Origin of the sequence: Streptomyces spororaveus (assembly GCF_016755875.1) — a bacterium.
In the GTDB taxonomy this organism is placed as follows: Bacteria; Actinomycetota; Actinomycetes; order Streptomycetales; family Streptomycetaceae; genus Streptomyces; species Streptomyces spororaveus.
Window position 1 is genome coordinate 1,185,088 of sequence record NZ_BNED01000005.1, and the last position, 114,512, is coordinate 1,299,599.

114 protein-coding genes and 4 pseudogenes (2 of these 118 only partly in view) are annotated in these 114,512 nt (G+C 69.1%); 65 read left to right on the top strand and 53 right to left on the bottom strand.

What is annotated here, in order from left to right; genetic code table 11:
* On the bottom strand, positions 1-269 hold the 5' portion of the coding sequence (locus Sspor_RS08185) for a pyridoxamine 5'-phosphate oxidase family protein (RefSeq protein WP_202198426.1). 151 nt of this gene lie to the left of the window's left edge; the window shows 269 of its 420 coding nt (coding positions 1-269); it begins with the start codon at positions 267-269; its stop codon lies beyond the left edge, outside the window.
* Between the two features lie 862 nt (positions 270-1,131).
* Between Sspor_RS08185 and Sspor_RS08190 the strand changes: the two genes are divergently transcribed.
* From Sspor_RS08190 to Sspor_RS08200, 3 genes are read left to right on the top strand one after another with little or no spacing between them, the layout of a single operon-like run.
* A complete protein-coding gene (locus tag Sspor_RS08190; RefSeq protein ID WP_237403745.1) occupies positions 1,132-1,563 on the top strand; it encodes a hypothetical protein in 432 nt (143 codons plus the stop codon).
* A complete protein-coding gene (locus Sspor_RS08195) occupies positions 1,563-2,672 on the top strand; it encodes an MAB_1171c family putative transporter (RefSeq protein WP_202198427.1) in 1,110 nt (369 codons plus the stop codon). The genes Sspor_RS08190 and Sspor_RS08195 overlap by 1 nt, the downstream gene beginning before the upstream one ends.
* Positions 2,673-2,699: 27 nt before the next feature.
* Positions 2,700-3,875, top strand: coding sequence for an amidohydrolase family protein (locus Sspor_RS08200; protein WP_202198428.1), 1,176 nt, complete (start codon positions 2,700-2,702; stop codon positions 3,873-3,875).
* 37 nt (positions 3,876-3,912) lie between these two features.
* Here the strand turns inward: Sspor_RS08200 and Sspor_RS08205 are convergent, their stop codons facing one another.
* Complete coding sequence (locus tag Sspor_RS08205) at positions 3,913-4,767, bottom strand: helix-turn-helix domain-containing protein (protein ID WP_202198429.1); 855 nt, start codon at positions 4,765-4,767, stop codon at positions 3,913-3,915.
* A gap of 565 nt (positions 4,768-5,332) precedes the next feature.
* On the opposite strand from Sspor_RS08205, the gene Sspor_RS08210 reads away from it, so the two are divergent.
* The 12 genes from Sspor_RS08210 (at position 5,333) to Sspor_RS08265 (ending at position 15,271) form a co-directional block, all read left to right on the top strand.
* Positions 5,333-6,421 (top strand): hypothetical protein, encoded by a 1,089-nt coding sequence (locus Sspor_RS08210; RefSeq protein WP_202198430.1) that lies wholly within the window; start codon positions 5,333-5,335, stop codon positions 6,419-6,421.
* A complete protein-coding gene (locus Sspor_RS08215; protein WP_237403746.1) occupies positions 6,418-7,176 on the top strand; it encodes an ATP-binding protein in 759 nt (252 codons plus the stop codon). Before Sspor_RS08210 ends, Sspor_RS08215 begins: the two co-directional genes overlap by 4 nt.
* A 152-nt stretch (positions 7,177-7,328) precedes the next feature.
* Positions 7,329-8,045 (top strand): WhiB family transcriptional regulator, encoded by a 717-nt coding sequence (locus Sspor_RS41050; RefSeq protein ID WP_202198432.1) that lies wholly within the window; start codon positions 7,329-7,331, stop codon positions 8,043-8,045.
* Positions 8,042-9,484: a DUF2637 domain-containing protein gene (locus Sspor_RS41535; protein ID WP_373318753.1), complete on the top strand. Its 1,443-nt coding sequence runs from the start codon at positions 8,042-8,044 to the stop codon at positions 9,482-9,484. The genes Sspor_RS41050 and Sspor_RS41535 overlap by 4 nt, the downstream gene beginning before the upstream one ends.
* A complete protein-coding gene (locus Sspor_RS08230; RefSeq protein ID WP_202198433.1) occupies positions 9,481-9,672 on the top strand; it encodes a hypothetical protein in 192 nt (63 codons plus the stop codon). The genes Sspor_RS41535 and Sspor_RS08230 overlap by 4 nt, the downstream gene beginning before the upstream one ends.
* A gap of 148 nt (positions 9,673-9,820) precedes the next feature.
* Positions 9,821-10,447, top strand: a complete 627-nt coding sequence (locus Sspor_RS40405) for a plasmid mobilization protein (protein WP_237403747.1) — start codon at positions 9,821-9,823, stop codon at positions 10,445-10,447.
* Positions 10,444-12,180: a relaxase/mobilization nuclease domain-containing protein gene (locus tag Sspor_RS08240; protein WP_202198434.1), complete on the top strand. Its 1,737-nt coding sequence runs from the start codon at positions 10,444-10,446 to the stop codon at positions 12,178-12,180. Before Sspor_RS40405 ends, Sspor_RS08240 begins: the two co-directional genes overlap by 4 nt.
* A gap of 80 nt (positions 12,181-12,260) precedes the next feature.
* On the top strand, positions 12,261-12,683 hold the full coding sequence (locus tag Sspor_RS08245; protein ID WP_202198435.1) for a hypothetical protein: 423 nt from the start codon (positions 12,261-12,263) through the stop codon (positions 12,681-12,683).
* An 86-nt stretch (positions 12,684-12,769) separates the two neighbouring features.
* Positions 12,770-13,462: a hypothetical protein gene (locus tag Sspor_RS08250; RefSeq protein WP_202198436.1), complete on the top strand. Its 693-nt coding sequence runs from the start codon at positions 12,770-12,772 to the stop codon at positions 13,460-13,462.
* A gap of 218 nt (positions 13,463-13,680) precedes the next feature.
* Positions 13,681-14,103: an STAS domain-containing protein gene (locus Sspor_RS08255; protein ID WP_202198437.1), complete on the top strand. Its 423-nt coding sequence runs from the start codon at positions 13,681-13,683 to the stop codon at positions 14,101-14,103.
* A gap of 177 nt (positions 14,104-14,280) precedes the next feature.
* Positions 14,281-14,484: a hypothetical protein gene (locus tag Sspor_RS08260; RefSeq protein WP_202198438.1), complete on the top strand. Its 204-nt coding sequence runs from the start codon at positions 14,281-14,283 to the stop codon at positions 14,482-14,484.
* Between the two features lie 568 nt (positions 14,485-15,052).
* Positions 15,053-15,271, top strand: coding sequence for a hypothetical protein (locus tag Sspor_RS08265; RefSeq protein WP_202198439.1), 219 nt, complete (start codon positions 15,053-15,055; stop codon positions 15,269-15,271).
* A 507-nt stretch (positions 15,272-15,778) separates the two neighbouring features.
* On the opposite strand, the gene Sspor_RS08270 is transcribed toward Sspor_RS08265, so the two are convergent.
* Together Sspor_RS08270 and Sspor_RS08275 are read right to left on the bottom strand one after the other, a co-directional pair.
* Entirely contained in the window at positions 15,779-16,087 is a 309-nt protein-coding gene (locus Sspor_RS08270; RefSeq protein WP_202198440.1) for a hypothetical protein, read from the bottom strand.
* 183 nt (positions 16,088-16,270) lie between these two features.
* Positions 16,271-16,663, bottom strand: coding sequence for a hypothetical protein (locus Sspor_RS08275; RefSeq protein ID WP_202198441.1), 393 nt, complete (start codon positions 16,661-16,663; stop codon positions 16,271-16,273).
* 817 nt (positions 16,664-17,480) lie between these two features.
* On the opposite strand from Sspor_RS08275, the gene Sspor_RS08280 reads away from it, so the two are divergent.
* Entirely contained in the window at positions 17,481-19,157 is a 1,677-nt protein-coding gene (locus tag Sspor_RS08280) for an NAD(P)/FAD-dependent oxidoreductase (RefSeq protein ID WP_202198442.1), read from the top strand.
* Positions 19,158-19,567: 410 nt separating this feature from the next.
* Here Sspor_RS08280 and Sspor_RS08285 read toward each other — a convergent pair whose 3' ends face one another.
* From Sspor_RS08285 to Sspor_RS41055, 6 genes and pseudogenes are all read right to left on the bottom strand, one after another.
* Complete coding sequence (locus Sspor_RS08285) at positions 19,568-20,314, bottom strand: SPDY domain-containing protein (protein ID WP_202198443.1); 747 nt, start codon at positions 20,312-20,314, stop codon at positions 19,568-19,570.
* 24 nt (positions 20,315-20,338) lie between these two features.
* Positions 20,339-20,632 (bottom strand): hypothetical protein, encoded by a 294-nt coding sequence (locus Sspor_RS08290; protein WP_202198444.1) that lies wholly within the window; start codon positions 20,630-20,632, stop codon positions 20,339-20,341.
* A 53-nt stretch (positions 20,633-20,685) separates the two neighbouring features.
* Positions 20,686-21,048, bottom strand: a complete 363-nt coding sequence (locus Sspor_RS08295; RefSeq protein WP_202198445.1) for an SPDY domain-containing protein — start codon at positions 21,046-21,048, stop codon at positions 20,686-20,688.
* Positions 21,049-21,293: 245 nt separating this feature from the next.
* Positions 21,294-22,952 carry a UvrD-helicase domain-containing protein gene (locus Sspor_RS08300; RefSeq protein ID WP_202198446.1) on the bottom strand — a complete coding sequence of 553 codons (1,659 nt, stop codon included), beginning with the start codon at positions 22,950-22,952 and terminating at the stop codon, positions 21,294-21,296.
* Positions 22,949-24,838 (bottom strand): hypothetical protein, encoded by a 1,890-nt coding sequence (locus tag Sspor_RS08305; protein WP_202198447.1) that lies wholly within the window; start codon positions 24,836-24,838, stop codon positions 22,949-22,951. Before Sspor_RS08305 ends, Sspor_RS08300 begins: the two co-directional genes overlap by 4 nt.
* 174 nt (positions 24,839-25,012) lie before the next feature.
* A pseudogene (locus tag Sspor_RS41055) lies at positions 25,013-25,138 on the bottom strand (LPXTG cell wall anchor domain-containing protein); the annotation flags it as partial.
* A 226-nt stretch (positions 25,139-25,364) separates the two neighbouring features.
* On the opposite strand from Sspor_RS41055, the gene Sspor_RS08315 reads away from it, so the two are divergent.
* Complete coding sequence (locus tag Sspor_RS08315) at positions 25,365-25,931, top strand: endonuclease domain-containing protein (protein ID WP_202198448.1); 567 nt, start codon at positions 25,365-25,367, stop codon at positions 25,929-25,931.
* A gap of 164 nt (positions 25,932-26,095) precedes the next feature.
* Here the strand turns inward: Sspor_RS08315 and Sspor_RS08320 are convergent, their stop codons facing one another.
* From Sspor_RS08320 to Sspor_RS08420, 21 genes are all read right to left on the bottom strand, one after another.
* Positions 26,096-26,242 carry a hypothetical protein gene (locus tag Sspor_RS08320; RefSeq protein WP_202198449.1) on the bottom strand — a complete coding sequence of 49 codons (147 nt, stop codon included), beginning with the start codon at positions 26,240-26,242 and terminating at the stop codon, positions 26,096-26,098.
* A 172-nt stretch (positions 26,243-26,414) separates the two neighbouring features.
* Positions 26,415-27,146, bottom strand: coding sequence for a DUF4839 domain-containing protein (locus tag Sspor_RS08325; RefSeq protein ID WP_202198450.1), 732 nt, complete (start codon positions 27,144-27,146; stop codon positions 26,415-26,417).
* Positions 27,147-27,336: 190 nt separating this feature from the next.
* Entirely contained in the window at positions 27,337-28,638 is a 1,302-nt protein-coding gene (locus Sspor_RS08330; protein ID WP_202198451.1) for a hypothetical protein, read from the bottom strand.
* A gap of 263 nt (positions 28,639-28,901) precedes the next feature.
* Positions 28,902-29,894, bottom strand: a complete 993-nt coding sequence (locus Sspor_RS41060; protein ID WP_202198452.1) for an MSCRAMM family protein — start codon at positions 29,892-29,894, stop codon at positions 28,902-28,904.
* 531 nt (positions 29,895-30,425) lie between these two features.
* Positions 30,426-31,265, bottom strand: coding sequence for an SPDY domain-containing protein (locus Sspor_RS08340; RefSeq protein WP_202198453.1), 840 nt, complete (start codon positions 31,263-31,265; stop codon positions 30,426-30,428).
* A 32-nt stretch (positions 31,266-31,297) separates the two neighbouring features.
* Positions 31,298-32,557 carry an ATP-grasp domain-containing protein gene (locus Sspor_RS08345; RefSeq protein WP_202198454.1) on the bottom strand — a complete coding sequence of 420 codons (1,260 nt, stop codon included), beginning with the start codon at positions 32,555-32,557 and terminating at the stop codon, positions 31,298-31,300.
* Positions 32,558-32,710: 153 nt separating this feature from the next.
* Entirely contained in the window at positions 32,711-33,031 is a 321-nt protein-coding gene (locus Sspor_RS08350; protein WP_202198455.1) for a hypothetical protein, read from the bottom strand.
* A gap of 35 nt (positions 33,032-33,066) precedes the next feature.
* Positions 33,067-34,332 (bottom strand): MFS transporter, encoded by a 1,266-nt coding sequence (locus Sspor_RS08355; protein WP_202198456.1) that lies wholly within the window; start codon positions 34,330-34,332, stop codon positions 33,067-33,069.
* 52 nt (positions 34,333-34,384) lie between these two features.
* Positions 34,385-34,849: a hypothetical protein gene (locus Sspor_RS08360; RefSeq protein ID WP_202198457.1), complete on the bottom strand. Its 465-nt coding sequence runs from the start codon at positions 34,847-34,849 to the stop codon at positions 34,385-34,387.
* Complete coding sequence (locus Sspor_RS08365; RefSeq protein ID WP_202198458.1) at positions 34,846-35,343, bottom strand: hypothetical protein; 498 nt, start codon at positions 35,341-35,343, stop codon at positions 34,846-34,848. Before Sspor_RS08365 ends, Sspor_RS08360 begins: the two co-directional genes overlap by 4 nt.
* Positions 35,340-36,209, bottom strand: a complete 870-nt coding sequence (locus tag Sspor_RS08370) for a winged helix-turn-helix transcriptional regulator (RefSeq protein ID WP_202198459.1) — start codon at positions 36,207-36,209, stop codon at positions 35,340-35,342. The genes Sspor_RS08365 and Sspor_RS08370 overlap by 4 nt, the downstream gene beginning before the upstream one ends.
* Positions 36,210-36,242: 33 nt before the next feature.
* Positions 36,243-36,650, bottom strand: coding sequence for a hypothetical protein (locus tag Sspor_RS08375; protein WP_202198460.1), 408 nt, complete (start codon positions 36,648-36,650; stop codon positions 36,243-36,245).
* On the bottom strand, positions 36,651-37,103 hold the full coding sequence (locus Sspor_RS08380; protein ID WP_202198461.1) for a hypothetical protein: 453 nt from the start codon (positions 37,101-37,103) through the stop codon (positions 36,651-36,653).
* Positions 37,100-37,552 carry a hypothetical protein gene (locus Sspor_RS08385; RefSeq protein ID WP_202198462.1) on the bottom strand — a complete coding sequence of 151 codons (453 nt, stop codon included), beginning with the start codon at positions 37,550-37,552 and terminating at the stop codon, positions 37,100-37,102. The genes Sspor_RS08380 and Sspor_RS08385 overlap by 4 nt, the downstream gene beginning before the upstream one ends.
* Before the next feature lie 148 nt (positions 37,553-37,700).
* Complete coding sequence (locus Sspor_RS08390; protein WP_237403748.1) at positions 37,701-38,411, bottom strand: hypothetical protein; 711 nt, start codon at positions 38,409-38,411, stop codon at positions 37,701-37,703.
* A 44-nt stretch (positions 38,412-38,455) separates the two neighbouring features.
* Positions 38,456-39,151, bottom strand: coding sequence for a hypothetical protein (locus Sspor_RS08395; protein ID WP_202198463.1), 696 nt, complete (start codon positions 39,149-39,151; stop codon positions 38,456-38,458).
* Positions 39,148-39,660, bottom strand: a complete 513-nt coding sequence (locus Sspor_RS08400) for a GNAT family N-acetyltransferase (RefSeq protein WP_237403749.1) — start codon at positions 39,658-39,660, stop codon at positions 39,148-39,150. The genes Sspor_RS08395 and Sspor_RS08400 overlap by 4 nt, the downstream gene beginning before the upstream one ends.
* Entirely contained in the window at positions 39,645-40,265 is a 621-nt protein-coding gene (locus Sspor_RS08405; RefSeq protein WP_202198464.1) for a DUF3631 domain-containing protein, read from the bottom strand. The genes Sspor_RS08400 and Sspor_RS08405 overlap by 16 nt, the downstream gene beginning before the upstream one ends.
* The gene (locus Sspor_RS08410; RefSeq protein ID WP_202198465.1) at positions 40,265-40,750 is read right to left on the bottom strand and encodes a type II toxin-antitoxin system RelE family toxin; all 486 of its coding nucleotides are present in this window, start codon (positions 40,748-40,750) and stop codon (positions 40,265-40,267) included. The genes Sspor_RS08405 and Sspor_RS08410 overlap by 1 nt, the downstream gene beginning before the upstream one ends.
* Positions 40,747-41,349 carry a DUF4913 domain-containing protein gene (locus tag Sspor_RS08415; protein ID WP_202203552.1) on the bottom strand — a complete coding sequence of 201 codons (603 nt, stop codon included), beginning with the start codon at positions 41,347-41,349 and terminating at the stop codon, positions 40,747-40,749. Before Sspor_RS08415 ends, Sspor_RS08410 begins: the two co-directional genes overlap by 4 nt.
* A 215-nt stretch (positions 41,350-41,564) precedes the next feature.
* Positions 41,565-42,320, bottom strand: a complete 756-nt coding sequence (locus Sspor_RS08420; protein ID WP_202198466.1) for a DNA-methyltransferase — start codon at positions 42,318-42,320, stop codon at positions 41,565-41,567.
* A gap of 533 nt (positions 42,321-42,853) precedes the next feature.
* On the opposite strand from Sspor_RS08420, the gene Sspor_RS08425 reads away from it, so the two are divergent.
* The 8 genes and pseudogenes from Sspor_RS08425 to Sspor_RS08460 all read left to right on the top strand — a co-directional run bounded on the left by Sspor_RS08425 (position 42,854) and on the right by Sspor_RS08460 (position 50,810).
* Positions 42,854-43,993, top strand: coding sequence for a C40 family peptidase (locus tag Sspor_RS08425; RefSeq protein ID WP_202198467.1), 1,140 nt, complete (start codon positions 42,854-42,856; stop codon positions 43,991-43,993).
* Between the two features lie 114 nt (positions 43,994-44,107).
* Positions 44,108-44,422, top strand: coding sequence for a DUF6112 family protein (locus tag Sspor_RS08430; protein ID WP_202203553.1), 315 nt, complete (start codon positions 44,108-44,110; stop codon positions 44,420-44,422).
* Positions 44,422-45,105 (top strand): hypothetical protein, encoded by a 684-nt coding sequence (locus tag Sspor_RS08435; protein WP_202198468.1) that lies wholly within the window; start codon positions 44,422-44,424, stop codon positions 45,103-45,105. Before Sspor_RS08430 ends, Sspor_RS08435 begins: the two co-directional genes overlap by 1 nt.
* 32 nt (positions 45,106-45,137) lie before the next feature.
* Positions 45,138-46,502 (top strand): SCO6881 family protein, encoded by a 1,365-nt coding sequence (locus Sspor_RS08440; RefSeq protein WP_202198469.1) that lies wholly within the window; start codon positions 45,138-45,140, stop codon positions 46,500-46,502.
* 90 nt (positions 46,503-46,592) lie between these two features.
* Positions 46,593-48,056 (top strand): annotated as a pseudogene (locus Sspor_RS08445) (SCO6880 family protein).
* 40 nt (positions 48,057-48,096) lie between these two features.
* On the top strand, positions 48,097-48,543 hold the full coding sequence (locus Sspor_RS08450) for a DUF6238 family protein (protein WP_202198470.1): 447 nt from the start codon (positions 48,097-48,099) through the stop codon (positions 48,541-48,543).
* Between the two features lie 30 nt (positions 48,544-48,573).
* Positions 48,574-50,091, top strand: a complete 1,518-nt coding sequence (locus Sspor_RS08455) for a VirB4 family type IV secretion system protein (protein WP_202198471.1) — start codon at positions 48,574-48,576, stop codon at positions 50,089-50,091.
* A gap of 173 nt (positions 50,092-50,264) precedes the next feature.
* Entirely contained in the window at positions 50,265-50,810 is a 546-nt protein-coding gene (locus tag Sspor_RS08460) for a hypothetical protein (RefSeq protein WP_202198472.1), read from the top strand.
* Positions 50,811-51,428: 618 nt separating this feature from the next.
* Here Sspor_RS08460 and Sspor_RS08465 read toward each other — a convergent pair.
* On the bottom strand, positions 51,429-53,120 hold the full coding sequence (locus tag Sspor_RS08465; protein ID WP_202203529.1) for an ISAzo13 family transposase: 1,692 nt from the start codon (positions 53,118-53,120) through the stop codon (positions 51,429-51,431).
* Positions 53,121-53,316: 196 nt separating this feature from the next.
* Between Sspor_RS08465 and Sspor_RS08470 the strand changes: the two genes are divergently transcribed.
* The 31 genes and pseudogenes from Sspor_RS08470 to Sspor_RS08615 all read left to right on the top strand — a co-directional run bounded on the left by Sspor_RS08470 (position 53,317) and on the right by Sspor_RS08615 (position 79,823).
* Complete coding sequence (locus tag Sspor_RS08470) at positions 53,317-53,898, top strand: hypothetical protein (protein ID WP_202198473.1); 582 nt, start codon at positions 53,317-53,319, stop codon at positions 53,896-53,898.
* A 27-nt stretch (positions 53,899-53,925) separates the two neighbouring features.
* On the top strand, positions 53,926-54,132 hold the full coding sequence (locus tag Sspor_RS08475) for a hypothetical protein (RefSeq protein WP_202198474.1): 207 nt from the start codon (positions 53,926-53,928) through the stop codon (positions 54,130-54,132).
* Between the two features lie 171 nt (positions 54,133-54,303).
* On the top strand, positions 54,304-54,771 hold the full coding sequence (locus tag Sspor_RS08480; protein WP_202198475.1) for a hypothetical protein: 468 nt from the start codon (positions 54,304-54,306) through the stop codon (positions 54,769-54,771).
* Between the two features lie 23 nt (positions 54,772-54,794).
* A complete protein-coding gene (locus Sspor_RS08485) occupies positions 54,795-55,229 on the top strand; it encodes a hypothetical protein (RefSeq protein ID WP_202198476.1) in 435 nt (144 codons plus the stop codon).
* 134 nt (positions 55,230-55,363) lie between these two features.
* Positions 55,364-56,281: a hypothetical protein gene (locus tag Sspor_RS08490; RefSeq protein ID WP_202198477.1), complete on the top strand. Its 918-nt coding sequence runs from the start codon at positions 55,364-55,366 to the stop codon at positions 56,279-56,281.
* A gap of 108 nt (positions 56,282-56,389) precedes the next feature.
* Positions 56,390-57,472 carry a hypothetical protein gene (locus Sspor_RS08495; protein ID WP_202198478.1) on the top strand — a complete coding sequence of 361 codons (1,083 nt, stop codon included), beginning with the start codon at positions 56,390-56,392 and terminating at the stop codon, positions 57,470-57,472.
* A 176-nt stretch (positions 57,473-57,648) separates the two neighbouring features.
* A pseudogene (locus Sspor_RS40425) lies at positions 57,649-58,548 on the top strand (MFS transporter); the annotation flags it as partial.
* Positions 58,549-58,800: 252 nt separating this feature from the next.
* The gene (locus tag Sspor_RS40430; protein WP_237404276.1) at positions 58,801-59,301 is read left to right on the top strand and encodes a hypothetical protein; all 501 of its coding nucleotides are present in this window, start codon (positions 58,801-58,803) and stop codon (positions 59,299-59,301) included.
* A 117-nt stretch (positions 59,302-59,418) separates the two neighbouring features.
* Positions 59,419-59,838 carry a hypothetical protein gene (locus Sspor_RS08505; protein WP_202198479.1) on the top strand — a complete coding sequence of 140 codons (420 nt, stop codon included), beginning with the start codon at positions 59,419-59,421 and terminating at the stop codon, positions 59,836-59,838.
* A 17-nt stretch (positions 59,839-59,855) separates the two neighbouring features.
* The gene (locus Sspor_RS08510) at positions 59,856-60,698 is read left to right on the top strand and encodes a relaxase/mobilization nuclease (RefSeq protein ID WP_202198480.1); all 843 of its coding nucleotides are present in this window, start codon (positions 59,856-59,858) and stop codon (positions 60,696-60,698) included.
* 33 nt (positions 60,699-60,731) lie between these two features.
* The gene (locus Sspor_RS40435) at positions 60,732-60,956 is read left to right on the top strand and encodes a hypothetical protein (protein WP_237403750.1); all 225 of its coding nucleotides are present in this window, start codon (positions 60,732-60,734) and stop codon (positions 60,954-60,956) included.
* Between the two features lie 512 nt (positions 60,957-61,468).
* Positions 61,469-62,221 carry a hypothetical protein gene (locus Sspor_RS08520; protein WP_202198481.1) on the top strand — a complete coding sequence of 251 codons (753 nt, stop codon included), beginning with the start codon at positions 61,469-61,471 and terminating at the stop codon, positions 62,219-62,221.
* Positions 62,218-62,859 (top strand): hypothetical protein, encoded by a 642-nt coding sequence (locus Sspor_RS08525; RefSeq protein WP_202198482.1) that lies wholly within the window; start codon positions 62,218-62,220, stop codon positions 62,857-62,859. The genes Sspor_RS08520 and Sspor_RS08525 overlap by 4 nt, the downstream gene beginning before the upstream one ends.
* A 29-nt stretch (positions 62,860-62,888) precedes the next feature.
* A complete protein-coding gene (locus Sspor_RS08530; RefSeq protein WP_202198483.1) occupies positions 62,889-63,647 on the top strand; it encodes a hypothetical protein in 759 nt (252 codons plus the stop codon).
* Positions 63,648-63,675: 28 nt separating this feature from the next.
* Positions 63,676-64,086 (top strand): hypothetical protein, encoded by a 411-nt coding sequence (locus tag Sspor_RS08535; protein WP_202198484.1) that lies wholly within the window; start codon positions 63,676-63,678, stop codon positions 64,084-64,086.
* A 270-nt stretch (positions 64,087-64,356) separates the two neighbouring features.
* Entirely contained in the window at positions 64,357-64,731 is a 375-nt protein-coding gene (locus tag Sspor_RS08540; protein ID WP_202198485.1) for a hypothetical protein, read from the top strand.
* Positions 64,728-65,534, top strand: coding sequence for an SPDY domain-containing protein (locus Sspor_RS08545; RefSeq protein ID WP_202198486.1), 807 nt, complete (start codon positions 64,728-64,730; stop codon positions 65,532-65,534). The genes Sspor_RS08540 and Sspor_RS08545 overlap by 4 nt, the downstream gene beginning before the upstream one ends.
* A gap of 38 nt (positions 65,535-65,572) precedes the next feature.
* Complete coding sequence (locus Sspor_RS08550; RefSeq protein ID WP_202198487.1) at positions 65,573-65,914, top strand: hypothetical protein; 342 nt, start codon at positions 65,573-65,575, stop codon at positions 65,912-65,914.
* Positions 65,848-66,735, top strand: coding sequence for an SPDY domain-containing protein (locus tag Sspor_RS08555; protein WP_237403751.1), 888 nt, complete (start codon positions 65,848-65,850; stop codon positions 66,733-66,735). The genes Sspor_RS08550 and Sspor_RS08555 overlap by 67 nt, the downstream gene beginning before the upstream one ends.
* A 213-nt stretch (positions 66,736-66,948) precedes the next feature.
* Positions 66,949-67,599, top strand: a complete 651-nt coding sequence (locus Sspor_RS08560) for an SPDY domain-containing protein (protein WP_202198488.1) — start codon at positions 66,949-66,951, stop codon at positions 67,597-67,599.
* A gap of 37 nt (positions 67,600-67,636) precedes the next feature.
* A complete protein-coding gene (locus Sspor_RS08565) occupies positions 67,637-68,221 on the top strand; it encodes a hypothetical protein (protein ID WP_202198489.1) in 585 nt (194 codons plus the stop codon).
* A gap of 87 nt (positions 68,222-68,308) precedes the next feature.
* Positions 68,309-70,060 (top strand): type IV secretory system conjugative DNA transfer family protein, encoded by a 1,752-nt coding sequence (locus Sspor_RS08570; RefSeq protein ID WP_202203556.1) that lies wholly within the window; start codon positions 68,309-68,311, stop codon positions 70,058-70,060.
* A 155-nt stretch (positions 70,061-70,215) separates the two neighbouring features.
* Complete coding sequence (locus Sspor_RS08575) at positions 70,216-70,782, top strand: hypothetical protein (protein WP_202198490.1); 567 nt, start codon at positions 70,216-70,218, stop codon at positions 70,780-70,782.
* Entirely contained in the window at positions 70,782-71,729 is a 948-nt protein-coding gene (locus Sspor_RS08580; RefSeq protein WP_202198491.1) for a hypothetical protein, read from the top strand. The genes Sspor_RS08575 and Sspor_RS08580 overlap by 1 nt, the downstream gene beginning before the upstream one ends.
* 231 nt (positions 71,730-71,960) lie before the next feature.
* Positions 71,961-72,728 (top strand): hypothetical protein, encoded by a 768-nt coding sequence (locus Sspor_RS08585; RefSeq protein ID WP_202198492.1) that lies wholly within the window; start codon positions 71,961-71,963, stop codon positions 72,726-72,728.
* 569 nt (positions 72,729-73,297) lie between these two features.
* The gene (locus tag Sspor_RS08590) at positions 73,298-74,554 is read left to right on the top strand and encodes a DNA cytosine methyltransferase (protein ID WP_202198493.1); all 1,257 of its coding nucleotides are present in this window, start codon (positions 73,298-73,300) and stop codon (positions 74,552-74,554) included.
* Positions 74,554-75,687, top strand: a complete 1,134-nt coding sequence (locus tag Sspor_RS08595) for a DnaB-like helicase N-terminal domain-containing protein (protein WP_202198494.1) — start codon at positions 74,554-74,556, stop codon at positions 75,685-75,687. Before Sspor_RS08590 ends, Sspor_RS08595 begins: the two co-directional genes overlap by 1 nt.
* 59 nt (positions 75,688-75,746) lie before the next feature.
* A complete protein-coding gene (locus Sspor_RS08600; RefSeq protein WP_202198495.1) occupies positions 75,747-77,156 on the top strand; it encodes an SPDY domain-containing protein in 1,410 nt (469 codons plus the stop codon).
* Between the two features lie 754 nt (positions 77,157-77,910).
* On the top strand, positions 77,911-78,540 hold the full coding sequence (locus Sspor_RS08605; RefSeq protein WP_237403753.1) for a 2'-5' RNA ligase family protein: 630 nt from the start codon (positions 77,911-77,913) through the stop codon (positions 78,538-78,540).
* Positions 78,537-79,472 (top strand): hypothetical protein, encoded by a 936-nt coding sequence (locus tag Sspor_RS08610; RefSeq protein WP_202198497.1) that lies wholly within the window; start codon positions 78,537-78,539, stop codon positions 79,470-79,472. Before Sspor_RS08605 ends, Sspor_RS08610 begins: the two co-directional genes overlap by 4 nt.
* A gap of 111 nt (positions 79,473-79,583) precedes the next feature.
* Entirely contained in the window at positions 79,584-79,823 is a 240-nt protein-coding gene (locus tag Sspor_RS08615; protein WP_202198498.1) for a DUF8825 domain-containing protein, read from the top strand.
* 290 nt (positions 79,824-80,113) lie between these two features.
* Here the strand turns inward: Sspor_RS08615 and Sspor_RS08620 are convergent, their stop codons facing one another.
* Complete coding sequence (locus tag Sspor_RS08620) at positions 80,114-81,016, bottom strand: hypothetical protein (protein ID WP_202198499.1); 903 nt, start codon at positions 81,014-81,016, stop codon at positions 80,114-80,116.
* Between the two features lie 161 nt (positions 81,017-81,177).
* Here Sspor_RS08620 and Sspor_RS08625 point away from each other — a divergent pair, with 161 nt between their 5' ends.
* Together Sspor_RS08625 and Sspor_RS08630 are read left to right on the top strand one after the other, a co-directional pair.
* Entirely contained in the window at positions 81,178-82,041 is an 864-nt protein-coding gene (locus Sspor_RS08625; protein ID WP_202198500.1) for a class I SAM-dependent methyltransferase, read from the top strand.
* 309 nt (positions 82,042-82,350) lie between these two features.
* Positions 82,351-82,566 carry a hypothetical protein gene (locus tag Sspor_RS08630; protein ID WP_202198501.1) on the top strand — a complete coding sequence of 72 codons (216 nt, stop codon included), beginning with the start codon at positions 82,351-82,353 and terminating at the stop codon, positions 82,564-82,566.
* 692 nt (positions 82,567-83,258) lie between these two features.
* Here Sspor_RS08630 and Sspor_RS08635 read toward each other — a convergent pair.
* Positions 83,259-83,738 (bottom strand): NUDIX domain-containing protein, encoded by a 480-nt coding sequence (locus Sspor_RS08635; RefSeq protein WP_202198502.1) that lies wholly within the window; start codon positions 83,736-83,738, stop codon positions 83,259-83,261.
* Positions 83,735-84,202 (bottom strand): GNAT family N-acetyltransferase, encoded by a 468-nt coding sequence (locus Sspor_RS08640; protein WP_202198503.1) that lies wholly within the window; start codon positions 84,200-84,202, stop codon positions 83,735-83,737. Before Sspor_RS08640 ends, Sspor_RS08635 begins: the two co-directional genes overlap by 4 nt.
* 90 nt (positions 84,203-84,292) lie before the next feature.
* On the opposite strand from Sspor_RS08640, the gene Sspor_RS08645 reads away from it, so the two are divergent.
* Positions 84,293-84,862, top strand: coding sequence for a P-loop nucleotide/nucleoside kinase family protein (locus Sspor_RS08645; RefSeq protein ID WP_202198504.1), 570 nt, complete (start codon positions 84,293-84,295; stop codon positions 84,860-84,862).
* 312 nt (positions 84,863-85,174) lie between these two features.
* Here the strand turns inward: Sspor_RS08645 and Sspor_RS08650 are convergent, their stop codons facing one another.
* A complete protein-coding gene (locus Sspor_RS08650; protein WP_237403754.1) occupies positions 85,175-85,528 on the bottom strand; it encodes a VOC family protein in 354 nt (117 codons plus the stop codon).
* A gap of 313 nt (positions 85,529-85,841) precedes the next feature.
* Here Sspor_RS08650 and Sspor_RS40440 point away from each other — a divergent pair.
* Positions 85,842-85,967 (top strand): annotated as a pseudogene (locus tag Sspor_RS40440) (class I SAM-dependent methyltransferase); the annotation flags it as partial.
* Positions 85,968-86,075: 108 nt separating this feature from the next.
* On the opposite strand, the gene Sspor_RS08655 reads toward Sspor_RS40440, so the two are convergent.
* The 16 genes from Sspor_RS08655 to Sspor_RS08730 all read right to left on the bottom strand — a co-directional run bounded on the left by Sspor_RS08655 (position 86,076) and on the right by Sspor_RS08730 (position 104,021).
* Positions 86,076-86,738, bottom strand: coding sequence for an HAD-IA family hydrolase (locus Sspor_RS08655; RefSeq protein ID WP_202198505.1), 663 nt, complete (start codon positions 86,736-86,738; stop codon positions 86,076-86,078).
* Between the two features lie 83 nt (positions 86,739-86,821).
* Complete coding sequence (locus Sspor_RS08660) at positions 86,822-87,001, bottom strand: hypothetical protein (RefSeq protein ID WP_202198506.1); 180 nt, start codon at positions 86,999-87,001, stop codon at positions 86,822-86,824.
* A 223-nt stretch (positions 87,002-87,224) separates the two neighbouring features.
* Entirely contained in the window at positions 87,225-87,683 is a 459-nt protein-coding gene (locus Sspor_RS08665; RefSeq protein ID WP_237403755.1) for a GNAT family N-acetyltransferase, read from the bottom strand.
* A gap of 29 nt (positions 87,684-87,712) precedes the next feature.
* Complete coding sequence (locus tag Sspor_RS08670; protein WP_202198508.1) at positions 87,713-88,588, bottom strand: protein kinase domain-containing protein; 876 nt, start codon at positions 88,586-88,588, stop codon at positions 87,713-87,715.
* 356 nt (positions 88,589-88,944) lie between these two features.
* Positions 88,945-89,466: a P-loop nucleotide/nucleoside kinase family protein gene (locus Sspor_RS08675; protein WP_237403756.1), complete on the bottom strand. Its 522-nt coding sequence runs from the start codon at positions 89,464-89,466 to the stop codon at positions 88,945-88,947.
* A complete protein-coding gene (locus Sspor_RS08680) occupies positions 89,430-91,025 on the bottom strand; it encodes a DUF459 domain-containing protein (protein ID WP_202198509.1) in 1,596 nt (531 codons plus the stop codon). The genes Sspor_RS08675 and Sspor_RS08680 overlap by 37 nt, the downstream gene beginning before the upstream one ends.
* The gene (locus tag Sspor_RS08685; RefSeq protein WP_202198510.1) at positions 91,018-91,539 is read right to left on the bottom strand and encodes an NUDIX domain-containing protein; all 522 of its coding nucleotides are present in this window, start codon (positions 91,537-91,539) and stop codon (positions 91,018-91,020) included. The genes Sspor_RS08680 and Sspor_RS08685 overlap by 8 nt, the downstream gene beginning before the upstream one ends.
* A gap of 201 nt (positions 91,540-91,740) precedes the next feature.
* The gene (locus tag Sspor_RS08690) at positions 91,741-92,550 is read right to left on the bottom strand and encodes a hypothetical protein (protein ID WP_237403757.1); all 810 of its coding nucleotides are present in this window, start codon (positions 92,548-92,550) and stop codon (positions 91,741-91,743) included.
* Between the two features lie 16 nt (positions 92,551-92,566).
* Positions 92,567-93,298, bottom strand: a complete 732-nt coding sequence (locus Sspor_RS08695; protein WP_237403758.1) for an aldo-keto reductase family protein — start codon at positions 93,296-93,298, stop codon at positions 92,567-92,569.
* Positions 93,299-93,457: 159 nt separating this feature from the next.
* Positions 93,458-94,066: a JmjC domain-containing protein gene (locus Sspor_RS08700; protein WP_202198512.1), complete on the bottom strand. Its 609-nt coding sequence runs from the start codon at positions 94,064-94,066 to the stop codon at positions 93,458-93,460.
* 218 nt (positions 94,067-94,284) lie between these two features.
* Positions 94,285-96,288: an Hsp70 family protein gene (locus Sspor_RS08705; protein WP_237403759.1), complete on the bottom strand. Its 2,004-nt coding sequence runs from the start codon at positions 96,286-96,288 to the stop codon at positions 94,285-94,287.
* Between the two features lie 38 nt (positions 96,289-96,326).
* Positions 96,327-96,944 carry a hypothetical protein gene (locus Sspor_RS08710; protein ID WP_202198514.1) on the bottom strand — a complete coding sequence of 206 codons (618 nt, stop codon included), beginning with the start codon at positions 96,942-96,944 and terminating at the stop codon, positions 96,327-96,329.
* Entirely contained in the window at positions 96,941-98,596 is a 1,656-nt protein-coding gene (locus tag Sspor_RS08715) for a hypothetical protein (protein ID WP_202198515.1), read from the bottom strand. Before Sspor_RS08715 ends, Sspor_RS08710 begins: the two co-directional genes overlap by 4 nt.
* A gap of 152 nt (positions 98,597-98,748) precedes the next feature.
* Entirely contained in the window at positions 98,749-102,270 is a 3,522-nt protein-coding gene (locus Sspor_RS08720) for a HelD family protein (protein WP_202198516.1), read from the bottom strand.
* Positions 102,271-102,441: 171 nt separating this feature from the next.
* The gene (locus Sspor_RS08725) at positions 102,442-102,888 is read right to left on the bottom strand and encodes a hypothetical protein (protein WP_202198517.1); all 447 of its coding nucleotides are present in this window, start codon (positions 102,886-102,888) and stop codon (positions 102,442-102,444) included.
* 245 nt (positions 102,889-103,133) lie between these two features.
* Positions 103,134-104,021, bottom strand: coding sequence for a DUF5655 domain-containing protein (locus tag Sspor_RS08730; protein ID WP_202198518.1), 888 nt, complete (start codon positions 104,019-104,021; stop codon positions 103,134-103,136).
* Positions 104,022-104,333: 312 nt separating this feature from the next.
* On the opposite strand from Sspor_RS08730, the gene Sspor_RS08735 reads away from it, so the two are divergent.
* The 3 genes from Sspor_RS08735 to Sspor_RS08745 are packed head-to-tail and all read left to right on the top strand — an operon-like array spanning position 104,334 to position 111,420.
* Entirely contained in the window at positions 104,334-105,503 is a 1,170-nt protein-coding gene (locus tag Sspor_RS08735) for a restriction endonuclease-related protein (protein WP_202198519.1), read from the top strand.
* On the top strand, positions 105,500-108,862 hold the full coding sequence (locus Sspor_RS08740) for a hypothetical protein (RefSeq protein ID WP_202198520.1): 3,363 nt from the start codon (positions 105,500-105,502) through the stop codon (positions 108,860-108,862). The genes Sspor_RS08735 and Sspor_RS08740 overlap by 4 nt, the downstream gene beginning before the upstream one ends.
* Positions 108,859-111,420, top strand: coding sequence for an RNaseH domain-containing protein (locus tag Sspor_RS08745; RefSeq protein ID WP_202198521.1), 2,562 nt, complete (start codon positions 108,859-108,861; stop codon positions 111,418-111,420). The genes Sspor_RS08740 and Sspor_RS08745 overlap by 4 nt, the downstream gene beginning before the upstream one ends.
* 489 nt (positions 111,421-111,909) lie before the next feature.
* Here Sspor_RS08745 and Sspor_RS08750 read toward each other — a convergent pair whose 3' ends face one another.
* Positions 111,910-112,875: a pirin family protein gene (locus tag Sspor_RS08750; RefSeq protein WP_202198522.1), complete on the bottom strand. Its 966-nt coding sequence runs from the start codon at positions 112,873-112,875 to the stop codon at positions 111,910-111,912.
* A gap of 105 nt (positions 112,876-112,980) precedes the next feature.
* On the opposite strand from Sspor_RS08750, the gene Sspor_RS08755 reads away from it, so the two are divergent.
* Positions 112,981-113,331, top strand: a complete 351-nt coding sequence (locus tag Sspor_RS08755; protein WP_202198523.1) for a tetratricopeptide repeat protein — start codon at positions 112,981-112,983, stop codon at positions 113,329-113,331.
* A 61-nt stretch (positions 113,332-113,392) separates the two neighbouring features.
* On the top strand, positions 113,393-114,512 hold the 5' portion of the coding sequence (locus tag Sspor_RS08760; RefSeq protein WP_202198524.1) for a methyltransferase. The gene runs 86 nt beyond the window's last position; only the first 1,120 of its 1,206 coding nucleotides appear in the window; it begins with the start codon at positions 113,393-113,395; its stop codon lies off the right edge, out of view.

The following is a 114,512-nucleotide window of genomic DNA, read 5'->3' on the forward strand; positions in this document are numbered from 1 at the left end:
TCCGCAACTCCCTCGATTGTCAGCCACCTTGGGCCTGCGACCTGCGACACAGCAACGCGCGCCTCACCTGGAAGCGCGGACAGAATGTTGGTGACCTTCACGCTGCTCTTTCGCGTAATGACGCGTGCGACACCCGCTCCATGGTCGTACGTCACACCGACTGGCACAACGTGTGGAGTTCCATCCGGACGCAATGTCGTCAGCGTGGCGAGGTGGTACTCGGACCAGAAGTCCACGAAAGCATCGGTCTTGTTGATCGCGGTAGCCATGCCGCCAGGTTAATTCACTTCCGCATTCAGATCACTGCGAGTTATGTCACGCGATCCAAGATCACTAATCGACGTCCTCCCCGGTGCCCGAAAAATGTCGTTTTGAGCGCACCCCGCCAACCCCTTTCATTTCAGATTCATAACGCCCGCAACGGAATGAATTCCTCGCGTACCTGACAAGGCTTCAGGATCATTCGGGCAGGTCAGGGGGCATGTGTGGCAATCCATGCCACCTTGAAACTTGATCACAGCGAGCCGTCTTGATCTTGCTTTGATTTTGCAGCGTCGCCGCGATAGCGGACTCGAAGATTTCCACGGCCGCCGCATGGCGTACGGTTCGATCAAGCAAGCGGAACCACAGGTTCAGGGGCGCCCCGCGCCCCCGGCCAACCCGCAACCCCATGGGACCCGTGCATCGCACCTCTCCCTGACAGGCGCGGAAGTGACCCGCCCTCAAAGCCGTTAGAGGATCACCACGAACGGCTCCGCTTGGAGGGCATCAAGGGCGCGCGGTCGACTAGCCGCACCCCTCCCCTCTACACAGCAGGACGATACCGAGCCGCACCCCCACCGCCGTGGCATCCGGCCCGCCTATCGAAATACGCACGATTTGGGTAGTGACCGGCCTCCGCCTTCGCAGGGCACGGCGGCCGGCACGCCGACCGACGAGGGACCTATGTGGTGGCGAACCGGGGAAACAGCGCTTCCCCACAGCAGATCTGATCGCCCGGCACGTGCCTGGCCTCTCCTCCGACTGGATACATCGCGTCCGCGAGGGCGTGCTGACCGACTGACAGACCGCCAACTGCGCAGGCGCGTACGGCGGGAGCTGCAGGAGCTCGGCATCCAGCCTCCCCTGAGCGTGGACGAGCTCCGGATGGCGCTCGCAGCTCAGCGCGGCCGTCCCATCGTGGTGCAGCAGAGAGCGCTGCCGATGCCCGGACCGCTGGGCTTCTGGATCGATCACAAGCTCGCCGACATCATCGTCGTTCAGGAACGCACCACGAAGCTCCACCAGGACCACATCGTCCTGCACGAGCTGTGCCATCTGAAGGCCGATGGCGCGGAGGCAACGCCCTGGGAGTCGCTCGTATCGGGCAGCGAAGCGGACGACGGGCATCAGCTCTTCCAGCGGTGTTCTTACGACGACACGGAGGAGTGCCGGGTGGAAAAGGCTGCCACGATCATCATGGAGTGGGCCTCCGTCCTGGAGCAAGTAGGGCCACCGCCCGCTGCCGATCCCTCCGTACGGCGCGTCAATCTGGCTCTGGGTGACCGGCAGGGGTGGCTGTGATGACCGTCCTCTTCCTTCTCGTCCTCGCCACTGCCGTGGCGTGGAAGGTGTACCAGCTCACGAAGGCCCCCCGCGACGGAGCCCTTCGGTCTGTGACGCTCTGCCTGGTGTGCGCCGCCCTCTCCTACCCGGTGGCCATGCCAGGAGGAGCGAGCGGCGTGGACACCGTCGCCGGCCACGGCGCGGCCAAGCTCGTACAGAACTTGCTGCTACTCGGCACGGTGTACTTCCTGATGTGCTTCTACCTGTACTCGTCGGCCGATCGGGTGACCAGCAGGCGGCGAGCACGCCGGGAGGCCGTCGTTGTCCTCGGTGTCGCGGTGGTCCTCGTCGCCGCGGCCACGACCGTGCCGCACGAGACCTTCGCCGGCAGCTTCTCGTCAGCGGACATGACCATCACCCAGCTCGCCGCCTTCTACGGCATTGCCGGCCTGTATCTCACGTACGCGCTGGGCGCGGCGGGCGTCTGGACCGTTCGCTATGCCCGGCTCTCTCCGCGCCCGCATTCCACAGGGCTGTGGATCACGGCGGTCGGGCTGCTGGCCATGGCCGCGGCCTGCGCGGTCCGCGCGGTCTTCGTCGCGACCCGCTGGCAGGGCGGCACCGTACCGAAGGGCCTGATGGCCTCGGTGGCGATGCTGCTGGTCGTCTCCATCCTCCTCTTCGTCGTAGGGGTCTCCTACTCCGGTGCCCGCAGCCGCCTCTCGGCCCTCCAGGTGTGGAGGCAGCACCGGCGCGGGTACCACCGGCTGGATGCGCTGTGGACTCTGCTCTCCGCCCGGTTCCCCGAGACGGTCCTCGCCTCGCGGTCGACGCTGCTCGAACGGTGGGGTGTGCGTGGCGTGCACCGCCTCTACCACCGCCGCGTGGTCGAGTGTCGGGACGGGCTGGTCCGCATCAGCCCGCTCATGGGCGACCTGACCCCCGAGGAGCTGATGTCCATGGACGCCAACGTCTTGGCCGACCGTCTCCGTACGGCAGCCGCTGCAGGCGTCCACACGCTCGAGGAAGCCCAGCCGGTGATCCCACTGGCCGTGCCCCGGACCGACAGCCGCGGCGCTGACGCCGCTCACCTCTTCGCCCTCTCCGACGCACTTCGCGCCGCCTGACCATCCCTCATGGAAAGAGACACCCCGATGCTGATCACAGCCGGCCGCATCCTGACCGGAGACGCCGAAGTAGCCGACGGAGCCGCGCTCGTACGGGACGGCATCATCACGGCCGTCGGACCGCGGGCAGACATCGAAGCACAGGCCGGCAGCGGTGAGCTGCGGCACGATTTCCCGGACTCCACCCTGCTGCCCGGCTTGATCGACGCCCACGTCCACCTCGTCTTCGACGCCGGCGCCGATCCCGTCGCCACCATGCAGGAAGCCAGCGACCAGGACCTGCTGGAGGGCATGCGCAAGCGCGCCGACCAGCTGCTGGCCACCGGCGTCACCACGGCCCGCGACCTCGGCGACCGGAGCGGCCTCGCCCTGCGCCTCGCCCAGGAGATCGCCGCTGGCAACTCGGCAGGCCCCCGCATCATCGGAGCCGGAGCACCCATCACCCCGCCCGGCGGCCACTGCTGGTTCCTCGGCGGCGAAGTCTCCGATGCCGAAGAAGCCCGCGCCCTGGTCCAGCGCAACGTGGCCGCCGGAGCCAAGGTCGTCAAGGTAATGGCCGGCGGCGGCGGACTCACCAAGGGCGGAGCGCCCAGCTGGAAGAGCCAATTCGGCGCGGAAGAACTCGCGGTCGTCGTGGAGGAGGCCCACCGAGCCGGCCTCAAGGTCGCCGCCCATGCGCACGGCACCGACGCCATCGCCGACGCGGTGACCGCCGGCGTCGACACCATCGAGCACTGCACCTGGATGACCGAGGACGGCTTCGACCTCCGCGAGGACGTCCTGGCGCAGATCATCGAGAAGGGCATCTACGTATGCCCGGCCGTCAGCCCGCACTGGCGGATGCTCCCGCGCTTCTTCGGCGAGGAGAAGGCAGCGGCCATGTTCGCGCTCGTACGGCAGATGGCCGAGGCCGGGGCCCGGCTGATCGCCGGCACCGACGCCGGTGTCCAGCGCGCCGGGTTCGACGGGATCGTCGGAGCCCTCGGCTTCTACGAGCACCTCGGTGTCTCCCGCGACCGAATCCTGGCCATGGCCACCACCGACGCCGCCGCAGCGCTCGGAGTCGGCAAGCAGACCGGCCGCGTCGCACCCGGCTACACCGCCGACCTCCTCGTGGTCGACGGCAACCCGCTCGAAGACCTGGCCGCACTCGGTGCGGTGCGCGCCGTGTTCGCCAACGGCCGCCAGCACCAAGCCGCGTAACCGGGCACACGAACGAGCGGGGCTCCGCCCGGCGCCACTAGGCGCCGGGCAGGCCCCGCTCTTCAATTTCCGCGACCATTTCATTGATCATGGCCATGACCTCGGTGGGCAGCCCCTCGGGCCCCATCTGTCGGCCTTTCAGGCCTCGAATGCTGCCGGACTTCACGTGCGCGAGGAGCGTCAGCCCCTCGGCCACCTGCTGCTTGACCACGTCGCGGCTGCGGAAGAAGAGGGCGCTGACACCGAACGCAGCGCTGAGACCCTCCAGGACAGGCGGAGACGCCTCGGTCACCTCGCCCGTGCGCAGGTCCGCCACACCGCCCGCGGAGATCACCCGCGCACCGACGTACTCGTTCACCGTGCGGGCGATGTCAGCATCCGAGGGCGGCACTTGGTCGTCGCCGGGGTTGTCCAGCAGATAGCGCATCTTGTCGGCAAGGCTCGTGGGCACTTCGGGGTGAGGCTCGGGCACCTCCACACCGAACGAGCGTTCCTGGGCTGCCATCAGCTGCTCGACGCTCACGCCGTACGCCTTGGCCAGCGGCTCGACATAGACACCCGAGAGCCGCCGCTTGGCCCGCTCCGCATTCGCGACGGGGCCGGCGGACTTGGTCCCCAGGAACTCCGGAACCTCGTTCTGGAAGAAGCCGGCATCGGCACGTAGATCGGCCAGGGTGGGCAGACCGTCGCGCGGGAACAGCTCGCCGAGCGACTGTCCCAGCGCGCGGGCGAGAGCCGGAAGCCTCTCCGGATCGGGGTGGCTCGTGCCCCGCTCCCACGCGGTCACGCTGGTCGCGTGGACTCCCACGGCGGTAGCCACGGCCTCCTGCGTCAGTTCGGCGGAGCGACGGAGCGCGCGTACACGCTGTCCATCGAAGATACGTGCCGGCATGCCCCTCCTCCCTTCCGCCCTGTCCGGGTTCACTGTATTCAGGAAACCTAGTTTTAGCCACTTGTGTGGTTCGCCGAACGCAGATAACTTCGACTCGACGAACGGTACCGGCCGCCGGCCAGGTCGCCTAGCCCTCGTGACTGTCTTGTCACCCGAGGGATCGGCGCTGGTCACGATGCATGTCGTGACCTGTGAGGAGTTCTAGAGCAATGTCTAGGTATTCCGGCAGGTTCTACGTATGTTCGTCGTCGCCCGCCGGTCACCAGGCCCGGCGGAGGACCCGGAGGGGGGACTGGATGCGCAGCGGATGGACCTTACGGGCTGGCTGAGCCCGGAAAAAGCGACGGCGCCCGAGAGCGGGAACTCTCAGACGCCGGACGCTTCTGGCAGCACAACCGCCCACGAATGAGCGGACAGCCACCCAACATCGCCAAACCGGACCTTCTCACGGGCACACCGGTACGGCGGGTCACACCAGAGGAGAGTGTCGCATGGCGACCGCCCCGCGCAAAAGACCGGAGCCTACGGCCGCCCCCGCAACCCGCGATCAGGGGGGTGACGCCTGATGGCCCGCATCCGCACGATCAAGCCTGAAATGTTCTGGTCGGAGGACCTCGCTGCGTGCGACATCACCGCGATGGTGACCTTCCAGGGACTGCTCACCCAGGCCGATGACAGCGGACGGTTCCTCGCCCACCCCGCGATCATCGCCGGATTCGTGTGGCCGCTGCGTATTGAGCACACCCCTGCCCATGTGGCCAGGGACCTCGACCAGCTGGCCGCCGTCGGCATCATCTGCCGCTACACCGGGTGCGACGACAAGGACTACTTGCACGTCGTGAAGTGGGAGAAGCACCAGAAGATCGACCGGCCCTCCGCGTCGCGCATGCCGCGGTGCCCCGTGCACCAGGCTCAGCGCATGTGCAGCGAGTGCGGTAGCGCGGCCTGCCCCGCCTCCCCCTCCCCCGCCCCTGCCAAGGCGTCGGCGCCGACCACGGCAGCCGGGCTTGGCGGTTGCGCCTCGCAGGATTCGACGAGTACTCGTCGAGTACTCGATCAGCCGGTTTCGCCCGATTCTGCGCCTGCGGCGAAGCCGGACCCCGCGCCCGTCGGCTTCGGTACGGCCCCGCGATCCGCTTCGAAGGTCCTCCAGGAGCCGCTTTCCGACCTGCCTGGAGAAACCGCAGGTCAGAAGGCTTTCGATGAGGGCTCGACACAAATGCGCGAGGGCTCGTTGTCTGGATCTAGGATCTTGGATCCTGGATCTGTACCTACGGGGCGCCAGGCGCCAGCGTCTGGCGGCGTCTCGGAGAAGGTGTCCGCCAAGGACCTGGTGGCCGAGTACGTGAAGGGCTGCAGGCAGAAGCCTCCGAGCGACACGCGCGGGCTGCTGGGCCGGAAGATCAAGATGCTCCTCGACGAGGACTTCGCGCCCAGCGACATCCGCGCCGCCATGGACCTGCTGCGGGACAAGGGCCTGCATCCGAGCGTGCTGCCCAGTCTGGTGAACCAGGTCGTCAACGCCTCACCGCAGCACGCAGGCGGTCCGCCGTCGTCCGCCTCCGGCGCGGGGCCATGGGCCAGCGCTGGGTCTGCCTACACGCCCTACTTCAACCCGGCGCCCGCGCCCACTACGTTCGGAGGCAGCCTGTGACCCGCGCCCGTCTCGCCGACCCGCAGCCCGCCGTCTCCGACCGCCTGCAGGCCCGCCTCGCTGCCCGCCTCGCTGCCCGCGGCATCGACCCGGCCGCCCCGGTCCTGGCGGACACTCCGGAGCCGATCCCGGCCCTGGAGGCAGCCCAGCGGCGCATCCCGTACGACTACCGGGACGCGTTCGCCGATCACCCGGCGGTCATGGCCTGGGTGCGGACCATCGCCGGGGCGGCGACCGCGCCGCACACCGATGACCACAACCCTCACTGGGGCAGTGGCGGGCGCCGGGTGATCGCCCGCGGGCCTTCGCTGCTGCTGTGGGGCAACACCGGTGCGGGCAAGACCCGTCAGGCGTACGGAGCGATCCGCTCGCTCACCGCCGCCGGGTGCGCGGTCCGCTGGCACGCCGTCAAGGCCGTCGACCTCTTCGGGCAGATGCGCCAGCGCAGCGGCGTGGACGTCGAGTGGCTGCTGCGCGATATCGCCCGGGTGCCGCTGCTGCTCCTGGACGACCTCGGCGCCGGCAAGTCGAGCGAGTGGAACGAGGAGATCACCTTCCGGCTGCTGGCCTGGCGCGGTGAGAATCACCTCCCGACGCTGGTCACCACCAACCTGGCGCCGATCCGCACCGAGCGTACGGACCCGCGGCAGCCGGTGCTGCGCGACAAGGTGGGCGACCGGATCCTCTCCCGGCTGTCTGGGATGTGCACCCCCGTCGAGTTCGACGGCCCGGACCGCCGCTTCCAGCGCGCCTGACCGGCCCCTTCTCCTCCCTCTCCCTTTCGGTGCGGCCTCGTAGCCGCTCCCCCTGCCCTGCCTCGCCGCCGAACCGCACCCACACCGCTTCACCGCTGGTGTGCCGCGCTGCCCGCCCGCTGGCCCATGAGGCGTACCCGGAGAACATCCCCATGCGCTACATCACCACCAACACCCCTCCCACAGACCTCCACGGCGTCGCCGATATCAGCTGGCACGCCCGAGCCGCCTGCAACGGAGTCGACCCTTCCACCGCGGACGAGCTGTTCTTCCACACGCCCAACGACGACTACGCCATTGCGGAGGCGAAGGAGATCTGCAGCTGGTGCCCGGTCCGCCGCGAATGCTTCGGCTACGCCCTGGACAACGAGGTCAAGGAGGGCGTCTGGGGCGGCCTGACGGAGAGCGAACGCCTGACCTGGCATGACCAGGTCGAGAACCGGCTGGACTACAGCCGGGTGAAGGCCGCGATCGAGGGCCGGGACGTCCAGCTGAGCCGACTGGAGCGCAGGACACTCACCCGCTACGCGAGCGCCCAGGGCTGGAGCCCGAACCGCCTCGCCCACACCCTCCAGATCGGTGTCGAGTGGGCCCGTGACCTGCTCCGGGTGGAAGCCCGCGCCATCGAAAACCGCGACCTCCACAACCTCGCCTCGGATCCCAATCCGACCGAGACCGCCCGGCAGGCCGCCCTCGACGGGCAGCAGCCCCCACGCTCCGGCCAAGCCCACGACGGTGACGGCCCCGAGCGCGACCGCAGCCTTCCCCGCAAGGACAGACGGGGCAAGGTCCTGGCGCAGAAGCCGAGGCCGGTGGCTCGCCACGTGCAGACCCAGGCCCTGATCAACAATCTCCGGACGGCAGTATGAGCACCCCCGGCACGGGCTCCAGGGCAACGAAGAGCACCGAGTCCGCCGAGCGGTTCACGCTCGCCGCCGCCGGAGCCGTCATCGCGGCGCTCACCGCCGCCGCCTTCTGGTTGAGTTACGCGCACCTGGCCGAGGTCGCCGGCCAGCACGGCCTGGCCAACTCGCCCGAGCGCCAGTGGGCCTGGCCGGGAACCTTGGATGCCTTCATCGTCATCGGTGAACTGCTGATGCTGCGGGCGGGGCTGCGCAAGGTCACCGACTGGTGGGCTGTGGCTCTCACCGCCATCGGATCGGTCGGCTCGATCGTGCTCAACGTCGCCGGCGTCAGCGGGACCGGCACCGACCCGGTCCCCGTGCTGGACTACGTGGTCGCCGCGGTCCCGCCCACCGCCGCCCTGCTGGCCTTCGGCGTGCTGATGCGACAGATTCACCAGCACGTCGCCGCACCCGCAGACGAAGCTCCGCTCCCCACGGAGGACGTCCCCGGGGGGGAGATGGCCGTCCGGACAACCAGTGGGGACCAGCCCTCCGCCCAGTCAGGGGACGGCAACGGGACCGCGGTCCCCGCCGGCGGGGACCATCGCGCGGAGGCACGTCCGGGTGGGGACCGGACGAGCACGGTCCCCGAGCACAGGCACGGTCCCCAACCGGTCCCCGCTGGCGCCGATACGCCGAAGGCAACGGGGACCGTCCCCGGCCCGGGGACCGGGGACCGCCAGAACCGGGACCGGCCAGGCACGGTCCCCACACCGAACCCCGGTCCCCACACGGTCCCCGTCCCGCCCGGGGACCGTCCTGAGGGGACCGACGGTCCCCAGCACGGGGACCGTCCCGGGACCGTCACCCCTGCGGGGACCAGCAACGAGCCCCGCACGGTCCCCAACCCGGTCCCCAACATCAAGTCCACCAGCGGGGACCGGCCGGGGCACGCGCCCGCAACGGTGCGGAACAACGGCATCAGCGGGGACCGCCCCCGCCACGACCGCACCTCCTCGATCCCGGGGACCGGGGACCGTCAGGGGACGGTCCCCGGGACCGAGACGGACGGTCCCCGTCCCCACCCCGCACCGGACGGGGACCAGGACAAGGCCGGGGACCGTGACGGGGACCGGGGCAACGCCGACCCCGAGGACCCGCCGGCGAACCCGCGCCGGGGACCGGTCCCCAAACCGAAGCGGGGGACGGGGAACCGCGTACCGGACGGGTCCCGCACCGGACGGGGACCGCGGTCCCGTCCCCGCCTCACCGAGGACGAGATCGTCGATCGGCTGCGTCCCCACGTGCGGACCGCGCTTGAACGGGACGGCAACGAAGCGGTCACCCGCGTGCAACTGCGAGCGATCATGCGCGCCCAGCAGATCCCCATCCGCAACGACCGCCTCACCCCAATCCTCGCCCGACTGCGCGACGACAACACCAAGACGAGGAGCCACCGATGAAGACCTGCCCCCGCTTCAGCCGCATCCGCGCCGACTTCGAGCGGGACATCCGCTACCTCGGCAACCACGCCACCCGCCACCAGGGCACCGCCCCGGCGAAGGCCAGCGCCCGGACCGCGCTCGGCACCAAGCAGCGCATGGCCAAAGCGCTCACACGGCACTACGAGCACTGCCTCGAATGCGGCTGAACCCCCATAACGGCAGACGGAGCGCCCCTGAGGCGCTCCACACGGCGGCCCGGGCTCCTTGCCGGGCCGCCTGCCGTTCCGGGCAGCAGGTTCCCGAGCACCACCGCCGATCCCCCGACCGAACCAGCATCACGAGGACCCGAACCCGATGGCGAACCCGCCGAATAGCGCGACCACCGACCCCGATCAGCCGGAAGACAACTCGACCTCGCGGCGAGCAAGTTGGGACGGAAGCGTAGCTTCCGTCAAACCCGCCCCCGAGGGGGCGGGAGCGGACCTGCACCAGGGGGCGCAGGTCCTTCTGGCTTCGACCGGGGGCGGATCGAAGCCTGAGCAGGAAGAGAAGCCGTCCGAGCGTCGCAGCCGCCGTGACCGCGCCGACCGCGCCCGACAGCGCCCGCGCCAGCCGCGAGAGAAGAAGCGCCTGCACCAGCCCAATACCCGTTTCAACGAAGAAGAGTTCTCGCTGATCAAGTCCGCCGCTGCCAGCTGTCATCTGTCCGTCGCCGGTTTCCTTGCCCGCGCCGCTCTCGCCGCTGCCCGTGACCTCGACCGCACCAGCGCCGAGATCGCCGACGAGCGCGAAGTGATCACCGCCCTGTTCGAGAGCCGGCGCAGGCTCGGCTGGGCCGGCAGCAACCTGAACCAGGTCTCCAAGGCCCTGAACTCAGGTGCTGACGTCCCCCAGCTCGACGCGACGCTCTCCGCCGTCCAGCGGGCCGCCGAGACCGTTCACGAAGCCGCCGCACAGCTGATCGCGCAGCGCACGCCGTGATCCCCAGCGTCAACGACCCCGGATCGCGGACCATCGGCCTCCTCGCCTACCTGTACGGGCCGGGCAAGCACGAGGAGCACACCGACCCGCACCTCGTCGCGTCCTTCGACGGCATGCCCCCCGATCCCGGTCGGGATCCGAAAGCCACCTTGAAGGACCTCCAGCAGCTCCTCGACCAGCCCGTCGAGGCCCTCCCGGAGCACGCCCGACCCGCCAAGCACGTGTGGCACACCTCCGTGCGCGCCACCGCGGGCGACCGGATCCTTTCCGACGAGGAGTGGGGCGAGATCGCCCGCCGGATCGTAGCCGCCACCGGCATCGATCCGGGCGACGGCGAGCCGGCCTGCCGCTGGGCCGCCGTACGGCACGCCGACGACCACATCCACATCATCGCCACCCTGGTGTGCGAGGACGGCAGCCGCCCCGACGACTTCCGCTCCGGCAAGCGGGCCCAGGCCGAGTGCCGCCTCATCGAGAAGGAACTCGGCCTGCACCAGGTCGCGCCCGGTGACGGCACCGCCGCCCAGCGCCCAACCAGCGCCGAACGCCACAAGGCCGAGCGCCAGGGCCGCGAGCGCACCGCCCGGGAAGAACTGCGCGAGACGGTGCGCCGTGCGGTCGCCGGCACCCAGAGCGAGGGGGAGTTCTTCGAACGCCTGGCCTCATCGGGTCTGCTCGTCCATAAGCGGGTCGCACCGTCCGGTGATCTCCTCGGGTACAAGGTCGCGCTGCCCGATGACCGCAACAAGAAGGGTGAGCCGGTCTTCTACCCGGGTGCGCGGCTCGCCCCGGACCTGTCCCTGCCCCGCATCCGCGAGCGTTGGACGGCCACCGTGGCGGCCGGGCAGGACGGCGAGGGCGTCACCGCGGATGCTCCGCTGCGCTCGGTGCCCGGTCCTGCTTCCGCGCGGCGGGCCGCGACGACCGCCGCGTGGCAGGCGGTGCTGGTGTTCGACGACGGCGACGACGGCGTGATCTCCGCGCACATCGCGGCGGCGGGCGAGGTCCTGGACGCGCTCGCCAAGACCTCCGCCGCGCACACCCGCAAGCAACTGGGCGAGGCGGCCTCCGCGTTCGAGCGGGCGTCACGCTCCCACGTCCGGGCAGCACGGGGGCACGACCGCGCCCTGCGCCAGGCCGCCCGTGACCTCGTCCACGGCGGGCCGGCACTCGGGCGCGGGGAGGACGGGGCGAGCACCGCGATGCTGATCGACATGGCGTTCTTCCTCGTCACCGCCGCCGCGGCATGGCACGGAAAGAGGGAACACGCCCAGCAGGCCGCTGCTGCCCTGCAGGCCGCCGAACACCTGCGCGCCGCCTACCAGGCCGCATCCGGCCACCCCATGGCCGTACTGCACCAGCGGGGCCGCCTCCTGCCCCCGGCACTCCAGCGGCGGCATGCCGCCGTCCTGCGCGAAGCGGTGCCGGAGCTCGCCGAGCAGGTCCTGGCCGAGGCCGGGTGGCCTGCGCTCGCTGCCACCCTCGCCGACGCCGAAGCGGCCGGCCACGATCCGGCCGACCTCCTCGTGCAGGCCACTGGGCGAAGGGAGTTGGACACCGCGTCCTCGGTCAGCGATGTCCTGGTGTGGCGGCTGCGTCGTCTGGCCGGGCTCCCCGCCGACGCGTCCGCGATGCCCCTCCACGGCAATACCACCGAACGGCCGTCGCGTTCGCACACGAACAGCCCCGCAGGCACCCGCCAGGACAGCCGTAACCGGACCCGTGGACATTGAGAGATTTCAGAGTGGAACGACGACAGGGGCATGGTGCACGATCTATGGTGCCCGGCAGGACAAGGACGAGGGGGGACCTCATGTTCGGACGCAATCGCGAACGACGAGAACGGCTCGAAGCCCAGCAGCGGTGGGAAGCGTGGAGTGCGGCGCACGTCGAACCACCGCTGGAACCGGACCACCAGGCGCCGGGATCCGTGCCGGTCGTGGACGACTTCCTGCCGCCCGACCTGCGCCTGCCGACGCGCGAGGAGCTGGCCGGGATGCTGATGGCCCATGACAGTCCGCTCGTCCTCGACGGCGAGGTCCGCGCCTGCAGCGACTGCGGTGCGTACCGGAAGTGGATCGTCGCAAGCACCAATGACGGCGTGTGGCTGCGCTGCCCGGCCGGCCACCAGCAGGTCGAGCCCCGGCTGGATGCGGCCTGGTTCAACACGATCAGCGGGCCCATCACCGCACAGCACGCCTCGTACGAGGCGTGCCTGCGCTTCCTCGGCCACTAAACCACAACCCCTGCCACCCACAACGCCGGAGGAGAGCCCCACGGGGGCCCGGCCGTCAGACCCGATCGACCACCCCAGGGGTTCACATGCGCATGCGCACCATCGCCACCGGCTTGACCGTCGCCGCTTCCTTCGCCATATCCGGGTGCTCCGGCAGCACCGCCGCAGGTTCCACCTCGCCCTTCGGGGAGCTGTCGGGGCAGCCCAAGGCCAGCCCCTCGGCGTCCAGCACTCCCCTGTCCTCTTCCGTGCTCGCCGGACGGCTCCTCGCCGAGGCCGATCTCGGCCAGGACTACACCCGCAAGCCCGAGAAGGCCGCCCGTCACGACGACGTGACGGTGATCGGCTGCCCGGCGCTGGAACAGCTCGGCGGTGACGCCGCCGCCGGCGGGAGCCTGGACTTCCCGAACAAGGCGAAGGCCACCTTCCTCTACAGCGGCGACACCGGCTCCGAAATCTCCGAGGCGCTCTACAGCGATACCGCACCGAAGCTGACCGACGGCACGAAGCGGATCTTCAACGCGATGACCGGCTGCGCCGTCTACCAGGTGGTAGTCGGCAGCAAGCCCATCAAGATCACCACCCAGAAGCTCGCCGCCCCAGCCCTGGGCGACCAGGCATGGAGCCAGCTGCTGACCTTCACCGCCGGCGGACAGGACAGCATCGTCAAGCAGACCGCCGTCCGCACCGGAGCCGTCCTGCTGATCGTCTCGGGATCACCGGCCCTGGTCGACTCGCACGTGGAGAAGGCCCTCGCCAAGGCACACCCCGCAAGCTGACCGCACCGCGTGCCCGGCCCCGCCACTCCCCCAGGAGCGGCGGGGCCGACCTGCATATCATCCCTCCCGCCAAACGGTTCAGCCCCTCTCGGTCCAACTCTGATCCGGCCTCCACCACGCGCGAGGCCGGACGTCAGCGCGCCTCACACTGACGCCGGTGAGCACCGGGGCAGGATGGTGGCCCCGCAGGCCTCGGTGCCCCGGGGGAAGGAGGACGGATGATCACCACGGACGTCCAGCACTGCGGCAGCTCCGTCCTGGTCAGTGCCAGCGGGCAGCTCGACGAGGACGCGGGGGCGGTGCTCCAGCAGGCGCTGGACGGCGTCGGCGTCGACACGCGGGACCTCATGGTCGATCTGCACGGCGTGGTATCCATGGACTCCGCCGGCCTGCTCCATCTCCTGGACATGCACCGGCGCGCGGAGTGCCTGGGCCTGCGCGTCCTGGCCGTCGGCTGGCAGCCCCAGCCCCAGCAACTCATGGCAGACGTCGCCGGTATCCGAGGGCCGGGTTCTGCCACCGGGGAGCGGTACGCGCTGCCGGGCTTCCGCAAGCTTATGGAGCAACGCGCACAGCGCGCTCGGCACTTCGCGGACTTCGATATCGAAACGCCGATCGCCTCCACCGCACCAGGTGAGTGAAGGTCCGCGAATCCGGTAATCCCAGACCTGCGCCCCCTCTAACGAACGGCGCGGTACCGCGCCCGGCGCCGGGGGCGTCATCGCTGCCTGCCGACCGCGGGTTCTGCACCGCTGCGAGCTCATGACGGAATGGTCACGCGCCGCCACATCGGCCGAGCAGCCTCGTTGGAAGCAGACATGGAGCAGAAAACCGTTTCACCCCCAGACTGGACCGGTTTCCCCCCGCTGGAGTGGGCGCCCCGGAAGGTCTCCGATACGCCGGTCTACGACGCACTGGAGCGGCAGTGGCTCGCCGAAGGCCGTGAAGTGCCCCGCCGTCCGAGCCTGCCGCCCGGTGGCCTGCACCGGATGGACACCGGCGTCCTGTTCCACCACGCCTGACACCCAACCTCAGCAGCGCGGTGGGACAGGGACGACCACGACGGTCACGAGAAGAAGCAGCACTCGACGTGCCGTCAGTTGTCCTCGGCAAGGATGAGATCAGCTGCGTGGTGCGGGCAGGCAGAGGTGTGCCAGGTCACCGAGAGGAACGCCCCGTCAGCACTGAGAGTCCGCGCTCCACCAGTGGCCGCAGTGGCCCGGCAAGAACCGCAGAAGACGACCTTCAACGGGAACAGGTCCGCCGAAGGGCGGCATCGTGTCGTCGGTTCCATCGTCTGCTCCTGCGGTGCCGGCGCGGGCAATCTCTCACCACGGTTCAACGCGCACACTTACCCATCGAATAGTCCCAGCAGCCGCGGGCACGCAGGGCGAAACCAAGGAAAGCCCCGGCAATCGCCAGCCCGCACCCGCGCATCAGCGCGTACGCAGGATCCACGAGGGGGTAAGTCGCAGGCCAGCCGGTGTGAGAACCGCGAGATGCGGGCACGGCTGGTGCCCCCGCAGAGCGGCCACCCGTACGGCCCGCTGCCACGCGCCGGCTCCCGGCATTCGTACGAGGGTGGGAGACATGCCCCCGCGCCTGGTCGTAGAGCCTCCGGACGAGAACAACTGGCGACGCGTGCGCTGGAAGGGCGCCCCCATCGGCGTCGCCCACCAGGTTTCCGACATCACGGTACTCCTCACCGCTGCCGGGATGCTGGACGCCGAGGACCTCGACCTGACGGACCCCGAACTCGTCGAATGGCGCGGCGGCGGACCAGAGACCTGGGCCGAGTCACCACTCTGACGACACAGGCAACGGGCACCAGCGCGTCGGCTGGGCCGGCTCCAGTCTGGGCGCCTTTGGCATGCGGCGCGGTACCGCGACGGGCATCAGGGGCGTCATCGCTGCCGGCCCGCGGGTCCCGGACCGCTGCGAGCTCATGAGAAGCGGTCACGCGTCGCCACATCTGCTGAACAGCTGCGGGCTCGCTCGCGTTGCATCCCGAAGCTCCCGTCCCCATCCCAGCCCATGCTCGACTGTACGGATACGGGAGGGACGTACGAGATCCCTCAAACGGGTGAACACCACGGCCGCAAGCCCACATCGCCTGGCCTGCTGGGGGCCACGAAGGCCGCGAGCGGCCAGCGCTGGGAGGGGCAGTGCGCGGGGGTACGCGCCAGGCCCGGTTCCCTTCTCCTGACGGAGTGGGAACCGGGCCTGGCGGGCTGACGACGCCTCCTGGAAGTGGACTACCCCGTACTCAGGGTGGCCCAGACCTGCTCTGTCGATCTCCCCAGGCGCCGCGGCACGTTACGCCTCGCGTTGCGGGGCGGGCAGTGCGGTCGCATTGCCGTCGGCGAAGGGGCGCTGGATACCGAGGAGCCGGTCGCGGTGGACGCGGGCATCGGTGACGCGGTCCTCGCCGGTTAGATAGACGACGAGGTCGATGTGGCTGTCGTAGCGGTGCCTGGAGGCGGCGACCACATGGTGGGCTTCACCGCAGCCAGAGAGCGTGTACCGGTCGCCCGGTTCCAGCAGCCACGCTCGTTCCTCGAAGACGCCGTGGATATCCGCATCCCGTGCTGCCGCGTGCGCGCGTATCTCGGGCAGGGTATACATCTGGCGGAAGGTCTCCTCCTCCGCCCACAGGCGCAGGCAGGCGGGGCACTCGTGAGCCCCGGGGTCCGGTACGGCGGGCTGCCGTTCGCCGCAGTACGTCTGGCCGGTGGCACGGTTGCGGCGGAGGGCGGTGAAGCGGATCTCGACTGAGCGGGCTCTTGCGGGTCAGTGCCAGTAGGAGGGCTAAGACGATCCGGAGCCGTTCCACAAGATGATCAGGAGAACGACGATGATTGCCAACGGAACGGCGATGAGCAGGGCGCACCCGATGGCACCGGGCAGGTTCTCCCTGCGCTCGCGCTGATCGAGCAGCTTGGCCTCAGGGGTGTCGTTCCGCCAGTCCGGCTGGAGCTCCGCGGTGCCGTCGGCGATCGCCCTGGCCACCCGGGCGACGTCCGCGGGGTGGTACGTGCACCACTTGCTCGGGCCATAAGTGGAATTTCCTACATGGAGTTTGCTGCGGACTCCGTTGGCATTCGCGCTGGCGTCCAGACAGTGCGCCCGGATGGTCGGCCAGGCTCGGGCCAGCTGCCTCTCGGACAACCAGGCGACGTGCTCCGGTTCGGCTGCTGCCACGGGCGCACCTACTCTCGGCTCGCAAGCAGTCTCTCCCCGCTCCGGCCGGATAGGCAACACCCTTTCACTTAACCGGCTTGGCTCCTCGTGCTGCCAAGATGGACTGGAATCTAAAGAGTGGCCGCCAGCGGGTCATCGGACGCGAGAGCTTCGTGGGCGGGCGAAGAGGGCGGTGCCTTGGGGCGCCATGGCCTGGTCCGAAGGTGAGGTGTCCGGCGCCGTGAGGCGTCCACAGCATGCTGTCGTCGCTGTGGCACGCCTCGGCCGCGGGCAGGGCAAGTTCGCCCGCTCGTCGGCGCAGTGCTTCCAGGGTCTGGGTGAGGTGGGCGCAGTTGGCACAGGGCCGCTTGCTGGTGGCGCGGCGATAGTCGAGGGTCTTGCTGCAGTAGCCGAGGAGGTGGCCGGGGATCGGGCCGTGGGCGGCTGCGCTCCTTCCCGCGCCGGCTGCGGGCAGCGCCTCAAGCTCGCCGGAGTGGGGCGGGGTACTGGCGGAGAGCACATGTTCTGCAGCGGTCGAATTCCTGTCGAGGTGGGGACGTACTCTGCGGCTGGCTCACGCGTGGCGTCATCAGACCAAGCGGCGCTGAGCTGCGGCGACGTGACAGCCCTGGCCCCTACATCGGGCGGCGGTGGATGACGGCTGGGTGGGCGTGGGCATGCACCGTTGGGCCACATGAATGGTGTGGCGCAATGTTGCGTGGGCGCGTGTATGGCTGGTGGAACACAGGAGGCATGAAGAAAACTGCGGATCGCTGCCCCTTCACCGCCCCGACTCCTGGCAGCGCCGTTTTCGCGGGAAGAGAAGTCGGTACGTGCCATGTCCGCTGATAGGCCCGTAATTCTTGTCATCCATTCTCGCCCAAGGCTTCGAAAGTGCCTTGTTGAGCAGCTTGAGGAATGGTGCGCCGGCAGTATCGAGGTAATCGGCCTACAGCTCAACGAGCTCGATCTCGCCTGCCAAAAATCGTGGTTCAAGCGTCTCGTATGCGCATTCTTTGAGCCCGGAACGAACCAGGCACGCATCAAAGCCAAGGTTAAAGAGCACAACGTCCGTGCGGGAGTGGAGCCACTGCCCGAAAAACACGAATTTCACCAGAACCTGGATGACGGAATCTTCCGGTCTCTCAAGTCAGAGGGGAAGTTCGAACAACGCGTAGAGCAATCGTTCTTCGACTGGAAACCAGCACGCGATATGTTGCAACTTGAAGGACCTCACGAAACCGTGAGGGCGATCCGCCTGCGATGGTTTCTGTTGCGCCATGGGATCCCGTACCAATGGATCCCCAGAGAAGGCGGACCTGATATCGCAGCCAAGGTCAGATCGGGGAAGGAATTTAATCCCACTGCCAGTAATCTGTATATCGAACTAGGACTCATCAAAACCCCGACTAGATCTGACCACAAATACGACCTGGTCGTCGTGGGCGCTGGTCCCGCAGGCCTGTCCGCAGCGATCAGCGCCAGCGCTAATGCTGGCCTAAGTACGCTAGTCATCGGGGGCGAGTATCCGGGTGGCAATGCGGTTATGTCGATCAATCTGATCGAGAACTACCTTGGCTTTCCTGGTGGAGTCACTGGGACGAAACTACTCAAGCTCGCCGTTGCACAGGCGGCTCAGCTGAAAGTAGATATCAGGCCCAATTGGACAGCCGCACGACTCAGGAAAGACCCTACCAATAGCCGCCGCTACCTGATTGACGTGAAAACCGGCAACGGAGGCGAAGTAGCGTCGGCAGCCATGGTGCTTCTGGCCTGCGGACGGCAACCCAAGTCAATTTTCAACAACCCTGACTCGCCGGAAGCGTTGAGCGAACAGCAGTTTACCGCGAGCGGAGAAGTCCAATACGGGATGGAAAAGTGTGACGCGGCGACGGCAGCAGGGACGGAGGTCGTGATTGTCGGTGGGGGAGATTCTGCGGGCCAGGCGGCACTACTTCTCAACGCCTGCGGGGCAACATTCGTAACCGTTGCGGCGGAAGAGATTGCCATGTCCTATCATTTGCAGGCTGCCATCCACAGGGAGGAAAAGATCGAACTCAAGAACCCTCCGCTTACAGTCAATAAATTCATCGATACCGACCACCGCCTCACGCATGTCCAGCTATCCAACGGGGAGGAAATTCCGGCTACCAAAGTCTTCGTGCTGGCTGGCGGCAAACCCGCCACTGACTGGCTCATTATCAAAGACGAGCATGGGCCAGACGATGATTGCGTCAACATCCAGCTCGATAGAGGTTTCATTCGAACGGATGCCTACCTCGACCCCAAACGTGAACTGATGTTCGCTACCAGTGCCCCTGGAGTGTTCGCTGCAGGCGATGTCCGGATTCATGCGCACGGCCGCGTCGGTCAGGCTGTAGGACAAGGCGTAGCAGCGGTTGCTTCGATGGAGCGCTATCTGAAAGACACGTGGCAGGAGATCCTCAAGGACGAAGAAAGCCAGGCCTGGGTCTTGCGGAAAGTCATTCATGACGCAAAAGAGGCGGCAAGCTAGTACATGGCGATAGCGGACGACCGCTGGGTAAGCTCCCTTGAGTCTGACTGCGTCAGCGACAGCGCGACCTCCAATACGGCGGGATCTAGAAATTCGGCACATCGGACGCGAATCTCGTGTCCTGTATTGAGCACCAGGAGGGCCCTCGTACAGCTCTGGCAGGTCTGGTGGGATGTACCGTCGCCGATCGGGGCGAGGTCGGACGAGTGCGTGGCGCATGCCGTCAAGGGCTCGCCGCTCCCGAATATCACGCCGTAGTGGGCGACGCCGTTGGTGCGGCCGATGGAGAGGCGGATCAGGGGGTAGGGCAAAGGGCCTCCTGGCGGTCAGAGAAGTGGACATGCCGAAGGGGGCTGCCGCCGACCTGGAGAAGGACGGACGGCAGCCCGTTGCGGTGCAGGGCGGCAGTGTCAGCCAGGGAGGCTGAAGGTAAGACGTCCCGCGGCGAGTTCCGGGAGGACTCGGCGCCGCACCGGGGCGGGCGAGGCGATCGAGGCGGCGAAGGCCGCGACCAGGTCGTGAGGGGTGCTGGCGCTGAAGGTCGCGCACCAGAGGTAAGCGGCGCCGATGACCGGCTCGGCCCATGCCTGCCAGCCCTCAAGGTCCGGGCGCGGGTCCCCGTCCTGGATCCCCGCCGGCAGCGGCCCCCGGGTGAAGCCCGCCGACATCCCTGCATCCCAGGCGGTGGTCTCCGGGTGGTCGAAGTCGCGGGGCCAGCCCATGCCGGTCAACGCCGACATGACGGCCTCCGGGCCGCAGTAGTTGACGGCGGGATCCGTACGGGCCTCGATGGCAAGGAGGAAGTCCGCGACGGCCTCGTGCGGGGTGTCGGGGGTGAAGTACGCGTTCCACTCGGACAGGGCGCTGTCGCGGTGGGGGCGGGCGGAGATCTGCCAGGCCACGGGCAGTCCGCCCAACAGGAAGGCGTTGTCGGTACGGATCCACTCGGCGCCGCACAGACCGTTCGAGCTCAGGAAGAGCAGCGTGCTGCGGGCGGTCGTCCAGCTCGTCCAGCCGGACTCGGCGAGCGTGTCGCAGATCCGGTCGGCGAGGACACCGTCATCGCCGGCGAGGTGGCGGGGAGTGACCCAGTAGGACGGACCGGGGTCGGGGGTGGACGGGTAGCGGGAAGAGCGGGAGTTCAGGGGCGCCTCCAAGGCAGTACGGAACGGGAGAACGGGCTACAGGTTGCCGGTGGCGCCTCGGCGCCGGCGGGGCGGGGCTTCGACCGGCGCGTGCCAGGTCAGGTCAACGGCTACAGACTTGGGCAGGGGGCCGAGCTGCTCGCCGCGTTCGGCGAGGTAGACGACGTTGCGGCCCTGCGGGTCCACGGTGCTGACGATGGAGCCTGCCGTGTGCTCCATCGGGAAGAGCGGGTTGATGGCCATCCGGAAGATGGCATCGCGGTCGAAGGCGGAGAGTCGGTCGATGATCTCGCCGATGGTGTACTCCGGTTCCAAAGTGGTCTCCTTCATCGTCAACAGGATGCGTGCGTGGGGTTCGTGCCGCAGCGCACGCGGGGAGAGGTTCAGTGCGAGCGTACGGGCGTGGAAGTGGCCATGACCTCTGCCACCACTGCGGCTACGACCTGGGCGGGGGTCTCGGTGTCGAAGGTGACGCGATAGCCGGGGGCGGTGGCCGTGCCCGTGACTGCGATCACCCAGCCGTCGCCATCTGTGCCGGGGCGTCCGGTGGGGAACCATCCGAGATAGAAGCGGCCGTCACGGGAGTTGATGTGCATATCGGCCCGGTCGTCCACGACGAGTTTGAAGTCCTCGTCGGTGAACTGGTCGATCACCATGGCCGGCTGTCCCGGACCAAGCCGCCAGGTACGCAGCCGAAGGGCCTCGAGCGTGGTGGAGAATCCGGGCTTCGCTGTGTCCACGGTCAAGGGCAGACACCTCTCTGACCTGGGGTTTCTTGGGAAGGTGTCTACGTTGACATCCGTTGCCGGGTTGCACCAGTCCTTTGGGGATCTTTCCTGTCTGCCCCGGGCGAACTGTCCTCTGCCATCCAAGCGAGGCGGACGACAGCGAACCCAGGCGGAGGCCTGAATCGCCCAAGGCGGCCAGTATGCCGATCCGCCGCACAGCTGTGCTCCACCAGTCAGCTACAGCCCAGAAGAGCGCAGCGTTCCTAACGCAGAGCCGCGACGAGGGGTCGCCAAAGACCGTGCACCAGGTTGGGAACCACGAGGTGCGCTCTTTGCCGGGCGCGCGTCATCACGACGTACAGCAATTTCGAGCCGGTCGGGTACGGCTCTCCTTCAGAGCCGTGGAACTCGTTGTTGCCGAGGAGCAAAATCGTGGTGTCCGCTTCCCGGCCCTTGGTCTGGTGCAGATTCATGACCTGGATCGAGGCTCTTCGGGCTGTCCCTGCCCCGACCAGAGCTTCGTCTCGTGCCTGGAGCAGCTCCTGCTCGAACGCGGCAGCGTCGAAAAAGTCCTCGCCGGAGCGACGGAACGCGACACGCGTCCGACGGGCCGCCTGAATCCAGGTCTCCTGGCCGCGCCCGGCTCCGACCGTGCTGTACGCGTTCGTGACCACCTCGGCCAGCCTCATAACGTCGGGCCGCGCACCCTCGCCAACCGAGGCCCGCAGGTCCTGTGCGAGTCGCTTCAGAGCGTTACGGAGGGGCGGGTTGGTCGTAGGGTCGAGCATCTGCTGGGCGAGCGGCACCACCCTGGGCCCCTTCCGCTCCGTGGCCTGGACGTAGACAGCCAGCGCTCGGCGGGCACGCGAGTCAGGGATCGCCAGTGCGAACTTCACCAGGGCAAGTTGCGCGGCAAGGGCCTCACCGTATGCCTCGGTGAGACCAACTTGCTCATGCAGGAGGCCATCGGCGAGGAGCGCGTCGGACAGGCCGGAGGTCGCCACGTTGGTGTGGGTGAAGATGCTGACGGTGTGGCCACCTTTCCGAGCGCGGCGCGCAATGTCGATGACCTCGGCATGTCCCTGGCTGTCGACGTAGTCGGTGACGGAGATACGCCCCGCAGCGGCGGCCATGCGGATGGCGTCGTGGGTGAAGTCGCGCCGCAAGGCGGCTTCCGCTGCAGTCGGCAGGGTTCCACTCGGGTCGCGGTAGCTGAGCGGCGGCAACATGATCTTGTCGGCACCAGGCAGTCGCATCGCTGTGGCGATCCGGGCGTCGGCGTCAATGTGCTTGAAGCCCGCATAGATGCACTGGTTGGCGTCGCCCAACAGGATGCGTGGCGCGGCCGGTGCAATCTGCTGGAGGAACTGCCATTCGCCGTCGTCGGTGTCCTGGAACTCGTCGCATATCACCAGGCCATACCGGTCGTTGTAGTGGTCCCGCACCTTTTCCAGACCGAGCAGCTCCATCGCCGCTGGCACCAGTTGGTTGTAGGTGAGGCCGGGTTGGGCTCCCCCGACGAGGCGCTGCGCTTCGCTCAGCACCGCGAGGGGCTGCGGGTATCCGTGGTGCGGGCCGAAGCTGTTGATGATGCGCCACGCAAAGCCATGGAAGGTGGCGACTTCCAGGCGGGGTGCCAGCGTTCCGATCACATTGGACGATCGGTCGATGATCTGTGCCACTGCTGTGCGGGAGAAGGAAAGGAAGAGTACCCGCTCAGAGGCGGGAAGCCTCGTCCTACGTCCGGACTGATGAGCCGTTCGGCGCCGGAGGGCCAATCGTTCGTCGGCGTCTTCGAGATGGCGGCGCGCTGCTGCGACGGCGGTGGTGGTCTTGCCCGTGCCGGCGCCCCCGAGTACGACGAGCACCGGCGCGGTGCTGTCGACGACGTCTCGCTGCCTCCCCTTGGCCTCGTACGTCACGCTGCGCCCTCGTCAGGACGGCTGACATCCTCAAGGTCGATCGTCGTGGGGCCGCTGTAGCTGGAGCTCGCGGCCGTGGCAATGGCGTCCAGAATCGCCACCAGCAGCGGCGGGTGCACCACAGGCTCCTCCTCTTCCGCCCCCTCCCCATCTTGGACTTCTGGGTTCGCAGGTTCCGGCTGCAGCTCTCGATAGAGAGCGTCGAGGAAGGGCTCGTGCAGGCTCTTGCCGTGGAGCGTCATGCAAAGCTTCGTGACGGTCCGCTCGGTTGCTTCGATGGCCAGGGGATCCTGCTGCCCGAAGGCGGTAAGAACCGAGCTGGCCGCGGCGAGGTGAGCCAGCGAGACGCCGGCGGTGATCGCACGTTCGATCGCGGTCTTCTCCGGAAGCCTGATGACGACGTCGCACGACTTCTCAACCTTGTCGAGCTGCGCAGCCGACTGCTGGGACGGCTTGTCGGCGTCGACAACGCCGACAACGCGGAAGCCGAGTTGCCTGGCAAGGTCGGCGATCTGAGGGACCTGGTCGATGCCACCGTCGGCACCCGTCCCGGCGGCGACGAGACGAACACCGTAGGCGGACAGAGGCAACCTGCTCGGAGGGTACCGACGGTTGGCCATTCCGAGGACTGCGACGTCGTGCGGCCCCTCGGTTACTGCGACGGCGGGCGCGGTGAGCGCGGGGAGCAGCTGAGTGTGGAGCTGGCGGTGGGCGACGAGCTGCTTGCGGTCACTGACCTGCGGAAGCTGGTGGTGCGCCCGCTGGCCGCCGTGGCGGACGAGGCGGACCACCTCACCTGGTTCGAATGCTCGCGCAACTTCAGGGCGACGGGTCGACAGCCAGGCTTGTCCTGACCGATTGCGGATCAGTGACGCCAGATGCTCGGCGGTGGCAGCGTCGAGCTGGTCCCCGAAGTCATCGGCGAGTACGACCGCGCCGGGAACGTCCGCGAGCAACATGGCCTCGGCCATGGACAGGACGGCGGTCACCGTACTGCCATGGTTCGCCAAGGCCAGCGGCCCGGCAGCGTCCAGCCGCAGCGCAGCTCGCAGAGTACGCAGAAGGGCGGTGACGGATCCGTCCTCGGCCAGGAAGCCGATGTCCCCAGCAGTGATCGGGCGGTCCCCCAGCCGCTTGCCTGTGCCGCCCACGGCCAAAAGAGCGTCCACGGCCTCGGTGATGGCCGGGGCCGCGGACAGATCGGCCACGGCCTGGCTCACCGCGGCGCGCAGGACTTCGAACGCGGCGATGGCAGCCTTGGAGTCCCGCTCCTCGACGTACCGTCGCAGGTTCCCGCCTGCTCGAAGCTGCAGGGGAACGCCCGCATTGAGAGTGATGACCGGAAGTGCCCGGCGTACGGCAGCCGACACGCGTGCAAACTTCCCCGTCTCCGGGTTGCTGCCCGCCGGATAGTAGACGACGGACTCCAGCACCTCGGTCTCGCGATCGTAGACGAGCCGATAGGTAAGGCGGACGCACTGGGGAGCGGAAGGGTCCGCCTCATCGCTCTCGGAGGCGGACCCCGACGCGTCGAGCGGCTGGAGGTGGCCGTCGATCAACTGCTCGACCTCCGGATCGAGATCAGAGAGGGTGACCTCCACCTCGGCCGTCCAAACCCGGAGCGACTCTGCCGACTCAGGTAGCGCCCCCTCCGCGCCATCACCGGACTGGGAACTCTCGCCTTCGCCATCTTTTTCCGCAGGCACACTCTGATGGAGGTCCGACAGCGACGGAGCATGCGCAGCTTCCGGGTCGAGCACGCGCGCCAGCGCCTCGATGACATCGCTGCGGCCAGCGCGGGGCACGCCGGCCACGACCGCGTGCTCGCGAGGGCGCAAGTCGAGGGACTTCCAGCCCCGGAAGTCCGATATCAGCAGTCGAGTCACTCGCACCGCACCATCATCGCGGAGAGCACCCTGGTGAAGCATGGCATTTACCGCAAGAAGACTAGAACGGGCGTGCGAGGCAGAACTGGACCGCAGACACGCGAAGGCCCCAGGAACCGGGACGGTTCCTGGGGCCTGTCGCGTGGGGTAGTTCAGTTCTGGGTGGTGGTCCGGTCAGCTGGCGGCTGCGTCGTCCTCGGCCGCATTGCGGCGTCGGCGTACGGCGAACAGTGCACCGCCGCCTGCGGCGAGCAACACTCCGGTTCCGGCCAGCAGCCATCCTGTGGCGTCCGCGCCGGTCTGGGCGAGGGACCCCGTGGGAGCGGGGGAAGAGGTGTCTCATCGCGCTTGCCGGACACCGTCGAGCCTTCTCCCTCCCCGAGCTGCGGTTGGCAGTCCACCCGAGGCAACTCGTCTGTCAACGAACATAGTCCGCCCAGGTCAGCGCATCGCCGAAGACTACCTACGCTGACACAGAACATCGACGACGGTGGGCGCTGTCAGCGGCGAGCTCTAGGATCCCGGCATGATTTCCCCCGAAGAGATCGAGCAGATCATGACGCGGATCGAACTCGAGGGGGACGGTGAATTCTGCGACTGTGGGGCATGGGCGGCCCGCCTGGTGCGGGGCCGTGAGTGCCAAGGGTGCTACCGGATGCGCCGGGGCATCGAGAAGTACGGACTCACCATCCCCCAGTACAACGCCATCTGGCGCGCACAAAATTTTCGGTGCGCCCTCTGCGGGAACAATGAAGAGCCCTGCGACGGCGGTATCCCTCACGTCGAACCACGCCCCTGGCAGATCGATCACGACCATCACTGCTGCGGCATGAAGGGCTCCAGCAACCGCTGCTGCGTTCGCGGGATCCTCTGCCGCCCGTGCAACCTGAACGAGCTGGCGCCGTATGAGCGCAAGCGCCGTCGCGGCGCCGGCTTTGCGATCCCGGACATCGACGCCTACCTAGCCAACCCGCCGGCGCGCCGCCCAGAAGCCCGTGTCATCCGCAGCCGCGACGATGCCTACCTGCCAACCTCCTGGGCCTTCATACACGATGCGCAGGTGGTCAAGCACGGGTATGTGGGGTGGGCGTGAGCGTTCCACCGCTGAGGCCCCACCGCCCCCTGGGCTGTGAGGAAGCGTCTAGAAGTTGGCCCGTGTCTCGCCTCATCCCCGCGGAGAAGGTTGCGGCGGCCCCGGTCGGTTCCTGAACGCGGTCAGTCCTCCCACTGTCCAGCCCGGCAGCGTCCGGGCGAAACTCACCTCGCCTCCTCGCGCTGGTGCCGTCGCGGGACCAGCGTGGCGGCGAAGTGCTCGCGCGGCAGCGCTGGCTCACGGACGCCCTGGGTCCACTCGGTGCTGGGGTGCGAGGACTTGCCGAGCCTGGGCCTGCCGATCGACAGCATGAAGAAATGCCAGGCTCGAGACTGACCAGTTGTGCCATCGACCTGAGACAACGGAAGAACAGCTGGTCAACGACCTCAGCCTGTGCCACGAGCGGCGAGACGCTACAAAATGATCATCGCTGAGAAAATGGCCGGGCACGCTGGTCCGTGATGACGCGGCTGCCCATTTCGACTACCGGATTTCCGTCGAGACCGGGTCGAGGAAGAAGAGGCACTGCTTCGCGTTGAATTCGCCCACCTCGGCGACGAAGCGGAACGTATCGCCCGCGCGGACGGTGGCGGGGGTGTTCCGGCCGGTCAGCTTCAGGTCGAGGATGTTGACGTCGTCGTACTTGAAGGCCGGGCCGATCCCCGTATTCGGTCCCTTGTCGCCCGGGCCCAGGAGGAAGTCGTAGCGGGTGTCGTCGTCACCGTGGGGCGCCATGTGCACGATCGAGCCGTCGAACGCGACCGTCTTGCCCTTGTACTTGGTCGCGAAGTCGAGGTTCGCGCTGTCGCACGAGTCCGGCGTCTTCAGCAGCGCCGCGAACTCCGGGTTGTTCTCAGGCGTGATCACCTCCCCGGCAGCCGACCTGGCCGCGGTCGGAGCCGACGTGGCGGAGGGCTCTGCGCTCGCAGGGGCCACCGTCGGCTTGTTCGCCTCGTCCTTCTTCCCGCCTCCGTCCTCGAGTGCCGCGGCCACGCCGATGACGATGGCCAGGATCACGAGGCCGCCAACCGCGGTGCCGATCAGGAGCCGCGGCAGCGGCTTCTTCGGCCGGCGGAAGTCGAGGGTGGAGCGCAGCATGCCCTGGGCCTGTTCGACGAGCTCCCAGCCGTCCTTCTGCATCTTCGAGATCACCAAGCCGTCGGTGCCGCGAACTGTCTGCACGGTCTTGTACTCGTACTTGATCTCGTCGGCCATGCGACTCCGCCCCCCAAATGAACTGTTCATACCAACTGCCTCGCGAGCATAGGGGACTCCACGAGGAACTTGGCATCACCGACGTCACCCCAGCGTCGGCCGCGTCTGGGGCGTACAGGCGCGAGCGGGGCGGGATACTTCCTGCCGTGCGGAGCGCGGATGAACCACCGGCTCGGCGTCACGTTCTCCATCACGGTTGGAGCGCGATGCTCCGGGGCAGTCGGCCTGGTGTCCTGACATCCGGCGGGCGGATCGGCACTACGTTTGCGCCCTCGTGTGCAGCCGCAGCCAGCGCCTGCGCATGGGTGCCCCGCTTGATGGTCGCGGCAGAGCACTGTCCGCACTCTCCGGTTGAGGTGTGCTGCGGCGCTGCTTGGGTGAGTTGGCGCGCGTGGGAAAAGGCGTCGCGAGGGTCGTCCGCGCGGATTGTGTACCAGGTGCCAGCGTGCTCGGTGGCGGGCAGCCCAGCCGCGATCTCGGGGCGCATCGGGAGATGCAGCAGCCCGTCGTGGTGTCGGATCAGGAAGATCCGGTCGAGATGATCGCAGGTGTCGGCCGCAGGCTGGTTGGTCTCCAGCCATACCAGGGCCTGGCTTTGCTTGCCGGGCCCCCACAGGAGGTCGCACGGATAGGTGGTGTTTTCCACGAGGGAGTCGAACTCGAAGAGCGTGGGATCCTCCGCTTCACCTGGGGAGAAGACCGCTTTCACCAGTACGTACTCCCACTCGTCGCTCTTCGCGGCTGTGGGCAGGTTCTCGGCTTGGCAGATCGTGATCTTGTCGCCTTCCGCGTTCCATCCGACGGCGACAGTCCTGCGGTCAATGGGGGCCGGGTACAGCCGGCCCCCGGGCGTCTGGTGTCCCCACAGCTGATTGATGATCTCGGCCAGGCTGCCGAGCGTGTGGGCCGCATCGACGGGTGTGGTGAGGTGGTAGCCGTTGGGGTGAGCGACCATGTTCCGCAATGCCTTGATCGCCTTCTCCCGACCCCGGTTGCGCTGGCCTCGCAGGAGCCGTTCCCGCCGTGCCCAGGTGTATAGGTCGTGGAGCATGCCCTTGAATGGGGTCCACGTCCGGGTTGGCCCCATCTGGATCTTGCGGCCCCTGAGCTTCCTGTACTGCTCGTAGAAGTCTGCGTAGTCGGTGGCAGAGATCTGGTGTTCGTTCCCGTCGCCGTCCTGGACAACGACGGCGCCGTTGTGGATGTCGATGAACCTGTCCCGCAGCGCCTGTTCGATCACTAGTAGGGCTGCGTCGCTGACCATCGTGAACAGGTCGTAGCACAACAGTCCGTAGGCATGCACCCGGCGGAGCTGCTCGAAGCGCTGGCGGGTTCCCTCTGCGACATCGGCGGCCAGGGTGTATTGGGCGACCACGTGTTGCTGGAAGTCCAGGGCAACCTCAGGGGCCACGGCCCCGCCCAGGCCGTACGGCGTGAAGTGGAGCGTGCGCTCGTCCGCTGCACGCAGCTCCTCCAGTGACAGAGCTTCCATCTGATCCTCCTTGAATCAAAAGAACCTTGGATCCTACGGCTGACCGCACCTACGCCGCAGGGCCTTTTGGCAGTCGGTTCTGTTCGGAAGCACGTAGAACAAGGGCGCCGAAGACGGACAGATGCCGCCGGATTCTCCTTGAGGAGGCGTTGTCCACGGAACCAATGCTGGCGTCCCCTGGGCAATGCAAAGGACCCCAGGAACCGACGACGGTTCCTGGGGCCCACGGAGGCAGTGATGTTCAGTTCCGGGTGCTGGTCCGGTTAGCTAGTGGTTGCGTCGTCCTCGGCCGTGTTGCGGCGCCGGCGCACGGCGAACAGTGCACCGCTGCCTGCGGCGAGCAGTACTCCGGCTCCGGCCAGCAGCCATCCGGTGGCGTCCGCGCCGGTCTGGGCGAGGGACCCCGTCGGGGCGGGGGAAGAAGTGCTGGACGTGGTCTGGTCGGGGACCGGGGCTGCGGATGTGGATGTGGATGTGGAGGGCTGCGGGGCGCTGGGGGTCGGCTTGTCCGACGGTGTGGGTGGCGGCGTGGTGGGGGTCGTCGGGGTCGGCGTCGGGGTGGTGGGCGGCTGAGTCGGCTGCTCCTTCTTGGTGTTGGCGAAGGCGGCGGTGGCCGGGGCTCCGGGCCTGGCGGTGATCTTCACTGAAGTGGAGTCCAGCTGGTAGCCGTCGGGGGCCTTTGTCTCGGTGGCGGTGTAGGCGGTGCCGGCGCGGGACGCGACGGGGAGCTTGGTGGTGGCGGTGCCGTTCTTGCCGGTGGTGAGGGTGACGGGCTTGCCGTCGCCGCTGGCCGGGATGATGTTGATGACGGCGCCGGCGAGCGGCTTGCCGTTGGTCTTGTCGGTCTTGGTGACCGTGAGGTCGGCGGGCTTGAAGTGGTCGATGATCGTGAGCTTCGCGGTCTGGCCGGGGGTGATGATGACGTCCTGGTCCGGTGCCAGGTCGTGGATCGGGCTTCCGGTGGCGGTCTCCTTGAGCCGCCAGACGCCGGGGGCGACGCCTTCGAAGCGCAGGATGCCGTCCGCGTTGGTTTTGCCGGTCAGGGCCTTGCTCCCGTTGAGGGTGTCGAGCAGGGAGAACTCGGCGCCCACGAGGAAGGCTCCGTCGGGGTCCTTCTTGGTGATCTCGACGGTGCCGGGCTGCGGTTCGGGGGCTTCGGCCCAGGCGGTCGAGGCGCTGAGCAGGGCTCCTGCCGCGAGGGCCGCTGCGATGCCGACAGCCGTGGGTGCGTATCGGCTGGTGGTGCTGGGGCGCATAAAGGGAGTGGTCTCCTTGATCGTTTGTAAGTGGTGCCGGGGCGTGGTCAGTGGGAGCGGCCGGTCGGGGGGCGTGCGGACGGCGGACTGGGTAGCTTCGCGTGGGCTGGTGCCGGTGGCGAGGTAGGGATCCAGATCTGGGCGTATTGCCCGATGGCGCGGCGGAGACCGGTCAGGTCGGCGCCGTTTCCAGGGAGGGGGCCCGTTCTCGTGCCAGTTGCGGATGCGGGCGTAGCCGTCCCATCCGGGGCCGATACCGGCTGCGGCGTCGCGCCGGGCGAAGGTCTGGTGGTCGGCGAAGGAGAGGGAAGCCATGTCCAGGGTTCCCAGGTGGGGGTGGAGCACTGCCAGGCGCAAGCCGTCGTATTCCCGGTGCCGGATCGTGCTCTGGAAGTCGATGCGGATGCGCACCGGGGAGTCGGCTGCGGGGGTGCCGTAGTAGGTGTTCCCGACGACCGCGCCGGGGAAGGGTGGCTGGAGTTCGGCGAAGAACTCCGTTGCGTGCAGGGACAGGTGAGCTCCAGATGATGGTCAGCGGCGAGCGGGGGCCGGGCTGGTGCTGGTGCTCCAGCGCGGCACGCTGGTCGTGGTGAGCACCGGCCGGGGTCGGGCTGTCGTGCGGCGGTGCACGTCCAGCGGAGTGGGGGCCGGCGGCGGGGGCGGGACGATCGGCGTGAGCTGGATGTGCGGGCGAAGGGAGGAGAGGATGCCGCTCTGCCAGCGCGGAACGGGTGCCGGGTCGGCCAGGGCCGTGGTGATCGCGGTGACCAGGTGGACCGGGGTGCCGGTGGAGGCGGTGGCGTACCAGCGGGGTCCCTTCGGGCCGCCCCACATGTACCAGCGGGCCTCCAGCGTGGTCAGCTCCTTGGTCTCGTCGAGTCGGCCGGTGACGTACTCCAGGCCGGCCAGGCCGTCGGCGCTCTGGAGTTCCATGACGCCCCAGCGGGGGTGCTGGAGTTCCCAGCCGCCTTTGATGAGCGGGGCAACGGCGTCGAAGCGGTCGCGCGGCTCCTTGTCGAGATAGGCGTCGGGGCCCTGGGTGTACGCGGCGGCGAGGGCGGTGGTGAAGGCGGTGACCAGCTCCGTGGGAGTCATGTCGTTGAAGCACACGCCCCAGGCAGGAGCGGCAAAAGGGTCGCGGTAGGCCGTGATGCGCCACAGGCCGTCGTCGTCGCCTTCAGGGAGGAAGCCGAGGCGGACCTTGCGGTCCGGGGAGGCGACGTACAAGTTGCCAACCTCGTCGTGGTGGCGGTGCCATCCGAGTTCGAACAGGGGCTGGAGGGCGGGATCGCCGATCCAGGCGCTGCCAGCCAGGTATCGGGGGGTGACGTAAACGTCACCGTCGATCTGTTCAGGTGCGGTGTCGGTCAAAGAGCAGTCCAGAGGGCAGGTGCGGGCGGCGGCTACGCGGTCGGCGTGACGGTGATCGTGATGTGGTCGCGGGCGGCCTGGATGCGGGCTTCGGCCTGGTCGGCGTCGGGGGCGGTGACGACGAGGAGGCCGACGCGGGCGACATCGACGTCGCCCTCAGGCGGCAGGGTGACCTGCTCACCCGGGGAGAGGATCCAGCTGGCCTGCTCCAGCCAGTCGGTGGCCTCGGCGAACTCGGCGTCGATGCCTCGCTCGACGACGGTGCCGGAGACCTCGGGGTAGAGGAGGGCGACGGCCGCGGCCTGCTGTCGGGTGGGGGTGAGGTCGGGCTGGAGGCCGAGGGCGAGGTCAGCGGCGGTGCGCGGCAGGTCGATGCCGGTGGCGAGCAGGACGAGGCGGCCGATCAGGTCGCCGCCGAGCCTGCCGTTCACTTCAATGATCCGCGGGCCTGTGGCTGTGAGGCGCATTTCCACGTGCTGGATGCCGGTGGTCAGGCCGAGGGCGGCGACGGCGGCCTGGGCGACCGGTCCGACGCGGCGGAGCAGGGGGTCGGCGGCGTCCACGGTGTGGCCGACTTCTTCGAAGTAGGGGGCGAAGGCGAGCTGCTTACGGGTGACCGCGACCGGGGTGGTGACTCCGCGGTGGGTGACACACTCGACGGATATCTCTTCGCCAGCGAGGTACTCCTCGACTAGGACGTCGGTGGACTCGCCGCCCCACAGGCTCGCGCCTTCGGTCGCGAACTCGAAGCCGGCGGGTAGTTCTTCGGCGCGGTCGACGCGGATGACGCCGACGCTGCCGGCCTGCCCGGACGGTTTGACGACGACGGGGTAGCCGATGAAGACGGCGGCGAGGGCCGCCTCCAGGAGGTTTGCGGCCTTCATCGACCGGGCGGACGGGACTCGGTGGCGGTCGAAGAGTTCGCGGCTGGTGGCCTTGTCGCGGCATCCGTGGAGGATGTCCGGGCTGTCGGTGACTACCTGCAGGCGCTGGGCGAGGACTGCGGTGTTCACCAGGAGCAACTCGTTCCAGGTGAGCACGGCGGAGATGGGCTGTCGTGCGGCCAGCGCCTCCCCCGCTGCCAGTAGCGCCTGGATGTCGTACGGGTCGGCGACCTCGTGGTCGACGACGAGGTCCTTCTCCCAGGTGAGGGCGGCCGGGGTGATGACGACGGTGTCGTAAGCGGCGGCGACGGATTCGAGGCAGTAGCCGCGGTACAGCTCATCGTTCGGCGCAACGACCAGGACAACAGGGCGGGACGTGGCAGCGTGAAGGGGCCTGGACGGAGTCAAGAGTTGGGGAGCCTTTCGAAACAGACAGGGAGCGGGGGCTAACGGGGGCGGGGGAAGTTCAGCGGCGCCGGGCAGGGCCTTCGGTGCAGGCGGGAGCGGCAATGCGGGACGCGGGTGTCACAGCTGTGGGTGGTGGTTGCCTGCGGGACAGGGTCAGGGGAACACCGTCTCCTTGGCCAGGAGCGACAGCGGTGCCAGCTGGTCTGCTGCCTGGCCCAGTGCGTCTTGGACTTCGAAGGGGAGCGGTCCCTCGTAGAGGGACGGACCGCTGGTTCCCGCCCAGAGGGATACGGTGCGGAGCAGGTGCTGGATGTCGGCGACGAGGCCGTCGTCGGCCAGCAGGGTCTGGGCCAGGGCGTTGGTCTCGGCGGTGGGCAGGGTGTCGAAGCGGTCGGTGAGCAGGCGTACGAGGCTTCCCGCTGCCGCTGCTTGGTCGGCGTTGAGCGAGGAGATGGCCGAAAGGTGCGGGGGCATAGGTCTCCCAGGTCGGGTGAGCGGGGCTGGGCAGGTCAGGGCTTGTTGGGCGCGGGACTACGGCGGTTGCGCATGGCGGGTTCGTGGCGCAGACGCCAGAAGGCAGCGAGGAGGCCGATGGCCTGGAGGGCGGCGCAGCCGGTCAGGACGTGTCCGAGTGCCGCCGCGGGGGTGAGGGCGACGAGGACTCCGGCGAGCGGGAACGGCAGGAGCATGATCAGGATGGTGATGCTGAGGGTGGCGCCGAAGACCCGCTCGGGAATGAGGTGGGAGCGAAGGGTGCGCAGGACGACGGTCATGCCGCCTTCGCCGGCCATCAGGACGGCTGTCAGGACGAGGAACTGGTTGTACGTGCCGGCCTGGGAGACGGCGAGGCCGGCCAGCGCTGCGACCACCGCGCTGGCGGCCCCGGCGGGCCACAGGCCGACGCGGTCGATGGCGTAGCGGCAGCAGGCGACCGCGAGGAGGGAGGCTGCGGCTGCGGCCGACCAGATCACGCCGACGGCGGCGCTGGAGTAGCCCAGGTGCTGGACGACGATGATGGGGGCGGCGGCCTGGAGCATGCCGGTGGCGATGTTGGAGACGGTGAGTCCGGCGATCAGCCACGCGAGGGCCGGGAGGGAGGCGAGGGTCTTCCATCCGGTGCCCAGTCCGGTGAGCGCGGACGCGGCGGCGGGGACCAGACGGGTCTCGCGGTGCCAGGGGGCGAGGGCGGCGCCCAGGAGGGAACAGGCGGCGATGGTGATCAGGGTGCCGGTGACTCCGGCCCAGTGCAGGAGGAATCCGGCGGCTGCGGGTCCTGCGAGGGTGGCGGTCTGGTCGATGCCCAGGAGGGCCGACTGCACCCGGTGGGCCTGCTCCCCCGCGTCCTTGCTGGCCGTGGCCCCGGCGGTCTCGGCCGCGATGTAGGAGAACTCGGTGGCCACGCCGGTGATGGCGGCGAGTGCCATCACCGTGATCGTCGCTCCGGGGCCACCGGCCTGGGTGGGCAGGATGGCCGCCGCGGCCAGGACCACCAGGGCGCGCAGCACGGAGGCGATGCGGAAGACCCTCTTGGTGCCGTGCCGGTCGACCATCGTTCCGGCCAGGGAGAACGCGGCGAGGCGGGGGATCCACTCCAGCGCGAACGCCAACCCGGTGAGGGTGGCGGAACGGGTGGTGGCGAGCACGATCAGCGGGATGCCGTACGTGGTCATCGCGAACGCGCCGGCATCGGCAGTACGGGGAAGGTAGATGCGGCGCAGCAGGGACAGCTGCGGGAGGAGGGCATGCCGTGGGCCGGCGATCACAAGATCGGTCATCGTCGCTTTCACGCAAGAAGACGCCCGCCGCGGCGAGCAGAACAGAATGGGGTCAGCGGCGCGGCGTGCACGCCTTCGGCGGGGTGTCCGCCGGATGCGACAGGCCAAGGGCCTTCGACGGGGCGGCCGGGGACTTGGGCTCGGCCGCGGTTTCCTGGTAGATGGCCAGGTGCGTGTCGAGCTGGCCGAGGAGTTCGCCGCGCCGGATCGCCAGGTGTTCGATGCGGGTGCTCCGATCGCCGAGGAGGCCCGCGGTTGAGCGGTGATCGGTGGCGTCCTTGCCGGTCAGGACCTTGGACAGCTCCTCGACGGCGCGAGCCGCATCGTCGAGGAGCTGCCGCTGCACGGCATTGACGTTCAGCGCCGTGTTCATCACGGCCATGACGGTCGCCTGCACGTGGCCGGGCGCGTCCTTCATCGCGTTGTACGCCCAGACGTTGGGGTCCATACCGACCGCGCGGGCCACCTCACTGGTCCCCAGGGAAACAACGGTGCCCGCGAACGGTGCTGCGCTCACGCGGCCAGCTCCATCTCGTCCGGGGACATGCCGGCCAGGGGGCATCCGAGGACGGCGGCATGGTCGCGGACCCATGACGCGAGCGCGACCTGCGGTGCGTGCGGGACCTCGTCGCCCGCCGTGCCGTCGTGTTCGCCGAGCAGGGTGAGCGTGGCCTGCACCCGGGTGACGAAGTCACTCACCTCGCAGGGGTAGTGGTGGGTTCGGGCCCAGCGGGCCGCCATGTCGTAGACCTCGGCCAGCGCCTCTCCGGCCGGCGTGAGGACCAGGCTCGGGTTCCCGCCGTCGGTAGAGGCCTTCAGCAGGCCCAGCGCGCGCCCGACCGCGGAGGCCTGGCGCAGCTGCCAGCGGGAGAGGCCAGTGAGGGTCCGGCTCAGGAGGTGGCGTTGGAGAGGCCCGTTGTCGTCGATCTCGCTGACGATCCGGATGAGGCCCGGGTGGGACAGGGCGGCCGTGGCCGGTATCAGGGCGGCCTCGTGGGTGTCGGTGTTCATCGGGTGCGACCTCCAGTCGCCGCCGCACCGGCGGGGCGGATCACGGTGGTGGTGTCGGAGAAGAACGGATCACCCGGCTTCCACGTCGCACGGGTCTGGGTCGTCAGCACCGCCGGGATACGTGGCTGGGTGGCGGCCCACATGGCCGGGCGGTCCCGGGGCTGCTCGGGTTCCGGCGCCCACACCGGGTGGCTCGCGGCCTCGGTCAGGGGAGCGCCGGCGGCCCAGGCGGACAGTGCCCGGTAGACCGGAGCCAGGTCCCGCCCGGCGGCCGTCAGTTCGACGCGGCCCTCACGGTCCTTGGTGACGAGGAAGTCCTCGGCCAGGCGGTTCAACGGCTCGTAGACGTTGGTCAGGTGCCGGTCGGGCATGGCGGTGGCGGCCAGGGCCTTGGCGCTGGATGTTCCGCGGATGCGCAGCGCCCACAGGATCGGGGTGGCCTGTCGCGGGGCGATCAGCGCGATGGTGTCCTCGACGTCCTGCGCGCGGGGCACCGCCTTGGGTACGCGGTGACCGGTCGCCGGATCCAGCACCGTCTCCTTCTCCAGGTGCCGGCCACCCCAGGTAGCGATCACTCCGAGGACCGGCAGCAGTTCGCGGCCTCGGACGGACAGGCCATACAGCACGTCCTGGGGCTCGAACTCGGTTCGTTCGAGGAGTCCGGAGTCGACGAGCCTGACGAGCCGGGGGTGGAGTTGGCCGTCGGGGAGCCAGGGCAGGGCGCCCTTGATCTCCCGGTAGCGCAGCGGCTTCTCGGACATGGTCAGCAGCACCCAGACGTTCCACCGCGGGGCCAGCATCTGCAGGCTCTGGGTGACACGGGACAGGTCGGACGATATGGATTCGGGCAGGCCGGTGGTAGCCAAAGGGGGGTGCTCCTGGAACGTGGTTAAAGGGGTTCAGCGGACGCGGGAGGCCGGGACAGCGGCCGGGACCGGTGGTGTGACCGGGGCGACGGGTGTGGTCTCCGGTGCGGGGGTGCGGTGCAGGCTCTGGAGCACTGCGGTGACGTGCTGGGCCTGGGTATCGCGGACGGCGACGGCTTCACCGATACGGCGGGCGCAGTCGTGGATGTGCCCGGCGGTGTAGCGGCTGGTCTCGCGCTCGGGGTGAGTCAGCTGCCGCAAGCGCTGGAGCTGGAAGTCGAGGTCGCTTTCCGCGAACTCGACGGCGGCGTGGGCGGACAGGAGCGCGGAGAGCATGTTCGGGTGGCTGGTGGAGTCGGCGTGTGCTTTGAGTTCCGCGCGCGGGCGGCCGTAGAGGGCTTCGATGTGCTCGGCGATCAGCCGGGAGGTGTCGTGGGGCAATCAGTGACCTCTCGCACCGTGGGCCGCAGGGGCCGCCGCGAGCGGCGGCACCCTGGGTGCGGCACGGGTGGTGATCTTGGGTTGGTTGAACCGCACCCGGCTCTCCGGCCGTGGCGAACCCGGCGGGGGCATGCTCCGAAGGAGTTGGTCCAGGGCGGTGACGTACTGGGTGCGGGCGGACAGGGCGGCGTCCATCCATTGCGAGTCGAGGCGCAGTTCGGAGGCGGACAGCGTGCTCATGTCCGCGTCAGGGGCCGTGTATTGGTGCACGCGGTCACGGACGTGGGCGACCTGTTCCTCGGCCAGGGCCAGGAAGGAGCGCAGTTCCAGCGCGCGCTGCTCGGCCGGCGTGGCCGTTCCGGCTGCCGCGGCGGCGTAGAGCCGGGCCAGGGGGGCACCGAAGACCTCTTCGAGGTGCGTGTCCTGGCTGGTCGGCTTGGTCGAGCTGCTCATCGCATGCCGCCCCTGACCGGGACGGAGGGCAGTGCGGCCGGGCGGGCGACGGGTGTTGTCTCGATGGCGGGTTCCGTACGGACGCTCCCGCGCCAGGGTCCCGGCGTACGTCGGCCCGGGGCGTTGTCGTCGAGGAGGTGGCGGACGACCATGGCGCGGCCGTCCCGTACGGCGACCAGCGTGTTCACGCGGTCGGCGAGGGCCATCACCGGGTCATCGAGCTCACCCACTGGTGCCTGGTCGAGGGCGAGCACGAGGTCGTCCTCGGCCCGGGACAGCAGCCCTTGGGCTTCTTCGAGGTGTCCGTACCAGCGGACCACGGTCGTCGCATCGGGATTCGCCTCAGGGGCGGTCGTTACGGCAGCGCGCAGCTGGTGGAGAGGTATCTGGAAGCGGGCTTCGATCTGCTGGGTGAAGGCGGCCAGCACGTCGTCGAGTTCTTCGGGCATGGCGGACTCCTCTCCATGAGGGCATGGGGCGACAAGGTGAAAGGTTGGAGGCGGCCCGAAGTTGTGCGGTGGGCCCAGTTCCTAGGGTCCGGAGAATCCCCGGTTTGGCTGACCGGGGATGTGCTGCTACGTTCCGGCGCGCCCAGCCTCAACGCGCCCGGCCGCGGACTTGCGGCGGAGCGATCGGTGGGGCGGCGGGGCTGATGGTTCGGGTGGACGGCGCGGCCGGCGGAAGGGGGCTGGAGCGGTCTTCCATCCAGCCCAGGGCGGCCTCGTAGGTCTCGAAGACACCCTCGCGCAGCGTGTGGGTGTAGGTGTCGAGGTCGGCTTGCTCCAGCAGAACCCGGAACGGCTTCTCCACCCGCTCATCCAGCGCGCGCAGGAGCACGGTGGTCTCGGGCTTGGGCGAGGTGTCGTCGGTGTAGCTGTGGAGCAGAGCGAAGCGGTCTCCGTCGGCCGCGAGCCGCTGCTGCAGGGCCACGGTGGCCGTGTCGGCGGGCTGAGTGCCCATCCCCGGCGGCAAAGCGATGGCCTCCGCCGGGCAGCCACGCTTGATGAGCCAGGACTGGGCCATCGCCGGAAGCGGCAGCCTGGCGTGCTCGAAGCTGTACGACTTGGCTGCGATGTCCCGTTCGAGGCGTAGTGCGATGAGCTGCGGTTCGCCGGGGATTCCCCACGTGACGGCGCCGTTGTGGATCACGTAGAAGCTTGCTCGGCCGTCGGTACTGTGGTGGGCGGCAAGCGTGGTCATCGAGTCGCTCTCCGAGTCGATGTGATCCCAGAAGGCCTCCTCCACGGTGTCGTTGACAGGCTCGAAGCCGTCAAGGCGGAAGTCAGGCCGGTAGTCGGTTCGCGGCATTCAACTCAATTCGTGAGGCAGGGGGATGAGGAGGCACGGCAGGGTCAGCGGGACCGTGCCGAGGGCGCCGGCCAGGACCCCACCCGAGGCGCGGGCGCGGCCGTTACCGAAGGACGGGCGGCGCCGGTCACCGTTGTCCGTCCGCTCTCGGTGAGCGAGACGGGCTGTCCGGCGTGGAGCGGGCGGGAGGTGTCGCGCACCACCAGACCGGCCTCTTCCAGCCGTTGGAAGACCGGGTGGGCGACCCGTACTCCGGAGGCCGTCACGACGGACATGCGGCCGGTCTGCAGGTGCTGATGGAGTTTGGCTCCCTGGCTGATGGCGAGGAGCGCGGCGAACTCGTGGGCGATCAGGTCCGCACCTGCCGTCACGGAGGCTGCCGGGTGGGCGGCTTCCAGCGGCTCCAGTACGACGACCGCCTGCTCCTGGCAGGCATCCCGTACCGCGGTGGCATCCTTGAGCTGGACGACGGTCCGGTCGATGCGGCTGAAGAGAGCCTGATCAAAAGGCAGTTCACCGGAGGCCAGGCGCTGGAGCAGGACCCGGTAGAAGGTGACGCCTCGCTCGGCATCGGACAGGGAGCGGTGGGCTTCGGCGAGACGGCCAAGCGGCTCGTCGAGCAGGCCTCGGTCGTGGTACGTCCACAGCAGGTCGACGGTATGACCGGTGACCAGCTCGACGCGGTGGTCCAGGTTGGTCAGGGCCTTCGCCTGCGGCGTGATGGACGGCAGGGAGATCACCTCCTAGGAGAGGGCCGGGAAGCAGTCGGGTTGGTGGCGGACAGCGGCACGCGGACGTCGAGGTGCGCGCCCTCTCGGCTCTCGGTGGAGTGGCCGAGGTGCCCGACCAGACCGAGCATCGCCAGGTTCGACGCCTCGATGTACACGGAGAGGGCGTGCGCGCCTTGGAAACGGGCATGGGCAGCGGCGTGCCGGGCGACGGCGAGGCCGATGCCGCGGCGCTGGTGGGCGTCGGCGACTTGCAGGCCGAGGTCGAAGACGCCGGGGTGTCGGCTGACGGGTCCGGCCGAGCCCAGGGCGACGACCTCGTCGGCGGCGTGCAGGGCGATCCAGCAGCTGGAGTGGTGCAGCAACCGTTCGATGTCGCGGCGGGTGATCTGGCTTCTGCCCCAGCGGCGGTGCAGGGCCTGCTCTGAGCAGCTGCGGTGGAACGCCTCGATGAGCGGCCAGTCAGCGATGGCCGCCGTCCGGATGCGGGTGGCCGTGGTGGTGTTCAGCAGCTGGTGCACACGCCCGCGGCGGTGAGGAGGGCGTCGCGCTGGTAGGACTTGCGGCGCCGGCCGTCCGGCAGGGTGATGTCGCGGGTCCGCATGCCGTGCGGGGCCAGGAGCTCGGCGAGCCGGGCCTGGGTGAGATCGCTGTATCGCCAGTGCTTCCCGGCGATGCCGGGCAGGTCTCGAAGAGCATCGACGAGGTCGGCGGAGGCCACGGCATACGGGTCGCCTAGCTGGGCGAACACTCCGAGGCAGGCTTCGAGCAGGTTGCCGGGCAGTTCCGGTTCCTGGCAGCACTCCTCGTCCTGTTCCAGACCGCACGGCACGCAGGGCTCGGCCTCGGCTACGTCCTCCGCGCAGCAGCAGTCGGTGGACAGGAGGAGGGACAGCTCGTACCCGGCGATGAGGCGCTCGATCAGGACGTCGATGCACGCCTCCAGCTGCTGGGCGGTTCCCTTGCCAGCCTTGATCGCGGTGGCAATCTGGGTCAGCAGACGCCGGTCGAGGTTCTGGACGTCGGTGAAGGCGTCCAGGATGGCCCGGTGACGGGGGTTTGCCTCAAGCGGTGTGGCGCCGAGGAGGTTGATGGCGAAACTGTCGAGGAAGTTGGGGAAGGGCATCAACGGGTGGGGCCTTTCGGGGTGGGGGGAAGTGCGGGCTGGGGAAGTCCGGGGACCGCGTAGGGCTGGGGTCCGGGCTTGGGGATGGTGCGGGTGGTGCCGAGCTGGGGAGACCGGCCCCTGGCCGCATGGGTGAGGGCGTCGACAGGCCGGCGCTTGATGCCCAGGCGGGCGGCGGCGGTCCGGTAGACGTCGCTCTGTTCCCGGGGCCGGACTGCGACGACGTGGATCTCGCTGCGGAACGCGGATCCTTCGGGAGCCAGGCGCGTGGCGTAGACGATGCGCCAGGCCGCGCGTGAGTCGACATAGACCTTGCGGAGCCCGTCGAGTTCGTGGGTGAGCTTCCCGCCGAACAGGTTCGCGTTGACGACATCTTGGATCTTGGCGAGCGCGAGGTCGCGGATGTCACTGGGCGCTTGGAGGAGGTCGGTCAGAGCGCGCGGGTCGAAGGTCAGGCCGAAAGCTGGTTGTTCGTGGCCGCTCACGAGGCCGCCTCGACGGCGCGCTCCGTGTCGTCTGCCGCGGTGGCCACCGGGCGGGTGGAGCGGCCGGGGCCTCGCAGCAGGCGGTGGGCGGGACGGTCGGGGTCGGTCTGGCAGGCCGACAGCGGTCCGCCGGCCGCACGGACGGCGGCCATCGCGTGGCTGAGGAAGTCCCTGTGCCACACGAACATGCCGCTGGGTCCGGCTTCGGGGTCTTTGTGCTGCTGGTAGGCCATCCACAGGGCATGCAGCCACGCCACGACGTCGAGGTGGTCCTGCCACTGTTCGCACCACGGCGCGGATGTGGTGATCTCCGCGCCGTAGACCGGCATGAGGAAGTCCTCCACCCAGTCGGTCAGGGAGTCCAGTTCGTTCTCCCGCTCTTCGCCGTCCAGCTCCAGGATCGGCTTCGGCTCGGGCGGCAGCACGGGGGCGGGCATGCCGGGCAGGCCCGGCATCGTGAACCCGGCGAAGGGCATCGGGTCGGGTGCGGAGGACAGGCTGTCGAGCTGCCGAGCCTGCTGGGCCGACTGGTCCAGGAGCTTGCGGACGCTGGCCTCGATGCTCTCCAGGTCGGCGTCGGGGACGCGGACCGGGTCCATCTCCTGGCCGTCGGGACCGTCTATGGGTTCGAGCACGAAAGGTCTCTCCTCGCAGCCGCATGCGGCACGTCGGAATTCGCAAAAGGGGCTGGAGTTCAACGATCCACACATTCCCCGGTTTGACTGACCGGGGATGTCGTGCTACAAAGCCCGGCGCACGGCGGGGACAGGAATACGAGAGGCCGTCTCCCTGTCCCCGCCATATGGCGTTTGGGTCAGGCCGTGAGGACGAAGTCGTCCTGGGAATACGTCTGCCGGAGCGCTTCGGTGAGACGGTCGGAGGCGATCTCGGCGTAGTGCCTGGTCTTCTCGACACCGATGAAGTCCCGGCCCTCCAGTAGGGCTGCGACACCTGTGCTGCCGGATCCGGCGCAGAAGTCGAGGACGGTTCCGCCGGGCGGGCTGATCTTGACGAGCTCGCGCATCACCTCGACCGGCTTCTGCGTGATGTGCTGCCTCTTCTTGCCCGCCGGCTGCGAGCCGGAGTACAGGCCCGGGAGGTAGACCTCGTTCCGCGAGCCGTCCATGTCGCCGTTGGACCCCCAGACGATGAACTCGCAGTTCTGGGTGAAGCGCCCCTTCTGCGGGCGGGCAGCGGGCTTGTGCCAGGCCAGCACCCCACGCCACACCCAGCCGGCAGCCTGGATCGCATCCGTGGTGATGGGCAACTGGCGCCAGTCGGTGAACAGCAGCGCCGTGCCGCCAGGGCGCGTGGCCCGCTGGGCTTCGGTCATGATCTGCGTCAGCCAGAAGCCGTACGACCTCTGATCCATGTTCTCGCCGGTGAAGTCGGCCAGGGTGTGGCCGGCGTCGCCAGAGGTGTACTTCTGCCGGGCCGTCCGGCTCGTGCGCTCCTTCGCCGTCCGCCCGCCTGAGTTGTACGGCGGGTCGGTGATGACGGAGTCGACGCAGTTGTCCGGGAGGGTGGACAGGACGCTGAGGGCGTCGCCCTGGTGCAGGGAGAAAGGCAAAGAGGTACCCCAATATCACTTCGGGAAAGGGTGGGAGTGGGCTCCAGCTCGCGGCAATGCCGCCACCCGTCCGGATTCGGACATAGGGGTGCCATAGGGCCACAGGGCGGTTGTGCGAGGGGAGTTCCAAAACAGTAGGGCACGATCCCCGGTTGACCACGGTCGCCGCGAAAACCCTTGAAATAGAGCCTTGATCATCTTTTTCTTGGTCAACCGGGGATCCGCACTTACTGTTTTGGAACTGCCCGGTGCACACAGCGCCGATGGCTGTAATCCCCCGTCATGCCCACACGAAGGCACCCCCTTGCCCCGGCACACCTGACCGCCCGGACGTCATCGCGAGCGGCAACTCGCGCCGACGCCCCAAGGCACAGCTCACCCATCACCCGGCCTACCGCGCTCCTTCTCACATCTCCACGGCACCGCGCGGCCGGGACTTCACACTTCAAGGACACCGCTATGCCATCCCTGCGCCCTCCCCTGCCTGAAACCCGGCCGCCGGCCCTGACCGGCGAGCGCGGAGGCACCCCGGGTTGAAGGCCGTAGCCGCCGCCATCGGCGTCCTCTGCCTCTCCCCCCTCGTCCTCGCCACTACCGCGACCATGGCCGCAGCCGGAAGCGGCGCAGCATCCAAGGGCGCCGCCTGCGCGCCCGGCGGCAGCAGCGTCGATGCTGCTGCGGTCGCCAAGCAGGTCGCGGCGATCCTCGGCGGCCAGGGCGGCGACGGCTCGATCCGCGTCGAGGGCCTGGAACTGCCCGCCGAGCAGATCCCCCACGCCAAGACGATCGTGGCCACCGGCATCGCCCTGAAGGTGCCCGAGCGCGGACAGGTCGTCGCGCTCGCCACAGCCATCCAGGAATCCCGGCTCCGCAACCTCAACTCCGGTGACCGCGACAGCCTCGGGCTGTTCCAGCAGCGGCCCAGCCAGGGCTGGGGTACCCCCGAGCAGATCCGCGACCCCGTCTACGCCGCCACCAAGTTCTACAAGGGGCTGCTGGCCTTCAAGGGCTGGCAGCAGATGACCATCAGCCAGGCCGCCCAGGCCGTGCAGCTCTCCGGTTTCCCGGACGCGTACGCGCAGTGGGAGCCGCTGGCCCGAGCCCTACAGCAGGCCATCGTCAAGACGCTGCCGAACGGCGGGACAGGCCAGGCCGGTCAGGAACCGGGTACCACTCCGGGCGGCGCCGGAGGCTGCAAGCCGGGCGAGGACGGAGCCAGCTGGGGCTCCATCCCCGAAGGGACCGTCCCCGCCGGATACAAGATCCCCGCCGACGCCTCGCCGAAGGCCCGCATCGCCATCGACTGGGCGATGCACCAGCTCGGCACCCTCTACCAGTGGGGCGGCACCTGCACCGCGCCGCACGGCCCCGACCCCATGGGCCGCTGCGACTGCTCCAGCCTCATGCAGCAGGCCTACGCCAAGGCCGGCATCCAGCTCACCCGCACCACGTACACGCAGGTCAAGGAGGGTGAAGCCGTACCGGCGAACACCCTGGTCCCCGGTGACCTGCTCTTCTCCCGCGGCACCGCCGCCGTCCCCGAGCACGTCGGGATGTACATCGGCGCCGGCCTGGTGATCAACGCGCCGCGCACAACGAAGCCGGTGCGGATCGAGAAGGTCGGCGACTGGCAGATCCTCGCGGTCCGCCGCATCCCCGCGCTCAACAGCTAGACCGTCGCCCGCCGTTGCGGGCCTGCGCCGGGCTCCTCTTCGCCCCGAGCGCCCCTCCCCCTTCCCCGCACAGCCGCAGGGCCTCTTAGGCCTGCGCCCGCAAGGAGCTTCGCCATACCCATTTCACTCGCAGACCGCGTCCTCTACCTCGCCTACGACCCCGGAATCACTCCAAAGGAGGGCGGCCTGCCCGGGCTCGAAGTCCTGAAGAAGGTCGTCAACTCGATCAACATGTTCGGCATCATCGCCGTCGTCGGCGCCCTCGCCATCTCCCTCGGCGTATGGGCCTGGGGCCACCACAGCGGCGGCCACCAGGCCGAGGCCAACGGCAAGAAGGGCGCCGTCGTCTCGGCCGGCGCGGCCCTGGGCCTGGGCGCCGCCAACGGCATCGTCGCCTTCTTCTCGGGACTCGGGACCCAGGTCCACTAGTGCCGAAACGTTCCCTCTCCCCCTTGCACCGGGCCACCACGCACTGGACGACCGGGCGACGGATCCTCGTCGCCGTCGTGGTCATCACAGCCCTCCTCGGGACCGCCGGGCTGACTGCCTGGTTCACCTCCCGCAGCGGCCAGTCCGAGGCGGGTGCCTCGCCCTCAGTCCCAGCGCCGAGCTCGCCCGCCGGGACGGCCCCGAAGACGCCCGTCGGAACGGGCTCGGTCCCGGCTCCACCCAAGGTCACCGATCCGCTCGCCTACGCCAGGGCGGCGGCGGTGCTGCTCTGGTCGTACGACACCCGCACCACCAGCCGCGACCAGCATCTCGCCGGCATGAACGCGTGGATGACCAGCGAGACGAAGTACACCGACTGGACGGCGATCTCCGGACAGATCCCGGACCCGGTGCTGTGGTCGCGGATGGCCGACAACGCCCAGTACGCCACCGCCGCCGTGGGCGAGGCCCACTTCCCCTCAGCGTTCAAGCAGGCCCTCGCCGAGAACCCCTCCGCGATCACCGAGGCGTACATCTACGCGGTCACCGTCACCGGCAAGCAGACCATCGCCTGGAAGAACGGCGGAGGCGGCGCCGAAGACCGCGCCGTCACCCTCGCCGTCCAGTGCCGCCCCGGCTCCGACTGCGCCCTGGTCTCCCTCGCCCCGAGCGTCGCCCCGTAACACGCCACTGAAGACAAGGAGGTATCCCTCCAGTGGACTTCTGTTCCATCCCCCTCGCCAGCAAACTGTGCAGCGCCGCCGACGCCATCGACTTCGTCAACGATCCGGGCAAGGCGATCACCGAGGGCATCGGCAACTGGATCGCCAAGTCGGCCGGCGAATTCGCCGCCGCATCCGCCGACCTCGCCGCCGAAGCCGTCAACGCCACCACCAAGGTCGACCTGCGGGCCGGCTGGTTCGTCGACAACTACGAACTGCTCCTGCCCATCGGCCTGACCATCCTGGTCGCCACGTTCTGCGCCCAGCTCATCCGGGCCGCCGTCAAGCGCGACGGCCAGGCCCTGGCCCAGGCCTTCACGGGCACCGCCAGCGGCGTCATCTTCTGCTTCGTCGCCATCGCCGGCACCACCATCGCCATCGAAGTCGTCGACGCCCTGTCCGACGGCTTGTTCGCGGCAGCGGGCACCTCCATCGAAGAGGCGGTGCGGCGCATGGTCAAGGCCAGCTCCGTCGCCTCCATGGTCCCGCTGGGCTGGATGATCCCCGGCATCGTCGGCCTCGGAGCCGGCACCGGGGCCATCCTCTACTGGTGCGTGATGATGGTCCGCAAGGTCGGCATCCTCGTCCTCGTCACCCTCGCCGTCTTCGCCGGGGCCGGCGGCGGCTGGGAAGCCGCACGGCGCTGGCGCCGGGGCTGGATCGAAGCCACCGCCACGCTCGTTGTCAGCAAGCTGCTGATGACGATCGTGTTCCTCCTGGGCATCTCCGCCCTCGGCCAGACCCAGGCCAAGGACGGACTCGGCGCACTCGCCGACTGCCTCGCCGGAGTCGTGATCATGATGATGGTCCTGCTCTGCCCGTACGCCACCTTCAAGTTCGTCCATTGGGCGGCTGAGGGCACCGACGGCGAGTCGATCCACCGGGCCGGCGGTACCGGCGCTCAGATGGCTAAGCAGCACACCGAGCAGGCAGCCCGCAAGGCCGCCGCGATGGCCGCCACGGGCGGAGCCGGTGCAGCGGCCGGAGGCGGTGCCGGGGCATCCCCCCAGGGCCCGGCCAGCTTCCCGGGCGACATCGCCGCCAACCCCATCGGCGGCTCCGGAGGCGAGCAGAACAGCTCCCCGATGCCGTCCTCCGGCGGCGGTGTGGCCACCGACGCGCTGTCCAAGGCCGTCCAGCCTCCGCCGACCAGCGTGAGCCAGGACACCAGCGGGCACCTCGGCGGAAGCACCGGCCCCAGCTCCGGCGCCCCGTCCGAGCCCCCCGGGACGTCCGGTTCCGGCGGCACGGGTCCCGTTCCGCGCAGCACCCAGGGCCCGCCGCAGAGCGCGCCCGCACAGGGCCCGGCCGTTGCGAGCAGTCCCTTCGCGAGCGGCCCCCCGCCCACCGGTTCCTGACCCGTCCACGCCACCCGGGCGGGACACGCCGCACCCTCTGCCGTGTCCCGCCCGGGTTCCAACCCCCGTGCTCCGAAGGCGGCTTCTGCCTTGTCTGACCTTGTCCTCCCCCTCACGATCAAATTCCCCCACCGGTCGCGGCGCGGCATCCTGCTCGGCCTGTCCCTGCCCCAGCTCGTCCTCACCTCCACGGCCCTGGCTCTGCTTCTGGCCACGGTGGTGTCCACCGGCCTGGTCGGCGCCCTCGCCCTGACCCCGCTCTGGGCCGGCGTCGGCGCCCTCGTCGTCATCCGCCGCCACGGCCGCTCCCTCATCGACTGGGCGCCGATCGTCCTGCGCTACGCCCAGCGCCGCCAAACAGGCCAGACCCTGTGACTGGCCCGCGCAGTCTCCCGGCCCCGCACCGACGGCATGCTCCACCTGCCCGGCACCGCCGCCTCACTCCGTGTCGTCACACCCTCCGGATCGCAGGCCGCCGCCGTCCACGACCCCCACGCCCAGACCCTGACCGCCATCGCCCGCGTCTCCAGCAGGGCCTTCGCCCTCCTCGACCCCGCAACCCAGAACGCCAACGTCACCTCGTGGGGCCGGGCCCTGGCCGGCATCGCCCGGTCCGGGCACATCGCCACCGTGCAGGTCCTGGAGCGCACCGTCCCCGACTCCGGCGACACCCTGACCCGCCACTGGACCACCCACGGCCAGCCCCAGACCCCAGTCGCCGGGCACGTGTACTCCGAACTCGTCGCCTCCGCAGGGCCCGCCGCCGCCCCCCACGAGAGCTACCTGGCGATCTCCCTGGACATGAAGGCCGCCAAGCGGCTCATCTCCCAGGCCGGCGGCGGACTGCCCGGCGCCTTCACCGTGCTGGGGCAGACCACCTCCTCCGTCGCCCAGGCCGCGCGCGGCGCCGGACTGATGGTCACCGGCTGGCTCACCGCCCGCGAGATCGCCGCCGTCGTCCGCACCGCGTACGACCCCAAGGCCCTGGCCGGCCTGCAGCAGTGGTCCGAGCACGGCCGGGCCGAGGCCGACCCCGCTGCCGCGGGCCCTGTGGTCCAGGTCGAGGAGTACGACCGGGTCATCACCGACTCGGCCCGCCACGCCACCTACTGGGTCGAGAACTGGCCGCGGACAGAGACCGGCGCCGGATTCCTGCACGGGCTGATGTTCACCGCCGGAGTGCGCCGTTCCTTCTCCCTCATCTACGTACCCCAGGGGCTCGAATCCGCGCTGCGCGACGTCCAGCGCACCAAGGCCACGATCATCGCGGACGCCTCCGAGCGCCAGCGCCGCGGACAGGTCGACTCCGAGGCCGACTCCGTCGAGTACGGCGACGTCAAGGAACGCGAACGCCAGCTCATCGCCGGGCACGCCGACGTCGCACTCACCGGCCTGCTGACCGTCTCCGCCGAGAGCGACGCCCAGCTCGACGCCGCGTGCGCACAGATCGAGACCGCCGCCGTCAGCGCCCAGGTAGACCTCCGGCGCCTGATCTACCAGCAGCCCGAAGCCCTCACCCTCGGCGCACTCCCCCTGGCCCGCACCGCCCTGTAGCCGAACCCCCGCCGCGCCCCCGGCAGCAAGGACCCACGACTTGACCAACACCACGATCCCGTCCGGTGACGCCCACCCCTACCTGCGGGCCGCGACCGCCGGCATCCGCCACCACACCCGCCAGGCGGCATGGAGCACCACCACCGCCGACCGCGTACACCTGGACGTCCTGCACAGCCACCTCACCGGTCTCCACCTCCTCATGGACCACCTCGCGGACACCACCCGGCCCCAGCATCCGGCCGCCGGACGGCACCTGGCCTCCGCCCACCTGCGGCTGTGGCAGGCCGCGACCAGCCTCCACGACGCCTTCCACACCCTGCCCGCAGCCGAGCGCACCGGAGCCGACCCGGTCTGCCGCCCCGACGTGCTGCCCGAGGGGCCGCCGGTCCTCACCATCTGCCAGCGACAGCTCGCCTCCGGACACGCCATCCGCCGCAAAACCACCCCCGCCGACCACGGCCCCCGCCCGGCGCGCACCGCCTGAAGGCAGCCCCCGCAGAAACGATCCGCCCCCATGCCCCAGCACCGTCCCGGCCGCCGCGCCCGCCGCGCCTCCGCCAGCCCCCTGTTCACCCCCCACGGCACCGACCGCAGCACCCGCAAGGCCGCCCGCCGCCAGCTCGCCGAAGCCCAGGCCAAAGCCCGCGCAGAAGCCACCTCCACCTCCGGCGAACACCCACCGGCCGAGCAGGAGATGCCCCGCTCCGCCTACCCGTCCGCCGGGCGGCCCGGCAGCGCCTCGGCCCGCGGCAACCGGCTGCGCCTGCCCGCCCACCGCATGACCACCGCCGTCGCCGCCGGCGCGTACCCCTTCCTTGCCGAAGGCGGACTTGGAGCCGACGGCATCTACATCGGCCGCGACGTCCACGCCGAAGCCGCCTTCGTCTTCGACCCCTTCACCCTGTACGGCAAAATCGACGGCTTCACCAACCCCAACGTCCTGCTCGCCGGAGTCATCGGCCAGGGCAAGAGCGCCCTCGCGAAGTCCTTCGCGCTCCGGTCGGTGGCCTTCGGGTACCGCGTGTACGTCCCCTGCGACCCCAAGGGCGAATGGACTCCTGTCGCCCAGGCCCTCGGCGGCACCTCGATCGCCCTCGGCCCCGGGCTTCCCGGCCGCCTCAACCCCCTGGACGCGGCCCCGCGGCCTCCGTCCGTAGTGGAGGCGGACTGGGCCGGTGAGGTACGCAAGCGCCGCCTGCTCCTGCTCGGCTCCCTCGCCCGTACCGTCCTGGGCCGCGACCTGATGCCGATGGAACACACCGCCCTCGACATCACGCTCGATGGCGTCGTCAAGGCCGCAGCCGCGGCAGGGCGGACCCCGCTCCTCGGCGACATCGCCCACACCCTGGCCCAGCCAGCCCTCCTCGACCGGGCCGCGGGCACCGTCTCCGGCCACCTCGGAGAGGCAGCCCGCGACCTCGCCCACGCCATGCGCCGCCTGGTCCACGGCGACCTCGCCGGAATGTTCGACGCCCCCTCCACCGTCGCCTTCGACCCGGCCACCCCGATGCTGTCGATCGACCTGTCCCGCCTCGGCGGGTCCGGCGACGACACCGCTCTCGTCCTCGCCATGACCTGCGCCTCCGCCTGGATGGAGTCCGCCCTCACCGACCCGCGCGGTGGCCGGCGCTGGATCGTCTACGACGAGGCATGGAGACTGATGCGCCACGGCCCTCTGCTGCAGCGCATGCAGGCCCAGTGGAAGCTCTCCCGCGGCCTCGGCATCGCCAACTTGATGGTCATCCACCGGCTCTCCGACCTGCTCACCGCCGGCGACGCCGGATCCCAGGGCCGCGCCCTGGCCGAAGGACTCCTCGCGGACTGCTCCACCCGCATCATCTACCGCCAGGAAACCGACCAGCTCCACGCAGCGGCCTCCCTGCTCGGCCTGACCTCCGTGGAGACCGAGGCGATATCCCACCTCAGCCGCGGACGCGGCCTCTGGAAGGTCGCCGGCCGGTCCTTCATCGTCCAACACCTGCTCCACCCAGCCGAACAGACCCTGTTCGATACCGACTCCCGTATGCACTGACAAAAGACACAAGGAAAACCACCCCTCCGAACTCACTGCCCCCTCACCGCCCTCTTCCGTACCTCGTCGGCGCACTCAAGGTGCTAGAGGTCAATTCGCCGTCACAGCGCAGAGGTGGGAGCTGCTGGACGATCCGGAAACAGACTCACGAACCTACAAACAAAGGCAGCAAGTTGCCGATATACAAAGACGCCGTCTATCCCGAAGAACTGCGCTACACCAACCCAGCAGCTCTCCGCGCGTTCGCACAGGCCCTCGACCGGAACGCCAATCGGCTCCCACAACCTGCTGACCTCACTCAGGGCAAGGGACTCCTCTACTGCGCCGACCGCATCGACGAGCTCGTCACACACGTCACTTGGTGCTTGGGGGAGATAAGCGCCGAAGTCAACCTCTGCTACAACGGCACGACAGAACGACCGCTGAGCGATGGACATGACCGGCGCGCCACGGCGATCAGTCAGGGCGCTGCTCCCTTGGCCACCGCCTTGACTCGCCTAGCCAAGGCCACCGACCGCCTCAGCTCCTTCCACCCGGTTCTCGTTCCACCGCCAACCGGTACGGATTTGCCCGTTCCCGATGGCCTTCTGCTCCCTCTCCTTCGGGATGTGGCTGGCGCGCGTACCGCCATACGGAAGGCAGCCCAGCAGTTTCGGAGCAACGCCGAGAGGCTGGAAGAACCCGTCACCTGTGGCCCGCTACTCGCGGCAGGATCCTGATGACAGAACCTGGGAAATCCCAGCCCCTGGCGCCCCTACCGGACCATCGAAACGTTCATGACCCCCGCTGGCGCGCGATCTGGGCCGGGTACACCCACGTGACCACCCCGCTACGCGAACGCGGCATGGTCTGCGACGTCCAGTACGGCATGAGTTCCTGGCTCGTTTACGCCTGGCCACCAGGCCACGACTCCGTCGTCATCATCGGAGCGCAAGGCGGATGGCTGGTCACGCACGAATATCCCGCCGAGGACCGGACCTCGATGACGGTCCTCTACGACTCCACGACCACCGTCCCCCCAGGTGATCTTCACGATGTCGGCCCACTGCTCTCCGCGATCGACGGTCTTCTCGCACGACTCCCCCGAGCCCCGTCGGCACCTACAGCCTCCAGCGTGCACGTGACTGGGGCCCCTGCCCCTACACCGATGCCGACCGGGCGAAGCACCCGCAGCCGCTGATCCCCACCCCAACCTCGTCCTCCAGGAGGGCTCCCCGTGTACCACCCCGTCAGCATCCACATAGGACTGCATGTCGCCGGGCCGATATCTCTGCCCCTCTCTGACCCGGTCCAACGCCTTCTGTGGTCAAGGGGGTTCGCTTAGGGCATGCAGATCTTTAAATCGTCTCTTTGGCCTTGCTCTGAGTGGAGTCGGGCGCGAGGAACGTGGCGACGTCGGCTGGTGTGCGAAGGCGGGCGGTAGAGGTGTCGATGTGGTGGCCGTGTGCTTCCAGGAGTGGGTGGACCTCCTGCTTCGCGCGGCTGATGGTCATGGCAGTGACGCCGAAGAGTTGGCCGAGGAGATCCATGGTCGCGAGTTTGCGCAGGTGGAGCACGGTGGCCAGGATCCGGTCGGCTGGGGTGAGTTTGGCTTTGGCACCTGTGCCAGGGGCCACCAGACGCTCGTGACCACGACGTGTGCGGAGCACTTGCTCGCGTTGAACCTCCAGCGCTGGAGTCAGCGCGTTGATGAGCTCGCTGAGCCGTAGGCGGGTCATTCCGGTCAGCTCTGGGTCCTGCAGTGAACGCCGCGTAAGGCTGGGCGGTCTGGTCGCCGGGGCCTGGTCTGACGTGCTGTCGGTCGTCGCCGCATGCGTCGGATGCTGGGGGTGGAGGGTGTAGTTCCAGTCGCCGTGGAAGCGGTGCCGGGTGATCGGCAGGGCGGCGATCTCGTCGTCGCTGACCTGGATGCCGGTGGGGTATGGGTTGGTGTCGAGTTCGGCGTGCACGGTCAGGCCGGTTTTGGTGGTGGTCGCCGCGATGCTCTCGACGATGACTTCGTGGCTGGTCAGGGGCCTTCCACGCCAGTTCATGGTGATGTGGGAGAACAGCCGGTGCTCGATCCGGTTCCACTTCGAAGTGCCGGGAGGCAGGTGGCAGACAGTGACCGTCAGGCAAGCCTCGGCGGCGAACCGGGCGAGTTCGGTCTTCCAGGTGCGGGTGCGATAGCCGTTGGAGCCGCCCGCATCGGCGGTGATCAGCAGCCGGCCGGCCGTCGGGTAGGCGGCCCGCCCGGCTCCGTTCCACCAGCGGCGGATCGACTCGACGGCGAACGCGGCGGTGTCGTGGTCGGTGCCCACATTGACCCAGCCGGTGTTCGCGGCGACGTCGTAGATGCCGTAGGGCACCGCCCTGCCCAGCTCGCGGTCGGGGAAGTCGTGGGTGTCGACCCGCACCGGCTCGCCTCTCGGCTCCCACTCACGGCCGTTGTTCTTGAACGGGCCGACCAGTTCCTTCTTCTTCGTGTCCACACTGATCACCGGAGCCCCGCGGTCCTGGTGGTCGCGGGCCTGCTCGTTGAGGTAGTGGAACTGTGCGTCCCGGTCGGGGTGCTGCTTGCCCTCCAGCGTCTTGGCGTTGCTCTGCAGGCTGAAGCCCTCCTCACGCAGGAGGTCGCCCACCGTGTCCGCGGAGATCCTGTGGCCCTGCCGGGTCAGCTGCTCGGCGAGCTTGCGGGTGGATTTGGTGGTCCAGCGCAGCGGCGACATGGGATCTCCGCGGACGTCGGGCTCGACCAGCGTGAGGAGTGCCTCCCGAACGGCCGGGTTCCGGTCGACGACGCGTTTGCGGCCAGCGCCGGGCCGGCGGATGCGTCCCAACGGGGCCTCTCCGGCCTCGAGTTCCCGCACTCCGACAGACACAGTGGCCTCTCGAACACCGGCGGCACGAGCGACTGCTCTGATCCCGCCATGACCGAGTGACTGGGCCTCCGCCCCCATCAGCAGACGACGCTGCCGCTCGTCGAGGTGCGGCAGAATCGCCTCGAACTTGGCCGCCAGTACAGCCCGTTGCCCATCCAATCCACTCATGGCCAGACCAACGAACCACCGAACGGAAAGCCACGATTTAAAGATCTGCACGCCCTTACTGCTCACGGCTGGATGCGTACACCGCGCCGGCGTCCCTGCCGGTTGAGCAGCAGGAGCATCTCGTGCACCAGGCCGTGCACGCGCTGCAGCCGCTCGGCCTCCCCGTCGCACATCTCCACCACCCGGCGCCCTCGGCATGACCCACGATTCCCTGCTCCCCTTCGAGCAGGAGACCCTCAGACGTTCCAAAGCCGTCACCGCCGGCCTGGAGCAGTTCACCGCCGGGCTGGCACCGCGCCTGGGCGGGGCATGGGGCCCCCGTGTCCTGCCGACTCCTTATCGGTGGAACCATGCCGACGACCGGATCTGGGAGCGGGAGGAGGGAGTGCTGTGGCGTGCGCTGCGCCGGGACGGCGACCATCAGCGTGCGCGTGCCTTCCTCACCCACGCCCACGGCCTCCAGCTCTGCGTCATCCAGCGGCCGCACCGGCCAGGCGAGTTCCTGGTCGGCACGCTGCTGCCGGCGGGCGTCTACGAGTACGACACGGCACCGCACCCGCAGGCCGTCTCGGTTCCCGGTGACCCCGCCCGTGCCGCCGCCGCGGTACGGCGCCGCCTCCTTCCGTACTACCGGCTCGCGTCGATGCGCGTGGCCAGCAGCACCAGGCTCAAGCAGGCCCAGCGGGTCGTCATCGGCCGGTCTACGGACGGGCGACCGATCGCCGACGTGCTCATGCCCCGCGCCGTGCGGGCCCTGCTCCACGAAGACGGCCGCTGACACCTGGACCCCGGCACCGGTCTGTGCGTGACGGCTACCCACTCCGCCTTCGCCCCCGAGGTCCTCGTACAGGACGCCGCCGACCGGCTCGGCGGACTCGGCTTCGAGGTCATCCGCAGCGACCAGCATCCGCTGGAGTTGTACTTCCGGTCGCAGCACGCCGCGAGCCCCGCTCCGGTGGGCGGTCTGCCGGCCACCCCGCCCGGAAGCCCGAGCTGGAACCGGAGCCGCTGACCTGGAACAGCTGGTGGCAACGAACTCCACCTTCCGCCTGCCATGGCCCACCGCAACACCCAGCGATGTCGCGGTCGCCCAACCTGCCCCCGGGCCAGCCTCTTCGGACCGCACCGAAGTTGTCCCCCATCCCAGTCTCCGCCCGCGAGCCCATCTCGGCCACCGTGCCGCGTGCCGCCCGCCGCTGATTCGAAAGGAGCCCTCCTGCCCGGCCAGTTCGTCGTCGGCACGCACCCGCAGTACGGGTATGTCGCCTCCGCCCAAGGAATCCCTCACCACATAAGCCAGTGGTACCTGAACCGTCTCGGCTTCCAGCCACTGCTTGGCCTGCACGGCGTCTACCTCCTGCCGGCCCCCACCCACGAAGGACCCCGGCGCATCCGCCAGGCCATCGAGAGCCTGCGCACCAGCGGATACAAGGTCCATGCCGACTACTCCCTGGACCCCGCCAACACCAAGCCGGTGCAGGCCAAGCCCGTTCGGGACCCGCGCGAGTGGTACCGGACCGGAGTCTCGCAGGCCGCCGCCACCCCCTCGCCCCAGTACGCCACCACACGGGCCTGGGGCTCCAGGCCCCCGCAGACCACGCCGGCGACTCCCGCACCGAGCGCAACCACCCACACGAGCCGCACCCACTGATGAGAGAAGGACCCGTTCCACCCATGCCCCACGCCGTCCACCACCGTCCCAGCAGCAGCGAGCTGCGGCTGCGGGCCCGCCGGGAGGCCGCGGAATTCCTTCGAGGCCTCCCGGTCCCGGCAGATCCGGCCGCCTCGTTGCGCACCTGCGCGGAGGCAATGTCCCAGGCGTCCACGCCCGCCGAAGTCCACGCGCTGACCGAACTGGCGGCCGGTGGCGAGGAAGCCGGACTGATCGCGCTGCGGAACCTCCTGCGCGCCGCCGGCGCCCGCTGCCGGGAGCACGGCGAGATCCAGCTCGCCACCCGCTACGAGCGCACGAGCGACCTCCTCGACATCGCCGACCGGGCTCTCTTCCAGCTCGGCGTCGACGTGCTGACCACCCAGTACGACACCACAGCGGACACCGCCGCCCCCTGCCTGACGCCCGTCGGCCACGACGAGGGAGCACCCACCTGACGTCCTCCGAGATCACCCTCTACACCAGCCAATACCACGGCATCGTCGCCCTCGTCTCCGGCGAATCGTCCCGGTGGGCTCGCACCGCCCTTCAACTCGCGGGATTCGAGAAGGACGGCGGCGGAAACTACGTCATGCCCCTGACGGACGCCAGCCGCGTCCGCGAGGCCCTGACCAACCTCAGAGAGACAGCGGCGGCCTTGCAGAGCAAGGTCACCGCGACCAACCAGAGCTACATCGGCGACTTCGCCCTCGAAGTCAGCAAGGACCTGCCCGGCCAGTGGAAGGTGCAGGTCGAGAACTACGGGCACCCGGCGACGCAGGGCGACCTCTTCTCGTGCCTGTGGGCGACCGGTCCCAACCTCCGCCTCCTTGAGAACCGGCGCGTGTCCTCTGCTGCGATCTTGCAGTCCGAGAACCGAGCCGAACTCGCCATCATCTACAACCCCCGCCACGACGTGTACGACGTCGCGATGCTCGCCCCGCAGGACATGTACCTGGACGAGGCCGTCGTACCGCCGCCCGTGATCACCGTGCATTCGGCGCCCGTCCCCGCCGCCCGCAAGATCGCCTCCAGCCTGCTCGCCGACTACTACCGGGCCGTTTTCGAGATGCAGTTGAACCATCTCGGCGATGACCTGGCATGGGCGCAGGAGGAGTTCGAACCCGGCACCGTCCAGGATCCTCCCCAGCGTGACCTGGCCGAGGCCTTCGACCGCTTCGCCACCATCGCACCGCGCATCATCGCGTCCCTGCGCACCAGCGGCCTTCACTCCTTCGACCCGCACCAGGCAGCGTTCCTGGAGGACATGGAGGCCGCGTTCGGTCAGCCCAGCCCGGGCACCGAGAACGCGGGGAAGGCACCGGAGAACCCGAGTCTCGATCTGCTGTCGATGTGGATGAGCGAGGGCGAGGGTCTGGTCGACCTTGCCCGGGCCGCCGTCCGCACCGCACCCGCGCCGACCGCCTTTGGCCTCGTCCGTGCCGTGGACGCACCCGGGGTGCTCCCCTCTCCTCCCCCGCGGGCCGGCGCCGCCCTCAACCGCAGATAGCCCCCTGGAGCCGCTATTCCCCTCCCCCCGACCCCACCTCCGCACGAGGCGGTTAATGCTCTGACCGGCTGGGCCGTCCAGTTCTCGGTCATCACGCTCCGCTGCGAGATGGCCGTGGACCACCTCCGTACCCACCACGGAGACATCACCGACGCCCCGGCCGCCCAGGCCGCCGAAGCCGAGCGCAACCGGGAACTCGCCGAGCTCTTCGTCGATCTCCGCCCCCACCTCAACACCCTGATCGTCCACGCCAGCGCCGGCCTGCAGGCCATGCCCCCGGCCCGGCACCATGCCCGCTGGCACCTGCTGATCTCCGACCTCGCCCATGCCGTACACATCCTGGACGAGCACCCCGACGGCCAGGACACCACCGCCCGCGACGCACTGCTGTGGCCCTACATGCAGACCTGGGGCGAGCACGACGTCCTGCTGCGCGACCTCGCCCTCCAGCCCACCCACCCACCCGAGCCGAACCCCGGGCTCGGTACGGAGGAACAGGAGGCATGGACCGCCTGGGCCCGCTCGGCCCACAGCCGCGGTCTGCTCCGGCCCCAGGAATCTCGCTACGACGCCGCCGACCGCCAGCTCACCCTCGCCTTCGTCCCGCACCCGGTCGACGAGGACGAGGAGATGGTCGTGATCCTCGCCGGGGACATCGACGGCCCCGAAATGAGCGTGACCGGGCGCTACGACACCGACGACGAAGCGATCCGCCACCTCCCACCAGCAGTCCCACCCGGCGTGCTCTATCCCAACGGCCCCCCGCCGGACAGCGCGTCACCACCCGGGGTGCCACTGGAACAGCTGATCCGCGACGTCATCGACGCGCAGCACAGCGCCTCCGTCGCCGAGGCGATCTCCTACGTCACCGACCTGCCGCCCCATGCTCCCGCCGGACACATCGCGCAGCTCACGGCCTTCCTCGACACCTGCGCCGCCTGGGCGACCGCCATGGACACCCGGGCCGGCCAGGAGATCTCCGTGCGACTGCGGATGATCTCCGCGCAGACCAGCCACCTGGTCCAGGACCTCGCGCAGATCGGCGAACAGCTGGAGGACGCGGTGGCGGTCCTGCCGCCGCACCGCACCCCCGCACCCCGCCACCTGCCCGTACCGCGCCCGCCCGCGGTGGGCACCACACCGGTCGTTCCGGCCTCGCCGGTCTCCGCCGCTTCCGTTCCCCGCCGGTAGCGCGCCTCGTCCGGTCTCACTCCGCCTCGCCCTCTCTGACGGAAAGCCCTGCCCTGTTGACCCTGGCCGATCACCCGCCCACCACCCCGCCACCAGCCACGTACGGCGCCGTCCTGGGCAGCCGCCATGTTGTCCGCCTGCTCGGCGGCACCCTGACCGGTCGTCTGCCCAACGGCATGGTGCCCGTCGGACTCGTGTTGTGGATCACCGGCGGGGGCGGTTCCCTGGCCTTCGCCGGCCTCCTCGCCGCGCTGTACGGGCTGGCGTCCGGGCTGTCCCAGCCGATCAAGGGCAGGCTGATGGACCGGTACGGGCAGACCCGCATCTCCGCACCGGCCGTCGTGTTCAACTCCGGTTGCCTGGCCTCGCTCCCGTGGATCGGGGCGAGCGGCCACCCGGCGGCCGTGACCGCCGCCGTGGGGCTCGCGGGTCTGTTCACCCCGCCTTTGGAATCCGGGCTGCGCGCGTTGTGGCCGACCGTCCTTCCCGATCTGGGCCGACGGCGGGTCGTCCAGGCCCTCGACACCGGGTCCCAGGGCCTCCTCTACATCGTGGGTCCCTTGCTCGCCTCGTGGCTGGCCACCGCATACGGGCCCGGTATGGCCCTGAACGCCGCCGCCGCGCTCACCCTTGTGGGAACGGTCGTGGTCCTGACCGCTGCCCCCTCACGGACCTGGCGGCGGGCCACCACCGGTGGGGCGGTGGGAGGCGGCCGTCTGGCGGGGGCTGGTCTGGTCCTGCTGTTCACCGCGCTGGCGGGGACGGGGTTCGCGCTCGGTGCGATGAACGTGTGGGCAGCGGGCATGGCCACCACCCACAAGATGGCCATGCTCTCCGGGATGCTCCCCGCCGCATTCTCCGCCGGCAGCGTGCTCGGCGGCCTGATCTATGCCCGCCGGAGATGGCCCGGCACGACCACCACCCAGCTCCTCGCGACCGCCGCCCTGTTCCTCTTCGGCTGGATGCCCCTGCTGGTCCAGCCCGGACCGCGCGCAGCCATCGCCCTGGCCGTGATCCCGGGGCTGTTCCTCACCCTGATCATCACCAACGGCTTCCACACCGTGGACTCCCTGGCCCCCGCCTCACGCTCCACCGAGGCGTACGCCTGGCTGATCCTGTCCGTCGGCACCGGCCAGGCCGCCGGAACCGCGCTCGCCGGAGCCCTCGCCGAGCACCCCTACGTACTCGCCGGGCTTCCAGCCGCCGGCGCCGCCGTCTCGATGGCCATCCTCGTCCTCGCCCGCCGAAAGCTCGGCCCCGGCCGTCGCCTCGGCCGCCACCGACGCTCCCGCCACTTCAACTCACCTGTATCAGAAGGAGATTCGCCTATGGCAATCCGGACCGAATGGAAGATCGTCCACAGCTGTGGACACGAGAGCACGGCCAACCTGTCCGACCGTCCCGCCGACAAGCGGGCCGGATTCGCCCGCTGGCTCGGCGGCCGGGATTGCACCGACTGCTGGAAGGCCTCCCGAGACTCCGACAGCGCCACGAAGGAAGTGTGGCTGGCGGCGAAGCGGGCCGAGGAGCAGCAGGCCGCATTGGACTGGGCGACGCAGTTCGACATGCCGGCGCTGGAGGGTCCCGAGCGGGCTCTTGCCTGGGGTGAGCGTTCCCGGTTCCAGCTGGTGACGGCCGCGTACACCGCGCTGGTCACCGAGAGCGGGACCTGGGACGAGGCCGACTGGGCCGCGCTGGAGGAGAAGATCCGCACGGTCACGCGGGCCGGGTGGTGGATCGACCAGCGCGACGCCGAGGGCACTGACCTTCCCGAGCTGCTGGACGCGGCCACCGCTGATGACCGGGGGACGGAGAACCCGTTCCGGTAACCGTGGGCGGACATATATAGCCGACGATCCCCGGTCAGCCAAACCGGGGATTCTCCAGACCATTGAAGTACTTCACCCGCCGCGAAACTGCGGCACCTTCGTGGAAGGACTTCTGCCGTGCCCGACGCCATCCGTGCCGCGTTCATACCCGCTGACGCCATCACCCCCGACCGGGACATCGCCCACGGACACTTCGCTCCCGGCGACCGGATCGTGGTCATCAAGGGAGTGGACGACGGCATCCTGTGGGGCGACGCCATGACGGTGGTCACCCCGTCCTGGCACACCCCGACCAACGAGGACGGATGGCGCCTGCGCAACCCGGACGGCGGCGCCCGCAGCTTCGTCACCGGGCACCCCCGCTACCTCGTCCACCTCTCCACGCGCTGCCCCGACTGCCTGATCTACCAGCGGGCCCTGCAGGACTACCTCGTGCCCCGGTTCACCGACAGCAAGCCCGTCGATGTCGGCTGGTACTCGATCACCGAGCTGAACCAGCTCGTCCACGTCGCCGACGGCCGGGCCGGCAGCCGATGATCCCCACGCTCCACGAGTTGGACACCACGTCCACCCACGCACTCGCCGAGGCTCTGGGCCGTCCCGTCAGCGACCAGGAGGGTCTGACCACCGACGGCACGATCGTCGCGTACTGGTCGCAGCTCGACTACTTCACCGACGAGGACCGGATATGGACCTCGTTGGAGTGGGCCCAGCACCTCGACGAGTCGCACCGGGAGCACCCCTTCGCCGCCACCTACTGTGGTGATCCCCGCGTCATCCTCCACGTCAGCGTCCGCCAGCACCCCGAGGACCGGGAGCTCACGCCGGCCGAGTGGTCCGAGGTCGGCCACCGGCTCGCCCGCGTCTCAAGAATCGCCCCGGCAGGCGACCCGAATCCGTGCAGGTGGATCGCCCTCCGCGACCTGCCCCACCGCCTCGACCTGGTCGCCAATCTGGTCCGGGAGGACGGCGTCCGGGCGGCCGTGCCCAGGCAACTCCCCCACGCCCTGGCCGCGGAATGCCGGCGCATCGAAGCCGACCTCCGCCTTCTCTCCCCGCCAGACCACCACGCCGCCCCCTTCAAGGCGAACATGCTGGCGGCGGCACGGCCCACCGTCGAAATTCCCGGCACCAGCTTCGTGGCGGACTTGCCCAACGGGGCGCACCAGCATTTCGCCGCCGCCCGCCGTCTCGTGGAGAAGGCCGCGCACCAGCTGGGCAGTGCGCCGTCGGGCCAGCCGGAGCTCGCGCACCAGCTGGAGTGGATCGCCCGCCGATCCCACGCCCTTGAATCCGACCTCGCCGAGATCGTCCCCGGGCACCCTGGCACCCCGGCCGGAGTCGCCACCACAGGTGTCTCCGCCGGGCTCCCGCCCCGGGCCACCCGGAGGCGCTGACCGGCCGCCTCTACCGCAGAAAGCATTCTCTTCTTGGCCCTCGCCCACCGTGTACTGACCGTCCGACGCGATCCGGACTCCGGGGAAGTCCTCGCCCGTGGGGGCGACCCGGAAGCCCACAGCCTCCTGGAACGCACCGGATTCGTCCCAGTCGTCCGCCGCCACGAGACGTACCACCGTCTTCCTACCGGCCTTGACCAGGACGAGGAGATCCGCCTGGCCACCCGCGCCGTAGCCCGCCTCCAAGCCGTCGGCTAGGACCTGACCGCGGACCCCGCCTTCGCCACCGAGCAACACGAACCGCACTACCTCTCTGTCGGCGCCCAGGTCGCACACCTCGCGACCCGGATCCGGGAAGCGGAGACCACCGAGGAAGTCAGCGACGCCCTGACGGAGCTGACCGCCACCCACGACGGTGTCCTCCCGGCCCTCGCCGAAGTCCTCGCCGCCACGGCTGACTTCCTGCAGGACCTCGGGGAGCCCATCGACCCGCACACCGCCGCACGGCTGCACTACCTGGTCGACGAACGGCTCCAAGTCATCACCTCTGACCTGCGGCACGTCCGCAACGGGCTCGCCGACCGGCAGGCCGTACACCCCCACCGCGCGCCGTGCCCCCAGGAAGTCGCCAGCGACGAACGGGAGAAGTCGGTCTCCTGTCCCTGCCCCGTGCCCGCCCGCATCCCCACCACGCCCATCACACCGGCCGCTGCTCTGCCCGCCCCGGCCAGCCGCCGCCGCTGACCGCCCCGAGACCCGCCCGAGGAACCATGCCCTACGACCGCGACCCCGACGAGCTCGGCTCCTTCGCCGCCATCCTCACCCAGAACCTGCCCGGCACCTGGACCCATGAGCTCCGCCAGCACACCGCCCACGACGAGCACCACGGCGCCACCGCCGACGTCTGGGACATGAACCACGTCGCCGAAGCCCTCGCCCAGCACCCGGTGAAGCACGACGCCATCCTGACCCGCGACGACGGCCGGCGGCTCTTCCTCCTTGACCATCCCCGCTACGAGGACGAGTTCCTCATAGCCGCCATGGCCCCCGTTGACACCCCCGCGGAAGCATTCCGCGGGGTGCGGGAGCCGGACGGCATCGCGATACCCGCCGAACCCGAGCAGGCCACCGACGCCATCGTCACCAACCTCCTGCCCCGCTACGAGGCCGCTCTGGCCCAGGTCCAGGACAACGCCCTGAGCCTGACCCGCGCCTCCTCCCAGCCCGACACCCTGGTAATGAGCTGGACGGAATCCGGCGACCTCACCGCCACCACCGGCCGGTCGGACGTGGCCGGCGTCCTGACCGCCCACGGGTTCGTCCACGACCCCGGCGAGCAGACGTACGTAGCCTCCGGCGACGACACCGCTCACCAGGCACAGTGCGTACGGGCGGCCGGCGCCGCGCTCGGCGCCCTGAACATCGGTGTGACCCTGCGCAACGCACCCCACCGAGGCACTCCCGCAACGACGCCGCTTCCTGCACCGCGCCCGGCCACGGCGAACACCGTGCGTTCCCGGTGAAGGACGGCGCAGAGCCCGACTTCCTCATCCTCGACTACGTCACCATCACCCGCGACCCACGCACCCAGCTGGTGGTCACCAGCAGATGCACACCAGAAGCCGCGGGCATCCTGGAGACCGTCGGCCGCTTCCGCGGCAGCGGCGCCCACTACCTGCGCCAACCGCACGACCTGCCCGTCGAACAGCAGCGTCACTATGCGACGGCCGCGGCCCAGGCCCTCCTGTTCTCAGGGTTCAGCGTCTTCCTGGATCCCTCCCTGAACACGCTCGCAACCCCCGACGGCGACCGGGCAGCGGCCCACCGCTACCTGGACCAGCTCGCCGAACGGGCCAGCAAGGCCACCGACGACAAGCAGGTCGCCGAAATCCTCGCCGAAGTGGCCGCGCCCACCGAGCGCCTGCTGTCCCACCTGGTGCAGTCCCTGATCACGACCTGGGCCACCTGGAGCCAGCGAACGGACAGCACGCTGTCCAAGGACAGCCTCTCGATGCGGCTGATGGACACCACCAGCGGGCTCTCGCGCCACGGCGACGAGATCCGGCACATCCGCAATCAGGCCGCCGCCGCCAAACCGACAGCCCCGCAACCGCCTGCACCTCCAGGCCCAGCGGCGTCGCCGCCCACCCGGGGACGCTGAACCCGCCGCACTCCACCTCCGAAACGACCATGCCTCCACGACACCATCGAACCGATCTCGCGGCCTTCGCAGACGGCCTCGCCGCCCGCCTGCCCGATACCTGGACCAGCACCTACACCCGCCACGCCGCCTACCACGACCAGATCGCCACCACGTCGACGGTGTGGGACATGGGAGCCGTCGGCTACGCAGCCTCCAACTTCGTCCTCAGCCACCAAGCCGTGCTCGCCCGAGCCGACGGAGCACGCCTGCTGCTCTTCGACCGCCCCCGGTACCGCCACCAGTTCATGATCGGCGCACTGGAACCAGACGCCCATCACGACGCCTTCCATCGGGTGGCCGAACCCAACGGCATCGCCATCCCCGCCGGCCCTGCCCGCGCCGCCGCCCAGGTCACCCGCAGGCTGCTGCCCCGCTACGAGGATGCGCTGCGCCAGGTCCGGCACAACACCGCCCACCCCGCGCCCCGCCGGCCCGAACCTTCGCTGATCTTCGGAGCGGTGAGCATGGCCTGGCACCCGGACGGGGCCGTCGGCGCCGTCACCGGAGTACGCGAGGCAACCGCGGTCCTGTACGGCGCCGGATTCCAATACCACCCCTACCACCGGCAGTTCCTGCTTCCGGCGTCCTACGGCGACCGCGAGCAGATCGCCCGCGTCCAGGCCGTCTCCCAGAAGCTGGCCCGTATCGGCGTCGGCGTCACCATGCGCCCGGCCCAACCTGCCCCCGCGCCCACCGCACTGCCCGCTCGACCACCCTCCCCGGCGGTCGCATCTGCGACCCGCTGATCCACCCACCACCGCGAGGAGATCCCCCGTGGGAAATCTGGCCGATGAAGCCGGCACCGACGTCGAGATCTACCGACGGGCCCGCACCCCCGGCAGCGTCCACATCGTCAGCCGCAGCGACGCACCCGAAGAACTCCTGGCCCTCCTCGACAGTGCCGGCCTTGAGCGCCACACCGAGGAGACCGCAGGCCCGGTCTACGTCTGGCACGAAACCCCCGACGGCCTGAGCGAGAAGGCCCAGAAGCAGCTCGCCACCCGCGCGATGCTCCCGCTGCTCATCGCCGACTACAAGGTCAACATCGACCCGGATGTGTACGACGTGACCGCCTGGGGGCAGGCGATGGCCGCGCACCGCGCCCAGCAGGCCAAGACCACGGGTGCCCAGGCTCCCGCTGCGGCTCCGCCGGCGTCGCCCGGCTCCCCTTCGCGTTCTCGCTGACCACTTCCCCCACCCCGCCCCGGCCCCGCCGTATCCGGGCCGGGGCGCCCGCCACACCACCCGGAGCACCACGATCCAGCAGAACCCCACCAACCCGCCGCCGATCTCCCCCGCCCGCCACCCGCGCCTGGCCGTCTTCCTGCTGCGCCGCTACCTCCGCGCAGTGACCGCCGGCTCAGCCGGACGGCACAACCCGCCCGCCACCGGCCTGCTCGGGGTGCTGGACAAGTCCCGGCGTACAGGCACCGGCCCCAACCGCCCCGGAGGAGCATGACCGTCCACGACCCCGACGCCCTGACCCGGCACATCGCGCAGCAGATCGCACTACTCAACGAGCACCTGGTCACGGCTCCGCCCCGCCAGGCCGCCCGGACCCTCAGCCAGGTCCTCGATCCCGAAGACGGCATCCTCGGACAGCTGACCACCTTGATGGTCACTGGATCGCGCTTCGCCCAGGACCGGGCGACCGCCGGAGTGCTGCCGCCCGAGGTATGGCTCGCCCTCGGCCGGGCCGCCTACGAGTTCCACGACATCGGCCTCGACCTCGACGACCACGCGGAAGACCTCCGCCGACTCGCTCAGGCCCCGGCAACCACCCCGATCCCGGCCTCGGCCTCGGCTCTCGTCGCCAGGAGGCACCGGTGAAGAAGACCTGGACAGGCTGGGGTCCGACTGCCGACCAGCCACAGCAGCACTACCTGGTCGAGCCCCGTCACCTCGGAGGCGGAGGCGACCTCCGCTTCGTCGCCGAGTACCTGCGCGCCTCCGGCTGGAAGGACATCTCCCGAACGGGCGGCCCGATCGTCTTCGACAGCCCCGACCGCACGGTCAGGGTCGGCTTCGACCCGACGTCGATGCCCGGCGGCTGGACCGTCTCCGGACAGGCAGTGGGGCAGCAGCCGGCCTGGCACGCCACGTTCACCATGGCCGTGCCAATCGAGATCGTCGCCGGGTTCACCGACACCCTAACCAAGCACCGCTCGGCCCACGCCCCAAACGTGTGGGCTCCTCTGGAGGAGAACGGGTGGGAGACCGAACGCGGGCAGCACTTCACCGCCGTCTCCCCGGACCGCAATGCCTGGCTTCAGTACCACCAGAGCGAACCCGGCCAGGCGCACTGGTGGGCCGGGGCCCGCACCGAGCACGGCAGGACCTGGGACGCGGTCTTCACCCCAACGACGCCGATGCACCTCGTCCAGGGATTCTCGGCCGCTCTGTCGGACCCGACCCCGGTCATGCGCCAACGCGGCGAGGTCCCCGCAACGAAATGGATCCGCACCACCTCAGTGTCCGTACGCCCCTCCGAACTCGGAGGCTGGCAGCAGGCCCGGATCACCGCCGCCCGCGCCGCCACCTGGGCCCGCAACTCCTGGGCCGCCGCCCGCCCCCGCCAGCACACCCCAACCGGTCCGTACACAACCGCCGGCGGGAACAAGTCTCGCCGCTGACCCGCCCTCAGCCCACCCCACGACAACCGAGGAGCCCCGTGACCGAACCCGTCACCGTCCCCACCCCGGAGCAGATCGAGCAGGCCACCGACACCCTGGCCCAGCTCGTGGACTACCTGCGGACCGAGCCGCCCACTGCCCACGTCCTGTCTCTGCTGACACCGCTCCTTGACGAGGACGACGGCGTCCCGATGCTGCTGTCCGACGTCCTGCGCGCCGCCGCCCGAGCCGTCGCCACCCACACCGAGCCGTACAACAGCGACGTCAACTCGGTGGTCACCACCCTCCGGGAAGCGGCCACGGAGATCATGCAGTGGCACTCCCTGCACTGGGAAGTCCGCAGCCTGGCCCGCGCCACGGCTGCGGAGGCAGCGCCCTGAGCCAGCGGCCCTTCATCTCCACCCGCATCGACGAACCGCACAGCAGGATCTGGTTCGACACCAGCCCCCGCCACCTCGCCGGCCGCGGCGACCCCCGCCACATCACCCAAGCGCTACGAGCAGCCGGCTGGTCCAACCACTCCGACCCGGACTACCCGCACGTGATCCTCTCCAGCCCCGACCAGCGCTACGCCCTGGCCCTGGAGCCGGAACCGGAGTCGTACTCCAAGTGGTGGCGGATCAGCTGCACCAGCGACGACGAGAACTGGTACGCCCAGTTCGGCGGCAACACCCCTGTCGAGATCCTCGCCGGATTCACCGACGCCCTCCTCAGTCCCGCACCCGAGACCGCACCCGACGTATGGCCCATCCTCACAGCCGCGGGCTGGACCCACGTACAGGACGAACGCGGACACGAGGTCGCCGAACACCCCGACGGCATCATGCAACTACGCCGATGGAACACGGCGAGCAGCTGGGACCGCGGCTGGAACGCCACCGCGCTCCTCCCCGACGGCCTGGGCCGGGTGGAAACGGTGTGGGAGGCCTACCTCGGCAACGCCCCCCATCTCGTTGCCGCGTTCGCCACCGCGCTGGCCGACCCCGCTCCCGTCGCACGGGCCGAGTTCGACGTCCCTCACAGCGGCCTCGTCACCCAGAAGCCGAGCAGCCGCCAGGCAGACGAACTCGTAAAGGAACACGCCGCGCGCCTGGCCCGTGCCCGGGCCACCGCCGTACGCGGGCGGCGCACCGCCCTCACCACGCAGCCCGTCACAAGCTCGAACCCGGCGGCGCCCGTCGCCGCCGGGCGCCGCCGGTGACTCCCGCCGGGTCCGACCGGCCCCTCAAGGAGCCGCCCTCTGTCCATCACTGACCGGCAGCTCGCTGCCTTCGCCGCCGACCACGGGAACAAGCTCGGCTCAACCGTCAGCCCCCGCTACCTGGCCGGGCCCGGCGACCCCCGACACATCACCCACGCCCTACGCGCCGCCGGGTGGACGAACACCTCCGACCCGCTCCACCCGGCGATCACGATGACCAGCCCCGACCACGTCCACCACCTCGTACTCGACCCGGCCCGCCTCCACGCCGACTGGAAGATCAATACCGACTTCCTCCCCGACTACTGGTCCGCGACCTTCACCATCACCACCCCGGTGGAACTCGTGGCCGGCCTAGCCGACGCCCTGATCCGCCCCACCCCAGACGAGGCGCAGCCCACGGTCTCCGAAATCCTCACCGGCCGCGGCTGGGCACACACCACCGACGACTCCGGCACCCAGACCCTGACCTCACCGGACGGCATCGTCCAGGCAGAGCAGCGCGTCTCGTCCTTCATCGGAGTCCGCGGATGGGAATTCGTGGCCGCGCGCCATCACGGCGAGTACGGCCCCGAACAGCTGCTGTGGCGGGCCTACCTCCACGAGGACACCCCCGCTCACCTCCTGACCCACCTCGCCGACGCCCTCTCCACCGCGACACCCGTTCTGCGCAGCCGGTTCGCAATCGACGACAGCGTGCACCTCACCCAGGGAACCGAGTTCGCGATCGGCGGCGAAGTCCTCGCCGCCCACAAGCAGCGCCTGGCCGAAGCCCGCCGCTTCCGCCCCAAGCCACGGCTCACCACCACACCGGCACCGCCCGCTCTCCCGCGCACCGCCACACCGGTCCGGCCCGCCCGATAGCCGCCGGCCACGAATACCTCCGCCCCCGAAGGCCCCTGTGACACATCCCGATCGCCGCCTGCACGAGCTCCGCCTGCAACAGCTCGCCCTCTACCTCCTCGAAGCGGAGCAGATCCTCGCCGCCTGGGACACCTACTCCGACCAGCACACCGGCCCCGACGGCTGGCCCCACGACGAGACCGCCTACGGATTTCGCCAGGCCCAGCGCGACGCCGACACCTGGCGCTCCTTCAACAGGATCCACTCCAGCGCCAACGACCTCGTCGCCATAGCCGAAGTGCAGCTGCAGAAGCTGCCGGAACGGCACGTTCACCCCCGCTGGGCCTGGCAGATCTCCACCCTGTACAACGCCCTCGGCCGGCTCAACACCCTGCAGGGCGAGTGGCTCGACGTGCGCGCCACTCTGCCGACGTCCGCGCGGCCCGGGGTCGAGGAGTACGACGGGCCCCTCGCCGCGCGGAACGCCGAAGTCTGGCACCACCTGGACGAATGCTCCCTCCACGGCCAGGCCGTCCTGGACATCAACACCGCCATCCGGCGCACCAAGCCCCGCCCATCCGCCGCCGCCCACACGGCAGGCCTCCCCGGCCCCGGCGCCGCACCCGCGAAGACCCGCCGGTGAGCGCCCTCCGCCGCTGAGTCCACGCCCTGATCCCCTGGAACCGCCCTCTTGTCCAACCCTTCCCCGAACTCCAACGACGGCTACGACATGGCCTTCAAGGCCCTCATCGGCGCCCTCGTCATCGCCTTGCCCCTGTCCACCCTGGCCTGGCTGGGCGGCAACGCGACCGCCTGGATCACCAACAGCGGCCCCTGGGTCCCTTACCAGCCGGCTGAAGCCCTTCTCCACCCCGAACGTCTCTGGCCCCCGGCAGGAGAAACGTCCCTGCTGATCGGCACCCGCATCCTCCCCGCCATGGTCCTCCTCGCTCTCAGCGTCTTCAGATACCTGTGGTGGTCCCGGCGCAGGGGCGCGAGCGGGAAGAGGAAGCGCGTCGCCGGGATGGCCCAGCGGAGGGACATCGAGCCGCTGCTCGCCAAGGCCATCACGGCCAAGGCGCGCTCCCTGAGGCCGAGTCTGAAGGACGCCAAGGCCATCGACGCCTCCGACACCGGCGTCCTGCTCGGCAACCTGCAGGGCAGCCGGTCCGAGGTCCGGATGGGCTTCGAGGACGTCGCGGTCGCGATCATGGCCCCCCGCTCCGGCAAAACGACCTGCCTGGCGATCCCTGCGATCCTCGCCGCCCCCGGCCCCGTTCTCCTCACCTCGAACAAGGCCGCCGGCGACGCCTACACCGCGACGCTCGACGCCCGCGGGGAGGACGGCCGGACCTGGAGCATGGATCCGCAGCAGATCGCCCACGCGACTCGCGAGATGTGGTGGAACCCGCTCGCCACCGCCAAGTCCCTCGACGGGGCAGGGCGGTTGGCCGGGCACTTCCTCGCTGCGAGCGTGGATGCTTCCCAGCAGGGCGACTTCTGGTCCAAGGCGGGCAGCAACATCTTGTCCCAGTTGTTCCTCGCCGCGGCCCTGGACGAGCGTCCCATCACCGACGTCATGCAGTGGCTGGCCTTTCCTGCCGACCGCAGGCCCCTGGACATCCTCCGCGATCACGGGTTCTCAGCTGTCGCCGCCCAGCTCAAGGGAACCGTCGAGGGCCCGCCGGAGACGCGTGACGGCATCTACGAAACGGCGCGGCAGTACGCGTCGGCGCTGCTGAACAGTGAGATCGCCGCGTGGGTCACCCCGCAGAAGGGGGTCGCCGAGTTCAAGCCCGCCGAGTTCGTGACCAGCAAGGACACCTTGTATCTGTTGTCGAAGGACGGAGGCGGCGGAGCCTCGGCGTTGATCGCGGCGTGCGCGGACTCCGTGATGCGGGCCGCGACCGTCCAGGCTGAGAGGGCTGGCGGACGCTTGGACCCGCCGATGCTGGCGATCCTCGACGAGGCCGCCAACGTGTGCAAGATCAGCGACCTTCCCGACCTGTACTCCCACCTCGGGTCCCGCGGGATCATCCCGATCACCATCCTGCAGTCCTACCGCCAGGGCCAGAAGGTCTGGGGAGACGCGGGCATGGACGCCATGTGGTCTGCGAGCACCGTGAAGGTGATCGGCTCCGGCATCGACGACCCGGACTTCGCCGACAAGCTGTCCAGGCTGATCGGCGACCACGATGTCGAGACCAAGTCCACGTCCATCTCCGACTCCGGGAAGTCCACCTCCTTCAGCATGCGGCAGGAACGGGTCCTGCCCGCCGACGCGATCCGCGCTCTCCCGAAGGGGACCGCGTTGTGCTTCGCCACCGGCATGCGTGCCGCGATGCTCGACCTGCGGCCCTGGTATCTGGAGCCCGGCGCCGACAGCCTGTCCGCCACCTCCGCAGCCGCCTCGAAAGGCATCACCGACCGCGCCGTCGCCAAGGCCGCCCCGAAGAAGACCGACTTCGGGAAGGCGGCGTAAGCCGGCCCCGGCCGCACTGTCGGAACCCTTCACCGTGTGTCAAGCCCATCCCCTGACCTTGCCTGGAGCTTTCGATCGAATCGAGTACCCCCACCGTCAAGGACATCGCCCGAGCCCTGGCCAACCACATCGCAGCTGATGTCCCTGCCAGGGATGTGATCGTCTCCTTCCGTGTCCGCCCCCAGACCACCTCCCGCTACAAGGACCGCTCATCGGGGGGCCCGCTGTCCGCCATCGCCAGGTCGGTCCACGCCGAGCTGTACGGCTTGCCCAAGGAACCCGCCGGCGAACCGCCCACCCTCTCCGCTCTCCTCGACGCGGCCCACACGGCCAACAGCCACTGGGAGCGGGCCCACGTACTGCACGAACTGGTCGCCCAGCTCCCCCAGCTGGCCGAGATCCTCGATCTCACGGCCGCCTGGGCCCGCCGGCGCCACGACGTCCCAGCCCACACCGCCCAGTGGCTCGCGGACACGGCAGCCCTCACCCACCTCTCGGCGGCAGGGCTCGAACAGATCCAGCACATCCACAACACCCCCATACCCCCGCCATCACCATCGCCAGCAGGGCGCAACAACTACCTCCCAGCCCCGTCCCCACGGCGCTCCCGTCGCGCCCCCTCCCGACCAGCGCGGCTCCGGCACCCGCAACACGCTGACCCGAGCGACCACGACCTCTCGCGCGACCCCTTCGCCATCCGACACAACTCGACATTCAACTAATGGAGTTCACGCTGCAGATCATCGATCTCGTCGAACAGACCCGACGCCTCGGTCAGGCGGCGCCCACCCTGATGTCGCTGATCACGGAGGTGGAGACCGTACGCGCGGGAGAAATAGAGAAACCCGTCAGGGAACTGGCGCCGATCGCCGTCCGCCTGCACGGACTGGCGATGCAGTACACGGCGCAGCTCGCCGCCCTGTCCACCAGCCAGTACGCGGCCATGAAGGACGGACACCAAAACCTCGCCGAGCTCGCGAAAGCCTGCGCCCATGTCTCCTTCGCCGCCACCATGTGCACCTTCGCCATCCACCGCCGCACGGAGGTCCTGCTCTACGAAGACGGCGACGAGACCCCGAAGGCGAGCCGCGACAACCTGAAAAGCGCCGCCGAGGAACTGATGCACGCGGCGAAGACGTACAGGCGGCAGGCACAGCGGCTCTCGTTCCGCCTGGCATCCACCCCGGCTCGCCATGAGGACCAACAGCTCATCGCCCAGGCGCTCGCCGTCACTCCCGCCAACCCGGAGCCGAGGAGCAGCACGGCCGGACCAGACCGCGACACCCCCGGGAACCCGAGCACCCTGGCCGATCCCTCCCCAGCCGTCGCGCAGCAGGCCGCTCCTGCCCGGACCGCCGGCCCGCCCAAGCTGAATCCCGCCCAGCACCGTGCCCTGCACCTCATCGACACGAGCACCGTCATGTACGCGCAGTGGCCCCGCAAGCGTCCCACGGTGGACACCGGATCACCGGAGCGCATCAGCACCCGGACCGTGGACGCCCTTCAGGCCAGGCGCCTGATCGGGCGGGACGTCAGGACCGGCCTGCATGAGGGACAGCGCCTGCTTCTCACCACGGCCGGGCGCGAGGCCCTTCTGCGTCTCGGTCCCGCACCCGAGCCCGGAGTCCCCGCGCCGGCGCGTCGCACAGGCCCCGCACTGACCCGCTGACCAGATCCGCCCCGGTGGCGGACAGTCCCGCGTGGCGGTGCCCTACGAAGGTCCCACCCGTTCGTGATCGATAACGCCCTCTTCTCCCTGCCCCATCCACCCTCACCCGCCGCGCCCGGACGTACCACGCAGACCGCACCTAGCCGTCCGACGCCACCCGCCGCCAGCCCTCCTGCACCGTCTGCTCAGGGCGCCCGATCACCCTCCATCCCCGACCTGCCCTCACCCGTGGTGCGTCTGCTCGCGCTCGCCGACCAGTTCACCCAGCACAACGATCAGCTCGCCCGGCTGCAGCCTGCCTACGGTGCCACTTGGGGCCACACCTCGGCGCAGGTTCTCGTGAGCGCGTGCCTGGAGGCCGTCCAGGCCATCGTTGACCAGCCGATGTACGCGGGCGTGACGTTGACCGAGGCCACGGTCCGGATCAGGCATCTGACCGTTCTCACCGGACAAGCAGTCCGCCACCTTGCCGAGGCCAAGGCACAGCTCGTCGAGCCGACTTCGCCATCGGACATGCCGTCCAGGGGTGGAGAGGTCGCACACCAGATCCAACTCGCCCGGGAACTGACGATTCTAGCTCCGGCAGCAGCCCTGGAGTCAGCGAGCGCCGTAGCCTCCGAGATCCACCGCCGCCGGCCCGCAACGACGACTACCGGGACCGATGCCCTGACCCTCGCCGAGCGGACTGCCCTTTACGCCACCGCCCGAGGGCACGTCGTGGTCGGCCGGCGTGAGGGACGCGATTACGTTCACAGCCGCGGGAGTTCCGTACACCTCGACACACTGCGCACTCTGGAACACGCCGGGCTCGTCGCGGTCCAGCCCGGGTCCGCGCCACCGGCCTTCGGCGAAGGCCCCCCTCACGACCGGGTCCGCCTCACCCCCAGCGGAGCAATGGCCGTGACGGCCTTCCTCGGACGCAGCACCCGCACCCCAGCCCCGCCTGCCCCCGGCACGATTCCTGCCCAAACCTCCGTGGCACCGGCAAGGGCCCGCTGAACACGGTGCACTCCATGCCGCGCGCCCCGGAGGGCTGCGGGCCCACCTACCAGGAACCGCCATCCCCACCGCCCCCGAATCGACACGCACACGGACGATCGAGCAACTGGAAGTTCTCAGCCAGGACTTCACCGCCCTGCACATCAGCATCCGGATAGGCCTCCTCATACCTACCGGCTCCTCCTGGACCTGGCCGAGGAGCTCTACCGCCGCAGCAACGCTGTGCGGCGCGACACGCGTAGCAGCCTGTACGTAGGCCAGCGACTCCACACCACCGCGGCCGGCCGAACGCACCCTCGACCGCCTAGGTCCGGCGCCCGCGCCGCCGCCTCCCCGCCGCTTCGAGGTCTCCCTCGCATCCGCTGACCCGGCGGGTCTTCCCCTCCACCCTCCCCCTCGCGCCGTGATCGCCTTCGGCGCCCGTACCACCCCTGGATCCTCTCCTTGGAAAACCCCCACTACCGCATCCCTTCTTTGGGCGCCGCCTTTCTCCACCGCTCCCGTCTCCCCCGGGCCTGCCCAGGGGAGAGCAGCCAGTCGGAGCAGGACAACCTCGGGCTTGCCTCGTGATGGACAGGCTTGTGCTGGACCTCTTTGCCGGCCCTGGAGGCTGGAGCCACGCCCTGCACGTGCTCGGCGTACGGGACGTCGGCCTGGAGTGGGACGAGTGGGCGTGCAAAACGCGCGCCCGTGCTGGGCAGTTCACGATCCGTACCGATGTGGCGATGTACCCGGTGTGGCCGCTGGTCGGCCGCACCAACGGGTTCATAGCGAGCCCGCCCTGCCAGGCCTGGTCGATGGCCGGCAAGCGGCTCGGCCTGCTCGACCAGCCGCTCGTCCACCAGGCCGTCGCCGACCTCGCCGCCGGCCGGGACACACGGGCGAAACTACTGACCGCCTGCAAGGACCCCCGCAGCCTGCTGGCCGCAGAGCCGATGCGCTACCTCCACGCCCTGCACTCGGCGGGCGATCCGGAGTGGATCGCCATGGAGGAGGTCCCCGACGTCCTGCCGCTATGGCGGCAGTACGCCGTGATCCTTCGAGGCTGGGGCCTTTCCGTCTGGACCGGGATCCTCAACGCCGCCGACTACGGAGTGCCACAGACCCGGCGGCGGGCGATCCTGCTCGCCTCCCGCACCCGCACCGCCGAGCCGCCGCCGCCGACCCACGCCCAGACCGCCGAACCGGAGTCCCTGTTCGGGCCGGGCCGTGAGAGGTGGGTGTCCATGGCCGAGGCCCTCGGCTGGGGCGCCACCGACCGGCCGACCCCGACCGTCTGCGCCGGCGGCGGACCGGGCGGCGGCCCCGAACCGTTCCCCTCCGGGGCCCGCAAGACCCTGACGGACGCCCGCGACCGCGGCACCTGGAAGCCGCCCGCACTCGGGTCACGCTCCGGGCGCAGCTCCCGCCGGACCCGTTCCGGCCGCCTGCGCCCACCGGACTCCGACACCCTCGTCTGCACCTGCGGGCAGCACCGCTGGTCCTGGTCGCTGCGCAGCAGCAACCAGGCCAATGCCACTGTCCGGGGTGTGAACGAGCCGGCGGGGACGTTGTTCTTCGGGCACCGTGCGAACGAATGCATGTGGGTCGCGGAACGGCACTCCCTCGAAGCCGAGGAGGAGAGTGCGGCGCCGGAATCGATCCGGATCACCGCCACCGAAGCCGGCATCCTGCAGACCTTCCCCGCCGACTACCCCTGGGCCGGCAACAAGGGACAGCAATTCTCCCAGATCGGCAACGCCGTCCCGCCCCTGCTGGCGGCCCATCTCCTGGCCCCGTACCTCAGCAAGACCCTCACCCGCTCCGAATTCACCCTGGCTGCCTGATGCCCAACCCCGTCTCGAACCAAGAAGATTTGTCCCTGGACGGCATACCTGCGGACCCGCCGGTCCGGTATGTCGAGCAGGCCCTCCTCGGTGCCCTCCTCCTCGAGCCTCTCCGTATCAAGACGCTCGGCTCGCTCGGCCCCGAACACTTCAGCGTCGCGATGCACGGCGCCCTGTTCGCGGCGATGACCGCGCTCACCCCGCCTGCCCCTGAAGTCCACGCCCGAGAACCGGTATGGATCACCAACCTCCTTGAGCGCGCCCGGCCCCACGCCCGCGGGCTGACCGCCCCCTACCTCCACATCCTGGCCGACTCGTGCCCCGAACCCAGCCACGCCCCCGCCTACGCCCAGATGATCGTGGCCAACCGGGCCCGCCTCATCATCCGGGCCGCCGCCGAAACACTCATCCAGGCGGCCACCGACCCGGTGCTGCCGGACCCCGCCGCGCACGTCCTGCACCGTACCGACGCCGTCGCCGCCATCCTCGACGACCTCGGCGGGCTCTTCCCCTCGCACCCGGGCTCGCTCCCCCGCACCACGCTGCCACTCCCACCAACCAGGGATACCGGCGTCGGTTCCGATGCCGCCGGCGAGGAGCAGCTGCTCCTGTCGACGGTGGCCGCGCGCCCTGCGTGCCTACCCGAGATGAGGTGGCTGCGACCCGAGGACTTCACCGTCCCCCTTCACGGCGTCCTATACCGGTGCATGGCCTCCCTCACCCACCGGGGCGATCCGATCGACGCGGTGACGGTGCTCTGGGAGGCCCAGCACCACGGCCTCCTCGCCTCCGGGGCGACCGCCAGAGAGGTGCTGGATCTGCTCACCGCCCCGGCCGGGTCCCCTGAGCACTGGGGCGAGCAGATCCTGCAGCGCTCCCTCCTCCACCACGCGCACACCACCGGCCTGCACATCCACGCCTACACCAACGACCCCGCGAACACCCCGCACCAGCTGATCACCGGCAGCCGCCGCGCGCTCGCCGACCTCGGCGCCGTCCGGGCCCGCTGGCAACACGCCACCCGCCCGCCGTCAGCCGGACCCCCGCGCACCAAGCCCGCCCCCGCATCGCGCGCCGGGCCGGCCACTCCACGCGTAACCCCGCCCGCGGTGTCCACGCGGGCATCCCGATAGCCCACCCCCGAGCGGGCCCGGCCAGCAGCACACCGGCCGGGCCCCCAGAATCGAGCCCTATGCCCCAGCCCGGCCTCGGCGAAGCCCACATCCGCCTCGCCCGCCACCCTGACCACAGCAGCGCCGTGACCGCCACCCTCGCCGGCCCCGAGTCCAGTCGAAACCTCGCACGCACCGCGCTGTCCAACCGCGGCTTCCGCTGGATCGACCTCAAGACACTCGTCCTGGCCCGCATCGACCACGAGGAGCCCTACTACGCCGACCAGGCTGCACGCGCTCTGCGCGACGTGGGCGCGACGGTGGAGATCGCCCCGTCGCTCCAGGAGGAGATCGACACCGAGTGGACGTACGGCAACTACCCGATGCCCTACCTGGATCGGGACGAGATCCGGGAGGTCAGCGCCGAAGCCCAGCGGATCCATGACGACATCGCCTCCGGCCGCCTCACCATCCACCTGCACGCCCACGACGGCTGGACCACCGTTGCCGTCGGCACCTACCGGAACGGCAAGAGCGTCCACTTCCACGGCGAGGACTACCTCCGCCAGGAGACGGCCGACTACGAAACCGAGGCGGAGGCCGTAGCCGACTTCCACAGCCAGTACGCCGTCGCCGTCCGCCCCGGGCCAGCCCCCCTCACCGACATCGAGCGCACCACCGCTCAACTCCTCACCACACCGCCCTCCGAGGCGCCTAAGCCCTCACCGGCCCAGCGCGCCGAGCCCACCAAGCCAAAGCCGGAGACGGTGCCCGTATACGCCGCTGACCCCGGCGATCATGAAGACCTTCTTGACACGTTCCTCGAATCACAGGACGAGTGGGAGAAGGTGCGGACCTGGTCCGACGGCACCACCATCGCCAACCACGAATCGCTGACCATGCGGGTGCAGTTCTTCCACGAGGCCTACCCCGGTGCGCCTGACACCTGGACGGTCGCTTCGTACGAATCCCCGGTCGGCGAGCGCCTCTGGCACGCCACAGCCACCCGTACCACCCCCGTCGAGATCGTGAGCACCTTGCTCGACAGCCTCGCCGCCGGCAAGGGCTGGGGGCCGGGACCAGCCACGGCCGTCACCGACAAGACGCTCGCCGAGGCCACCCGCTACCTCGCCGAGACCGGCGAGACCGGCTGGCCGCTGACCGTCAACGCCCGAGTGGTGGAGTGGACCGCGCCCACCGAAGAACCCGCCGGCGTCCGCTTCGACACCTTCGCCGCCTCCCGGCCAAACTCCCCACTCGAGGCCTGGACCGTCTGGGGCGGAAACACACCCGACCAGCCGACTTGGTCCATACGGTTCTCGACGCACACGCCCCCGGCCCTGCTCCAGGACATCACCTTCGAACTCGCCCACGGCACAGGGCACAGGCAGCCTCACACCGACACCGCCGGCCCCGCAGCCCACCTGCCCGGACCTCCCGCTGTGGCCCGCCCCCACAGTCCAGCGGCCCGGCCCGCAGCCCCACGCTGACCAAGTCCTCCGCCCGCGTGACCCGACCGCGGCTCCACCAACCCCACCGCAGTGGCCACACGGCCGAGTAGCGCCGCCGTCCGACCAGACCGCTCCCGCACCCCCAACGAGCCTGAACCCAAAGCACTGCAGATCAATACCTGCGGGTGCGGAGATCGAGGTACGCCTCTTGTTGGAGGACCGGCCGTACTATGTCCGGTGCGCACGCGCTCTGGCGCCTTCACTGACCTTGGAGGTCCGATGCTCACGCCCCGCGTCGAACGCACCGTCGCAGTCGGGCAGACGCCAGTCACCGACACCGCCACGGGCCGCGTGCGCGTTTTGAACACCCGCTGCGCAACGTGCGACTTCCGCCCAGGCAACCAGGGCAACCTCGCCCCCGGCCAACTGGCTCGCCTCGTGCGCGATTGCGTTGCCGATGAAGGGCACATCGTGTGCCACGAGACCGGCGATGAGAGCAGCCAGCCGGGGGCGATCTGCGCGGGGTTCGCGGCTCACCCCGACGCGGGCCGCTCCCTCGCGCTCCGCATCGCAGCCACCGGGCACGCTCTGAGCCAGGAACCCGGACCAGTCCCGGATCTGCGGAGTACTCCTAACGCTCCCATGCGAACCAAAGCAAGTGAGCCGGCGAGCCGATAGAAGCCGGCTCCTCAGCCAGCCCCTCCGTGCTCGTTTCAGCCAGTGCGGGTGGCCGGTGTCGTCTGGATTGACGGATTACCATCCCACCGCGTGCGACCGGCCCTAACGTGAAGTGGTGGACGACTTCTTCGAGCGGGTCCTCACCCGCACACAGGCGTGGCCCCTCGGCCGGTCCGACCTGCACTGGCACATCCTGCACGACCCGACTGTCGTGGAGGAGAAGCTGTCCGGCCCCTATCGGGAGCTGACCAGCCGCCCAGGACTGGGGCGCGTCGAGGCCCAATGGCTGCACACCACCTTGATGCACGGCGGCCCGATGGACGAGTACAAGCCCGGCGAAGTCGAGGCCATCATCGAGCGCGTGGCCGAACAATGCGCATCGATCAGCCCGTTCGAGCTGACCTACGAGCGGCCGGCGATCGGCAACGTGGCCGTGGAGCTGGCGGCACACCCAGGCCGGGAAGCCCGGCGTCTCTGGGAAATCACCACCAACGTCGACGCCGAGGTAACCGGAGGGCGGTTCCCCCGCATGCCCTCCGCGTACTACCCGCACGCGTCGCTCGCGTACGGTGTCGCCGGCTCCGAACGGCCGGACCGGCTCACGATGAAGGTCCTGCTGTCCGACCACCCCGGCGGACCCGTCACCCTGCCCGTCGACCGGATCTCGCTCGTGGCCCAGCGCCACGACGCCCGGTTCATCACCTGGACCCACATCGCCGACGTCCGGCTCGGAACCGCCTCGTGACCGAGCAATCACGCACGGCCGATCCGGTCGCCCGCGCGATGGGTGAACTCCTCCCAGCCGGGGGCAGCATGTGGTGGCGTGCCGCCGTCGTGCAGGCCGCGCGTTGGATGCTGCCGCTCTGGACGCCCGTGACCGTCCCGCGCCACCACACGAGCGCAATCAACCGCCAGCGCCTGGCAGTTCTCGCCCTCGCCATCCTGACCACCTCCCACGAGGCGCAGCAGCCTGTAGACCAGGTGGGCATCGCCCAAGTGCATGCCCTCCTGGCTGCCGATGCCGGGAAGGAGATGGTTGGGGGCGTGCCGACGGATCCGTGGGGCGTACGTCGGCGGATGGAGGCGGCGATCAGAGGGCTGGGGGAAGCCGGCGACGCAGCGAGGCCGGTCCTTGCCGTGTACGAGCAACTCGCCCGCATCGAGTATCCAGACTCAACGTGGTCCCACGATGCGCCGAACGCGTCCGACCTGGCTGTCGCCGTGTGGTGGCTGAACCGGGCATTGGCATCCCTCACGGATCAAGAGGTCCACCGACTGCCCCCAGCCCCGGCACCGGCGCCATCCCTCGTGGTCAAAGTGCGGGGCGCCATTCGCCGCGCCGACCACGCCCCCGGACCGCACGGCCCGATCGACCCCCTGGCCTGCCCGTCCTGCGGGTCACCCGAAGGCTGGACGATCTACTGCGACGGCATGGCGGCGAGCGCACTGTGCCCATACGGTCACGTCTCCACGCACGAGGTGCTCACCGCCCCTCACGTCCGCACCAGCGTCCTCCTCCACCCGGTGCAGATCCAGCCGGACGAGGCTGGGTCCGTGGACATCCCGATGGACATCGTGGTGGCGGGCCTGCACGCCTCGGAGACCGACGACCCGTACGACCACTGGCGCGGACGAAACTGGGCCCGGCTCAGCGGCGGCACCCGCCCCGGACGGTGACCACGCTCAACCAGCAAGATCACCGGCTCGAAGGCGTCGAAAAAATGACCGAGTAACCCATGGGGGCACTTCGGCTTGCATGGGAAATCGAACAGATGGCCTAATTTTGGTATGGCACGAACCACCTTCCCCGATGATCTCCTGCAGACCCAGATCCGCGTGATCCGGGCCTATGCCGCGCTCGCCAAGGAGCGCTCGACCCGCGGTACCACCGCGCTCCGGCGCCAGCTCATCCAAGAGCTCCGCGACCTGTACGCCCACCCGTACTGGACCGAGCCCGGACATTCCTACGCCGCTCTGGTCGAGCTGCGGCGGGAAGCCCGCGCCTTGGCGTGGGTGGTCGCCGCGTGAGCAGCCACGTCTTCACCGGGCACAGCGTCCACGCGCTGTTCCCCAGGGACATCGCCCATCGGGACGCGGCCCGGACGATACCGGAGGTCGGACGCGAGGCCGCCCTCTCAGCGAGTTCCAGCGCTGGCCACGAGCCCACCCTGCGAGAGGAGCTCAGGCCGCCCACCTGCAGAAGCTCGCGTGAACGCCGGCCCATCCACCTGGCCTGCCCCGCGCTGCGAACGCTCCGGTGCTGCACCGTCGAGGAGGCCAGTCGCGGAGCTCACCCGACATGCCCCTCACGGGGTCGGTCACCAGGGAACCGCGTTGCGCAGCCCTGGACGGGTGTGCTCGGGGAAGATCTCGTCGGCGACCTCCAGGTAGGGGGTGATCACCAGCTCCCCGTCGGTGAGCTGGTCGTACCCGAGGTGCCACAGGCCCAGGCGAACCCGGGATGCCGCCACTGCCTGCCCACGGCCATGGACCGGTGTGTCGTGGCCGTGGGCGCAGGTCCAGACAACCGCGAGTCCATCCACGGTCAGCTCGCCGAGCTGACCTGCATCGGCCGTCCTGCAATCCCAAACCGAGCAGTTCACGGGGACCCAGGCGTTCCGGCGGGTGACCATGACCCGGGGTGTCGCGATACGCAGTACTCCCGTAGCGGCTTCCACGGGGGCGAGGTTCTGCCGGTCGTCCTCTGTCACGCCGCCGAGGACCTCGGCCAGGGTGGGCACGCAGTGGCGCAGGGCGGACGGCCCGGGGCCGCACTCGTCGTCGAGGGCGTCGCTGCCCGAGTATTGGTTGCACAGGTCGTTGGAGAGCAACCAGATCTGGCTGATGTCGCGGTCCGACGTGGCCTGCGGCCCGGAGAATGTCGGCTCGTGGCCAGCCTCGCGCACCGCCTCCTTGATCTCGGCGGCCACCGCCGGCTCCTTCACCATGACCCCATAGGACATCGGCGTGCCGGTCACGTCGACGGCCGCCCGAAGCTCGTCCATCGTCACGGCTGCCGGGGCACGGCGACCGTCCCACGTGCGCGCGTAGAACAGCAGGGCAAGCGCCCGCAGCTCCATCTCCCCCGCGGGAACAGTCCAGGACGGAGCGAGGATTCTGGCCGCCTCGCGCACCGCAGACACCCATGAAGACGGAGCCGTGGACGGCAGGAGCAGGCCAACGGCCAGCTTCAGCGAACTCGTCGGCGGGAAGCGGGTCATGGGTGAACCTTTCGATCACGACAGGCGTGATCCGCAGTCTGCCATCCGCGTTCGCACGGGCCGGCCGGATCCGCTGCGTAGAGCCGAAAATCGCAGTGATCACTTCGCCATACCCCCTACCCTGCCGGACACCACCAGCTCCGCAGGACGAGGACTCCCCGATGACGAGCAACCCCGCTGTACGCCCGGAGATCATCGATTTCTACACCCGTTCCGACGAAGCCGCCCGACTGCACACCACCGCCACGGGCACCCTGGAACTCGCACGCACCCGCGAGTTACTACGCCGCCACCTCCCACCCACTCCGGCCCGCGTACTCGATGTCGGCGGCGGCCCCGGAACCCACGCCCGATGGCTCGCCGAAGACGGCTACACCGTGCACGTCGTGGACCCCGTACCCAAGCACGTCAGCCAGGCCAGCGCCCTTGACGGCGTAACAGCCGAGCTGGGCGATGCTCGCCGCCTCACCGCCGCAGCCGGTACGTACGACGTGGTGCTGCTCCTGGGTCCGCTGTACCACCTCCACGACAAGGCCGACCGGTTCTCCGCGCTGGCCGAAGCGGCCCGGGTTGCCCGTCCGGGCGGTCTCGTCGCGGCAGCCGCGATCTCCCGTTACTCCCCACTGCTCGACTACATCGCCACTACTGGCATCACCGAGCCCGCCATCCAGGACGGAGTACGCGACACCCTCGACCAGGGCCGCTACTCCGGACAGCGCGGTTTCACCGTTGCCTACTTCCAGACCTCCGCCGAGCTCCGCGAGGAAATCACCGAGGCAGGACTCGCCGACCCCACCCTGTATGGCGTCGAGGGACCCGGCTGGGTGGCGGTCAAGGCCATCGAGAAGTACACCGACACCAACCTCTTGAACACAGCTATGTATGACGCTGCCCTCGCCGCAGCTCGCCTCGCGGAACCGCACACTGCGCTCACCGATGCCTCCGCCCACATCCTCGCCATCACCAGCACCCGCTCTCCCAAGGGCCTCCCGCACGCGGCCTGGCACGCCACCCGCGACAACTAGGCCGTCTCTTCCGGATCAAGTCCCGCCCGTGGCCGTCGTAGTCCGAAAGAGCCGACCTTAGCCCTCACGCTCCTGGCCGTCTTGATTCGTTGCTAGCGCGTAGCGACGAACGGCGGGCGTGCATCGTCATCAACCGAGATCAGCAACCCGTAGCACCCCGGGCCTGTCCGGGGTGCGGGCACGGCGGGAGGCCGAGTCCCGGCCGGTTCCGTCAGGGCTGCGTGCGTCCGAGGAACTGCCGCCGCTGTGGGGCACCTGCCTCGCGTCGACCCTGACAACGAGGTCACCATCGTGCCGGAGGAGGCGTAGTTGAGGGCGCCATGGAAGAAGAATCACGTTCCAGAACCGGGGCCGAACCCGGCGCTGGACGTTCCGATCGTCGTCGGCTTCGGAAACGTCCGGCAGCGCTTGAACGAGGCGATGGCCGCCGACGAGCAGCGGATGGCCGAGGCCATAGCCAAGCCCGAGAGGGAGTGGACCGAGTGGGATCACGCTCACGCCCGGGACATCAAGGTGCGGCATTAGCGGATGGTCGAGGACGAGCCGGCGATGTAGCCGCAGATGGCGGTTCCGGATCCGGAGCCGGTCCTGGTGGAGGCGTACGAGCAGCGGATGGCCCGATACGGGCTGGCTCCCCGCTCGGCGCCTTCGAGGCCGGCGCGGCCGTGGTGGTGTGGGGGCCAGTGGCGTGTACTGCGATCCGGCCAACGCGATGCGATCAGGACAACCTGCTGAAGATCTTCTTCACTCAAAACAGGTTGAGAAAAGGGAAAGAAACGGCACCGGAAATCGCGCAGCGAAAACGCACTGCCTGCGCGGGCCCGTCAGGCCATGCACGCAGGTCGCGTGATCGCTCCCGCGGTTCGGTACGTCTTTTCCGGACCGGACCTGCGTGAAGACCTTCCCCGGATCTGGAGCATTCCTAACCCCCGACCCGGCACGCAAAACAGCCTCTGACCTGCAAAAACGTGATTCTTGAACCTTGCGATCAGTGCGCCGATCGGGAACTCTCAACTCCGTCAGAAGCGAGACGGGGGAGGATCCCATGGAGATATACGCGGCGCTCATCAGCTCCTGCGCCACGATCGTCAGCGCCTGGATCACGGTCCGGTGGGCCAGCCGCCAGAAGTAGCGCGTGGCCGTACGGCACCGCCCCCGCTCCGAAGCTTGGAGTGGGGGCATTGGCGTGTGCGAGGCCGGATCGGGCGGCCTGCCGCTCAGCGCTCCACGTAGCCGACGGTCCCGGTCCGCCGGGCGTTGTCCACCGCCTTGAGCCGGGCGAAGTTCACCGGCAACATGATCTCCTCCCACTCCTCCACGGTGTGGACCTGAACCTCGCTGTGTTCCTCCGGGTCAAGGACAAACCCGGAGATCTGCTCGTCGGTGAGCTGGCCGCCGTCGAAGATGACCTCGAACTTGTTCAGCGGCCCGCCGGATCCACGGCCGTAGAAGCAGACCGCGAGGAGCCTCTTCTCGCCCTCGAAGACGATCCCCGTCTCCTCACGGCACTCGCGCACCGCACACTCCCAGGGGGTCTCGCCGTGGTCCATGTGTCCGCCGGGCCATTGCCAGTTCTCCACCTTGTGGACGGAGCGCAACTGGACCGGGCGGCCGACGGTGTCGGTGAAGTAGAAGCTCGCGCCAGACGTGGCATTCGCGATGGTCTTGACGTACTCCTCGGGCGGCAGCCAGGTCATGCGGTGGTCTCCTTGTGGTCTTCCTGCTTCCACACCATGTCGTTCTCCAGCGTCTGCATGACAAAGCCGACCTCCTCGTACAGTCCGACGGCCGCCTCACTCGAATACAGGGTGACCCTTCCGCAGCCCTTGCCCACTGCCCAGTCGAGCAAGGACGTCACGCACTGCCGGGCGTAACCGCGGCGGCGGTGGTCGGGGTGGGTCGCCACGCTGTTGATGCGCCCTACCAGGCCGGTGGGGTTGCGGGGGTTGGCGATGGCGGTGTTGAGCGTCCCGAAGGCGTGGGAGAGGATCTGTTCTCCGTCGGCGACGACGAAGGCGCCGAGGTTACTTTCGGGGTTCAGCCGGTTGACGAGGTCGGCTTGCAAAGTGGAGCGCCAGGCGTCGGTCACGAGCTCGCCGTGGGAGATTTCCACGTGCAGGCGCGTGATCTGTTCGGCGTCCGCCGGGGATGCAGTGCGCAAGCGGGGCGTCATGAGGGCGGTCTTCTTTCTCTGCTGAGGGGATGAGCGAGGTTCCCATATCCACGGTGGCGTTTGGTGGGAGAATTCGGCATGACCTCACCGACGTTGACCGTTGTGAGCGGGCCTGCGGGTACCGGGAAGACCACTCTGGCGCACGAAATCGCGCGGGCGGTCGGCTGCCCCGCCGTCTGCCGTGACGAGATCAAGGAGGGGATGGTGCACGCCACCCCGGGGTTCGAGCCGAGTCCCGGTGACCCGCTGACCCAGCGCACGCTCGCCGTCTTCTTCGAGGTTCTGGCCCTGTATCTGCGGGCCGGGGTGTCCGTCGTGGCAGAGGCCGCGTTCCAGGATCGGCTCTGGCGCCCGGGTCTTGAGCAGCTCGCCGGCCTCGCCGATATCCTCGTCATCAGGTGCACCGTTGACGACGTTGTGGCCCGGGACCGGATCGTTCGCCGGGCCAAAGAGAACGCGCAGCGCTCCGCGCACGCCGATCAGGATCTGCTGCGCTCGCTGGAGAACGGCACGTTCTCCCTTGGCTCGTGGGTTCCGATCTCTTTGGACGTGCCGACGCTGGAGGTGGATACGACGGACGGCTACAGCCCCGGCATCGACCAGGTCGTCTCGTTCGTGAACCAGCCGGGAGCCGGGGCCGCCCGCTAGCCCTGTCCGTCAAACTCCAGGCTCACCGCGGCGGCAAGGTTGTCGAGGATCTCGGGCATAAAGCGTGCGCCGATCTCGCAGGGGGTGGTCATGCTGTCGCAGAACTCCTGGTACGGCTGTGAGATAGCGGAGGCCCAGTGCTGTGGGAAGTACACGGCGTCGTCGGGGACGACTCCATACGGGCGCGCAGCTCCGGCGGCCACCTGGGCTAGGGCGTCGAGCTCGTCGTCCGAGGTGAGGCGCGGGACGAGTTCGGCGGGGGTGAACTAGAGGCCGATGAGGGGTCAGTGGCGCATCAGGGGCTCCGAGGAGTCAGGGCCCGTCGAGTCCGAAGACAGTGCCGAACGGGTCGATGAGCTGGCAGATGCGCCGGCCGGGCTCCACATCGAGAGGGCCGCGGTGATGGGTGCAACCCGCTTCCAGGAGCCGCTTGCGTTCGGTTTCGAGGTCCTCGACGGACCAGTACGGGACGGTGCTTCGCCCGTGGGCGTTGGCTTTGGGGGACGCCTGGTGGAAGCCGAACTCGAGTCCGTCGTGGTCGATCCAGGCGTAGACGGCGGTGCCGTTGATGTCGAGCTTGACCTCGGCTTCGAAAATGTCGCCCCACCAGCGGGCGGCAGCTTCGGGATCGTCGACGAAGACCATGACGGTGCGGATACCGCGCACTTGGGATTCTCCTTGCGTCGGGAAGTGGCACGGTATCGCTGGGCTGGTCACTCGTGTGCGCCGCGCAGTAACGGAGGCCGGTGGCAGCGGCGCACGCTGCCAGGGCACGTATGAGGTCGTGATCGTTCCACTGGGCGCCGAGTTCGCGTACGTGGTGCAGGTAGGCGTGGCGTGCCCAGCGCGGGGACGGGTGTCCTTACTGAGCCGCCATGTGGGCAAGGTGATCAGATCGGGCAGCCCTGTGGTGTCCGGGCGGAGGGTTTCCGCGTCGATGAGGGCGAGGTGCCCGTCGGCGCGGCGGCGGACGTGTTCCGGCGTCCCGTTCAAGGAGACGATCGAACGGGCCCACCAACGGGTGGACGAAGCCATCCGGGCGGAAGGCGCGTACCGGGTCACCTGCCTCGGCGGAATCCTCGTCTGCCGAACAGCGCAGCCATAGAACGACATCCTTGAGCTGTGGCGACGGCTTCCGCGACCAGGTCGACCGGAAGTCACCCCAGGACCTGTGGCTTCCAAGCGGGTGAGGAATGCCGCGACCAGCCAGAGGTCAAGCGGCGAGGACCGCACTGACCCCCAGTAGGGCCTCAAGCTCCGCGACGGCCTCGTCCTCGCCGGTGGCGTGGACGGTGGTGATCCCCAGCTCTGCGGCCGGCGGAAGGTTCAGCCCGTGATCGTCCACGAACACGCACCGATCGGCCGGCAGACCGATGCGGTCCAGGGTCAGCCGGTAGATCGCCGGATCAGGTTTGGCTATGCCGACCAGCTCGGAGACAACGTGGACATCGAACAAGTCCCAGATCCCGACGTGCTCGTACGGGTTGAAGGGGTCCAGGCCGAAGCTGTTGGACAGCAGGGCGATCCGATGACCAGCCGCCCGTGCCGCACGGGCGAGGGCAACCATCCGGCGAGCCGCCGGCACCCCGGCCCACGCCCGCCCCATCAGGTTGACCGGATCCACATGCGCACCCAGCAGAGGGGCAGTCCCCTCGTTCCACTCCGCCTGCCCTATCTCCCCGACCTCCAGGGCCGCGTACAGACGCCGGCCCTCCGGATGGTCGTTCAGGGTGGCTCGCCACGCCTCCGGGGCCAACCCTTCGGATGCGCACCACGCACGGTGGACAGCGAGAGGGTTGACTGTGAGCACTCCGGCGAAGTCGAGGATCAGGCCGAGCTGTTCACGCCCGTCCGCGCTGTCAGTGCTGTGCGGCATCCGGTGTCCCTTCCGCGATTGGTCTCACAGGGGACGCTACCGTGAGACACCCGGTCCCAGTTCGACTTGTGACGTGAGCCCTGCTACGCGGCGGATCCGACCGGCGGCGTGACGCTGTAGCAGTCGGAGCAGGTCTCTTCACCGGAGGGCCAGTGCTGGTCGCTGCGGGCCCCGAAGACGTCCGCCATGCGCTGCTTGGTCTGGTGGTAGATCGGCGCGTAGCCCTCGGCGGTGATCTCGTTGGAAGGGACGTGACCTCGCATGGTTCGAGTCCTCTCGGTCGCCGTTCGAGGCAGCCGCCGGGTGACGGTGCCAGGACGTACGCCCGCAGAGGGCGCCTGCGGGAGATCGAGTAGATCCGCCCATTCCGTGATCGGGAAGGCCAATTCCGGTCGACGGCTCCTTCTGTGCCGGTCACTTGAAAGACCGCGGCCTCCACGGGCCCGAGTGCGTCGCGGTGCTGGCCGTCGCCGAAGCTCTGCACGATCACGAGGTTCGCCGGTGCAGTTCGTACACCGGGTACGGCACTGGCTGCCCGTCGCCGACGTGGAGATCGACGGTACCGATGCGGGTGAAGCCCGCCTTGGCGAGGACGCGGCCGGAGGCAGGGTTGTCGGGGTGGTGCTTGGCCTCCAGACGCTCAAGTGCAGCTTCGGCGAAGACAAGTGGGACGAACTGCCGTACGGCGTCCGTGGCATGGCCGCGCCCCCAGGTGTCCTCGCGCAGGATGTAGCTGAGGGCGGCGGTGCATTCGTCCTGCCGGCGGCATTTGACGAGGCCGATGAGGTCGCCGGCCACGGCGATGCCGAGGCTCCAGTGATCGCGGGGTTCTGCGTGGTCCTCGTCGCGGATTCTCGCCAGGCGTACGACGGCGTCCTCGACCGGCATCTGGTAGCCCTCGCCGTGGGTGAAGCGGACCGAGGCCCCGCTATAGATGCGCGCCACAAAGGGAGCATCATCGGGGGTCAGCCCTCTCAGCTCGACCATGCGGCTACCTCGGCGGCGGTGGGGCGCTGGGCGGGGTCCGGGGCCAGGCATGCCTCGATCAACGCTTCCAGAGCCGGAAACGGCCACGGCTGGACGTCCGGGAGGGCGTGCAGCTTGCCCTCCGCCACAGCGCGGAGCTTGTCAGCACGCGGGGTGTCGTCCTCGTATACACCGGGGCGGCGCCCGGTCCAGCACCAGAACAGCGAGGCGCCCAGACCCCAGATGTCGGCGGGCGGCTCCGCCTGGACGTGGACATCGGCGGCGGTAGCCAGGATGGCGTCGGCGATTTCAGGGGCGGTGGTATGCGTCAGCGCCCCCCGGTAGGGCAGGCGGGCGGTGTCGGGGCCGCAGGCCAGGGCGTAGTCGATCACGTGAGCCCCGCCGTCGAGGTCGACGAGGGTGTTGGTGGGCTGTACGTCGGCGTGTGCCCACCCGGCGGCGTGTATCAGGGCGAGGCGAGCGGCCCACGTCTGCGCCACACGCAGGACCAGGGCGCGGTTGGCCACAGTGTTCCCGGTAACCTCGCGGGCGGTAGCCAGAGCGTGCCAGAGCGGTGCACCGTCGACCCACTCCACCGCCAGCCACCGCCCGCTCTCCCACTCTCCGGCATCGACGCGGTAGGCGGAGTGGACCGCGCCGGCCTCTGCCAGGACCTGGAGGTGGTGGTCTTCCTGCGCCAATTCCCGTGCCTTTTCACGGGAATCGTCGCCGTCAGGTGCATTGGCCTTCAACGCCAGAGCCGCCCCGAGCACCGTGATCTTCCACGCCCGGGAGCCCCGCCTGTCGCTCAGCAGACCGTGGACGACTGTCCCGAACCGCTGCTCCAGGGCTTCCACCGCTTCGGCAGGAGGTGCTGCGCCCATCGTTTGATCTCCGTCCAGTCGTGTCCGATGCTGTCGAGGGCGTCCTGGCCGTCGTCGACCGCTGCCGCCACGGCGGCGGCCAAGTCCGGCGTCGCGCCAAGGAAACGCGGGTCACGGGGCCGTACCGCGACCCGCACGAGAACGAACCGGATCAAAGGTGTCCGGCCGGGAGCTGGCAGTGCGCCCATTAGCTCCTGCGGGTGGTGTCGAGGGTCTGGGGGGGTTGTGTTCGGTGGCGCCGGCCTGCCGTTTCCGAGGAGCGCGAGCACCAAGGCCGGGTCTCCTTCGTATGTGATGGCGTCCTCGTCCGGTCCAGGGGGCTCGAACCGCGCGGCGAACCGTTCGAGGTCGTGTTCTTAGAATCGGATATCAGCCGGGCCTCCCGTCACGTTCCGCGCCCTGACCCGGTCCCACAGCTGCGCATGTGTAGCGGGCAAGCGCAGCACCAGCGGCACACCGGCCGCCGCGGTGACGGTCTGCCGCCATTCCTCCCGCTCGGCCCGGGTCCACAGGCCGTGGTCGAGAACAACCTCATGGCCCTTCCCCAACAGGGCGCCCACCCGGGCTCGGATCTCCGCGAGCACCGGCCGCTCCCGGGCGGTGAAGGTTCCGCGCGGGTAGTCCACACCGTAGATCCCGTACCGTCGGTGCATCTCCTCATCCGTACACAGCCGCACCAGCCCGGCCCCGGCGAGGGCCTCAGCCAGGTAGGTCTTGCCCGAGCCGGGTAGCCCCGCCATCAGGACGCAGCGCGGCGCGCTCCCGGCCCTCGGTTCGTTCCGGAAGCGGTGTCCGCCGAGCGTGGTCTCGTTGCTGACAGCGCTCGTGGTGGTCTCCTCGGTCACGGTGTCGAGTCCGCCTGCCGGTGCTGAACCCATGCCCGGCCTGCCTCAGCGGCTCGGGTTCTGTAGGCGCGGAGCTCCGGTGTTCCCTGCTGGGTGCGGCTGGTCCAGTAGTCGGTGAGGGCTTCGGCGATGGCGTCGATCCCGGCAGGGGGTGCGCTCCGGTAGGCGGGGGCCTGAGCGGCCCATCGTTCGGCGTTGGCGGGGGTGTGACCGGTGAGGATGAGCTGCGGGACGAGGAGTGCGAACTCTGCCCACGCGGGGCCGCGGTAGGGCCATGCCCAGTCTAGGAGGGTGATGGTGCCGTCAGGGGTGACGAGGAGGTTGTCGGCGCGGAGGTCGCAGTGCAGCAGGGTGTCGCCGTGCCCGTACTCCTCGGGGAGGGGGCGGCCGCTGAAGATTGGGCTGTCCGCGAGCGGCGGGGCAGAGGGAAGGGGACACGGGGTGAGTGCTGCGTGTGCGTGACTCAGGGTCTCGGTCAGGGTGTGCAGGTCCAGTGATCCGGGGGCGAGGTCGGGGTGCCGGCCTGTGACGTAGTCGAAAGCGAGCGCGATCCAGCCGTGCGACTCGGCCGCCGTGAGCAGCGCCGGGCTGATACCGGCAGGCAGGGTCCGGGCGGCTGCCATCTCGGTGCGGTACATCCCGGCGGCGGGGTCATCGGCGGGGATCGCCTTGACGAACACTGGGCCGCGGGCGGTGTCGATCCGGACGCGGACCCCGGAGGTGTAGCCGCCCGTCACGGGGACCGCCACGCCGGTAATAGCGAGTTCGTGCGTGAGGCGGTCCCTCAGGGAGGCGGGCAGGTCATTCCAGTGGCGTGCGGTCATCCGTCGATTCTCCTTGTCGGCGCTGCCGGTGTTGGCTGTGAATGAGTTCCGATGAGGCGCGCGAGTGGGGGGGTGGACTTGTCGGGCGAGGAGGGTAGCGCCGAGCTCAGTGAGGTGGACGCCGTCGGTCCACAGCGAGAGGCCGGGCGGGAGGTTCTCGGCCGCGTTCTGGAACGCTTGTTGCACGTCCACGTAGCGGGCCCCCGCGGTCGCGGCCGCGGCCGCGGCAATTGTGTTGTACGCGGCCAGCATGTTGTTCATCTCGGCCACTGCGCCCAGATCGACGGCTCCGGCCCCCACCGTCGTCTCACCGATGCAGAGCACCTCCTTGCTGGCGGAGACGAGCACATCGAGCGTCTGCGCGTACAGGTCGGCGAACTCCTCCGGCCCGACGCCCTCCGCTTCCCTGCCGGCCTGATGGGCGCGCCACACGTCGTTGATGCCGCAGCCGATGACCGCGACGTCGTACAGGGTCCCGCTGGCCTTCACGGTGTCGTGCACGATTCGGCGCACGTCGCGGATGGTTGCTCCGCCCTGGGCCCGGTTGTCATGCTCAAAGAGCGTGCCTGGATAGTCGGCCTGGAGTGCCAGCGCGACGAGGTACGGGTAGCCGCGCCGTTGCCACCCTTCCACGGTCACCGTCGCGCCGACCGGCGGGAGCCGGGTCTGGTCCGACATCACAGCCACGTGGGCCTGCAGGTGTTCCATGATGCTGGTCCCGAACCAGCCGACCCTCACGGTGCGCCCACGGGTGACGTGCTCACCCATGGGTCGTGCCTGTGGAGGCAGTCGCGGACGCACCGGCCTGGGCGCCGAGGGGCCAGGGGTACTCGCTGTACGTGACACCGTCGGCGATGTGCTGCAGAGCAATGCCGAGGTACGGGGGCATAGGCTCCGGGAGGTTGGTGGCCTTGTGCCACTCCCAGCCCTGGCACTTGTCCGGCTCCGGGTTACCGATCTGGCCGTGCCAGTTGTTGACCTCGAAGAAGAACGCGATCCGTCGCGACCCGGAGTGGGTGGAGACGTGGTGCATCAGGTGCACGAACCGTACGTCGCCGGGCTTGACGGTGGCGCCGGTCTCCTCGGTGAACTCCCGAGCAGCCGCCCTCGTGGCGGGTTCGTGGTCCTCCATCAGCCCGGCCGGTACCTGGTACATGTCGGGGAACACTGGCTGACTGCTGCGGCGCCCCATCAGGATCTCGTCGCCGTGGCGGACGATCAGGTGGACGTCGGCGTAGTGAGCGGTGTAAGTGCGGCCGGACCCGACGGTCTTCTCCGGCATGGCTCTCCTCCGATTGTCAAGGCCGGTCACGCTACAGCGCCTCTTCGTGGCCGGCAGCCGATTTCGGTCGCCGGCACTCTCCCCGAGGCCCGTCTGTCAGGGGATGTCTCGCAGCTCGTGCAGCAGCAGCGATCCCACCCAGCAGTCCCACAGGGCGCCTTGGGACATGGAGCGGAACCTCAGGGTTCCGTCATGTCGGGATCACGCTCTGAGGGGCGTGGGCGGCGTGACGCCGGTCAGCTCCTCGGCCCGCTGACGCAGGTGGGGAGCAAGCTCTTCGTACCAGCCGCGGCCTACGGCCTGGAGCATCTCGGCGAGGGCGATCTGCTCGGCGAGGCGCCCGGCATCCGTCTCCAGGATGTCCGCGAACTCCTTGCGGACACGCTCGGCAACGGCCGGGACACGGAGGCTGTTGACGTACAGCATGGCGGGGTCGTAGCCGAGGGGGACAGCTCCCCAGCGTTCCCAGTCCAGCAGGACGAAGGGGTGTCCGGTGATGTTGGCCCACTGGAGATCGGCGTGGCCGGTGACGCGTTCGGTGATGGCCGGCGCAGGGATGCCGAGGAATTCGGGGAACACGCGATCGGCCCACTCCTGGCGGATGGTTGTCCGCGGGGGCTCGGCGTCGGCGAGGGCGTCCAGGCTGTTTCGCAGGTCGCTCCACCAGTCATCGGGCAGGTGCGGGTCCTCGACGAGGTCGGGCGTCTCCGGGGAGATCACCGGCTGGGCGATGTAGTCGATCAGTTCGCCCTCGAAGACGTAGGGGTCGGACTCCCAGCGGTGCAGGCCGTGCAGGTGCGGGCGGGAGACCAGGCCGGAGATCCGCTCCTCGGCGACCACGATCCCCTCCGTCATCGCGGCTGATGCCTTCGCGATCTCTCCACAGTGGACGCGCAACCACCGGTCATCGGTGGTGCGGGAGCCGATGGTGCGGCCGAGCCAGCCCCAGGAGACCGGGCCGGTCGCGGTGGTACCGAAGTGGTCGCAGGCGCGGGCCAGGGCATGCTCCATGCGGCCTTGAGTCTCGTCATCCTTGGGCGAGTACATCGGTGACCTTCCTCAAGTGGTCGGGTGCGAGCGGGGCGGCGGCGGCCTCTTGCGCGGCGGACCGGTGCTCGGGGGTGCTCGCGGACAGCAGTACCACGTCGAGGCTGGGGCAGGAGACGGCGGCGAGGAGACAGGCTGCGGCCGGCGCACTGCCAGGGCGAATGTAGTCGGCGAGTTCGGGTGTGGTCAGGCGCGGGAGTTCTCCGCCGTGCAGAGGCGAGGAGCCGAACGTGGCCAGGCCCGCTGCACGAGCTTGCACCAGGGGGCCGCGGCCGTCCATGGCGAGGCTGATGGGCCGGGCCATGACCAGGCTCACCGGGAGCTGTACGGCGCGCAGATGGTGTTCACCCGATCCGGCGGCTTCCCGCGCGAGGTCGAGGAGTTCGGTGACGGTGAACGCGCCGGAGGTGAAGGCGGACCAGGCGGCCACGCCGTACCCTCTGATGCGCCCGGCGTGGGCGAACTCCTCCAGCACGGCGAATGCCGCGCGCAGCCGCTCGTGCAGCGCCTCGCGGTCGAGGTGGGCGTGCTCGGGGTTGTGGACGAACACGATATCGGCGCGGCCGAGGACGTCCAGGGACCGGTCCGTCTGCCACCGCAGGAATTCGGGAGCGAGGCTATGACCGGCGGCGGCCTGGTCGTCGGCGAGGATGCCCTGCTGGACCGCCGCGGCGCCCTCCTCCTTGCCGAAGAACCCCGTCTTCGTGGACACCTTGACCTGCGGGTGCTCGGCGAGGACCGGGGCGAGTTCCTGGTGCGCGCGGCCGTAGTTGGGGGGCGGTGTCGATCCAGGCCGTGCCCTGAGAGCAGGCGGTGCGCGCCGCTTCGGCGACGTCGCTCACCTTGTACGTGCCCAGACCGAGCGAGGCGGTCACCGGCTGCTCCCGACCACGGCCGCGGCCTGTCCTGCGACCAGCGCGGTCATGACCTGCGCGGCCTGGTCGACCGTGAGCCCGGAGTGCTGTGCGAGCACGGCGAGGGTGACCGGCCCGCCTTCGGCGAGGAGGTGCAGGAGCGGGGCTACAGGGAGGGCGAAGGCGAACTCCTTACCCGCGCCGGCGAGCGTCACCACCTGGTCGTCCTGGTCGAGGTAGGCGCGGGGGGCGGTGAGCTTGACCGTGGTCCGGGGCTCGGCGGGCACGGCGCCCAGGTGGGGCAGGGACAGGCGGGGGCGTCCGGGGGTGGGTCCCGTCGATCGAGGGGCCCAACGGTCGAGCACGTCCGGCTCGTCGAGGAGCGTCAGGACATCCTTGCGTACGGCTTCGAGGTAGGCGGCCCGCTCGCCCTGGTTGCTGTGCCGGGGGACGTCCTGGCGGACGGTGGCATTGACGCGTAGCTCGTCCACTGCCCAGCCCAGGAATTCGGCGCCGGTCTGCGTGGCGAGCCCGAACGTGAGGTGCAGGGAGGCGGTGCCCTGGTCTGCGGTGACGGCGTGCCACCAGCCGCGCGGTAGGTAGAGCACATCGCCGGGCGTGAGCACGATGTCCGCAATCGGCTCCCCGGTCGGGGCCTCGGGGGGCTTCGACGTCGCGCCATGCAGGCGCCTGCCGGGTCGGACCGTAAATGCAGCACGGATCGCCGACCCACACCCCGCACTCACCGACGTCTCGGCCCACCTCCTGGTCATCGCCTACGCCGTCCCCGGCAGAGCCCGAATCGGCAAGTAACTCACCCAGCATCAACACGGCCGGGTACCCCTCACCCCCGCCCCCGCGGCGCTACGCAGGTACGGTCGGTGAAGAACCAGGCCCCCTTGGCGCATGTGGCGCCCAGAACCCGCCCCTTCTCCCGGAGCCACGGATAGCGGCCTTGCAACTCCGCAAAGTTGTCGTTCGTCACGACCATCGCACCAGAGTCATCCGCAATAGCCGCGACGAGGGCATCCCCCTTGCCCTCCGTACCGGCCGGCGGCTGGATGATGTCGCCCTTGCTAAGGGCGGCCACCACCGCTTCCCGTTCTGCGTCCGAGACCTTGTGCCGGAAGGTGGCATCGACCACGACGTGGATGTCGGCCTCGGGATACTTCTTGGCGAGCGCCGCCCGCGCGGCTTGGAGCTGGGAGAAGCTCGGGTGGTCGTCATCCTCATAGACCCCCGGACGGACCGGTGAATGACCGATCCAGGCGAGGTTGGAGCCGTCGATGACCAGGGTGTGTGGGCCTCCGTCGACCTTGACCGGCCGAGCCTTGGGCGGCACCGGCACGGGGCGGGCACCCCCTGCCGAGGGGGTCGACCCGAGGGGGTCCGGATTCGAGTTGGCCTTCAGCAGGCGGTCCAGTTCCTCCCGGACCTCGGGTGTGGGCCCACCCGAACCAAAACTTTCGACCTCCTGGTCGACCACTACTTCCCCCGTGTGCTCCAACGTGGCCTTGACGTGGAGTAGCCCGTTGGAGTCGTACGTGTACTCCAGATCGAAGCGGGACTCGTCGCGGACCCGCGGCGTGGGGTACGTGAGGGTGAGCTCGGTGAGCTGCACGTTGTCGCGGTGGGCGAGCTCCTTGTCCGGGTCGCCCTCCCAGATCTCCACGGACAGCTTCCGCGCGTGGTCCTTCTGCGGCGTGTAGCTCTTGCGCTCCTTCCAGGGCAGCGGCGAGTTCCTGGGGATGATCTGGCTGAACCGCTTGCGTCCCGCGGAGTCCTTGACCATCGTGCCAAGCGCATGGCTGGTGGCGACCTGGATGACCCCCTCAGTCTCACCAGCGAGCACCGCCGCCGCGATCGACGCTCCGCGCGCTACCGCCGTCATCGGGTCACACAGCTCGGTCGGCACTGGCTCCATCTGGAGTGCTTCGGCCACCGCGGCCCGCACGCTAGGAATCTGACTCGTACCACCGATCATGAGGATCTCGTCCACGTCGAGCGGGGCCATGTGCAGGTCCCTCAGGCACTGCTCCACCGGCGCGAGGGCGCGGTCGACGAGGTCGCTGATCGCCTCCTCCAGCTCCCCCTGGTGGATCTCGACGCCGACACCGTCGGGAGTGATCACCGTGACGAACGGCTGGGAAGAGAGCAAGATCTTGTTCCGCTCCACGTCCAGCCGGAACTGCCGCTCCTGCGCCGGAGTCCAGGCCCTGCGCGCGGGCGCCCGTTCAAGGACGAGTTCGCGCAGCCGCCGGTCGATCTCCAGACCTCCGAGCTCCGTCACCCCGCGTGACGCGCGCTCCTCGAAGAACCCATCCGAGTAGTCGAGCACGGTCACATCGATGGTGCCCCCACCCCAGTCGAAGACCAGGATCTGGGAATCCTCGCGGAAGTCGTGAACGTACGAGATGGCGGCTGCTGTCGGCTCGTTGAGCAAGGCCTGGACCTCAATGCCGGCGAACCGTGCCGCCGCCCTGGTCCGGTACCGCGCGGCGCCCGTCGCGTTGGCGGGCACGGTGATCACGGCGCGCTCGATGTCAGTGAGGTTGTGCTGGGCGCCGTCGCGCATGGCGGTGAAGACACCGGCCGCGACAGTGGTCGCCGCGAAGCGCTTGCCCTGAATGGTCACGTACTCGTCGCTCTTGAGGAGCCGCTTGCAGGCTTCGGCCGCCTCTTCGGAGCGGAGTTTGGCCTCCCAACCGAACAGAGGGCCACGCCGCAGCGAGCTGACGCCCACCACTGAGGGGAAGAGCTGCTCGAACCCAGGGCGCCGCCAGTCGGCGTCGATGTGGTGGGCATCGAGCGGCAGCACCTCGACATCCTCACCTTGCCACTGGGCCACGACCGAGTTAGTCGTACCGAAATCGATTCCTGTCGAGGTCACTTGGCATCGTCTCCCCGCGCGTCCACCGCGCTGGTCCCGTCCTGCTCCGGCAGGCTCCTCGGCACCGGGATCCGTCGCAGCTGCCCAGCGAGCAGCAGCTTGTCCGTCGCCTGGTCCACGTAGGCCGGCCGGACCAGCTCGAAGCCGTCGCCTTCGCCCTCGACGACGACGAAAAGTTCCTGCTCGTCGGCCTCCTCGACCACACGGACCCCCATATCGACGAGCGAGGCACGCACCGCCCGCCGGATGACCCTTGCCGCCTGGTCGGGGTTGCTGGCGACGAGATCAGTCTCGACCAGTCGCGCGATGTGCTCGTCCCGCGTCCGAAATGCCTCCAGCACACCTTGCCGCAGCGCCGCGTTGACCGTGGCGGGGGTGGGGCGGACGTCGTCCGGCAACTGCGCGATCAGTTCCGAGGCCCGTTCGGTGAACCGGGCGAGGAGCTGTGCCGGATGGAGGAGTTCGTCCGGCCTGAGCGTGCGCAGCTTCATGTCCGCCTCAAACTCCCGGACCTCTTTGCGGCGGGTCAGTCCGGTGGGCTTCTTGGCCTGCCCGGCCGCGCTCGGGTCGGACTTGCGAGGTGCGGAATTGCGGCGTGCGGACTTGCGGCTCATGAACTTGTCCTGTGGTCGTGATCGGGGCGCCGGGGCGCGGTCAGCAGGGTGGGAAGAAGGTCGGCGATCGCGCGGTCCCGCACCGCCGCGAGGTCCGCGGCGGCCCGGTGTGTGGTCCGGCGCGGCATCGCGGCGGGCCGCGGCGTCAGGGACCTAGGTCTAGCCGTGGGCAGTCGCAGGGCCGCGGGATCCAGCGGCAGTACGAAAAAGTCGGACCAGTCCTCGGTCCGCTCGGCCTGCTCGATACGGCGCATCGCCCAGTTGGCCTGCGCCGCCAGGTCGAGGTCCTCCCGGTCGGCCCGCCTGCGCTCGCGCCACTGGTGTTTCCAGTGCTCACTCTTGTGCGGCAGTCCCAGCTCCAGATACGGATTGGCGGGCTGGTCCCGGTCGTTACGCCTGGTCCCACGCCGGCGCTCCAGCAGGGCCAGGTTTCCCTCGACCCGCCGGTCGGTTCGGGCGACGCGCGCCAGCGAGACGTAGGCGAGGTCGAGATTGTCGTCGAGCAGGGCGAGGTAGGCGAACATGTTCCATGCCTCGGCCGCGTGCTCGGCCGGCGCACCGTCGTAATCGACGAGCTTGTCTACCTGTGCCTGGGCTTTCTTCCTCTCGCCCTGACAGATGAGGTCGTAGGCCTGCCGCAGCGCCACGAGGGCGTAGAACGGGCCACGCGCTGGATTGACCGCCGCCCTCGGCTCCCACAGGGCGCACATCAGCCGCCACAGCCCACGGTCGGCGGGGATGTCCGGGTCCCAGGAGCCCGTCATGGCGCCCTCCCGCACCTTGCGCAGGCGCAGCACCAGCTCGCGGGGCAGCAGCTCCTCGAGTTCCTTGAGGACGTCCGTCTCGCCGTCGGTGATGCGCAGGAGCAGGTCGTAGAGGCTGCCGGGTGCCGACTCGACCGGCGCACCTGCCAGGAACGCCTCCCGCTCGGCGGGCTCGTCCCAGCCGAGGGAGCGTGCGAGGGCAGCGTCCGTCTTCTCTGGTGCGAGCCTGGCCAGCAGGTAGCTCTGTTCGCCGGCATTCGCCCGCAGGCTCCACGGCTGATGGCCTCGGTCCAGTACGCCTGCCTCGATGAGGTCGTCGACCACACCAAGGGGTGCCCACGGGACAACTGCCGCCAGTTGGTGAATGGTCAGCCCGTCCAACCTCCGCAGGTCGAGGGCCTGCTGAAGTGCGAAGGCTGCGGCGGGGTCTTCCTCGGCGAGGGGGAGGTCGTCCGCGCCGAGTTCTGCCGCCGGGACCGCGCCCGCGATGACCGCGAGGCGGCGCTCACCGGCCGGGGAGAGCCAGGGCAGGCCGGCTTCATGTACGACGGAGAGCACGGCGCCGGTCTGGGCGATGGCCCGGCCCGGTTCAGCGGCTTCGAGCAGTGCCTTGATGGCGGGGAGTAGCTGGGGCGTCGGCTGTCCATCCAGACAGGCACGAATCGTGTCTACTCCCCACCCCAGGGTTTCGTCCTCGGCGTCCACGGAGTCCAACAGTCCCCGCAGTACGTCCTCGACACGCGTCACCGCCTCCGCGCCGAAGACCCCGGCCTTGCGCCACTTGCGCAACGCGAATCCGTCGACCGCGCCCCCGGGGACAGCCGCCGCGGTGGAGCGGCGGGCGGACCGCCGCGCCCGCCACGCCTCGACCATCTCAGATCGCGTCATCGACTCCGTGATCAGTGGTTCCCCCGCGCCGAATCCGCGTCCGGGTTGACCGGCCGAAGCGTCCTCGTTCCCCATGCGACCCCACTCGTCTCCCGCGCTAAAACCTGCGTCATATTTTGACAGGTCTTCTCGGGATGGTCACAGGGCCCTCGCTAGGACACGATGTGCCGAGCGCCCGGCCCCGCCCAGCTCCCGCCTTCGCGCCAGGCGAGGAGCACGCTGAAGGCGCCGTCGACCGCATTGGTCACCCATGGCTCCGTCGGCACGTCGGCCAACACGATGACGAGGAACTCCGCCTGCCCTTCCGTACGCAGGTGGGACACCTCCATGAGGTGGAGTGCCGACTCCCGGATCGACGCGTACGTTCTCGCCTCACCGCCCAGTACGTCGAAGAGCACGGTGCCGTCGGCCCGCGTGCACCAGGCGTCCACGAATACGTTCTCCCCGACCTCCGGCGCGCTGTCGTAGAGATCGGCAAGCAGGCGGTACCGGAGCGCTTCGTGGGATCGGTCCGACCGCGCCGCCACCGTGTGTTCGGCCACAAGGCGTTCCAACCCGGCGTTCGCCTCAGATGGCCAACTCTCCTCCGCCCGTTCCTCTTCGACGGGTCGGGGTGCCGGGTCAGTGGTGAGCATGATCGCCCTTCGAGGCTCGGAGACGGGGTCGGGCAAGGCCGGCGGTCTCCGGTACACAGGAGTACCTGGTTCGCGCACGGTGAGCAGGGAGCTGCCGTCGGCCGAGAGCCTCCACTGGAAGCGGCCGCCCTCGACGATGACACTAGTGTCGGACAACTCGATGTCCGCGGTGCTCAGATCATCGGCGAGCGCTGCGCGCATCGCATGTACAAAGGCCTCGTCGGCCATACCTCGGATCTGCCCCACCTGTTCGTACCCGGCGCAGGCCGAGGCGGTGGCATGCAGTGTCGAGGCGTCGAGCAAGCGAACCTCCTCGACGGCGCCCATCGGCGGTCCGCTCTCCCGCGCCGGCGCGGTCAGGGCCGATCTCCGCGCAGCCCTGGCGTCCTTGCCGACCCGGGACGCGACGCCCGCTTCGACCTGCGCGAAGCTCCGCTCTGCGTGCACGGCGTCGTAGCCCGTGATCGTGTCGGCCTCGGGGCTGAGCATGATGCGGAATCCCGCCAGGTCCAGCGTCCAGGTGCCGTCCGCGGCGCGCAGGTGCCGGGCTCGCTCGATGAACGAGGCCAGCATGGCGTGCAGTTCCACCGCCGCCTCGCGCAGGCTGCCCCGGTGCCGCGCGGCGAACGCCCCGCATGCTCCCGAGCTGGCCCGCACGGCGGCACGCTGCCGCGCGTCGAGGTCGAGGCGGCCATGGTCTCGCGCACCAACCAGTGGGGCAAGGCGGCGGGGCTTGGCCACGGCCACAGGTTCAGGGGTACGGAAGCCTCCACAGGGGGCCGTCCTGCACCACTTGTCCGCGTGGTGAGTGGAGTGGGTGCACGGAGTTCCGTCGGCGAAGTAGCGGCTGCACAGGCTCGCCGCGGGATCCGCGGTGGAGCCGTCCGCGTCAGGCGGGGCGGGAGTCGGAGGGGCAGCGGGCGTGGGAGGTCCGCTCGGGCCGCCGATCTGCGGGGGCAGCGGCAGGGCGTGGACCACGGTCAGCGACTGGGTACACCGCGTCAGCGCGACGTACAGATGCCTCAGGCCCACGGACTCACCCGCGACGATCTCCGCAGGTTCCACCACCACGACGTGGTCGAATTCGAGCCCCTTCGCCTCGGCCGGGGTGAGGACGGCGAGGTTCGCGAGACCCTCCGGACCGAGCGCGCGCGCCATGTCACCGCCCCACGTACCGCCCGGCGGCACGATCACGCCGATCGAGCGATCGTCCCCTCTGCCGGGCGCGCTCGCCCGCAGTCGTGCCACGGCATCGGCGGCCAGTGTGCCTGCCTCCGCTCCCCGGACCACCGCGACGTCCGTACCTGTGTCGCGAACCGAGTCGGGCACTGCCACGCCGGGCGCGCAGTGCGCCCCCAGCCGGGCCACGAAGTCCATGACTTCTCCCGGTACGCGGAATCCCGTCAGTAGCTGGGTGACCCGCCATCCGTCCCGGCTCGCGAGCAACCGCCCGAGCCCGTCCCAGTCCTGGTGGAGGTACGGTCCGGTCGACTGCGCGAGGTCTCCGAGTACCGTCATCGAACCGCTGGGGCAGCGGCGTGCCAGGGCCCGGGCTTCCATCGGCGTGATGTCTTGTGCCTCGTCGATGACCAGGTGCCCGTACACCTTCCGGGGGCGCCCGCCCAGTATGTACTCCAACTCGTCGAGAAGGACGAGGTCTTCACGGCTCGGCTCGGTCCGCGAGCGCGCCGTACGGCTCCCCGGACCGGACCCCGGGTGGGGTGCCGTGAGCAGGTCCTGTTCGGCGGCCGACAGAATGCCCTCGGCCGCCCGGCCGAGGGCGGCCCCGCCGGAGAACTGGCCTCGCAGTACGTCCTGGGCCGCGAGGCTGGGGCAGATCCGCTTGAGGAGACGTACGACGGGCCGGGCCCTGGCTGTCTCGGCCAGGTAGTCGATGTCGGCGGGGCCGGGCAGCAGCCCGACGTAGGCATCGGTCAGGTGCTGTGTGATCTGTTGTACGCACCGCTCCCGGCGCACCTGGTACGGACTGTCGCCGGCCAGCGCCGCACCGGCGATCTCCGCGATCTCCTCCACGGGGATGACGACTTCGCGGCGGTTCAACTCGAAGGTGAATACGGGCCCACCCACCAGGGCGGTCAGTCGCTCGGCCGAACTCATGGTCTCGCAGTCGACGGCCCTGCGCAGTACCGTGGCCATCCTGGAGTCAGCCTTCAACGCGGCGACCGGACGCGGGTCGCGGGGCGACGCTGACGCCGACCACAGCGCGGAGAGTTCGAGTATCGACACGTCGTCGCTGCCGAGTTCGGACAGGGTGACGCCCACGTAATCGAGGAATCCCCGGTTGGGTCCGATGACGAGGATGTCCTTGGCCGTCCGGTGCTTGTTGTCCAGCAGCCAAGTCACGCGGTGCAGGCCGACCGCGGTCTTGCCCGTGCCCGGACCTCCCTGGATCACGAGCACGCCCGCGGGCTCCTCCGCCACGAGCTGGAGCTGTTCCCGCTGGATGGTCTCGACGATGTCGTGCATGACGCCGTCGCGCGCGCGGTCCATCTCCTCGAGGAGCGGATCCCGCCATGCTGGCTCCTGGGCCGCCGTGTCCGGCGCGGCAGCGTCGACCGGTGCTGGTACCACTGCTGCTTCCGCTTCGGCTCCGTGAAGGTCGAGGTAGCGCTTGACCAACTGCTGATCGCAGATGACCTGGCGCAACAGCAGCACCTGTCCCGGATCGCGCTCGCTGGTCAGCCGCCAGTTCACCGCGGCCTGCGAACTCCAGGCGACCACGACGGGATTGCTCTGCTCGTCACGCACCACCCGGCGCCCGACGTAGAACGTGTCGCGGCCCTCGCCCTCGTCGACATCGGCCCTCATGAAGACGAGGGACTTGCCTCCTATCTCGAGCGATGCCAGCTCCCGCTCCCAGGTCCGCCGGGCATCGATGGAGTCCTTGCCGCTAGCCGCGACATCGAGGCCGCTCAACTCCGACGCCTCCTGCCGGGCCCGCTCCAAGCAGGAGTACGCATGGTCGACCGCTCGCTGTTCAGCAGCGAGCACGGCCGCACGCCGAGTGTGGTTCGGCATCCTGCTCTCCCCCTTCTGTAGGGCACGCAACGGGTCGGCGGGCACGGCGGATGTCCCTACTGTAAGAAGTCTGGTCGACAACCCGTTTACCAGAAGCCTCGTTGTTGATCACAGCCAGGCTCCCCAACCCATCAACCTCGCACCCAGATTGGAAAGGGCTCAGCAAGGCCCCTACTCGGCGGGGGAGGGCCCGCCCCAGCGGGCAGGGTCAACGTCCCTGCTCCGGAGAAAGCGCTGCATCGGGACCGAGACCGGCTGCTCCACGGTGAACTCTGCCCCGTGCCGTCGCTCCAGCTCCTCGCACACGCGATCGAGAAGACCTCTTCCCCGCTGGAAGGGGTGGATCCAGACCCAGGTCAGGCACTTCTCGTCCAGGTCGAACCCCACCGCGCCGCACGCGACTGGCGACAGCATGATCACGTCTCTGGAGTTGATCAACAGCACTTCCTGACTGCTGTCGCTACCAGTGGCCGCGAACTGGAGGAAGTCGAACCGAAGCTCGCGCTTGAAGTAGCCGGCGAACTGCTCAACCACCTTCCGTAGCCGCATGTCATCCGTGGCCACGATGAGACGCCCTCCGATGACATCCTCGTCGGCGACGAACGGCAGCGGCACCATGTCGATCAGGTACTTCTAGCGGAACCCGTCCTCCCCGTGCCAGTAGATCTCCAGCTCTTTGTCTCGGCGGGTGAGCTCGTCAGAATCCATGCGCAGAGGCTAGCCGTCGAGTGCTCTGGTTCCGCCCGTTCAGCGCGTCAAGGCAGCAACTTCCGGTGGACACGGAGGCAGACATGGTGCACCCCGAACTGCGACCCAAATCCATTGGTGTTCTCCTAGCAGCCACCGCGCGCGTCTTACCCAGCTCATGCAGCCTCGTAGCTCATGCGAAGCATGGGCTCCGCCCGTCGCAGATCGCGCTCCGTTCTCAGGCGGACCTCCAGGTCGCCCGTGCCGTGGTGGCCGACCGTGCTGACATCACGGATGAAGCCGGGAACGAGGTCGATGTCCTTCGGGCTAAGGCGAAGGGTGACGACGACCTCCTGCTGGTGGGCATGGCTGACGCAGGCGAAGTTACGCAGGCGCCGGTACGCGCGGTACTGCTTGCGGTCCACGCTGCTCACGTCGTCGCCGAGCCCCCGTACTAGCTCATCGATCGCACCGCGGAGGTCGGCCGTACCTGCGCCACGCCGAACAGTCGGCGCACCTTGCGACGGGCGTTTCCGCCCGCCCTTCGCCGACACACCCGCCGTCACCTTCGCCACGGGCTCGAGGGCGAGCAATCCGCTGCCGAAGTAGTTGTAGCGGACGAGGTCGATGGTGCGGCGGATCTCGCGTACAGCGTGGAGGTCGTAGCGGGTGAAGTCTTCTGCGATACAGATCAGCCTCGGGCTACTCCACAGCACCTGGGCTGCCGAGTCCGCCCCGAGCTGCTCGCGAACCAGGTGCTGGAACTCTGCCCGGTGATCGGTCAGCCAGGCGAGGTAGAAGAGGCCCTGGGTGATGACGCCGGCATCACGCCCGCGCTTGTACTCCAGTACGACGGGAGACCCGTTCTCATCGATGCCCAACGAGTCGATCCGGCCTCCGTGGAGCGGCCCAGTGCTGTACTCGCTCGCCAGGAACCGCACCCCCAGCATGGCCTCCATATTCGCCTCGATCACATCCTGCAGGTCGCGCTCCACCTCGGCCGAGCGCGCGGCAATCTCCACCGCGCTCCCCCCGGTCACGTCGAACAGTCTCAGCCCCGACACCTCCCCCTCCTCCTACTCCGTAGACGCCAGAACACCGGCGGCCCTGAGATTGTTTCCGGAGGAGTCTTCGGGGATGTATGCGTCCTGGAACACGTCTCTTCCACGACGCCAAACAGCGCTCCTTTGGTGCACTACCGTCACCCGGTTGAGTGAAGTTTCGCGCCGTCAGCAACTGCCCTTCTTCCTGTTCCTGCAGGTCAGACCAGCGCCACAACGAAATCAGGATCCCTCTTGGTCCCGTCTCTCCGTGGCATGATCCTGCGGCACAGAGAGCTCTGTCGTGGTCACTCAGTGAAGTGAGATGGAGGTCTGATGGCGCTGCCGTCTGACACATTGCTATTCCACCGTCGAGTCTTGATCAGCGCCGCTGTTCGAGCTGGATACGCTCACACCTGCCGGTACGAGGAGCCCGCTGCCCGCCGCGAGATTGCTCGCATGACGGGCGTCGTGATGTCCGTCTGCGGCCCGGGACGTGGTCCGACCACTCCGTCCATGCTGATTGACGCACTACACCGCCCACTTGAAGAGATCGCACCCGAACTCTTCTCTGACGTGGCGGTCCGGGGATTGACGATCCTCCAGAATGGCGATCTCAGTGACGACGTCTACAGCGAAGGCTGCGAAGACATCGTTGAGCTCCTCAGCGGTGGCGTGGACCCGGCCCGCGGGTGGTTGCCCACGTGGGCCTGGATGCATGCCGAGCTGGTCGAGAATGAAGCCTTCCGGCGTATCAATGAGGGTGCGAACGAGGACGAGTACACAGCACACCGCTACTTCGTGGTGAAGAATCCGGCTGGCGCAGAGAGGCAGTTGGCCCAACTCTTCGCCGAGGCGGTGGGGATGCGGAAGTCGGTGCGCTACGTGCCGATTCCTGCCGATCAGGTCTTTCGTGACAAGTACTGGTGGCCGTGCCCTGTCTGCCAATGGCCCATGCATGTGGACGAATTTGAAGTCCGTTGCCGATTCCCGCTGCACGACGCGGTCTACTTCGTACGGCGCGACTCATCCAAGGGCCGGCCGCTGCTGCAGCCCCGTGATGGAGACGTTCCTCGTCAGCCTGCGGCCCGCGTATTCCTGCGTGAGGGACCTGACCGGAGCATGTGCGTAGAGACTGCGGTGTGGCGGCACATCGTCATCTCCGGCGTCTCTGAGGTCTATCTCTTCGAGCGGCTCGACCGACTGAGGCTGCACGGCGTACACGTCGAAATCTGGCCCAACAAAGACCGGATCGACCTTCTTGTGAAGGTGCCCGCTACTGGCTGGGTGAAGACACTGGACGTGAAGGACTACGCATCCGCGGTGTCGCTCGCCGACAAGATCTGCCAGAAGCCGCTGGCTGCGCGCACCATCGTGATTCCCGACTACCGAGGCGAAGCCCAGCGAGACGAGCTGACCGCCCTCTTGCCAAATATGGAGGTCCTGCTGGTGAGTGAGGTCATCAGTCAGGTCAAGGCCCAGATCAGGAAGGCCAAGCGCCAATGATGCGGCAGGCCATCGACGACGAATCAGCACTCGACCGGCGAATCCTTCCAAAGGTCATCGCATGCGCGTGCGCGGTTGCACATGCCTACTTCCCCATCCGATCAGCGGACGGAAGGAGCGGAACCGACCTCGAGCGAGTCTGCTACCTCCTCACCGGTCAATTCGATGCGTGGAGCGAGTACTCGAACCTGCCGCTCGATGACCAGCGCCGCATCAGCCGCATGCTGCGGCAACGACAGAATAGATTGAGCAACGCGGAGTCGTTGCGCATCGACGCCGAACGGTTCCTGAGCACTGGAGCCATCAGCGAATACGTTCTGCTTGATTCAGGTCATCTTGCGGCACGCCATGGCATGCTCCCGACCGAGCTCGCAGATCTACTGCTGGGAGAGATCGAGCGGATCCGCACGGAGCACTCCCAACCCATGTCTGCCGCAAAGCCCGGAGACTACGTAACGACCTTGCGTGTTCCAGTCGCCGGCACGGAGCACACATGGGCCGTGCAGGCGCACTACACACTGGACGAGCGACACTCTGCCCCAGAAATCGACCTGCCCCTCGTCCGAACAGCACCGGCCACGAACGACATCTCCATCAAGCTCGCCGGCTTCATGAATCTCAACGCCGAGTTGGATCAGGACGCAGGCGAAACCTTCCGGACCGAGTCCTTAGGGCAATTGTTCCAACAGCTACGCAGCAGTGACGGGCGGCTGACGGGCGACATCCTTCAGGTAGCCGCCGGTAACCTGCAGGTGCTGCAAGCACCCACCGGCTACGGCAAAAGCGTCTTCATGCGCAGCCTGGGCTCCTGGGCACACCAGCAGGCGATCAACTTGGCCTTGGTGGTGCCGACGACGGTCGCCGCATTGAAGATGGCGTGGGGAATCGAGAAAGACCTATCTGCTCGGGGTGTCAAGGATCCCGGCAGCGTGGTCGTACCGCTCATGTCTCCCAACAGCATGATGGCGGCTGTTGAGCAAGTGGCCGCCGAATCGAAAGACCGCGAGTTCATCGAGTGGGCCGAGCGGCGACTCGGATACGGCTGCGCTCTGCCTTCCTTGGCAACCCTGGACGAAGAGGTCGACGCATGGGTGCCGGGACACGAACACTGCGTCTCCTTGGTGCCCCACCGATCACCCGGAGCAGCGCCTCAGGGCAAGCCTAAGCGAGGTCTCCGGCAAGGGCCGTGCGCGTGTCCCTTCCGACAGGTTTGCGGGAAATTTCGACTCGCCCGCCAAGCCTGCACGGCACAGATCATCGTCACCACCCATGCCAACTTCTACCAAGGTCACCTCCACATCCCGGTCCGTCTGGAGAGCGGCGCCGTCGTGGAGCGCATGACCGTGGAGGAGCTCGTTCTCCGTCGATGCCAGTTCACGGCCTTCGACGAGGTGGACGCCTTTCAGTCTTACGTCCTGGGACGCGCAGGTCGTGGCCTGAACCTTGCCTGGGGAAACCGGCATGAACAGCGGCCGCTCCTCGAGCTGGACACCCAGCTCATCCAGGCATTCGGACGGGTGCGGCCGGCCCTGGACGAGAGCATGCGCAACACGCTGATGCGTACACGTTGGCTTGCCGAGACCTACACCAGCCATCTGGCCCACGGCACCCTGGCCTCCACCTCAGGCCTTGGCTACCCAAGGCGAAGCCCCCACAAGAAGCGCGCGGCCACCCCCGCCCAGGACAAGCGGTGGATCATTCCGCAACGTTGGGACGGCTGGATCACTGGCCAACTGATCGCGCTCTTCGCCAACGACGAAACCTTGATCACCACCGAATTGATCACCACCACACCCAGCCCCAACGATCGAGCAATCCTCGCCGGACTGTACGAGCGCACGGTCAGACTGGACGCCCTCCCGGATCTCCTGAGGCCTCTGGCCGAACTACTCCGCGCAGTCACAGACCCGGACGAGCACGCTGGCAGCCTGTCCCACGTCCGCCGGGAGCTGGAACGCCTCCTGGGCCCTTGGGTCCCCAACCAACAGGTCAGAGCCGATGTCATCGACCGGATGCTCCGCCGAGCCTTCCTCGAGCCGCTGCGTCAGCTCCTGTACCGGTTTGTCCACAACGCTCAGCAGCTGAAACTGGTCGGTGTCGAGGCGGCAAGGGACATCGCAGATGTTCTCGGGCCCTTCAGCGTCTGGCGGGCTATCCCTCATGGTCCAAGGGGCCGGCTCATGTTTGCGTTCACAGAGGACGTTCGTACGGGCAGCCCCGAGGACACCCGTCTCAGTGTCGCCGCCTTCGGCGGAGACCCACACACCTACCTGATCACCCTGGGCCAGATCACAGCCCTGGCACACAGCGGCCATCAGAGAGCAGTGCTCGGGCTCTCCGCCACTTCCTTCGCACCAGGGGCTCACCGCCACCATGTTCACACCCCGCCCACCTGGTGGGTGCCGGACAACGTCGACCATGGTGTGACCGTCGAGGCCGAGCTGTTTCCCGGCCAGGGACAAGACATGCTCCGCATCTCCGGAACCACAGGAAAGGACCGAACAGAGGCCACGAAGCTCCTCGGCCAGCGCATGTGGCCCCGCCTCCGCGGAGAGCTACGGGACCTCGGTGCTCTGAGCACACAGCGTGTCCAAGATTCCGTCCTGCTTGTGACCACGTCGTACGACAGCTGCCAGCACCTCCGCGACGGACTTCTCGCAGCCGGCGCGGAACCAGGACTCATCGCCGTTGCTGTCCGCCCCCGGCCGGAAGACGAACCCGTGGGGCGCGAAGACGAAGCGGCCGAGCCGGTCTGGCATGAGATCCCCGGTGATCAGCTGGAGAGCTTCACCCGGCTCCCGAAGGCCCGCATTCTGATCGCCCCCCTGGGCCGAGCCGAGCGCGGACTGAACATCCTCGCCCCGCAGACCAACAAGTCGGCCATTGGTTCGATCTGGGTGGCGATCCGACCGGTGCCGCTCATCGACGAACCCGATGAGCTACTCGCGCATGTGGGAGCCAGGTCGCTCGACGAGAAGTCTGCTTGCGGCGAGCCCTGGAAGGAGCTCGCCCGACGAGTAAGCGTCGCTGGCAAGTACTTCGAGCAGCTCGTCAACAGCGACCGCTACTTCCGGTCACTGCCCAACCGGGCCAAGAGAGCCATCGCAGCCGAACTGATCATCAGTCTCATCCAGCTCGTTGGCCGCGCACGCCGGGGAGGAACACCGGGGCGCATCAAGCTGGTCGACTACGCCTTCCTTGATGCCAATGGGAATTCCGACCTGCCGCACCTGATCCGTGAACTGCGGAGCGAGTGGTTGCGGACGGGTGCGCTACCTCGGATGCAGAGCCTCTACGGCACCACTCTGGATGCCTTCTTCGCCTTCGCTGACCGCCACACCAGGAAGACCACTCCGTGATCACCACCCTCGCCTTCCTCTTTCCGCACACGGCCCTCGGCAAGATCACGCTCTATCCGCTGGACCGTGAGTTCGGCGAAGCGTGGGGCAACCTCCCCGTCTATGGGGACGCCAAGGGAGGCAAGCCGAGGCGCCCTCCGTACTCGGGGCTCGCCGCTGCACTCAGTGCCGTCTCCGGACAGCCCGTTGTCCTCATGCCCCACAGCTACGACCACCTTGAGGACGAGCTCGCCAGCCCTGCGGTGGCCGTCACCACCCAACCGTTCGACCCGTGGGTACTCAGCACTGCTGTCCAGCAGTGGGAATCGTGCATCCGGAAGGGCGACGACCTCAACACACTCGCCCCGCTCCTGGCGGCTGCCGAGGTTCAGAAGCCGGAGCTCGCCTCCTACGTTCGAGGCTCAGCACAGGGACGCCCCCACGCGCCGGGCTGGTTCTATCGCGTCGCCGCATGGAACTTCGCACAGCGTCTGGCCAGAAAGCCATTGCCGATCCCCAACGGCCCATCGCATCTGAACGTGCGATGGCGCATGGACACCCAGGGCAGCCTCATCAGCTGGGACAACGTCACCAAGCGGACAACGGAACGGCCTAAGCGCACCGGGTACGCCATCCACAAGCTCGACTTTCGTGTGGTCACCCACCCAGGCGAGCCGCTCTTCGCCCTCCATGTCCTCCCCACCTTCAGCCGCCTGGCAACACACTGGGCCGGCACACGCACCGCCTTCATCGACCACGGGAAGAACACCCTGCTGAGGATGCCAATCGGCCACACAAGGAACAGCGCCGGCGAATGGGTCCCCTACGCGCGCAACTACGCCTCGGAGGTGGTCGAGGCCTGCGGCATGGGGTTCGCCGAGTGGCCATCCAACGACGACCTGACCAAACTCGCCGGCGGCGTCCGCGCCCTCGTCCCGGGACCCATCTCGCACCCCCTGGGGAAGGGAGTAGGCACGCGATTCAACAGCGTGCTCGCCGATCACATCACGGAGACGATCCAACGTCCGAAGATCACACAGATCAGCTTTGACCGCACAGGCATCGAGCTCGTCCGTCCGACGAAGGGAGCCATCTCCAGCGAACACCTGGATCACGCCCTGACCGCCACGGGCCGCAGCCACGTACGCGTCATCGCCCTCTACAACGAGGGCACGACACGCCGGCGGATGCTCGAGACCCTCGCGCCGTACGCAGGGGATCCAGCAGGACTGGCCGCGTGCAGCGACGGCGACGACCATCAGCTCACTGCGCGTCTCGCAGTGCGTTTCCAGCGACTGCGGGCGATCGACCGCATCGAGCAGGTCGACTGGGATCACGAGCTGACCTTCCTGGATGATCTCAAGGACGGTGCCCTCAATGGTGCCTGGGTCGAGACCATCTGGAATCCGAAGCCAACCAAGCGTGAGCGGGAGGCCAACCAGCACCGGCACGACCATAAGCGCGATCTACGTCTTGCCCTGTACCGCCGCGATGTCGTATCCCAGTTCCTCGCCCGCCTACCGGATTCCGAGGAGGGCAGTGACGAGCCGACCGCAGACGAAGAAGCTGCCAAGGACTTCAAGGCCCTCAACGCGCTGCGTGACCTCTTGTTCCGGCTCGGAGCCGTGGACAACCGACTCGCCCAGGTCACTCAGTTCACCGATGAACCCATCCTCGTCGGCATTCACCTGCGCCAGCAGCGCGTCAGCAACCGTCGACCCGGCGGCGCGGACCGGACTCAAATGGTCGAGGTACTCACCGCCCTCCACACCACCAGCAGTCCCGAGCGCGCATGGCACCTCGAGTCATATGACCACACGACGCACGACTGGCTCCAGCAGGCCGAGGCCGAAGCAGCTTTCGGGCGCGGACCCATTGGCCGGCCGGGCCATGCCCGCCACGAGGAAGGAGCGCTCCTCACCCGGCACCACATCGAGGCTGCGCTCAAGCTGCTGCCCAGCGACCGCCCGCTGATCATCTTTGTTAACACCGAGGCATGCCGCACGATCTGGCCCGGACTGCAGAACATGCACTTCGGTGCGGGCGAACTGCCTGGAGACAACCTCCGAACCGATACTCGCTCTGTTGCCATCGTCGCCATCAACACTGCCTATGGCGAGGTTCCGACCCCAGTGGTGAACGCGGCCAGCAATCGCAAGAACCCTAAGCGGCCCCCCAAGCCTCGGGAGTACCTGTACCGGCGCACCAGCGGCACGGGGACCCCCACCTGGTACATCGCCCAAGCCTCCCGCAGCTACGACGGATTCGGGAGCGCGGGCAGCATCGGCGGCGTCCACACGCGCTTCACGATCCCAACGGACGAGGAAAGCCTCCAGCGCAAGGACTGGCACAGCTTCACTGCGGTCCAAATCACGGTCCCGAACGCCGACGGACGCGACCCCGAACACCTCGCCGGACTGGCAGCCCAGCTCTGCCACCAGTCACTCGCCTGGGACGCACGCACACGCCACCCGGTGCCCCTCCACATCGCCGGAGCCATCGACCGCGCCCATCCGGAGTACCGCGGCCCCAGCATCGAACCCACCGAGGCTCCAGGCGCGGAGAGTGACGAGCCCTAGTGGCCTGACTCAGAGAATCGTCGTGCGGGACCTAGTAGCCGCCCACTGCCACCACATCTCCGACTCATGGTCCCGAGGGAAGGCATGCCCTGCTTCGACGAGCGTTCAGGGCCTGCTTCGACGTCCCGCTTGTCGGCTTCCTACAAGCAGTGACGCCCAGGCGATCAGGCTCTCGGTCCGGCCCTTGCGAAGCGCAGTGGGCAACCCGACCGGCACGTAGCCGGGAACAACTTCCAGGCAAGCGCCGATCGCCGACGAGGTCGATTCGACGTCTGCACCTTCCCGAAGAGTCACCTGACGCACCGTCAGCAAAGTCAGCATTGGGTCAGCATTCGTCGACACACACCCACCCACGGACGCCCACAGAAGGGGAAGGCCCCGCACCATCGAAGGGCAAGCGCGGGGCGTGATCGAAAGCGCCGAGGCTTCGACAACCGGAAGGCGCACGACCCACGCCCCGCGAGACCGCATCTCTCTAGTTATCGCAGGTCAGCGCACTCGGCCGCGTGGTTTGAGGTGGGCCGGGGGCAGGTCAGGGGCCGGAAGTGAAGGGCCGTCATACCCCTTCACCTCGCCGAATCTCGACCCATTCATCCAGTCCTCGCGGGCCTGTGCGATATCCTGGTGGGACCGGCCAATCCAGTTCCAGAACATCACGATCTCCTCCTCGAACGGCTCGCCGCCCAGGAGCATCAGGCTCGCGTCCGACGTTGCCCTGAGGGGGAGTTCGGTGCGGCCGCAGCCGAGGTAGAGCATCGAGCCCGGGAGGACCGGGACGCCGTCCACATGGGCCTCGCCCGACATCGACAGGACCGCGTACTCGAAGTCCGGGTCCAGCGGGAGCCGGGTTTCCGTGCCCGACGCGAGGGTCAGGTCCGCGCCCACGATCGGGCTGTACGCCGTGCCCGGCGACGTCGCCGTGTCCAGGGTGCCCAGGATGACCGTCGCCATCAGGCCCGGGGCCGTCACCCGCGGGAGGTCGGCGTGGTGCTGGAAGTGCGGCTCCACGTTGCGGTGGGCGTCCGGCAGGGCCACCCACAGCTGGGCGCCGTGCAGGAAGCGGGCGTGCGGGCGCGGGCTCTCCTCCGAGTGGCTGATCCCGCGCCCGGAGGTCATCAGGCCCAGTTCGCGGGGCCGGATCGTCTCCAGGCTGCCGACGCTGTCGCGGTGCAGCACCTCGCCCTCGTGCAGCCAGCTCACCGTCTGGAGCCCGGAGTGCGGGTGCGGTGCGACCTGCATGCCGGGCTCGTCGGCGATGTCGTCCGGGCCGTAGTGGTCCACGAAGCACCAGGCGCCCACCATGCGGCGGCCCAGGTTGGGCAGGAGCCGGCGGACCTCGGTGGACTCCCCGAGCTTGACCGTGCGCGGGCTGAGGAGCTCGCGCACCGGTTCGGCGACGACGAAGCCGCGGCCGCCGCAGGCGGAGAGAGCGGGCTGGCGATCGAGATTGCTCATGTGGACAACCTAGCCCCGAGGCGGTGGCGGCGGAGAGCGGAATGTTCCACCGCCAGGGCGTGTTGGAGGCAACGCACGGATCACCTGAACGGCGGAAGGGACACGATGGACGCGCCGACGACGTACTTCGAGCACGGGACGGCAGCCGAGCGCTGGGCGCGCGCCCAGCTCTTCTTCGACGCGAAGGAGTACGCGACGGCCGCCCGCATCCTGGAGGGCCTGGCGGGTGAGGCCCCCGAGCAGCTGGCCCCCCGGATGCTGCTGGCCCGCGCCTACTACCACTCCGCCCAGCTGTCCCGCGCCGAGCGCGAGCTGCGCGCCGTCCTGGAGCGCTGGCCGGTGGAGGACTACGCACAGCTGATGCTCGGTCGCACCCTGGAGCGCCTGGGGCGGGCCGCCGAGGCCCGGCCCCACCTGCGGATGGCGGCCGCCATGGCCGGCGAGTTCCCCGAGTAGCGCGCCGTCCGGCCCCGCGCGTGCGGGGTCGGGCCCCCGGCTCGGATAGCCTGGGGCCCATATGAACCGCCTCACCACACCCTTCGGCTCCTACGAGCTCAGCCGCTTCCCCGAGGACCCGCGCGACCGGCTCCGCGCCTGGGACGCCGCCGACGAGTACCTGCTGCGCCACCTCGACTCCGGTACCGGGGAACGCGGGCCGGTGGACCTGGCCGCCGCCGCCGGCCAGATCACCGTGCTCGGGGACCGCTGGGGGACGCTGACGACGGCGCTCGCCGCGTACCGCCCGACGCAGATCACCGACTCCGCCCTCACCCGCGCCTCCACCGCCGCGAACCTGGACCGGGCCGGTATCGGGACGTCCAAGTCGACGGTCACCCTGCTGACCACCCAGGACCCGCCGCCGGAGCGGATCGACGTCCTGCTGGTGCGGGTACCGAAGAGCCTGGCGCTGCTGGAGGACCAGCTGTACCGGCTGGCCCCGCACGTGCACGCGGGCACCGTCGTCGTCGGCGCCGGCATGGTCAAGGAGATCCACACCTCCACGCTGCGCCTCTTCGAGAAGATCCTCGGCCCTACGCGGACCTCGCTCGCGGAAAAGAAGGCGCGGCTGATCTTCTGCACGCCGGGCACTCCCGGGGCGACCCGTCCCACGTCCGCCGGGCCGTGGCCGCTGACGTACACGGTGGACGAGGACGCTGGCTCCGCCTCCGGCCTGTCCGTCGTCAACCACGCGGGCATCTTCTGCGCGGACCGGCTGGACGTCGGCACCCGCTTCTTCCTGCAGAACCTGCCGACCAACACCGACGGCGCCCGGGTCGTGGACCTGGGCTGCGGGAACGGCGTCGTCGGCACGGCCGTCCAGGCCCACGACCCGGATGCCGAGGTCGTCTTCACCGACGAGTCCTACCAGGCGGTCGCCTCGGCGCGGGCGACCTACCGGGCGAACATCCGGGAGGGCCGGCGCACCGCCGAGTTCCACGTCGGCGACGGGGTGGCGATGCTCGCCCCCGGCTCCGCGGACCTGGTGCTGAGCAATCCGCCGTTCCACTCCCACCAGGCCACGACGGACGCGACGGCGCTGCGGATGTTCGCGCAGTCGCGCAAGGTGCTGCGGCCGGGCGGCGAACTGTGGATCGTCGCCAACCGGCACATGGGCTACCACACCCATCTGCGCCGGC

What these genes read in the sequence shown, in the direction of transcription:
- Sspor_RS08195 (WP_202198427.1), top strand. Translation starts at nt 1,563, where the DNA reads ATGACCGTCCTCTTCCTTCTCGTCCTCGCCACTGCCGTGGCGTGGAAG.
- Sspor_RS08200 (WP_202198428.1), top strand. Translation starts at nt 2,700, where the DNA reads ATGCTGATCACAGCCGGCCGCATCCTGACCGGAGACGCCGAAGTAGCC.
- Sspor_RS08205 (WP_202198429.1), bottom strand. Translation starts at nt 4,767, where the DNA reads ATGCCGGCACGTATCTTCGATGGACAGCGTGTACGCGCGCTCCGTCGC.
- Sspor_RS08210 (WP_202198430.1), top strand. Translation starts at nt 5,333, where the DNA reads ATGGCCCGCATCCGCACGATCAAGCCTGAAATGTTCTGGTCGGAGGAC.
- Sspor_RS41050 (WP_202198432.1), top strand. Translation starts at nt 7,329, where the DNA reads ATGCGCTACATCACCACCAACACCCCTCCCACAGACCTCCACGGCGTC.
- Sspor_RS41535 (WP_373318753.1), top strand. Translation starts at nt 8,042, where the DNA reads ATGAGCACCCCCGGCACGGGCTCCAGGGCAACGAAGAGCACCGAGTCC.
- Sspor_RS08230 (WP_202198433.1), top strand. Translation starts at nt 9,481, where the DNA reads ATGAAGACCTGCCCCCGCTTCAGCCGCATCCGCGCCGACTTCGAGCGG.
- Sspor_RS40405 (WP_237403747.1), top strand. Translation starts at nt 9,821, where the DNA reads ATGGCGAACCCGCCGAATAGCGCGACCACCGACCCCGATCAGCCGGAA.
- Sspor_RS08245 (WP_202198435.1), top strand. Translation starts at nt 12,261, where the DNA reads ATGTTCGGACGCAATCGCGAACGACGAGAACGGCTCGAAGCCCAGCAG.
- Sspor_RS08250 (WP_202198436.1), top strand. Translation starts at nt 12,770, where the DNA reads ATGCGCATGCGCACCATCGCCACCGGCTTGACCGTCGCCGCTTCCTTC.
- Sspor_RS08255 (WP_202198437.1), top strand. Translation starts at nt 13,681, where the DNA reads ATGATCACCACGGACGTCCAGCACTGCGGCAGCTCCGTCCTGGTCAGT.
- Sspor_RS08260 (WP_202198438.1), top strand. Translation starts at nt 14,281, where the DNA reads ATGGAGCAGAAAACCGTTTCACCCCCAGACTGGACCGGTTTCCCCCCG.
- Sspor_RS08265 (WP_202198439.1), top strand. Translation starts at nt 15,053, where the DNA reads ATGCCCCCGCGCCTGGTCGTAGAGCCTCCGGACGAGAACAACTGGCGA.
- Sspor_RS08270 (WP_202198440.1), bottom strand. Translation starts at nt 16,087, where the DNA reads ATGTATACCCTGCCCGAGATACGCGCGCACGCGGCAGCACGGGATGCG.
- Sspor_RS08280 (WP_202198442.1), top strand. Translation starts at nt 17,481, where the DNA reads ATGTCCGCTGATAGGCCCGTAATTCTTGTCATCCATTCTCGCCCAAGG.
- Sspor_RS08290 (WP_202198444.1), bottom strand. Translation starts at nt 20,632, where the DNA reads ATGAAGGAGACCACTTTGGAACCGGAGTACACCATCGGCGAGATCATC.
- Sspor_RS08315 (WP_202198448.1), top strand. Translation starts at nt 25,365, where the DNA reads ATGATTTCCCCCGAAGAGATCGAGCAGATCATGACGCGGATCGAACTC.
- Sspor_RS08320 (WP_202198449.1), bottom strand. Translation starts at nt 26,242, where the DNA reads ATGCTGTCGATCGGCAGGCCCAGGCTCGGCAAGTCCTCGCACCCCAGC.
- Sspor_RS08325 (WP_202198450.1), bottom strand. Translation starts at nt 27,146, where the DNA reads ATGGCCGACGAGATCAAGTACGAGTACAAGACCGTGCAGACAGTTCGC.
- Sspor_RS08330 (WP_202198451.1), bottom strand. Translation starts at nt 28,638, where the DNA reads ATGGAAGCTCTGTCACTGGAGGAGCTGCGTGCAGCGGACGAGCGCACG.
- Sspor_RS41060 (WP_202198452.1), bottom strand. Translation starts at nt 29,894, where the DNA reads ATGCGCCCCAGCACCACCAGCCGATACGCACCCACGGCTGTCGGCATC.
- Sspor_RS08350 (WP_202198455.1), bottom strand. Translation starts at nt 33,031, where the DNA reads ATGCCCCCGCACCTTTCGGCCATCTCCTCGCTCAACGCCGACCAAGCA.
- Sspor_RS08355 (WP_202198456.1), bottom strand. Translation starts at nt 34,332, where the DNA reads ATGACCGATCTTGTGATCGCCGGCCCACGGCATGCCCTCCTCCCGCAG.
- Sspor_RS08365 (WP_202198458.1), bottom strand. Translation starts at nt 35,343, where the DNA reads ATGAACACCGACACCCACGAGGCCGCCCTGATACCGGCCACGGCCGCC.
- Sspor_RS08380 (WP_202198461.1), bottom strand. Translation starts at nt 37,103, where the DNA reads ATGAGCAGCTCGACCAAGCCGACCAGCCAGGACACGCACCTCGAAGAG.
- Sspor_RS08385 (WP_202198462.1), bottom strand. Translation starts at nt 37,552, where the DNA reads ATGCCCGAAGAACTCGACGACGTGCTGGCCGCCTTCACCCAGCAGATC.
- Sspor_RS08390 (WP_237403748.1), bottom strand. Translation starts at nt 38,411, where the DNA reads ATGCCGCGAACCGACTACCGGCCTGACTTCCGCCTTGACGGCTTCGAG.
- Sspor_RS08405 (WP_202198464.1), bottom strand. Translation starts at nt 40,265, where the DNA reads ATGCCCTTCCCCAACTTCCTCGACAGTTTCGCCATCAACCTCCTCGGC.
- Sspor_RS08415 (WP_202203552.1), bottom strand. Translation starts at nt 41,349, where the DNA reads ATGGACCCGGTCCGCGTCCCCGACGCCGACCTGGAGAGCATCGAGGCC.
- Sspor_RS08455 (WP_202198471.1), top strand. Translation starts at nt 48,574, where the DNA reads ATGCCCCAGCACCGTCCCGGCCGCCGCGCCCGCCGCGCCTCCGCCAGC.
- Sspor_RS08465 (WP_202203529.1), bottom strand. Translation starts at nt 53,120, where the DNA reads ATGAGTGGATTGGATGGGCAACGGGCTGTACTGGCGGCCAAGTTCGAG.
- Sspor_RS08470 (WP_202198473.1), top strand. Translation starts at nt 53,317, where the DNA reads ATGACCCACGATTCCCTGCTCCCCTTCGAGCAGGAGACCCTCAGACGT.
- Sspor_RS08485 (WP_202198476.1), top strand. Translation starts at nt 54,795, where the DNA reads ATGCCCCACGCCGTCCACCACCGTCCCAGCAGCAGCGAGCTGCGGCTG.
- Sspor_RS08490 (WP_202198477.1), top strand. Translation starts at nt 55,364, where the DNA reads ATGCCCCTGACGGACGCCAGCCGCGTCCGCGAGGCCCTGACCAACCTC.
- Sspor_RS08495 (WP_202198478.1), top strand. Translation starts at nt 56,390, where the DNA reads ATGGCCGTGGACCACCTCCGTACCCACCACGGAGACATCACCGACGCC.
- Sspor_RS40430 (WP_237404276.1), top strand. Translation starts at nt 58,801, where the DNA reads ATGGCAATCCGGACCGAATGGAAGATCGTCCACAGCTGTGGACACGAG.
- Sspor_RS08520 (WP_202198481.1), top strand. Translation starts at nt 61,469, where the DNA reads ATGCCCTACGACCGCGACCCCGACGAGCTCGGCTCCTTCGCCGCCATC.
- Sspor_RS08530 (WP_202198483.1), top strand. Translation starts at nt 62,889, where the DNA reads ATGCCTCCACGACACCATCGAACCGATCTCGCGGCCTTCGCAGACGGC.
- Sspor_RS08540 (WP_202198485.1), top strand. Translation starts at nt 64,357, where the DNA reads ATGACCGTCCACGACCCCGACGCCCTGACCCGGCACATCGCGCAGCAG.
- Sspor_RS08560 (WP_202198488.1), top strand. Translation starts at nt 66,949, where the DNA reads ATGACCAGCCCCGACCACGTCCACCACCTCGTACTCGACCCGGCCCGC.
- Sspor_RS08570 (WP_202203556.1), top strand. Translation starts at nt 68,309, where the DNA reads ATGGCCTTCAAGGCCCTCATCGGCGCCCTCGTCATCGCCTTGCCCCTG.
- Sspor_RS08580 (WP_202198491.1), top strand. Translation starts at nt 70,782, where the DNA reads ATGGAGTTCACGCTGCAGATCATCGATCTCGTCGAACAGACCCGACGC.
- Sspor_RS08590 (WP_202198493.1), top strand. Translation starts at nt 73,298, where the DNA reads ATGGACAGGCTTGTGCTGGACCTCTTTGCCGGCCCTGGAGGCTGGAGC.
- Sspor_RS08595 (WP_202198494.1), top strand. Translation starts at nt 74,554, where the DNA reads ATGCCCAACCCCGTCTCGAACCAAGAAGATTTGTCCCTGGACGGCATA.
- Sspor_RS08600 (WP_202198495.1), top strand. Translation starts at nt 75,747, where the DNA reads ATGCCCCAGCCCGGCCTCGGCGAAGCCCACATCCGCCTCGCCCGCCAC.
- Sspor_RS08615 (WP_202198498.1), top strand. Translation starts at nt 79,584, where the DNA reads ATGGCACGAACCACCTTCCCCGATGATCTCCTGCAGACCCAGATCCGC.
- Sspor_RS08620 (WP_202198499.1), bottom strand. Translation starts at nt 81,016, where the DNA reads ATGACCCGCTTCCCGCCGACGAGTTCGCTGAAGCTGGCCGTTGGCCTG.
- Sspor_RS08625 (WP_202198500.1), top strand. Translation starts at nt 81,178, where the DNA reads ATGACGAGCAACCCCGCTGTACGCCCGGAGATCATCGATTTCTACACC.
- Sspor_RS08635 (WP_202198502.1), bottom strand. Translation starts at nt 83,738, where the DNA reads ATGACCTGGCTGCCGCCCGAGGAGTACGTCAAGACCATCGCGAATGCC.
- Sspor_RS08645 (WP_202198504.1), top strand. Translation starts at nt 84,293, where the DNA reads ATGACCTCACCGACGTTGACCGTTGTGAGCGGGCCTGCGGGTACCGGG.
- Sspor_RS08655 (WP_202198505.1), bottom strand. Translation starts at nt 86,738, where the DNA reads ATGCCGCACAGCACTGACAGCGCGGACGGGCGTGAACAGCTCGGCCTG.
- Sspor_RS08660 (WP_202198506.1), bottom strand. Translation starts at nt 87,001, where the DNA reads ATGCGAGGTCACGTCCCTTCCAACGAGATCACCGCCGAGGGCTACGCG.
- Sspor_RS08670 (WP_202198508.1), bottom strand. Translation starts at nt 88,588, where the DNA reads ATGGGCGCAGCACCTCCTGCCGAAGCGGTGGAAGCCCTGGAGCAGCGG.
- Sspor_RS08675 (WP_237403756.1), bottom strand. Translation starts at nt 89,466, where the DNA reads ATGGGTTCAGCACCGGCAGGCGGACTCGACACCGTGACCGAGGAGACC.
- Sspor_RS08680 (WP_202198509.1), bottom strand. Translation starts at nt 91,025, where the DNA reads ATGGGTGAGCACGTCACCCGTGGGCGCACCGTGAGGGTCGGCTGGTTC.
- Sspor_RS08685 (WP_202198510.1), bottom strand. Translation starts at nt 91,539, where the DNA reads ATGCCGGAGAAGACCGTCGGGTCCGGCCGCACTTACACCGCTCACTAC.
- Sspor_RS08690 (WP_237403757.1), bottom strand. Translation starts at nt 92,550, where the DNA reads ATGGAGCATGCCCTGGCCCGCGCCTGCGACCACTTCGGTACCACCGCG.
- Sspor_RS08710 (WP_202198514.1), bottom strand. Translation starts at nt 96,944, where the DNA reads ATGAGCCGCAAGTCCGCACGCCGCAATTCCGCACCTCGCAAGTCCGAC.
- Sspor_RS08715 (WP_202198515.1), bottom strand. Translation starts at nt 98,596, where the DNA reads ATGACGCGATCTGAGATGGTCGAGGCGTGGCGGGCGCGGCGGTCCGCC.
- Sspor_RS08720 (WP_202198516.1), bottom strand. Translation starts at nt 102,270, where the DNA reads ATGCCGAACCACACTCGGCGTGCGGCCGTGCTCGCTGCTGAACAGCGA.
- Sspor_RS08725 (WP_202198517.1), bottom strand. Translation starts at nt 102,888, where the DNA reads ATGGTGCCGCTGCCGTTCGTCGCCGACGAGGATGTCATCGGAGGGCGT.
- Sspor_RS08735 (WP_202198519.1), top strand. Translation starts at nt 104,334, where the DNA reads ATGGCGCTGCCGTCTGACACATTGCTATTCCACCGTCGAGTCTTGATC.
- Sspor_RS08740 (WP_202198520.1), top strand. Translation starts at nt 105,500, where the DNA reads ATGATGCGGCAGGCCATCGACGACGAATCAGCACTCGACCGGCGAATC.
- Sspor_RS08750 (WP_202198522.1), bottom strand. Translation starts at nt 112,875, where the DNA reads ATGAGCAATCTCGATCGCCAGCCCGCTCTCTCCGCCTGCGGCGGCCGC.
- Sspor_RS08755 (WP_202198523.1), top strand. Translation starts at nt 112,981, where the DNA reads ATGGACGCGCCGACGACGTACTTCGAGCACGGGACGGCAGCCGAGCGC.